Source organism: Marinococcus sp. LNSP9103-4, from assembly GCF_056034345.1.
On the sequence record NZ_JBQLIA010000004.1, the window covers coordinates 1 to 115343 of the forward strand.

Genomic DNA, 115343 nt, shown 5'->3' on the forward strand with positions numbered 1-115343 from the left:
CCAGTAAAATAACGTCATTATCTATTTTACTAAAGGATCAGATTGATGGAGCAAAAGTGTAAAATCGAATCAAGCAAAATCTGTCAACTTTATTCTAGCGTTCACACGGCAAAGGCCGCGAATCGTTCATTCCACAACACCCGCCCCTGATCCCGTCCATGGACCACCGTCTTCATGTTGTCGAACAGAAGGTGCTTCGGGATACCCCCAAAATACTCAAACGCCCGAAGGATCCCTTCTATCACATGCTCCAGGTCCTGTTTGTCGGTTAACCAGGCATACTTCATTCGCGAATATCCGAGAATCACCACGAATAACGACAGTTTGCGCTGCTTGCCGTCGATCTCCATCAGCCCAACATCTTTCCAATCCACCTGCATCTGTTCCCCCGGCCGCGTTTCATACCGCATCGTATATTTCTTTTTCGCGGCAGCCCGATAGGGCTTCATGTAATCCTTCAGAATGGTAAGCCCACCACGATAGCCCTGCGCCTCAATTTCTTCGAACAATTTCACACTATTCCACACCTGATCCTCCAACATCCGCTGGTCCAGATAGGATTTGTAGGGATCGAGTTTACTGGCTTTCTGTTTCCGTTTGGAAGATACCGGCGCTGACGGAGTCGAGAGGTATTTACGTACCGTTTTGCGATCCATGTGAAGTTCTCTGGCAATATCGGAGATCGACATTCCTCGTTCTTTCATTTCCTTGATCATAAAAAATTCCCCTTTCGTTTTCACAAACCACAGCACTCCTTTCTCAGCTATGGTTTGTATTCTACGTGGGGAAATTTATTCCGGCTATAATGGGGAGTTTATCATCGGCTTTAACAACTTAGACACTTTATTTAGGATCACCATTATTAAACAGTTCAACTAGGAGGCATTGCTATGCAAAAAGATTGGGAAGATTTAACCACGCTGCAGCGGAACCGCCGGGCGGCCCGGGCGTCGTTTGTATCACAGGAAAGCACGGGAGGCGACAAAGGGGTCACGCTGTTAAACGGCGACTGGAAATTCCACTACGCTCCGTCGCCGGAGGAGGCGCCGGAAGGGTTTTACGATCCGGAGTTTTCCGACGCGTCCTGGGACACGCTCGCCGTTCCGTCGCACTGGCAGCTGCATGGCTACGGCCGTCCGCATTACACGAACGTGATTTATCCGTTTCCGGTGGATCCACCGAACATTCCGTCGGAGAACCCGACCGGCAGCTACCGCCGTACCTTTGAACTGGAGGAGGTGCCGGAGGATCACACAGTGCTGCTCGTCTTTGAAGGCGTCGACAGCGCGTTTCACGTCTGGATCAACGGCCGGGAGGCAGGCTACAGTCAGGGCAGTCGGGTGCCGGCGGAATTTGACGTTACCGGGCTTGTGACGGCGGGGACCAATCATATCGCCGTGCGGGTGTACCAGTGGTCTGACGGCAGCTACATTGAAGACCAGGACATGTGGTGGATGAGCGGTATTTTCCGCGACGTGTCGGTGCAGATCAAACCATCTGTGTACATGAATGACTTTTTTGTTCGTACGCTGCTGGACGGTGATTACCGCGACGCGGTCTGCCGTGTAGAGGTGCAGACGAACCGCCGGGACGAAGCCCATATGGTGGACGCCTATCTGTATGACGGAGTGGAGGAAATCGGTACGGCACAGCTGCCGGCGGATAGTGCAGGTGCAAGCGTCGATGTGAACGTCGCGAACCCGGAAAAGTGGTCCGCAGAGTCCCCGTACCTGTATCAGCTCGTGCTGGTCGTGCGAAACGAAAGCGGGGAAGAAGTGGACCGGATTGTCCATGATGTGGGCTTTCGGTCCGTCGAACTGAAGGGCGGTGTGTTTCTTGTGAACGGGGTGCCGATTACGCTGAAGGGTGTCAACCGCCACGACCACGATCCGGAAACCGGACGGGCGGTCAGCCGGGCTCGCATGGAGGAAGACGTACGTCTCATGAAGCAGTACAACATCAACGCCGTGCGCACCGCACATTACCCGAACGCTCCGGCCTTTTACGACCTGTGCAACCGCTACGGGCTGTATGTGATCGATGAGGCGGATCTGGAGTGCCACGGCTTTGACGTGATAAACGACTGGAGTCAGCTCAGCCGGGATGAGGACTGGAAAGAGGCGTATCTGGACCGGATGGTGCGGATGGTGGAACGCGATAAAAACCACCCGTCGATCATCATGTGGTCGCTCGGCAACGAGTCCGGCTTCGGTCCGAACCACCAGGCGATGGCCGACTGGGCCAAAGAGCGCGATCCGGGACGGCTCGTACACTACGAGGGCGAAACGCGCCAGCTGATGAATGAAGCGTCGGTGCGGAACCAGCCGGACGAGGATCCGACTGCCTCCGATGTGTTTACAACGATGTACACAAGCGTGGAAGTGATGGACCAGCTCGGAGCACGTACGGAATATAAAAAACCGCACATTCTGTGTGAATACGCGCATGCGATGGGCAACGGCCCGGGTGGATTGAAGGAATACTGGGAAACGATCCGCCGGCACGACCGGCTGCAGGGCGGGTTCGTATGGGAATGGATCGACCAGGGCATTTTAAGTACGACTGATAATGGCGAAAGATACTTTGCCTACGGCGGCGACTTCGGGGAATACCCGCACGACGGCAACTTCGTCATCGACGGACTGCTGATGCCGGACCGGACGCCGTCCCCGGCGCTGCGGGAATACAAAAAAATCATCCAGCCCATCTGGGTGAAAGCAGACAGTGACGGCGCATACCGGATTGTAAACGAATATGATTTTCTCGGCACGGATCACCTGGCGGTTCACTGGCAGGTGAAAGTCGACGGGACGACCATTCAGGCTGGCGAACTCCGGGACATCGAAGCGCCGGCACGTACGTCGCAGCCGCTCAGTATTCCGTATGAAACGGTGGAAGCTGAATCAACCGAAGAGGTGACGCTCACAGTGGAATGCTCGCTGAAGGAAGAGACCGAGTGGGCCGCGGTGGGCCATGAGATTGCCTGGAGCGAGCACGTGCTGCAGGAAGCGGCGCTTCCGGGCGAGGTGCCGGACGAAGGCGGCAGCGAATCAACGCTTGCCGTAACGGAAACCGGGGCCGAATGGATTATTTCCGGGGGAATAACGCACCTGGCGTTTTGCAAACAAACCGGAAGAATGAATGCATGGACCCATAACGGAGAGCCGCTGATCGAACACGGACCGAAGCTGAATCTCTGGCGGGCGCCGATCGATAATGACCGCTGGGGACAGAAGGAATGGAAACCGGTACCGTCGGAGGAAACGTGGAAATCTTTCGGGCTGCATTACCTGCTTACGCGTACGGAAGCCGTTCATGTGGCCGAACACGGAGAAACTGTGCACGTGAGTGTTCAGGAAAGCGTCGCGCCTCCGGGCCTGGCGTGGAATATGGCTGTGGAGTGGACGTATGTGATTGCTCCATCGGGGACGGTGGACGTGGATATTTCTGTTGTTCCGCGCGGTCACTACCCGGACACCCTGCCGCGGGTTGGCATTGAATGGACGGTGCCGAAAACGATGCAGCAGGTGGACTGGCTCGGACTCGGACCGGGAGAGGCCTACCGCGACAGCCGGCAGTCTGTGCGGCGCGGCCAGTGGTCGTCGCCGGTGCCGGAGCTTATGACACCGTACATTTTCCCGCAGGAAAACGGCAACCGCCACGACGTACGCGAAGTAACGCTGAAAGGCGGAGCTGTAGCGTTAACGGCCGAAGCACGCGGGGAGCGTTTTGACTTTACCATCCAGGAGTACAGCCAGAAAAACATGGAAGAGGCCAGGCACCGTTACGATCTGAGAAAAGAGGAATATGTTACGGTGAAAATTGATCATCAGCAGCACGGCCTCGGTTCGGCCAGCTGCGGACCGGATGTGCTGGAGCAGTACAGGCTGCACACGGAGCCTTTCCATTTTCAGCTTCGTTTGCGCGGGGAATAACAAATAGAAAAGCCGCGCAGGTTTTATTTATAGCATCAGGGCACGTGGAATAAGAACCAGGGGCCGCGAAACGGGGGATCAGTTATGCAAACCGGCAGTTTTCAATGGATGAAGTCCATTAACAAATCAATTGTATTAAACAAAATCCGTAGCGAGGGCCCGATATCACGTGCCCAGATTGCGAAAGAAACAAACCTGACCCCGCCGACGGTGAGCGCGAACGTGCGTGAGCTGATCGAGCAGGGGATCGTCAAAGAAAGCCGCCTCGGCGATTCGCAGGGCGGCCGGAAGCCGACGATGCTTGTGATCAACAGCGGGGATTTTTATATTATCGGTCTCGATGCCGGTCCGACGGAGGTGGAGTTTGGCCTTGCGGATCTGTCGGGCACCGTGATTCATCACCTGAGGGAAAGCATTAACCTGACGGAGGAATCAGGATTTCTGGATGTAGTGAAACGGGGTATTCATGATTTATTAAATGAAATTCCTCTCATGCGGGACAAAGTCGTCGGAATCGGGGTGGCCATGCACGGGGTTGTCGATGTGGCGACAGGAACGTCGCTGTTTGCGCCGAACCTGCATCTCCGGGATATTCCGATTAAAGACGAACTGGAAAAGGAATTTGGCTTTCTCGTGAAGGTGGAAAACGATGCCCGTGCCATGGCGCTTGGCGAAGCCTGGTTTGGCAGCGGCGAAAATGTCAAAAGCATGGTCGCGGTCAACGTCGGACGGGGCATCGGCTCCGGTATTATTATCAATGGCGAGCTTTATCACGGCGAATATGACATCGCCGGGGAGCTCGGCCATATGGCGATTGACGTGCACGGTCGCCGGTGTGCGTGCGGAAGCAACGGCTGCCTGCAGACCGTCGCTTCGGGACCGGCCGTTGCCGAACGGACCGTGGAAAGCCTGAAAAATCATCCGGAGAGCCGGATATGGGAGTTGGTTGAGGGTAACACGAAGCAAGTGAGTGGGGAAATAGTTTTAAAAGCTGCCGAAGCGGGCGATCCGCTCGCCATTGACATTCTCCGGCAGACCGGGGAATATCTAGGCATCGGTCTCACCAATCTGATTCATATTATCAACCCAACGAAAATCATACTCGGCGGCGGGGTGTCGGAGTCCGGAAAGTACGTGCTCGATCCGGTCCGGCGCACGATTCAGGAGCGTGGTCTCACCAAACAGGCCAAGCAGACAGAAGTCGTCATTACCGAGTTTGGCAGCAAAGCAACCATGCTCGGCGCGGTGGCACTGCTGCTGGTGGAACTGTTTCAGCCGCAATGAATGTGTGCGCTTCCTATGAAAACATTCACCATTCATGACTAACTTTCCTTTCTTCTGGGAATAGAGAGGGGAAAGGAGTTGTCACAGATGAGAAACACATTCATTGCTGCCCAGGTCCGCTCGGATCGCTGGGAAGACATCGGCTCTCTTTTTCGTGATAGTGCAATTGTGAACTACGAACAGGCGAAGGAACGGAAAGAAGGACTGCTTATTCCCTTCTTTTATGACGAATATATGATGTGGAAGCCGGAAACGTATGAACTGCTCGAAGAACTGCAGGGACGCCCGGTACACATAGAGGAGCTTGCCTCCTGTCGCCTGACCGGTTTTCGGCACGAATTGGTTCTTTCAATCACCGATTGGGAGATTACCCCGGAAGGCATTATGGCCAAACAGTACCAGAATCACGAAAAACCGACACAAAATGTGCAGCTGATATAAATGAGAGAAGGCAGGGCCCATTACGGGCGCTGCTTTTTTATGCAGGCAGATGATCGTTTCCGGTGGGAGGTTCGTGTTAGAATGAGATAGAAGATTTTAGGATAGAAAGGAACGAAAGGCGGAGGCGTCTTTCGAAGGTCACTGTGCTATGAATTCACGTGTTTACTTACTGGCGGTGTCGGCGTTTATCGTCGGGATGGTCGAGCTGATTATCAGCGGGATTCTCCCGCTCATTTCGGAGGATTTATCGGTGTCGATTGCTATTGCTGGCCAGCTGATTACCATTTTTGCCCTCGTATTTGCGGTGGCGGGCCCGCTACTGCTGTCATTTACGTCCAATGTGGAACGGAAAACGGTGTACATATGGGCGCTTGCGGTATTTGCGATTGCCAATATAGGCGCAAGCCTGGCACCAACGTTTACCGTCCTCATGGCCGCCCGGTTTGTAACCGCAGCGAGTGCGGCGCTCATTATCGTGCTCGCGCTTACGATGGCGCCGAAGCTTGTGGAGGCGAAATACCGCTCGCGCAGCATCGGCCTCGTGACGATGGGCGTCAGCTCGGCGCTCGTCCTCGGCGTGCCGCTCGGCGTGCTGATCGGGGAGGCGTTCGGCTGGCGGATCATCTTCGTGATGATCGCTATGCTGACGGTACTGATTGGCGCCGTCATGATCCGCTTTCTGCCGCGCATGCAGCCGGAGCAGGTGGTTACTGTCGGCCAGCAGATCCGCTCGCTCAAAGATATCAAGATCGTCGGTATCCACAGTGTGACGCTTCTGGTGCTTGCGGGCCATTATACGCTGTACGGCTACTTTAATCCGTTCATGCAGGAGACGATGGGACTGAATTCGTTCTGGATCAGCGCCATGTTCTTTATTTTCGGAGCAGCGGCGGTCTCCGGCGGGGGCGTCGGCGGCTGGCTCACCGACCAGTTTGGCTCCAAAAAAATGTCGCTAACGTTCATTGCTTCGTTTGCGGTTATCCTATTCATTTTGCCATTTGCGACCAACTCGATGGCGCTCTTTATCATAGCCGTGATTATCTGGGGTATTCTCAGCTGGTCGATTGCGCCGGCGCAGCAGAGCTATCTGATTGCGGTCGCGCCGGAAACGTCCGACATCCAGCAGAGCGTCAACACGTCGGCGCTCCAGGTCGGCATTGCGATCGGCTCGATTCTCGGCGGTATCGTCGTGGAGCAGTCCGTCGTTGCCGCCACCTCCTGGGCCGGAAGCGCGCTTGTGGTGGTCGCTATGGTAATCGCGCTCATGGCGTACCGGGCGCCGCGGGTGCGGGGGAGCGAACCCACTAAATCATGATTATTTGAGAAGGGACTTTTTATTAAATTTTCTTTTCTATTAATGACAAATCCGATTCAGTAATTTTTACTGAATCGGATTTGTCATATTTTTTAAAAAATATAGTTTTATAGTCTCTTATATAGTACTATATTATTAGAAAATATTGTTAGTTATAAAACATAAAAGGGGGATTTTTTATGAGTGTTTTAGAAAAATTTGGTTTAGATAAAAGGCAAACCCGATTACTTTTTAGTTTACAAAAGTCCTTAGTAATGTCTGATATTGAGTTTGAAAAAAATAATACCATTAAAGAAAAAAAAGAAGAATGGCTGCAAAGTTGGGTTAAAGGTGTCGAAGATGTATTAAATGGAGAAGAATATCATGAATGGACCCTTGTTGAGGAAGAAAAACAATTAATAGAAGAATGCGAAATCGCTGTGAAAAATTGTGAGAATCTTCGAACACCTCTGTACTTAATATTGTTGGAACTGAATTTGTTTGTTCCGTACTTTCCTGTCGATGAAATAAAATTTAAAACACATGAAAGAGTAAAATATGATAAAAAAATACTCAATTACAATGTTGTGCGTTATGCACGCTTATTAGACATCGACGAAGAATTTATTGAAAATACAAATAAGACCTTTAAAAAATCAGTACGTTCTATTTCTAAAGTTGGTACAAAAATGCTGGCAGGGGCTGGAGGAGGAGCAATATTAATAGCTTTGACCGCTGGTCTTGCAACCCCCTTTATTGCTGGGCTAGCAGCCCCAGCTGGATTGGCAGGAGCGGCGGCTACAAATGCAGGATTAGCCGCACTTGGCGGTGGTGCAGTAGCTGCTGGTGGGATGGGTATGGCTGGTGGTATGACAGTTATAGTTGGAGGAGGAAGTATTTTTGGTTCATTAAGCGGTATGGCTTTAGGAGGGATGCTAAAGGATTCTTCTAGTCTAGCTTTACGTGAAGGGGCAAAATTAGAAGTGATTATGAAAGAAATTATTTTATCTGAACAACATGACGTTAGATTTGCTCAAGAAATGATTGGAGAACAAAAGAAAGTTATTAAAAAATTAAATGAAGAACTTACAGATTTAGAAATGAATGAAAAAGAAAATAAAAAACAAATTAAAAATTTATCGAAGTCAATTCAATATTTAAAAACTACTCTTAAACGTTCAGAAGTTAATTTGGATCAATTTGTTTAATAAGGAGCGTATAAGTGATGTCGAAAAAGAAAATTTTTGATTTTGATGATGATTTCGACGAAATACAAAACGGATTGGCAGATTCTCAAAATCGTTTAAGACAAAACAATATAAAGTCGAAAACCAATAGTCTAGAGCTGCAACAATTGCAAAAAGAGTTGGAATCACTAACAGGTCAAGGTAGCGAAAGCTCTAGCTTTTCACAAATTCCAGAAATCGATATTAATTATGATAAACAATATTTTTTAAACTTTTCAGAACAAACGCATAGAGAAATTGAAAAGGAAATTTATACAAATGCAAATCTGTTATCTCCTTTGACTAAAACTGATTACTTTGTAGCCTTTGCTATTGGTTTGGTAGGAGTTTTAGTTGATATGTTTTTAGTTAAATTGCCGAAAGATATCAATTATCTAGGTAAGTATCATCAAAAAGGAAGTGCACTAACAAGCGAAATAAAAAAGATAGGAGATGAAAGTGGAGATTTCAAGAATATTATCACTAAATTAGAAAAAACCTTTAAAGTAAATTACGATGCCAGCACTAGCAAAAGGTTCAATAATTATCAAGGAGATGTTAATGGCTTTTATCCTAAAACTCACAGAATGATGAGTTTAGGCCATGATCCTTTTTTTGGTCTTTTGTTTGGTACCTTAGATATTTGGAACGACACTTTAACTTTTATAGATAGTAAAGGAATTATTCATTCAGTAGATATGAGCCACTTAGGCAAAGCTTCTCTAAACGATAAAATATTTGCTCCACTTTTATGGCTAGGTCATTTACTATCAGACGCATGTACAAAAATGGGTTTGCCTGTACCGGGTTGGGGCTTTACTCAATTGTTACAATTTGGGAGTTTGGGAGAGAATGACCGTACTTTTGCAGATATCGCAAGGTGGATGTATGTAGAAGGATACGATCTAAGGCATTTTTTAACGATGAGCACAGTGCCAGGTAGTATTGAACTTTTAAACAGGTTGTATCATAAAAAAACAAGTGAACCATATGAGACACCTGGTGTATATTTAGATAGAAATTTAAATGAATTAGAACAAAACATTCGTCTGGAAAAAATGTTATTTATAAGCCACTCAGTAGCGGCAAGTGGTAACGTGGCTAAAATTATTAAGAACCATGGCAATCCATTGAGTTTTAATATGCCGGTATGGTTAGGTTTGATAAAACAAAGCGTTCAATTCACCTTAATTGAAACTCGTAATAAAGATGCCGAGAAAGCTGTGAGAAATAGGAATAAAATTAATAATACTTGGAATAATCTTTAAAAGGGAAAATGATTAGAAATAAACGGAAAGATAAAATTGAGATTGAAATTCAGCCCGAAAACAGCTATGATAAAGGTGTTCAGAAAGCTGTAACATTTAAACATCGCGGCAGCGCTCCTGCAGGCGGTTTTAAATGAGTATAATTATGGAAACGATTACATGGTATTTTGGCAGAGGTCCTGCCTGAAGCTAAGCGTCGTTCTGTTTCTGTTGGGGATTTTTATCCCGGCGGAGCAGGCGGCGCTTTTTTTATTATTACATATCGGGGAGTGAGAGGAATGAACAAAACAAAAAACCGCTGGCTGATTGCGCTCGCGGCTGTCGGGATTCACATTTCGATCGGATCGGTCTACGCGTGGAGCGTGTTCACCAATCCGCTCATTGACGCCTACGGGTGGAATTTAAGCGCCGTGTCGCTCACATTCAGCATTGCGATCCTATTTCTGGGGCTGTCGGCTGCATTTATGGGACACTTCGTTGAAAAGCATGGCCCGAGGGTATCGGGGATGGTTGCCGCAAGCTTTTTCGGCTTCGGCATGATCGGCTCCGGGGCAGCGACGATGATAGAGTCGCTCTGGCTGTTATACATAACGTACGGCATGCTTGGCGGTATCGGTCTTGGCATCGGCTACATCACACCGGTGTCGACGCTCGTGAAATGGTTTCCGGACCGCCGGGGGCTCGCTACGGGCCTTGCGATTATGGGGTTTGGCTTTGCGGCAATGATCGCAAGCCCGGTGATGGCCTCACTCATTGAAGGCGCCGGCATTCCGTTAACGTTTTTCATTCTAGGGGCAGTATATTTTATCGTGATGATGAGCTCGGCGCTGTACCTCGAGCGTCCGCCGGAAGGATACATGAAGGAATACACGGCTGCTGGAAAACAGAAGCCGGATCTCGCGCAGCTGACGGCGAACGAAGCGGTCAAAACGCGCCGCTTCTGGTACCTGTGGGTCATGCTGTTCATTAACGTCACGTGCGGGATCGCGATTTTATCGGTGGCTTCCCCGATGGCGCAGGAAATTGCCGGGCTGTCGGCAGCCGCTGCGGCCACCACGGTCGGCCTGATGGGCTTTTTCAACGGCGCCGGCCGCATCGCCTGGGCGAGTATTTCCGACTATCTCGGACGCCCGAACGTGTACACGGCCTTTTTCCTGATTCAGATCGTGACCTTCTTTGCGCTGCCGAACCTGACCGTAGCGCTGTTGTTCCAGCTGGCACTGTTCTTAATCATGACATGCTACGGCGGCGGTTTCGCCTCCATCCCGGCCTACATTGGCGATATTTTCGGCACGAAGCAGCTTGGCGCCATTCACGGCTACGTGCTGACCGCCTGGGCGGCTGCCGGCCTGGTGGGCCCGCTGCTTGCCTCCTGGATTCGCGGGGTGACCGAGAGCTATGCGCTCACGCTTTCGATTTTTGGCAGCATGTTTATCGTCGCGCTTCTCGTGTCGCTGTTAATCCGTATTGATATCCGCCAGCTGAAGCAGGCGAACGCCGAGCCGGCTAAGGCAGAGAGGCTTTCGAGTTGATTTTTGCGGCCGCGGCGCATAAAATTTAGAGAGTATAAATAGTAAAGGTGAAAAAAATGAACAAATACGAAGCTGAGTTCAGCAACCTGGTCAAGGCGTTCCGCAAACGGCATATGGGCAAAGGGCCGGGCAAAATCAACACCACGTTCTGCAAGCACTGGGCGATCTGCGAGATGGAGGGCAACCTGTCGCCGGTGGAAAAGTTTATTGCCGCCGCCGACAACGGTGAACAGATGCTTCGGGCGGCCCGGACCGAGATGGTGAAGGACATGTACAAAAAGAATCATCCCGTGGAAATGGAAGAATTCCTCGGCAGCACGTTCGTCGATTTGTATGTGGATATTGATATCGAAAAGGATTTCGGCATGTCGATCTTCGTGTTCAGTGACAACATTCAGGAGAAATTTTCTTAAATACACAGGTTAGGCACTTCGCAGCGACCCTGCAAAAGACTCAACCGCTTTGCGCTCCGGGCGATACAGGCTCCGGGGCGTGAGGTGGTTTTTTTATTATTACACATAGAGGAGTTATTGATTATGGGAGAAACCAAGCACCAGGGACCAATGAAAAAAGCCAAAATGCCGGCACCGGAGCACTGGGTGAGTCCGATTCCGTTCGGCCTCGGCAAAGTGAAGCCAAAGCATATCCGGGATTCGATGAAAATTGCCTGGGACAACAAGGACAACCTCGGCTACGCGAAAAACATTATTACGAAGGGCGTCTGCGACGGCTGCGCGCTCGGGGTATCCGGGCTGTACGACCAGACGCTCAGCGGTCCGCACATCTGTACAACGCGGCTGAATGTGCTGCGGCTGAACACAATGCCGGCGGTCGACGATGAAATTTTAAACAAGGATATTGATGAGCTCCGCGAATACTCGAGCACCGAGCTGCGGGAGCTCGGCCGTGTGCCGTATCCGATGATCCGCCGCAAGGGCGAGCGCAAATTCTCCCGGCTAAGCTGGGACGATGCGATGGATACGATCGCGGATAAAATGAAGGAGCTCGACCCGAAGCAGTATGCGTTCTACTTAACGTCGCGCGGCATTACGAACGAATCTTACTACGTGGCCGCCAAGGTGTCCCGGTTTCTCGGGGCAAACCATATCGACAACGCGTCGAGAATCTGCCACTCACCGAGTAAGACCGCGATGAAGCGATCAGTCGGCGTCGGGGCATCGACAGCCAACTATCAGGACTGGATTGGCACCGACGTGCTGATGTTCTGGGGGAGCGTGGCGTCCAACAGCTCGCCGGTCTCTACGAAATACATGCTCGAGGCGAAGAAAAAGGGCACGAAAATTATTGTCATCAACCCGTACCGTGAGCCGTCGATGGACGAGTACTGGATTCCGTCGAATCCGGAGTCGGCGCTGTTTGGGACCAAGGTTGCGGACGACTTTTACCAGATTAATATCGGCGGCGACATTGCGTTTATGCACGGCATCATGAAGCACTGGTTTGACATGGAGGAAGAGATGCCGGGATCTGCGATCAACCATGACTTCGTCGACGAGCACGTGAACGGCTACGAAGAGCTGAAGCAGCAGGTCATGGCGCAGTCGTGGGAGGAAATTACGGAATCATCCGGCGTGACCCGCGAGCGGATCATCGAGCTTTCCGACCTGCTTGCCCGCAGCAAAAATGCTGTATTTGCCTGGGCGCTTGGGCTTACGATGCATTCGTTTGCAACCGACAACATTTCCCAGGTGGCAAACCTCGCGCTGCTGCGCGGCTTTCTCGGCCGCCAGTACAGCGGCCTGATGCCGTTTCGCGGCCACTCGAGCGTGCAGGGAAGCGGTGAAATGGGCGCCGATCCGTTTGTGCTTCCGGGCGGCGACTTTAAAGGCGACAACATCGAGCGGATCGAAAAGCTCTGGGGCTTTGACATTCCGAAATGGCAGGGAGACGTCGTAGGCGTGACGCTTGAAAACATTATGCTGCCTGAGGATCATGAGCGCAAAATCAAAATGTACTACCTGTCCGGCGGCAACTTCCTGGAAACGATGCCGGAGCCGGGTTTTGTGGAACAGGCGCTCTCGGAGCTCGACGTCCGCGTGCATCAGGACATTATCCTGAACACGTCGACGCTCGTGGATGCGAAGGAGGCGGTGATTGTGCTGCCGGCGAAAACCCGCTACGAGCAGGAGGACGGCGGCACGTCGACCTCGACCGAGCGGATGGTCTATTTTTCCCCTGAAATCGAAGGCAACAAAAACAAGATTGAGGAAGCACGGGCGGAATGGAAAATCTATATTGACCTCGCCAAGCGCGTGAAGCCGGAAACGGCCCATCTGGTTGATTTTAAGGATGGCTACGAGGTACGCGGGGAAATGGCCAAGGCGAACCCGAACTACAACGGCGTCCAGCATCTGAAAAAGCAGGGCGACGTGTTCCAGTGGGGCGGCGCATGGCTGTGCGAAGGCGGCGTCTGTCCGACGCCGGACGGACGAGGCAATTTGATTCCGGTCGAAATTCCAGACCTGAACCGGCAGCCGGGGGACTTTTACCTGACGACCCGGCGCGGCAAGCAGTTTAACTCGATGGTGTACAAAAAAACCGATCCGATCAACGGGGCGGAGCGTGATGACGTGCTCATGAACGAAGCGGATGCGAAGGAAAACCGGATCGCTGACGGCGAGGCGGTCGTGCTGTACAACCAGTACGGCGTGTTCCAGGGCCGGGCGCGGATTGCCGACATGGCGAAGGGCAATCTGGGCGTCCATTTTCCTGAGGGTAACTTCCTGCTGCCAAAGGGACGCTACGAGCAGTTTGCAAAAATCCCGGATTACAACATCGGCGTAAAGGTGGAAAAAGCCGAAAAATTCAACGCCCGCAAGGATACCGAGTATCTGGAAAAACGGGTGGATGATCTTGAGGATACGCCAGGGGCGTAATTTCAAAAAAAGCTGTCCGTTGAACGGGCAGCTTTTTGTTATATTAACCCCGCCGCACCAGCGGAACAAACACAGTTGCGACCCTCTCGTTTTGCCTGGTACAGCGCTTGGTCCGCCAGATCATACAAAGCATGAACGTTTTTTCCGGAGGCCGGGTAGGCTCCAAGCCCAATCGAAATGGTGATGAACAGGGGAGCGGGGCGTCCGGCAACGATAAATGGGGTGCGGGCGACATCGGCGCGGATGCGCTCTGCGATTGTCAGCGCATGGGTCTCGTCGCAATCGTAAAGAATCACTCCGAATTCTTCGCCGCCGATTCGGAAGGCGACATCATCTGGACGAACAGCAGCAACTATTACATGGCTGAGCTGCTTTAAAACCATATCGCCCTCGAGGTGTCCGTGCGTATCATTGATTTGCTTAAAATAGTCGATATCAAGCACTAAAAGCGACAGGGAGCGGCTGCTTGAGGGATATTCCTCTGCGGCCTGCCCGAGAAGCTCCTGGAAGGCGCGCTGGTTGTACAGCGCCGTTAAATTGTCCCGGTACGCCTGGTACTGGTAGCGGTTAAACATCTGGTTCACTTTATTTAAATGAACAAACATGTAAACAGAAACACCTGTACCTGTAAGAGAGGCGAGGAAATAAAACGCCGAAACAGGAAGCGAGACCGTTAACGGCATCAGTATGGAAAGCATCACTGCCATATAAAGAGTGGTGAGTCCAATCATCCAGGCCGCCCGCCGCCAGATATTTTTCACGGCAGTATGGACGATTCCGCCTGACACTACGCTTATAGCAATGAGGAGCAGGGCAGGGAAGGAAGAAGGGCTGAAGTCGATGAGCAGCCGTCCGGCTGCGATAATAATTCCGGTGATAATAGTCGGCACCCAGCCTCCAAAGACAGCCATCAACGTAACCGGCACGAGCCGGAGGTCGATGATAGTCGTTTCGTTCAGCGGAATGGTATAGGCAAGCAGGACAAGCCCCAGCATCCCACTGGCGGCACCGGCAGCTATTTTTTGTTTTACTGGTGAAGCCGTGCTTAAAGGTGTTTTATAAAGCAGGCGGTGAAACAAATAGATAAACGATATAAGAATAGTTATATTAATAAAAAATCCTGACAGCATAGCATCCCCCGTCGCTGCTTGGCCCAAGCTGAACTTTAGATTCAAACAAGAGTTTTATCCCAATGATAGCACCTCTTTGATCCAAAAAAAGGAACAGGAACGAAAAGATGAAAATAAGTAATAACGAACGATACGTTGAAAAGCCCGGGCATTAGTCATAAAGCACTAACACTGTACTTGCTTGACTGGGATTCAACTATATTCATGGTTCTGCCGATAAAAGACATAGATGTGTAATATTCTATGCTTGGAAAATGCTATGAATTCGGGGTGAACGTGGTGGAGCTTACTTATGAATCGTACAGTCCTGGACTAGTGGTGCTGTCTGTTTTGATTGCGGCATTTGCCTCCTATACAGCCTTTCACGCCGCCGGCCGACTAAAAGCGGCCGGATCGAAGCATAAAGCCGTCTGGGCCATGAGCGGCGGTTTGTGTCTCGGCGGCGGTATCTGGTCGATGCATTTTATTGCTATGCTCGCACTTGATGTGGGTATGCCGGTTACATATGACCCGGGGCTGCTTGTGCTGAGCATTGTGATGGCGGTGGGGGCCAGCTGGCTGGCTTTTCTGATTCTGCAATTTTTCAAACCGGGTCTCCGGTGGCACCTGCTTGGCGCTGTTTTTATCGGAAGCGGCATTGTGTCGATGCACTATATCGGCATGGCAGCGATGCAGATGAATGCAGAGATAAAGTACAGCCCGGTACTTGTGATAATATCCGTCGTGATTGCCTATCTGGCATCGTTTACCGCTCTGCGGCTGCTTTCGGTCGTGCCGTCCATTCAAAAACGCCTCTGGAAGGAGATCGGCTTTATCGGAAGTTCGCTTTTGATGGGAGCGGCTATTGCAGGCATGCATTATACAGGCATGGCCGGAGCGTCATTTGAACACGGAAGCGCCGGAATGGGAATGGATGGCACTGCCGTTCAAACGGAGCTTTTGTCCATTTTTATCGGTATTGGAATTATGATGATTTTAGTTATTACGACCATTGTGGCTGTTTTTGAACGTCAGATCGAATTTAAGAAAGACGAGCTGGATTACATCGATGATTTGTACCGGGGCATTATTCATACGGCGAACGATGCAATTATTACGTCCAATATGGATATGAAAATTGTATCCTGGAATGATGCGGCAGAGCGTATTTTCGGACACCGGCAGGCAGATATTATCGGCGAGCCGCTTTCAACGATTATTCCAAGTGCGTATCAAAGAAGGGTGGAGTATTTTCATCAAACCGGCGAGGATGTGGAAAGTGCCTCACTCGTTGAGCTGGAAGGGCTGCACTGCGATGGCTGGACATTTCCGCTCGAGCTTTCCTTTTCCCGGCAGGGAAGCGGGGGCCAAAAAGTATATACCGGAATTGTGCGCGATATTTCGGAGCGTATCAAACAGAATGAACGTATCCAGGAGCTGATTTACCGGGATGATTTAACCCGGCTGCCGAACCGGCGTATGCTGAACGAGCATCTTACCCATATGCTTGAGCAGCTGTCTCAGGCGAATTTGGCCGTGCTGTTTGTTGACCTGGACCGGTTTAAAAATGTAAACGACGTCTACGGGCACCGTATTGGTGATGAGCTTTTAATTATTGCCGCTGAACGGATGAAAAAGCGTCTGCGGGAAACGGATTTTCTGGCCAGGCAGAGCGGGGATGAATTTGTGGTTATTTTGCCGGAGTCTACCGGCTACGGGGCAGGGAACACGGCTCATTCGCTGGTACAGGTATTGAATGAACCGGTCACAATAGAGAAAAATGAGTTGTTTATTTCCGCCTCGATTGGCATCAGTGTGTATCCGGAGGACGGGGAAACAGCGGAGGACCTGCTAAAGCATGCCGATACGGCGATGTACAAAGCGAAAAGCAGCGGCGCAAATCAGTACTTCTTCTTCACGGCCGATATGAATGAAGAGGTGTCCAAAAAAATGCTGCTCGAGTCCGGACTTAGGAAGGGCATCATCACCGAAGAATTTTTGTTGTACTATCAGCCGCAGGTGGACGTTGTCAGCGGAGAAATAAAGGGCTATGAAGCACTTGTGCGTTGGAGGCACCCGGAGCTCGGAATGGTGCCGCCGGGAGAATTTATTCCGCTTGCTGAAGAAACCGGACTCATCATCCCGCTCGGGCGCTGGATTCTACAGGAGGCGTGCCGGCAGATGGCAGAATGGAAAAAAGCCGGAAGCACGGTAACCAGAATGTCAGTGAATATTTCCACCCTTCAGTTCCAGCAGCCGGACTTTTTGAATATGGTTATGGAAATTCTTGAAAATACCGGCCTTCCCCCGGAATACCTGGAGCTTGAGCTGACGGAAAGCATTGTGCAGGATCCGGAACGGTCGGTGCCTCTGATGGAAAGCATTCGGGCCAGGGGTATCCGCATCTCTCTTGATGATTTTGGCACCGGCTACTCATCGCTCAGCTACCTGAAGGACTTTCCATTGAATACACTTAAGATCGATAAATCGTTTATGGACAACATCGAGGACGGGCAGCGCGAGGAAGCGATCGTGGAAAGCATTATCCATATGGCCCAACGTCTTGGCTTTAACGTGATCGCAGAGGGAATCGAAAAAAGCTCGCAGTTGAGCCTCCTCTCGGAAAAAGCGTGCCAAGAATACCAGGGCTATTACTACAGCCCGCCGCTCCCGGCTGAAGCGATAAACGAATACGCAGGGCGCCGGGATGAAAAATATACGTCTTAACGCAAGAAAGCCCGCGCAGGCAAGGTCTACATGGGCTTTTTTTGCGCTTGATCAAGTCAGCCGCTCAATTACTTCCTGGTGTTTGGGATATTCAGCGGTGAGTTCGTCACGCGCGAGCAGCTCGAAGTCGGCAAAGTCAAAGCCGGGAACGACGACGCAGCTGACAAGTGCGAACTGCTCCGGTTTGCGGACTTCGGCACCGAAAATAGTTCCCTTTGGCACGACGCCCTGAAGCACTTCGCCATTGGCGGGGTTCGGTCCAAGCGTCATAATTTCATGGTGCCCGCTCTCCGGATGAATCATATGCACGTCAAGCGGAGCGCCGGTATGGTAATACCACATTTCGTCCGCCTGCAGCTGATGGAGACGGGAAGGCTCACCGGAGCGGACGAGAAAATGAATACTCGTGTACTGGGCGCGGGTTCTGCCATTAGGCGTAGTGACTGTCTCCTCCGACTTCATCGTCTGCCGGAAAAAGCCGCCCTCCGGGTGCGGTTCAAGCTGCAGTTCTCGGATCCATTCGTCAGCTTTAGTCATAGAGAAGCCTCCCTCTTATTATCTGTAATTTTCTTTATACGTTGCGGGCAGCGTACCTTTTTCGATAAATTCCTGCACCAGCTGTTGAAAGGTCTTCGGGTCACGGGCTTCGATCGAAAGCGTCCGCAGGTGGCTGTAAAAGGAGCGCTTTTCAAATTCATAGGCGAATTTTTCCGCGAATGACTGGGCGACCACCTGGCCGTAGCTCCAGCAGATTTGTTTTTTATCCTCCGGCAGCGAGCGGGCTAACAGCACAAGCGTTTCAAGCAGCATATTGGTAAGAACGGGGTCGTTTTTCACATAAACACTGATGTGTCCAAAGGCCGTATACAGGTAATCGTCAAAATACTCCTGCTTCATGACGACGCGGAGCGCGTTTTCCCCGTCGGACAAATACGGTGTGAACGAGGTGACTTTGGCGATGGAAAGCAGCAGGTCAATCAGCTGATATAGCGTGTCTTTAAGTGTCCCCGGTTCATCGTTGGCTACCGCCTTCACAGCGATATCCTTCAGCTTCTGGACCCCGAATCCGAGATCCTGAATTTCGTTCTGCCGGTCACCGAGAAACAGCATGCGCCGGTATTTCTGCTCATCCACTTCGTCCACGGTGGTACCCTCGGTCGTCCAGTAGGAAAAGAGTGTCAAATCGGGCAGCAGGAAATCACCGATATTGCAGTGCAGCTGAATTACGAGGCCGTCCTTTTGGGCTTCCTGGATCAGCTTGCCAAAATCGATAATCTGCAGGTAGCCGGACGTCTCGCACGCCACCTTTGTTGCCTGGTCCTGTTTCTCCTGCGGCAGATAGGAAAGGCTGAGGTGGTCCGGGTTGTCGGCCCGGTATTTTTCAAGGTCGTAGTAAAGCGTGTTTAAAATCCGCTCCTCGGACTGTTTTTTCATGTCTGTCGTAATGCTTGGCGGCTGCATCCATTTGGTGGCGTGATTAATAAACAAAATAAAGTTCAGCACCGAAAAGGCCGTCATGAGCACACCTGCAATCGGAAAAACCGTGTACTGGCTGATGGAGGAATCCAAAAAGAAAAATACGATCAGCAGATAGAAGAAACAGAGGTTAAAGATCCCGATTGCGTGCTGGGTGCGGCGGTTAAAATAAAGTTGAGCAGCACCCGCGGCGTGAACTGGTTCGACATGTTCGTGAGCACCATCAGCATTGAGTTAAAGGTGAACGCGTTGAGCGACAGCACCCCGGACAACATGGTGCTGTACATCGTCTGGGTGATGAGCGAGTACTCTGTCGTGAATGCTGACAAAAGCGTCCATCCCGGCCGGAGGCTGAATTCGATCCAAAACGAGAGAATGGATAAAAGAGAAGCGATAATAATATAAATAGCCGGCAGCACCCACAGGCTGGCACGCGTTTCGTGCCAGCGCTGGCGGGAGGACATGCTGAGCAGCCGTTTTACCGATGCCGGCATCATGCGAAACAGCATATGAAGCATGGTTTCACCCGCTTTCTTTTTTAAGAGTTTGTATAATTTCCGCTACAGTTAAGCATAAAGGTTCCGAAGGGTAAATAAAATAAGTACCGGAGAATAGGCCCTGTTTCTCCGTCAGCGCCGGGTGGTATATTGAATCGTAATAGGATACATATACAAGAGGAGGAAAACGATGAATATTGCCGTTTATCAGATGGATATTGTGGCGGGAGACCCGGAAGCGAACCGGGAAAAGGTAAGCCGGTGGCTTAGGGAGCAGGAGCTTGGCGAGGTGGATCTAGTTATGCTTCCGGAGATGTGGACGACCGCGTATACGCTGCCGGAGCTCCAGGGTATTGCGGAGGATCCGGCGGACAGCGAAACGATCCGTTTTTTGCAGGAGGCGGCGAAACACTATGATGTTCATATCATGGGAGGGTCGATCGCGGTAAAAGAAAACGGGAAGGTGTATAACCGGGCCGTGGTGATAGATAACACAGGGGAGCTTGTATATGATTATGACAAAATCCATCTCGTGCCGATGCTGAACGAGCCGGCGTACTTAAGCGGGGGGCGCGAGCCGGTGAAGGTGTTTGAGATTAACGGAATCAAAATGGGGGTCGTAATCTGCTATGACCTTCGTTTTCCGGAAATTATCCGGAGCCTCGCTCTGCAGGGGTGTGAGCTGCTGTTTATTCCGGCGGAATGGCCCGACAGCCGCCGGAGTCACTGGGACGTACTGAATATAGCGCGGGCGGTGGAAAACCAGATGTATGTCGTGACGTGCAATCGTCCGGGCTCGTACGATGGTATTACATTCGCCGGATCCTCGGCCTTTATAGATCCGTGGGGCAACGTGCTGCAGAAGGGGAGCGTAGAGCAGGAGGAAACGCTCCGGGAAACCCTGGATCTCTCCAATGTAGCAGATGTTCGCAAAAACGTCCCGGTTTTTGACAGTCGGGTGCCGGAGTTGTATGAATAACGATTTTCATGAAAAGGGGGAGAGTTATCCTATGAAAAATTATCTGACGTTACATGAGCAGTCCTCTGGAAACAAGATCGGTGTACAGGTGAACCGGGTTTTTAATGCCGGGTATGCAGGGAGCGATCAGGATAAGGTGCAGGAGCATATCGATGAGCTCGCCAAACTCGGAGTGCCAACGCCTGAAACAACTCCAACGCTATACCCGATCGCTAACAATAATCCAACAACAGATGATACGATTCAGGTTCAGCACGGAGAAACGAGCGGGGAGATAGAATACGTATTGATTTGGGCGGAAGGCGAGCTTTACGTAACAGTAGGCAGTGATCATACAGACCGCAGGCTGGAAACATTCAGCGTACCGATGTCCAAGCAGGCGTACCCTAACGTTATTGCAAAAGATGTATGGAAATATGCCGACGTGAAGGATCATTGGGACCAGATCACCTTCACATGCTGGGCGTCCTCCGGGGAAGAAAAAGAGCTGTATCAGCAGGGCAAAGTGACTGATTTAATGACGCCGGAGGAGTGGGAGCCGCAGTTTGAATCAATGCGGGTGAATACGGAGGGGAATTTCTTTTTTTCAGCAACGATTAATACGGTAGCTAAATCGCTGGCATTTGCCGATTATTATGAATTTGAACTGCACGATCCGGTTCGGAACCAGACGATTCACCATTCGTATAAAGTGGAGCAGCTGCAGCAGCCGACTGAATGAAGAAAGGCGGCGGTGAATGATGGAACAAAACCAAAGCGATCTGTTGAAAAAAGGCGTACAGCGGCGGGTGCTGTGGGGAGCCATTTTTTTAATGGCCACTTCCTCTATCGGACCGGCATTTTTAACACAGACAACAGAATTCACGTCCCAGTTTTTGGCTAGTTTTGCGTTTGCCATTTTAGCATCGATTATTATTGATATTGGCGCCCAGTTAAATATCTGGCGGGTGCTGGTCGTTTCCGGAAAACGGGGACAGGACGTAGCAAACATGGTATTTCCGGGGCTCGGCTACCTGGTAGCGGCGCTCATTGTACTCGGCGGTATTGCCTTTAACATCGGGAACGTGGCCGGGGCAGGTCTTGGTATTAACGTGCTGTTTGGTATTTCCCCGCAGGTGGGGGCAGTGATCACCGGGGTGATTGCCATTATCATTTTTACTGTAAAGAGTGCCGAAAAAGTAGTGGATATCCTTATCCCCATTCTGGGTATCGTGATGATCACGATGGTGGGTTATGTGATGATCACGACCAACCCACCGGTGGGAGAAGCAGTGGTCCGCAGTGTTTTCCCGGAGGATTACGCAGCGCTCGTGCTCCCGGTCGTGACACTTGTTGGCGGAACCGTCGGCGGCTATATTACCTTTGCCGGTGCGCACCGGCTGATCGACCGTGGATTCAAGGGAAAAGAAGCCCTGCCGCTTGTCACGAAAGCTGCGAATTTTGGCATCTTAACGACCGGAGTTATGAGAGTGCTTTTATTCCTTGCCGTGCTGGGTGTCGTGTCTGCAGGGTATACGCTTGATGAAGGAAACCCGGCGGCCTCTGTGTTTCAGATCGCTCTCGGCAATGTCGGCTATAAAATCTTCGGCGTGGTGCTGTGGTCCGCTGCGATAAGCTCCGTGATTGGGTCAGCATATACGAGCGTATCATTTATTCGCTCCTTTCACCCGCAGCTCGAAAAGTATTATAAATGGCTGATCATCGGCTTTATTGCTTTTTCCACGATCGTGTTTGCGATTGTCGGGGAGCCTGTAACATTGTTGATCGTAGCCGGCGCTTTAAATGGATTGATTCTACCATTAACGCTCGGCTCGGTGCTTGTGGCTTCCAGGAAAAAGTCCATTGTCGGGGAATACAGGCACCCGGCCTGGATGCTCATCTTTGGGATAGTGGCAGTGTTGGTCACCTTGGTGGCAGGATTTCTGTCGCTGCAGGGGATTGCGGATTTGTGGCAGTAGAATGTTAAAAGGAAACACTCTGCAGGCCGAAGGAGCTTGAATAGCTTCGCCCGCCTGTGGTATAATTCATTTAACAAAAAACGGCCCGTGCGCGAACACGGACCGCCAACAGCAGTACTGACCCTTCAAAGGGGTCGGCTCAGGGAAAAATAAACCACTGGAGCGCTCTAACTCAAAGGTGGTTTATTTTTTATGCTTAAAATAGTCTGCTAACATTACGCTGGCGTAAATCGCTGTTAGAATGGAAGCGGCTACGGTTACGGCGTCTATTAGCATTACGGCATCCCCCCTTTCGCGAGGGAGTGCCGACCACCTTTGAGTTACAGTATGCTGTTACTATAATAGTATCAAAGGCCAATCAATATTTCGAATATTAATGGAAACAAAAACTTATTTTAAATGAACCGATTTTTTCGCTTGCACGTTTGCCCACTTTCCCGGAAAGGAAAGAGCGGAGAAGAGAGATTTAAAATTACACAGATGAAGGATGATTACTATGCCAATATACTGCAAGCGGCTTCATAAGAAAGCAGATACGGACGACGGCTACCGGATTTTTGTTGAGAAGGAATGGCCGAATGAAGTCGAAGAGGTGCGTGCCGATATTCATGAATGGGTGGACGGCGTTGCCCCATCGAAGGAACTGCAGAAGGCGCTTGAGGACGAACCGAAAAAGTTCGAAAGCTTCAAGGAGGCGTATAAGGCAGAGCTTGAGCAGGATGAGCTCAAACGCGAAGAATTGCAGCGTCTGAAAGAAATTGTGCGGATGCAGGACAAGGACGTGACGCTCGTCTTTTCGTCAGAGGACGTAAAACGAAATCACGCCTGGGTGCTGAAGGAAATTCTCGATCAGCAGCCGGCGCATCCAGAAGAGTAATACGAAGGCCCGCCTAAAGCAGGCGGGCCTGAAGCGTGGAGACGACTAGTCCCCACGCTTTTTTTGCGGTGCTTTTTCGTCCGACATGGGTGAACGCGTGAATGGTTTTTGGAAACATCTGATACTCCACCGGCACGCCTTCCTGCTTCAAGCGCTCTGCGTACCGGAATGCCTCCCGGGCGAGGGAATCGTATTCCGGGGTGAACACAAGCGTCGGCGGCAGCCCTTCGAGTGATTCCGCACGGAGTGGGGAAATATACGGGTGCGCAGCGCTCTGGCCCGTTTCCAGGTAGCTTGCCGTGAACAGATCCGCCACAAAAATGGGAATCGCTCCGGGGAAGAATGCTTTTTCGCGGGGATCAGTCGCAAGGTCGAGAATCGGCGAGTCCAAAATTTGAACTGCGGGCATCGGCGCCCCGGTGTCGCGCAAAAGCAGCAGCGTTGATGCTGCAATGTTTCCGCCGGCACTGTGTCCGCCGAGGGCGAAGCGTTCCATATTCAGGCCGAGCCAATCCTCATGGGCATGCAGCCATGCGATCACGTCCCGGATTTCAAACAGGGAAAACGGAAACCGGCTGCGCGGGGCCAGGTGGTAATCAATATTTACGACTACACAGGGGGTCAGCTCGGCGACATAGCGGCCCCAGCCTTCATCGTCGGCATAGCTTCCCATGAAAAAGCCGCCGCCGTGCAGATTCACAAACACCGGAAGAGCAGTGCCTTCAGCTTTTTCGGGATAATAGATGTGCACGGGCGTCGCGCCGGCAGCCGTTTCAACAATGTAGGAATCAGTGCGGACCGCCTCTGCCACAGGCGGGGTAATATGGGTCGGCGAATAACGGCGAAGTCGTATTTGAAACGCGCGCAGAAGCGCGGTCAACAGGTAGGTTCTCCATACGGGCATTGGTGCCACTCCTTTCTTCTCTCTACGTGCCTATTCCTGCCGCAGCCTTTTGTTAAGCTGAAAATTGTCCAGCATAAAAAATCAGCCGGCACTCGTTAAGAGAGTACCGGCTGATGCTGCATTATTTTCGTTTAATCCCAATGGAGCGCCCGGCTTTAGCCGGCCAGTTCTCCGGAGAGAGGACCGGAACGCCGGCAAATCCCTGCTGAAGCGTTTCGGGAAACGGGGCGGGCCGTCCGGCGGACTGATCCATTCCCATCACCATTTGTTCGCTCGTAGCGATTGTTTCATTTTGAGCGTCAAGCATCTCAAACCACAGATGCAGCCGCTTGGCGTCCTGATCAAGGATCGCCGCTGATACGGCGAGCGGCTGATCCTGGCGGGCCTCCGCCAGATACAGCAGGTGCGTTTCGAGGGTAAATACGGTGTACTGCTCCTGTTCGATAAAGCGGGCAGTCAGGCCTGCGTCTTCAAGCAGCGCATCGAGCGCCCGGCTGAAAACTAAAGCGTAAGCGGCGTCATTCATGTGTCCGTTATAGTCCACCCATTCCTTTTCTACGCGGCCGTTCCAGACTGTATGGTTATTTGTCATGGCTCGCAACCTTTTCCGCCGGCCAGTAGCTGCCATCGTGCAGCAGGTTCATGAGCTTTAAAAGAAATTCATCGCGGCGCTCTTCAAGCTCGGCGACGCTTTTGTCCCCGGATTGTTCATTTGTGCCTTCGATCACTTTTTCGCTCAATTCAGGAGTGAGCTCCGGAGCTTCGAGACTGGTCCACGGGGCTTTCAGGGCCGGACCGAACTGCTCGAGCATGTGGGTCATGCCTTTGTCCCCTCCGGCCAGATGGAAGGTCAAAAACGGTCCCATGAGTGCCCAGCGGAGACCGGCGCCGTAGACGATCGCTTTGTCGACTTCTTCGGTGGTGGCATGGCCGTCATTAACAATATGAAGGGCTTCCCGCCAGAGGGCTTCCATCAGTCGGTCGGCGATATGGCCGTCCACTTCGCCCTTCATGACAAGCGGCTTCATGCCGGCAAGCTCATATATTTCCTGGGCGCGTGTCATTTCGGTACCTGTCGTCTGCTCGCCGCCGGAAAGCTCCACAAGCGGAAGCAGGTAGACGGGATGAAACGGGTGGGCGACGATGACGCGCTCCGGATGGCGGGCACAGTCGGTCTGAAGGGTCGTCGGCTTGTAGCCGGACGTGCTCGAAGCGATGATGCTTTCGGCCGGCGCGTGTGCATCAATCTGGGCGAGCACGCTTCGTTTAATGTCTTCGCGTTCAGGCACATTTTCCTGAATAAGGGCAGCGTCTGACGCAGCGTCTGAAATGTCAGTCGTAAATGTAAGCTTATCGATGGAAGCATCGTCGTGCATGCCGTTTTCCTTCAGCTTCGGCCAAAGCGATGTAACAGTGCTGCGGGTTTTTTCTTCGGCGCCTTCCGCCGGGTCGCAGGCAATAACGTGAAAGCCGTGCGCAAGGAAACGGGCGATCCAGCCGTTGCCGATCACGCCGGTTCCAACGACGGCAATAGTAGTTGTTGTGGGATTCATGAGGTCCTCCTAAAAATTTAAGATTGTTTCGTCAGGCCGAGCGTATCGCGCGCTTCCTGCGGGGTCATTGGTTCTACGTTCAGCGTCTGCAGCAGCTGCACAGCTTTGTCGACGAGCTGGGCATTCGTGCCGAGCACGCCTTTTTCGAGATAAAGATTGTCCTCGAGGCCGACGCGGACGTTACCGCCAAGAAGGGCTGCCTGGGCGACCATCGGGATCTGCATGCGGCCGATGCCAAACGCCGACCAGTTAGCGCCTTCCGGCAGGTGATGCTTCATGTGAAGCATCGTTTCCGCGTCTGCTTCCGCGCCCCACGGAATGCCGAGGCAGAACTGATAGAGCGGGTCGCCGTCTACGAGGCCTTCGCGAACGAGCTGGTTGGCAAAGCGGACGTGACCGGTATCAAAGCACTCCATTTCCGCCTTCACGCCGCTTTGCTGGATCAGCGATGCCTGCTTACGGAGCCAGCCGGCCGGACCGAGATACACCTGGTCGCCGAAGTTCAGGCTGCCGCAGTCAAGGGTGCAAATCTCGGGGAGGAATTTCCCCACGGGGAGATGGCGCTCCTCCGGGGTCTGCACAAACGTGCCGTCACCGCCGGTGGCCGGGTGCTTCTGATCGGGCACAAAATCGCCGCCGCCCCCGGCTGTGAGGTTTAACACCACGTCGGTTTCGCTTTCGCGGACGCGTTCCACGACCTCCTGGAAGAGGGCGGGGTCAAAGCTGTAGGTCCCTGTTTTCGGATCGCGGACGTGAATGTGGGCGACCGCGGCTCCTGCTTTGGCTGCTTCGATGGCGTCACGGGCGATAGCTTCCGGCGTGACCGGCACATGCTTGCTTTTGTCTGTCGTTTCTCCGGCGCCGGTGACGGCGCTTGTAATGATTGTTTTCTGGCCCATTATTTATCTTCTCCTTTATCGTTTCTCTCTATTGGAACAGCGTTGAAAATATCTCCGCTTTCGAAAAATTCAACGAGACGGTTGATCCAGTTATAATACGCGACCCATTCGTCGAGCTCTTTGCGGAGCTCGGCAATTTTTTGGTCTACCTCCGCTGAACCATCGCTTGCAGCAGCGACCTCATCGATTTCTCGCTGCAGCTTGTTGGCAAACTGCCGGTTTTTGCTGATCACTTCCCGCCAGTTTGTCGTAAACAGGGACACAAACGTCTGCACATAATCGTTTTCCACATTATAATGCTCCTTGCGGCTGCCTTTTACGTGCTCTTTTTCTGCGATGTTTAACGAAATCATCTGGCGCATCACCTGGCTCATCCGGGTCTTGCTCATTCCGGTTGCTTCGGCCAGGTCATCGAGCGTCATCGGCTCGCGGTTCATGTAAATAATGCCGAGCAGCCGGCCGATCGTCGATGACACGCCGAACGTATTCATATTGTCGGAAATACGGTCGGCAATCTGCCGTTCGGTTTCATTCAATTGTTCAAGCAGCTGGTTTTTATCCCCTGAGGCACTCATGGCGCTCCCCCTTTATAAAGCTTTCTCTGTTTTCCACGCGTCTAACTGTATCACGTTTCAAAAAAAAGACAAAAATGCAGGTTGGGGTCACTGAGGGCGAGAAAGGAAGGAAATATAAGATAATGAACCATAAAATCTGTGCAATAAAAATTGCATAGATTTTACACGGGTTTTTGACGGCTTACGCGTTTTTTCTTTTCAGAGGGCTTTCTCTATAATGAAGGACGTTGTGAACGACTGCAGCGGAAAGACTATGGAGGAGGTACATACATAATGAGAAAAATGACGACTGTGTTAAAAGTGTCGATCGTTCTTATCCTACTATTCTTAGCATTCGGCGTATTTTTTACAGCGCAGCTTGAAGCAGCAATGACTGCTGCCCAGGCATTTGTATTTGTGCATTTTGGCTGGTATTTTCAGATTTTAGTGACGCTTCTGTTAATTTTCGCCGTTTATCTGGGCTTCAGTAAATACGGAAAGGTGCGGCTCGGAAAGCCGGACGAAAAGCCGGAGTTTAACCGGCTCACTTGGTTTACGATGCTGTTTTCTGCCGGTATCGGGATCGGGCTGCTGTTTTACGGTGTGTCCGAACCGATCGGGCACTTCTCGAGCCCGCCACACGGCGAGGGCGGTGCGGAAGGTGATGCCATCCGGGGCGTTTCCTCGACGTGGCTTCACTGGGGACTGCATGCCTGGGCAATCTATGCGCTGGTGGCACTGGCGCTTGCTCTGCAGCAGTTCCGCTATCAGGCACCGGGGCTGATGAGCACGACGCTCCGGCCGGTGCTCGGAAAATATGCGTATGGACCGGTCGCGAACGTGGTCGATATCGTTGCTGTTTTTGCTACACTGTTCGGAGTCGCGGCCTCACTTGGACTAGGCTCCCAGCAAATTAACGCCGGCCTGCAGTTTATTTTTGGCGTGCCGTACAATCTTGGCGTGCAGTTCATCATCATGACGATTGTGACGATTATTTTCGTAACATCAGCAAGCACGGGAATTCAGCGGGGTATTAAATATTTAAGTAACATCAACCTGAGTCTGACCGGCATCCTGCTGCTGTTTATGCTGATCGCCGGGCCGACGCTCTTTTTAATTAACATGTTTGCTTCCGGCTTGTCGGATTACGTGCAGAACTTCCTCGGATGGGGGCTGCGCATGGATCCGATCGATGAGCAGGAAGCAGCATGGACCCAAAACTGGACCGTCTTCTACTGGGCCTGGTGGATTTCCTGGACACCGTTTGTCGGTATGTTCGTGGCCCGGATCTCAAGGGGACGGACGATTCGTGAATTTATGGCCGGCGTACTGCTCGTGCCATCGATCGTTTCGTTCTTCTGGTTCAGCACGCTTGGCGGAAGCGCGATTTTCCTTGAGTTGTTCGAAGAACGCGAGGTATCATCGCAGTCGCTCGAAACAGCGCTGTTCTACGTGCTTGAAACGTATCCGCTCGGAGGCATTATGTCCGTGTTTGCCATCATCGTGGTGACGATCTTTTTCGTGACCACGGCCGACTCTGCGACGTTTGTGCTCGGGATGCAGACAACCGGGGGCAGCCTGAATCCTCCGGTATCGATAAAAATCATGTGGGGCGTATTCTTCGTTTCCGTCACTGCGATTCTATTAGTGGTTGGCGGGCTGAGTGCTTTCCAGACTGCCATCGTGGTCAGTGCGCTGCCGCTGTCGGTCATTGTTATTCTAATGTGCGTCGGCATTGTCAAGACCTTAAATCTCGACCAAAAACGCGGCAAATAAGCGCGGGCAGGAACGCAGGCTGCGTTCCTGCTCTTTTTTACGTTATAATATAGTTTTGTCTGAAAATATGTATGGGGGGAAGAACGTATGAAAAATATAATGTACATTATTATCGGCACACTGCTGTTTGCGCTCGCGGTGACGCAGCTTGCGATGCCAAACTCCATTGCCGAGGGCGGCATCGTCGGGATGTCCCTGTTAATTTATTACGGACTGGACATTTCGCCTAGTATTTCAACACCGATTATTTTTATTCTGCTGCTTGGCGTCGGAATCCGTTATCTGCCGCGCCACATGGTGTATAAAACGATTTTTAACGTGGCACTGTTTTCAGTGTTCATCTGGATTTTTGAAGGCATGTATGCCCAGCCGATGGAGGATCCGCTGCTTGCTGCGATTTTCGCCGGGGCGATTACCGGTGTAGGATTTGGTTTTATTTATCAGGCCGGAAGCTCTGTTGGCGGCACGTCCATTATCGCCCGTGCCTTTAACCAGCAGCTTGGCTGGGACCTGACCGGCATGACGCTCGTCCTGGACGCGCTCGTCGTAATTGCAGGGATTTTCATTATCGGGCCGGTATCTACGATGTATACTCTGATTACGCTCTACATCGGGAAGGTCGTCACTGACTTTGTGCTCGGCGGCTTTGATTCGAAAAAAGCGCTCAATGTGGTATCACCGTATTCCGAACAGATTTCGGAGCGTATTACGAAGGAGCTTGCCTCGAGTGCGACCGTTTTTGACGGCCGGGGCGAATATATGAAGGAGCAGCGCCGGGTGCTGTATATTGTTATCCATTCGCACCGTCTGCTTCGTTTGAAACGGGTTATTAAAGAAGTGGATCCGAATGCGTTCATCGTCGTCCATAACGTCAAGGACGTGTCGGGCGGAACGTTTTCGATCGGCCATGAGGAAGTGCGCTCGTAGCATGCGTATCGAAAAGCAGGTGGAGGGCCGGATGCGCGACGGCACCGTGCTGCGCGCAGACGTGTACCGCCCGGACGGGAGCGGAAGCTGGCCGGTGCTTCTGCTCCGGCTTCCGTATGACAAAACGACCCGTCATTACCGGGACACGTTTGTGGATGTGGAACGACTGACAGCGGCTGGATACGTGGTCGTTATTCAGGACGTACGCGGCCGGTTTGCCTCGGAGGGAGAATTCTATCCTTTTATATATGAAGCCGAAGATGGATATGATTCGGTGGAATGGGCAGCGCGCCTCCCGGAGGTGAACGGGCGTGTCGGCATGATCGGCATGTCGTATCACGGCTTTACCCAGGTGGCAGCTGCGGCCGTTCAGCCGCCGTCGCTTGAGGCAATAGCACCGGTGATGGCATTTGCGGACGGCTGGAGCACGATGCGTGGAGACCGGGGCGTGTTTGAAATCGGCAAATGGCAGACATGGGTCGCTGAATCGATGCTTCCGGATCACCTGGAGCGGCTGGAAGGTCCCGAAGGACCGGCTCGTATCAGAGGATATCTTGAAGAGCTGCCGGCCTGGCTCGGGAAAGGGGAACCGCTCATGTGGCTCCCGGTTACAGCGGTCGGCCTGCCGGTGTACTATAACGACTTTCTGCTCGGAAAGGCTTCTGAAGAAACCAGGCAGCGCATGCAGGCAGCCCCGGAGAGCATTAAAGCGCCGGCGTTGTTTCTCGCCGGGTGGTATGACTGCTTTCTTGAGGAAACCATTGATTTATATGAAAGAACGGCTGGTCCCTCGGAGCTCTGGATCGGGCCATGGACGCATGAAGATCAGAGCGGCCAGGCGGGAAACGTGTTTTTTCCTGAGGCGCAGGTGGATCGTACCGCGTTGTTTCTGCAGTGGTTTGACCGCTGGCTGAAGGACGAAAAAACGCCACCCGGGGATCCGGTGCATTATTACGTCATGCACGCCGGCGAATGGAGAAGCGGATTGGAAATACCGGAGGGGCAGTCGGAGAAGACATTTTATCTGCACGCTGATGGCCTGCTTTCCGAAAAATCTCCGAATCAGGCATCCAGTACCCGGGTGGAGCATGATCCGGAGAACCCGGTGCCGACGAGCGGCGGGAATATTTTAATGAGCGGATTTCCGGCAGGAAGCTTTGATCAGCAGGTGATACAGAAACGGAGCGATGTGCTGGTTTATACGAGTGCACTACTGCAGGAAGACTGGGAAATAATTGGCGACGTGCAGGCGCGTCTTTGGATGAATGCGAGCCGACCGGACGTTCCGCTTGGCCTGCGGATAAGCGAAGTTCAGCCGGACGGAAGTGCATGGAACGTCGTGGATACCCTGGAGGCACAGCCGGAAGCGGCAGGAAAGCGGGTCATTGATATCGGCAGAACCGCATACCGGCTTTCGGCGGGGAACCGCCTGCGTATGGAAATATATTTGAGCAGTTTTCCCCGTATTGAAAGCTGGCGTGACAGTATCTGGGTGGAGGTTAATGGAGATTCGCAGCTGCGTATAAAGGCTGGAGGGCCTCCGGTTTTTCCGAATTGATGCATATATTTTCAGGTAGATGGGAATAGTCATATTACGCATTCCATATACTTAATAAGGAGGCGTATAAATATGGAACTATACAAAAACATCTTAATCGGCGTACATCCGACGGCAGGCGTGCCGGAGCATGTCGTACAAAAAGGCTGCGACCTGGCCGAGCTTCATGGAGCGAACCTTTATCTGGCATCTATGGTTGAGGAAAAGGGCTATGGCCCGTTTGCCCGCTATGAAGAAGATGTCTTAAAAAAAGCTGAAGAAGAAGCAACCGAAACGCTTCACACCGTGAAGCAGAAAGCAGAGTCTCACGGGCACGGGAAGCTCGATGCGAAGCTGATTGTGGAGCACGGGGCCCCGACGCAGACGCTGCTGCAGAAGGTAGTGCCGGACTATCAGATTGATTTGGTGCTGCTTCCGCAGACTAGCAAAAACAAAATGGACCGCACGCTGATGGGCAGCTTCTCGGAAGCCGTCGTCCGTTCGGCCAGCTGCGATATATTGATCGTGGATAGTAAAGAAGAAAAATAGTATGTACTGGAAGCCGGGAGCTTCCAGTTTTTTTATGGAATAATTCGCATATTATATATTGATTTTAATAACAAACTAAAGTAGTGTGAATATATACCTAATATGCAGCTGAATACTAAATAATAAATACGAGGACGGGCGGTGGAGATCATGACGGAGAGACTGATCAAAGACTTACGACCGGAAGACGTGTTGGGAGAGGATGTATACAAAGGAAGCACCCTGGCGTTAAAAAAAGGAAAGGTATTAACGAAAGAATGGATTGACAGGCTGCACAGATGGGGCATTGAAGCAGTGGAAATTCAACACGGCAACGAACCAGTGGAAACAGGAGCGCAGATGAGTGAACAGGAGTTAAAACGCCTGTTTTTGGAAAACGTGCTCGGCCTTGGCAACGAATACCGGTTCGGTTTTGCACTGAATGATTTGGAGCGCTATGAATGGCTGGAAAATTTATTTTGCACCATTATAAAGGAACCGAAGGTGAAGGCGCTGATGGATAAGCTTCAGGACTGGGATCCATACACGTACCAGCATTCGTTTGATGTATTTATTTTAGGGGCCCTGCTGGCCCGCGAATCTGGTTTTCCAAATGTTCGTGAATCTGCAGTCGGCTGTCTTCTTCATGATGCGGGGAAGCTGAAGGTGCCACAGGAGATACTATGGAAGAAAGGTGCCCTGAACGGCTCGGAAATGGCGATGATTCAGACCCATCCGTTGGCCGGATACGAATTGCTTAAAGAGTTTAAATTTTCGGAAAATATTGCTGTGATGGCTCGTGATCATCATGAGCGTTTAAACGGCAGGGGATATCCCTATGGTATTGCGGGAAATGAGATATCGCAGCAGGCACGCCTGATTGGCGTATTGGATATATATTCCGCGCTGTCGCTCGACCGGCCGTACAGAAATGCAGTTTGTCCTCATAAAGCCATTCGGATTATTCTGCAGGAGGAGAGCGTGGACGTGAAATATGTGGCCAGGCTGTGTGAAACCCTGGAAATTTTTCCACTGGGAGCTAAGGTTGAACTCACAGATAGACGCACTGCCACCATTATTAAGATTGATGATAAGCTTCCGACCTTTCCTCTTTTGAAGGAAGAGGGCTCGGCTAAGGTATTTTACGTGCCGACAAACCGCACGCTTCGCATCAGGCGCATGCTGATCAGACAACAAACAGAGCAGTAGCTGATTCTTTACAGGATCAGCTTTTTTTATGGGAAGAGAAAGCCAGGTATTTCTGGCGGCAAAAGCAAAAGCAGTCATTTGCTGACGGGAGGGCTGTATTTCCGCTGGTAGTACCTGGTGAAGCCGATAATTAACGGCACCAGTAAAAATGTCGGGAGCAGCCAGATGAATAACGATACTTCCTCGATGTTTAACAGCTGCGGTGCCCCGAACACCGTGAAAGCCGTAATCGTGGCAATGGAGCAGCCGATCATACTGCCTAAATGTTCGTAAAGCCAGTGCATTCGTTCGGCCGGGGGACGAAGCCAGTAGTACAGCTGCAGACTGCCAAGAGCGATGCCGATGAGGGGAAAGTAGGTAATGAGAGCAATGCCCTGCACGAAGCCGTATAGGCAGGCTGCCAGTCCGGAACCGAGAAGAAGGAAGGAAATGCCGATATCGACAGGGTGACGATGAATCGCTTTTCGTTTTTTGAAACGAAGCACTCTCATGCCGTGCCAGGCAGTGGCAATGCTCAATACAGCGATAAATAAGAGAAAGTAGGAAAAGGCATCTTCGCCGGGTGTGCGGCCGCTAGAGACAAACAAACGGTAAAAGGAAAGATGAAAGGCGGTAAAAGCGACAGTCATCATAGCAAAAACGAATATCCATCCTGCGCGCCTGTGCGTGCGCCCTCCTTTTTTCGTAACCAACGGTATCCAAAACACGCCGAGAGCCAGAAACCCTGCAGTGATATGGACAATCAGACTGCCAGTAAACATGCCGAAGCACCCCTTCGGTTTAGTTTGAGAATCCCCTTGCCGTTTACTTACTACTTTCGTGAAAAAAAGCAGAATTCCTGTAACAGACTTAAAAAGCTTTTGTAATATGGTAACGACACCACCCGGAACGAATAGCAAAGAGAAGGATGTCTCTAAGCCGTTCTGCCCGGGAAATTCATGAATATCCGAAAAAACAGAGACTTTGTTACGGGAATTTATCATGCATTAGTAATAATTACATAGAAATTACAATGTAATTACAATTAACTAATAAGCTTGAAGACCCCCGTGGTGGTCCGTTATAGTTCTTGCTGTGAGAGAAATTCAAACAGTTGGGGGTATTCACATATGTTTTCTGTACGTCAATCGATGAAGTGGGCCGGTGGTTTCGCACTCGGAACGGGACTTCTTGCAGCAGCACCGGCCGTGTCGGACGCAGCAGACCTATTAAATAAAGGGGACCGCGGGGACGATGTATCCGAAGCACAGGCCGTCCTCGAGGATGAAGGCTATTACGACTACGCCGTCGACGGCATCTACGGCCCGATCACGGACAGCGCCGTACGCAGCTTCCAGCGTGATCAGGGCTTGACCGTGGATGGCATTATCGGGCCGAACACCCGCGCGGCACTTGATGACGTGGACGGCGGCGAAGCAGTGGAAGGAGCTTCCACATCCGAATCTTCTGAAAGCAGCTCCTCAGAAAGCGAAAGCAGCAGCTCTTCGGAAGAATCAGCAAGCAGTGACGCCAGCACAGGCGGCGAAACCATGACCATGGAAGCTACCGCCTACACGGCTGAATGTGCCGGCTGCAGCGGTATTACCGCTACAGGCAAAAACCTTAACAACGACCGCGACGCTAATGTTATTGCCGTAGACCCGGACGTGATCCCGCTTGGCTCCACCGTGAAGGTTGAAGGCATGGGCACGTATGAAGCAGCCGATACCGGCGGTGCCATCAATAACGACCGCATAGACATTCACGTACCAACAAAATCGGACGCTTATGAATTCGGACGTCAGGACGTAGAAGTAACAGTAGTAGACTAATCAATAGACGAACAGAACCCGTCTTCCCAACAATGGAAGGCGGGTTTTTTAATATGTCTGAAGCCATAAAAAAGAGCACCGTTCAGTGCTCCTGTTAAACAGCCTTCATATAGTGCTATGCGCCAATCTTATATTAATGAAGAAAACTTTCTGTTACGTGCTTTGCTTACAGCGTTTTAATATCGGAGGATTCAAAGTCGTTCAGGCGGAACATACAGTAGGCGAGAGTAAGAAATTCCGGAGTTGTTACGCAGGAATCCTGGATTTTATTAACGGAGGCTGAAACCTTCCATCCGGAATTTTTAAAGGTAATCGTAGCGACAGTTACTTTTTCGCACCGCACAATCAGCTGTTCGTGACGGGTCTGGTAGATTTCGAGCTGTTCATCGTTAACGCGTCCCTTTACGTGAAAACGAAAGTAAGGAAAAAATATTTGATCACGCAGCTCAATTTCTTCTTTTTCGCTGCATGGCTGAAACATATAATGATAGCGGAGACGCCGGTGCATTTTGCCTTTTTTCACGCCCATGGCCATGCGCGTTTGGCCGTGCGTATCTTTAAACCGGTAAGCGTCCCCGGTACGCATATGATCGGTGTTAACGTCAATGGATGTGGCGTCGGCCCGTTCAAGCAGGCCGATCGTTTCCCCTCCGTGATTGTAGACTGGAACTGAATTGTGGGAGGAAAAGAAAAGTATATCGTTAAAGACCCATTCCTGGTTCTGCATAGATGCTGTCCCCCCTTCATGGTTTGCGCGGTATGCGCGAAACCACCACGCTGTTTATCTATGTATGTCTACGCATTCAAAAAGGGCATTGTTTCACTTATCGTTGTCATTATTTCCCGTCTTTGCCTCCAGGCAAACCTTGGGCAAAACAAGGAACAGCTGGAAAGTATCTAAAAAATTGTGCGATACTAAAGAAAAAGGAGGTCAAAAAATGAATGCGGTAATTGAAGCATGGACGAGATCGTTAATAGAACGCGAGGAGGACGCAGCCATTATCACGAATCCGGCTGATATTTACTATGCAAGCGGCTTTTACACAGACCCGCATGAACGGCTTTTGATGCTTGTCCTTTTTCAGCAGGGAGAGCCTCTGATTGTCTGCCCGGGAATGGAAAAGGCACTGGTGGAAAAAAGCGGATGGCCGGGAAGCATTGTTACCTACACAGACAGCGAGGACCCATGGGGAAGTGTGAAAAAAGCACTTCATAAACAGATGCCGAATCCTGTCCGGCTCGCAGTGGAGAAAAATCATTTATCTGTGGCCCGGTTCGAAAAGCTGCAGCAGATTTATCCGGGAGTCCGCTGTACAGATTTTGAGCAGGTGATTATGCAGAGCCGCCAGGTAAAATCATCGGAGGAGCTGAAGCAGATTCAGCACGCAGTGGATATTACTGAAAGGGCGCTTGAAACCGTTGCGGAAGGACTTTGGGAAGGAGTGACTGAACGGGAGGTCGTTCATCAGCTTGAAGAGGTGATGAAAAAGCAGGGAGCGGACGGTGCGGCTTTTGATACGATCGTCCTGTTCGGAGAAAAAAGCGCCTATCCGCACGGCGTTCCGTCAGAAGTCCGGCTGCAAAAGGGTGACCTGATTCTGGTGGATCTCGGTGCCCGCTACGGACGCTTCTGCTCCGACATGACTCGCACCTGGGTGTTTGGCGGAGCCGATAAAATTACCCGGGAGCGCCTTGATATTGTATCGGAGGCGAAAGCAGCAGCGATAGAGGCGTGCCGGGACGGCGGACGAATTGGGGACGTGGATAAAGCCGCGCGGGACGTACTTACAGAAGCCGGGTACGGCGATTATTTCATTACCCGCGTCGGTCACGGTCTCGGTATGGACGTGCACGAGGCGCCGTCGATTCATGGCGAAAACGACGAGCTTCTTAAAGCCGGGATGGTACTCACCATTGAGCCGGGCATGTATATTGAAGGATGGGGCGGCATTCGTCTCGAGGACGACGTGATTGTCGGCGAACAAGGCGGGGAAATCATGAATCGTCTCGGGACGCTGCTGGACGTGTAACAGCCGGCGCAGAAAAAGGGCCTGAAGCGCATGTATGCGCAGCAGGCCCCTTTCGTCGTTTACGTACGGCTGTACGTATCAATAAAAGCAGTCAGGGAACGGAACGTCTGCCGGGCGGCAGGCTTATCCATGATAAATTGATATTCGTGTTCGACCGGCGTTTCATCCTTATCGTAAAAGATGTCCCGAACGGGTACGCGGCGGCTTAACAGGGCAGCAAGCCGGCGCCCCTGGGTGTCGAAGGAATTTTTATTGCCGTCTGTAATAAACGTAGGAGCGAATTTTTCCGGTGGACGCTGGAGCATCGATATTTCCGTAAGCGCGGGAGCTTCCTCCCAGTTGTAAGTGCCGATGTATGCCCAGCCGATGCGCTTGAACAGGAAGCGGTTGAACCAGCCGAGTGGTGCGCCGGCGATCTGGCGAAGGTCGTACGGGCCGCAGAACAGCAGCACCCCTTTAATATAAAGCGGATCAATATGCCGTCTTACCGGCACCCAAGGGGAGTACCCCTCGTTCAGCTGGATGGCCGCATACTGGGAGACGATCTGTGCCCCGGCAGAATCGCCGGCGAAAAAAATATTGGTCAGATCGATCCCATACTCATCGGCGTGCCGTTTAATATAGCGGTACGCTTCATCGAGCTGGATTAATGGCGCCGGGTAAGCGGCGGCCGGTGCGAGTGCGTAATTAATGTTGATCACATTATAGCCGGAGGCAGCCAGATAGGTGACGTATTTGGAAGCATCCTGCTTGTCGCCTGCGACGTAGGCGCCGCCGTGCATCCAAAAAATAACCGGCGTTTTTTCTTCTTTTTTCGTCGTCAAAATAATATCAAGCCGTCCGTTACGGTATTGGGATTCGTAGTCAATATCCCTATACTGTACCGTTTTTTCGGCTGCTTCGGCAAAGTCGGGTGCTTCGGTTTCGAGGCCGCCCTTGAAGGCCTGCTTTACATACCACGCAGCCGGCCGCGGTGAAAAGAATGCATAGGCAGCTGCTGCAGCGATCAGTCCGCAGGCGCCAAGGCCTGCCTGTTTGACGAGTTTGTGCATAAACATCTTCTCCTTGTGTGGGTTTTGTAAACGTTAACTTCTACGTACGGTACTGTATTCCCTTTTAAAGAAAAATTTAGACATTTTATTATTCAAAAGAATGTTTGAATAAAAGAGTGAAAGTGGTATAATATAATCAAAAGATGATTTGAATATAAAAGGTAAAGAAACAGGGAGGAGACATTATGGCACATGAAGGGCACAGCCATGATCACGGAACGACAAACCAGACGGCCCTGAAATGGTCATTTATTTTAATTACTGTTTTCATGGTCGTCGAAGTGATTGGAGGCCTGTGGACGAATAGTCTGGCACTGCTTTCTGACGCAGGACATATGCTGAGTGATTCAGCAGCGCTCGGCCTCAGCTTTGCAGCCATATGGTACGGCAGCCGCAGTGCGACGTCGTCGAAAACTTACGGCTACCGGCGGTTTGAAGTGCTGGCTGCGTTTATCAACGGTCTCGCGCTGATGGTGATTGCTGTATATATTACGTATGAAGGCATTCAGCGTTTAATGGATCCGCCTTCCGTGGTGAGCACAGGGATGCTGATTGTGGCCACTATCGGCCTGATCGTTAATATTGTTGTGGCCCGTATTCTTCACAGCGGGGATAATCATGAAAATTTAAATGTCCGGAGTGCGTTTCTGCACGTTATGGGAGATCTGCTCGGCTCGGTCGGTGCCATTACAGCTGCGATTTTAATCATGCTGTTTGGCTGGAGTCTTGCGGACCCGATCGCAAGCATGGTCGTTGCAGTGCTTGTTTTCATCAGCGGTCTCCGGGTGCTGCGGGATTCGGTGCACGTACTCATGGAAGGCACGCCGGAGGGAATCGACACGAAGCAGATAAAGGAACAACTGCTCACTGTCGAGCACGTCAAGGATCTGCACGATCTGCACGTCTGGTCGATTACGTCAGACTTCCCGGCGCTCAGCTGCCACCTGGTCGTTGAAGAGGGCACGAGCCAGCAGGAAACGCTGAAAAATGCCAATGAGCTGCTGCACAGGGAGCACGGGATCCACCATACGACCATCCAGATCGACATGGAAAACCGCGAAATCTGCGAAGACACGATATGTAACTAAAAAAGCCGCCCCGTGAAGGGCGGTTTATTTTATTTGAAGGCACGTTTGAGCGCGTGAATGATTGTCGCCCACGCCTCGAGCGCGGTTTCTTCATTTCCCATATGGGTAAATCCGTGGCTGGTCGTAGAAAAAGGATAATGCTGCACAGCGACGCCTGCTTTTTCCAGGCGACTTACATATTGCGTCGCCTCCCGGGCGAGCGAATCATATTCAGCAGTGATAACAAGCGCCGGAGGCAGGCCTTCGAGTTGTTCAGCATATAACGGCGAGACGTAGGGATGACGGGCATCCTGCGGTGTCTGCAGGTAGCTGTCGTTAAAAATCTGCGCAATATAAGGCGGAATGGCGGTCGAATAAGCCGGCTTTTCGTAAGGGTCTGTCTGCAGGTCAAGAACCGGATAGTCAAGAATCTGCAGCTTCGGGAGTTTGTGGCCGGTATCACGCAGCATCATGCTCGCCGTGGCGGCAAGGTTGCCTCCGGCGCTGTGGCCGCCGAGCACGTAGTTATCCATCTGCAGCGACAGGCGCCCGGCTTGTGCGGTCAGCCATTCAACAATTTCAAAAACTTCAAGCACCGGGGCAGGAAAGCGGGTCTTCGGCGCCAAATGGTAGTCGATGTTTACCACCACACATGGCACTTCAGCGGCAATATATTTGCACCAGCCCTCATCTTCGCTGGCGCTGCCCATCACAAAGCCGCCTCCGTGCAGGTTGATATATACCGGAAGTTTTTTGGAAACGTCCGCAATTGGATAATAAATATGTACCGGTGTGGCTCCAGGTGTCGTTTCGACCAGATACGAGGAGGTGCTGACCGAATCCGCCGGCGGCGGGGTAATATACGACTGGGACTGCTGACTGACGCGTTTTTGAAAAGAGCGCAGCATAGCTGCCTGCGTAGACGTTTTCCATTTGGTCATAAATAACTGCTTCCTTTCCTGAAAAGTATTAACAATCATATTCCTGTTTTCAGGCAGAAATAAACAGGACACGCCCGTTTGAGGCGTGCCCCGCTTTAAATTTCTTTCTCGCGCTGAGGTCCAAAGGCTTCAACGAGCAGCCAGATGCCGGTAAGGATGTGCATGAACATACCAACGACAGGGATATAGGCAACAACGGAAGTAATGATGCCGAGAATGTTGCCTGTTTTCTTTTGCTTGTCATAAATGGACGCGATAAGAGCGATAATATGGACGACAAGCATAATATTCAGCGGCACGTAGCCTGTACTGATAATAATGAGCCCGCCTATAATTGGGATACCGAGAAACAGTTCGATCCCGCCGGTGACCCATTTGAGTATTCGGGATACTTCCATGAATGGTTGCCTCCTTTTGATGTGCGTATACCACTATACGTCTTTTCCCTGTAAAAGGTTTCGTTACGCATGAAAACGCAAAAGGGCTGATCGCTATGGAGAATAAAAAATCAATGTTAAGATAAAAAGAGTATATTATTATGTACCATTTTCCCCGTTTGATTCAGCGGCCTTCTTCTTCACAGTCGGCTCGAATGCTCTCCTATTAATTCACCGTAAAACTATAAAACATAACGCATGCAGGGTATGTGTCATGAAAGGAACGAAACATATTGGACTTTTTGGAAGCAAACGATGGAGTCGTTCTGCTTGTCGGTTTACTGCTGGTGGCCGGCGTTGTTGTGGCTAAATTTTCGAACCGGCTCGGTCTGCCTGCCCTCGTGCTGTTTATTCTGATCGGCATGCTGATCGGAAGCGACGGCCTGGAAATTATTTATTTTGATAATGCTGAAGTAGCCCAGCTGGTCGGTATATTTGCCCTTGTGATTATTCTGTTTGAGGGCGGCCTGCAGACAAAATGGGCGACGGTGCGCCGGGTGGCGGTGCCGTCGATTTCGCTTGCGACCGCGGGCGTGGTGATCACCTCCTTATGCGTAGGAGGCATGGCATATCTGCTGCTCGACTTTACCTGGTATGAAGCGCTTCTTCTCGGCTCGATTGTCGGCTCGACCGATGCGGCGGCCGTTTTCGCCGCTCTGAAGGAACGAAATATTAAAGCCAAGCTCGGGGCTACGCTTGAAGCCGAGTCGGGAACGAACGACCCGATGGCTGTTTTTTTAACGATATCTTTTATTGAACTGCTCACAAACATGGATGCCAACATCTGGATGCTCATTCCGTCATTTTTCTGGCAGATCGGGGCGGGCATTGTTTTAGGCCTGCTGTTTGGCCGCTTCGCTTCGTTTTCGATCAATCATATCGGTCTCGAATCCAGTGGTCTGTATCCGATCTTTTCGGTGGCCTTTGCGCTTCTGGCCTACAGCGTGACAGCGGCTGTTGGAGCGAGCGGGTTTCTGGCAGTATACATAGCTGCGCTTGTCATCGGCAACTCTGAGCTGACGTTCCGTTACTCGATCTTTCAGTTTAATGAAGGGTTCGCCTGGATGAGCCAGATTCTGATGTTTATTATTCTTGGTCTGCTTGCTTTTCCGGGTCAGGTATTTACGGCAGACGTGATGCTTGCCGGCATTGCGCTCTCCTTTGTTCTAATGTTTATCGCACGGCCGCTTGCCGTTTTTATATCTACGGCATTTCTCGGCTATACGATGAAGGAGCGAACGTTTCTCTCCTGGGCGGGCCTGCGCGGAGCGGTGCCGATCGTACTTGCAACGTTTCCCGTGGTCGCCGGTCTCGATAATGCCCAACTGATTTTTAACCTCGTATTTTTTATCGTGTTGACGTCCGCGCTCATCCAGGGCTCAAGCATCTCCTATGTGGCGAAGCTTCTCCATCTGGTCGGGCCGAAAAAAGAAATACCGTACCATTCCATCGAGCTCGTCAGCATGGGCTCGGCGAATGCGGAAATGGTGCAGTTTGAAGCGAGTGAGGAATCGGCGATTGTCGGGAAACAGCTGTATGAAATCAATTTTCCAAATGATGCGACCGTAAGCGCGATGGTGCGAAATAATGAACTCGTCACCCCGGGCGGTAATACTGAGATCCAGGAAGGAGATTTTCTGTACATTCTCGTTTCCAGACAGCAAAAGGACGATCTGCGTCGGCTGCTCAACCGCAAGAAGCACCCTGAACCTAAGACGTCCCCGTAACGGACCGCTGCCTTCCAGCCTGGAGGGCAGTTTTTTTGGCATAGGGGAAGCGCTTGCATATAATTTATTGATACAGCAAGCTTTCATTCGTTTTCAATCCTACTGATTTGTATTAAGATAGAACACGTGCAGCTTCAGGAAAATAATGAAAGAACCGAGGCGAGACGGATGTCTATTATTGATATAATTACGCCGGTGTTTATGATGGCCGTGATGGTGGTGATCGGTCTTGTTACCTCTAAAATGATCGATGTATCGGTGGAAACGCGCCGTTTTATCTCCTTTGTGGCTATTAATTTCGCACTTCCGGCTGTAGTCGTATACAGCATTTTTCAGCTCGAATTCAACAGCTCCACCTGGGCGTCGTTTGCGATGGTTTATGCTTGCGCGCTCGGGCTTACGTGGACCGGGATGGCTCTTGGCTATTCGATTGGGCGCTCGTTTCATTATACTGACATGGAAGCCCGCCAGCTTGCGATCGTGTCAGGGTGCGGCAATACCGGGTTTATAGGCATTCCGCTCATTACAATTTTGTTTGGAACAGAAGCCGGCTCGTATGCGGCGGTGTATGATGCCGGGACTATGACGAGTGTGTTCACTATTGGTATTTTGCTGTTGAAGCCGGGGCGCTTTTCGTTCCGGCAGCTGACAGCCATTTTAAATACGCCGTTTTTGACGCTTGTCAGTTCGGTGCTGCTTGCCTCCGCCGGTATTATGCTTCCAATGATTTTTCTCGAAACGGTAAACACCATTTCGGGGCTGGCCGCGCCGCTTGCGATGATTCTGATCGGGCTTTTGATTCCGACGATTACGTCTGCGAACTGGAAAATGGTGAAGACCGGGTACAAGCGGTTTATGGGTACAGCCGTACTCGTGAAGGTATTCGCCGTGCCGGCTGCAGCCTGTCTTCTGGTGTGGCTGCTGCCGATTCCAGCGCTTCTCGGTAAAATTATTATCGTGCAGGCGTCGATGCCCACCTTTACACTGGCAACTGTATTATTTGAGCGCTATATCCACGGCGGCTCCAAGCAGCTTGGTATCGTGGCATTGATTGCCACAACGGTCATCAGCCTGCTTCTTTTACCGGTCACCGTGTTTATCGCGCAGCATATCGCCGGATAAGCCGAAGCATCCTGAGTGCTTCGGCTTTTTTATAGAGGAGAACTGGTTAAAGTTTTAGTTAACATATTTTTAAGTTTGTAAACTGAAAGCCAGTTTATTTTAAAAGAATGAGAAATATTGAGCGTAAAAAAGCACCAGAGCGGCTGCTCCGGTGCTTTTTGTATGATTAATCTTCTCCTTTTTTAATTTCACGCCCCTGCAGGTCGTATTCGCGGTAGCCGGTGTTGGCTTTGAAAAGCACTTTGTCGTAGCGTCCGGATCTCGACTCTTTGGAAACCAGAGTGCCGATCCAGCCGCCGAGAAAGCCGAGCGGTACGGATACGATCGCCGGATTGGTGAGCGGGAAGATCGCCTCGGCGGCAATAAATGCGCTGCCGTCAGGGTTCATAACGTTCGGGCTGATGGCAACCAGACCGACTGCGCTGATAAGACCGACTGCAATCGCTGTAATAGCGCCGTTCGTATTGAAACGTCTCCAGTAAATTGTGTACACAATAACCGGGAGGTTCGCACTGGCGGCTACACAGAAGGCGAGTGCCACAAGAAAGGCTACGTTTAAGTTCTGCGCAAAGATCGCAAGCGCAATGGAGAGAATAGCCACTGTCAGTGAAGCAGTACGGGCTGCGACTACCTGCTCGCGTTCGGATACTTTCCCTTTTTTAATGATCTGTCCGTACAGGTCGTGGGCGAAGGCACTGGCTCCGGAAAGCACGAGGCCTGCTACCACGGCGAGAATAGTCGCAAATGCTACGGCACAGACGAAGGAGAACAGCAGATCGCCGCCGAGCGCCTGGGCAAGAAGCGGTGCAGCCATGTTACCGGCCGGGTTGGCATCAATAATTTCTGTTCGACCGACAAAAATCGCTGCGCCAAAGCCTAAGCAGACGGTTAAGAGATAAAAGATACCAACAATCCAAGTAGCTGTAACAACCGAGCTCCGCGCTGTTTTCGCATCTTTAACAGTGAAAAAGCGCATGAGAATGTGTGGAAGACCGGCTGTACCAAGTACGAGTGCAATCATGAGAGACAGTGAATCAAGCGGCAGGTTATCCTGCTGTCCCGGATTCAGGAAATTGGTTCCGGCAGGTGTAGCCTGTCCTGCTTCCCGGAACATAGCAATGACGTTAAAGTTAAACTGCCAAAGAACCATGATGGAAATAATCAGTGTACCAATCATAAGTAGTACAGCTTTTGTGATCTGTACCCAGCTGGTGGCAGTCATGCCGCCAAATAGCACGTATGTGGTCATCATGACACCTACGAGAATAACGGCCCAAATGTAAGGGATGCCAAAAAGCAGTTGAATTAAAGCTCCTGCCCCTACGAGCTGGGCAATCATGTAGAAAATGACAATGGTGATTGTACTGAATGCCGCTGCCCCGCGGATTTTTTTCGCATCGAAACGCGCATTCAGCATGTCAGCAAGCGTAAACTGGCCAAGGTTACGAAGCGGTTCAGCGACCACAAACATAACGACAAGGTAAGCAACTAAGTAACCGATGCTGAAAAGAAAACCGTCAAAGCCATATAGGGCGATGGCACCGGCAATCCCGAGAAAGGAAGCAGCTGATAAGTAGTCCCCTGAAATCGCAAGGCCGTTCTGCCAGCCGGTCAGTCCGCCGCCGGCTGTATAGAAGTCACTGGCCGAGCTGGTTTTTTTCGCTGAAAAGTACGTAATGACGAGGGTGAGGCTGACTATTGCAAGAAATAGGATTATGACCGTTGCATTCATGAATGATCCCCCTTAGCTTTGCGTTCTTCTTCTTCGATGATAGCTTCGGCGTCTTTATCGAATTTGGCGGATTTACGTACGTAAAGAATACAGAGTGTCCAGGTCATGGCAAACTGCGCAAAAGCGAGAATCCAGGCCCAGGTGATTGGTCCGATTGCCGAATTGTTCAGCACGTCCGAGGTAAGAATTAAAACCGGAAGAGCCAGGTAAAATAGCAGGAAGAACACCGTTAAGGGCGCAATAAATTTTCTTTTTTTCGACATGAGGTTTTTAAACTTAGGGTTTTCCACAGCTTCGGAATATTTCACTCCGCCGCCAGAGGTAAAGGTTTCGTTGGTTGCATCAGACTCTTTTTCGACAGGCATATTTTTTCCTCCTTTTTCAAATAAAGTTCAATTAGCGTAAGGTAAGAGTATCGACAGAAACGACATGCAGCAGAAAGGAAGGAGACAAATTAAACTTATAATATGAAAGCGCTTCCGTCAATCGAAAATGTCAGAAAAAATCCAAAATTGTTGCATAACAGTAGGTTAGAAACATAAATTAGTTCGAAACTACTAGTTAATAATTCCGGCGACAAAAAATCTTTCATGAAAATAGGCTAAGACCGCGTTATTCGTTATAATAAGTCATGAACGAAAGGACGGGGTAATGGTGTGGGGAAAACAGTTTGAAAGTGAAAAATGGATCAAGCAGCAAATTGCTCAGTTGTACAACAGTGTGAACCAGGAGATGTACGATGTTGGGGTGAAAACGTTAAAGGTCGAGCTGTTACAGCACAAGTGTATTATTTTTGGGGAGCATAAAAGAGTGCCCGCGCTGCGGGCGCTCGAACAGCGCAATGAGGCTCTGACCAGCCAGGTGGATGCGGCATTGGTGGACGAATTCAAGAAGCGTCTGCATCATCTGCTGGTCCAGGAGCTGAATTTGCCGGTAAGAACTGTATTGAAGGATTTTGATCCTGTATCAGGGGCAGCGGCGACCGTTATTTACCTGGAAGAAAAATCGCGTTAGATTATATGACATCCTTCCTTACAGGCTGCCTGGATAGAAGTAAAATAAATACAAATAGTTAAGAAGAAGACCTGCTGTAGACCGGCAGTTCTTCTCTTTCCATCCAGACGGAAGCTTGATTCCTGTTAGACGGGAATGAAGAGGCCGGAGAAACGCAGGAGCAGATACCTGTGCCTTTCTCCGGCTTTTTTTATAAAAGGAGCGAGATGCATGGACCATCTGCATGATATTATTCCGCAGCTTTCTGCAGACGAAAAACAAATACTGGCGACGATTACGAATGTGGAAGGGTCGGCGTACCGGAAGGAAGGCACGTCCATGCTGTTAAAGGCAGACGGAAGCTCTGTGGGGATGCTGAGTTCGGGCTGCCTTGAAGGGGATCTGCATTGCCGGATTGAGGAGGTGCATGCAGAGGGAGCACAAGTGGTTTCGTATGACATGCGGGGCTACGAAGAGCTTTCCTGGGGAGAAGGCACGGGGTGCAACGGCGTGATTGAAGTGCTGCTTGAACCGGTAACGGAGGAGCTCGAAGCCTCTATGCGCAGCATGCACGCTTTCGTGAAGCAGGGAGAAGCAGTGCTGAGGTGGGCCACGACTACAGAGAGCGGATGGTTCGTCTGCGGCGGGGAACCTGATGAAAAGGCAGAACAGTTAGCCGGGCAGGCGGCTGTGATGAAGCGTGGGAGCGGCCGTTCTTCTGTTTCAGACAGCCGGGGCGAAAAAATATTTGTCCAGAAGATCCTGCCAAGACCGAGGCTGTTTATTTTCGGTGCCGGCCCGGATGCGCTTCCGCTTGTACAAATGGCGGAGCGGTGCCGGTACGAGGTAACGGTTCTCGACTGGCGCCCGGCCGCCCTGGAAACACTCAGAAATGAGGTTCCGGAGGCGGGAAGGGTGCTCGGGTTTCCCCATGAATGGTGGTCGGAGACGGTGTTTCGCCGCGGAGACATAGCGGTGATTATGACTCATCATTTTGAAAGGGACAGAGAGGCGCTGACGCATCTTTTGCAGCAGCCAATGGCATATATTGGTGTACTCGGTTCAAAGGCGAGAACGAAACGCCTGCTGCAGACAGAGGTACTGCCGGAGATTGTTACCACCCCGATCGGTTTGTCGATCGGAGCTGAAGGCCCTGAAGAAATTGCGGTAAGCGTGATCGGAGAGCTGATTGCTCTTCAAAACGCCGCAAAAACTGGAGAGGTGATGGCATGAAAACGGCGGTAATTTATTTAGCAGCAGGGAAAAGCTCCCGCATGGGCCATAACAAACTCGAAAAACCGTGGAGAAATACGACGCTCGGAAGCAGTGCGCTGCAGCAGGTGCTAAAGAGCAGCGCAGAGGAAGTTATCGTCGTGACGAATCAGTCTGTATGGATAGATAACAGAATATTCGAACAAAATAAACGTCCGGTGCGTCTTGCAGCCAGTCCGCTGGCAGTGAAAGGGCAGGCATATTCCCTCCGGGCTGGAGTGAACGAAGCGGTACGTATTGGAGCGGAGGCGGTTCTCGTTGTACTTGCCGATCAGCCCGGTCTGACAGCGGAGACGATTGACCGGTTAATAGCGCAGGCACAGGCACAGACGTGCGATTTTACCGGGATGTGGACCGGGAGGCATTACCAGCCGCCTATGCTGTTTAAAAAACAGATGTTTGCTGCTCTGCAGAGTGTGGAGGGTGACCGCGGGGCTGCTTCTATTCTGCGGAGGACGCATACGTGGACAGGAAGCCCGTACGTAGGCTTTAGGCAATTCGAGCAGCTTGACGTTGACACCGAGGAGGAATACAGATGGATGCTGCACACACACCAGTAACGCCGGTGGTATGGATGCCGGAAACGGTACAGGAAGCTTTTGCTCTGTATCAGGAACATTTTCCTGATGCGGAATGGATCGCCGGAGGCACGTGGCGGCAGGTCGAGCGGGAAAAAGGGAGGGTGTTTACCGGCAATGTGATCGTGCTTGAGCGTATATTCGGGCTCTCTTCTCTGCAGGAAGAAGAAAAGTACGTACGGATCGGAGCCTGTATGACACTCGAACAATTAATAGAGGAGCCGGTCATTTCCCGGGAAATACTGGGGGAAACGCTGCGGCGGATTGCTGCTCCGGCTGTCCGTACGCGGGGCACCATCGGCGGCAACATTATGTACGGCCACGGAGACACCCTGCCGGCACTGATTGCGCTGCAGGCGGAGCTCGAAATCTGGAACGGGGAATCGTATGCACGTATTCCGGTGGAAGAAGCAGCTTCCTATGACGGTATATTTCTATTAACAGCTGTGCTGCTGCCAAAAACGCTGGAAAAAGGACCGGACAGCGTACACTTTTTTGAAAAAATCGGACGCAGGGAAGCATTCACTGCCTCGCTCCTTGCTGTAAGCGGCTGCGCCCGCAGGCAGGGAGACGGAAGCATGAGGGCGAGGCTTGCGTTAGTAGGCGGAAAAGACGCCCCGGTGCGGCTTCGTTATGCAGAAGCATGTGTGGCCGACCCCGAATGGACACCGGAAGCGTTCTTTGAGGCTCTTGCAGCTGATTATCAGCCGGAGGATGAACCGTTTTCTTCAGGAAACTACCGCCTGCAGGCGGCCGCCCACTTATTTTTATCCCACCTGTGGCTCGAAGATAATGCAGAAAAGGGAGGCGTGCATAAAGCATGAAACAGCCAGAAAATCAGCGCCGGCCGGACGCTGTACCGAAAGTAACCGGAGCCTTGAAGTATTTAACCGACCGTTTTGAAGAAAATATGCTGATCGGAAAAGTGCTGCGAAGCGAATACCCGCATGCCCGTATTAAAAGCATCGATACGTCAGCAGCCGAAGCGCTGGCCGGCGTTCATGCGGTGCTGACACATCATGATGTGCCGGGGCTAAACCGCTTTGGCATCGTTATGCCGGACCAGCCCGTATTTTGTGAAGACAGAGTACGCTATACGGGAGATGCAATAGCCGCAGTGGCAGCAGACTCAAAAGAAACGGCAGATCAGGCCCTGGCAGCTGTAGTAGTGGAATACGAGCCGCTGGATGTGCTTGATTCGATCGGAAAAGCGCTGGCTCCCGAAGCGGAACAGCTGCACGAAAATGGGAACATCCTGCATGAAGCTTCCTATACACGCGGGGATCTGCAGGAGGGCTTTACGGGCTGTACCTGTATTGTCGAAGAGACGTATCAGCTGCCCCGTCAGATGCATGGCTATATGGAAACGGAGGGCGGGGTGGTTGTTCCGGAAAAAGATGGGGGCATTTCCGTATACATGGCTACACAGCACGGGTTTAAAGATCGTTTTCAGCTGTCGAGAATTCTGGACGCTCCGGAAGAGAAGATACGCATCATTTCAAGTCCAATCGGAGGGTCGTTTGGCGGCAAGGATGAGCTGAACCTGCAGCCATACGGGGCCCTGCTGGCACTGAAAACAGGGCGTCCGGTGCGGGTGCATAACACCCGGGAAGAGTCGATACGGGCAGGATTGAAGCGCCACCCGATGACAATTACGATGCGGACAGGCGCTGATGATAGCGGACGCATACTCGCGCATGAAACAACCATTTATGCGGATACCGGGGCTTATGCCACCCTCGGCCCGGCGATTCTGGACTTTGCTGTCGAGCATGCCAGCGGGCTGTATCCCATCCCAAACATTACGACCACCGGTGTTTCCGTGTTTACAAATAACGGTGTAGCTGGGGAATTTCGCGGTTTTGGCGGTAATCAGGTAACGTTTGCGCTTGAGGGGCAGATGGACCGGCTGGCAGAAAAGCTTGGAATGGAAGGAACGAAGCTGCGGGCCAAAAATATGAGAAAGCCTTCAGATGCCGGCCCGCTTGGCCAGGAAATTGCTCCGACGGACGGTGGACAAATGATACTTGAAGACGTCACCGCCTGGCAGCAGCTGCCGCTGAATAATGCGGGAGAAACCCTCTGGGTGAAAAACGGCCGGGGCGGTGCTGTATCCATGCACGGGGGTGGTCTTGGCTATGGACGGCTGGACCCTTCTGGCGGGCGGCTTGCTCTTACAAAGGATGGAAAGCTTGAAGCTGCTTTCGGGTTTGAAGAATGCGGCCAGGGCATTACAGCCGTGATTGAAACGGTGATGAAAGACACATTTTCCTGTAAGGAAGAGGATATTGAAATAACAATCGGTGATACAAATAAAGTGCCGGTTTCAGGTTCAACGACCGCTTCACGCGGCACGAGTATGGTCTGGACAGCGGTGGAAAACATGAAGACCTCCTTTCGCAGACAGCTGCTTAGCGAAGCATCGAGAGTAACCGGTACGGCTGCAGCAGATTTATATCTGGAGGCAGGAGGCATTCATAAAAGAGGCGCAGAGCCCTCGCTCTTTTTAAGCTACAGGGCGTTAGCAGAATATGTACAGGACGGGGATATTGAAACGCACACGTCGTTTGATTTTCCGGTGACGCCGGATGAAGTTGACTCCGGTCATTATTTGTATTCCTTCGGCGGTGTGAGCGCAGAGGTGGAGGTAAACCTTTTAACCGGCACCGTGCGGGTGCTTGATTTGAAACAGTCTGTATCGGCGGGGCCGGTCATGTATCCGCAGGGGTACAGGGGACAGATTGAAGGCGGCGGCATCATGGCGCTCGGGTACACGTTGATGGAGGACGCCGTGATGAACGGAGGGCACTATCAAACGGAAAACTTCGATACGTACTTGATGCCGGGAGTAAAGGACCTGCCGGATAATGTGACGGTAAAGCCGCGTGAAGAAGTGATGGAAGGGGACATTCACGGACCAAGGGGCGTCGGGGAAATAGGGACAATTGCAGTGGCGCCGGCCATTGCGGAAGCTATTTACCAGGCCATTGGAGCCCGTCCGGAAAAGCTTCCTGTTTCCAGAGAGTGGGTACTGCAACAGATTCAGCAAAGGGGGCTTCTGCCTTGGAACAAACCAGAAAAGATTCCCGGGGGATAGAGCACTGGCAGGGCACATACTCGTGTACCTTCCGCGTAAACGGTGAAGAAGTGAGTGTCGATGCTTCTCCGATGGACCGGGTCGTCGACCTTTTAAGAGACCGGCTGCATGAAACAGGTACAAAAATTTCCTGCGGCATCGGCCGGTGCGGTGCATGTTCGCTCTGGGTGGACGGCAGGCTCACAAGCTCGTGTCTGCTGCTTGCCTACCAGGTGGAAGGAAAAGAAGTGAAGACTATCGAGGGCATGGGTACAGAGGAGCGCTGCAGTATAGTACAGGAAGCATTTATGAATGAAGGAGGCTTTCAGTGCGGCTACTGCACGCCGGGCATGATCATGGCCGCAGAGTCGCTGCTCAGGCATACGCCGGACCCGGACGATGAAGAGATCCGGGAAGGGCTGTCCGGAAACATATGCAGATGTACCGGCTACAGCGGCATCATCCGGGCGGTGAAAGCAGCCGCCGCCAATCTCCAGTAATAAATCAGGCCCGGGCTGCGCGCCAGGGCTTTTTGCATGCCTGCATAGATAAAAAACCATACAAAAAGCCGGCATTCCCAAGCTTGCCGGCTTCCCCCTGTTATATCTTTATTTACGTTACTTTCCGGAGTGGTATGACGGTCTTGTATCTGCGGGACACAGTATCATACGCCTGCAAAAGCCTTCGCATCACTTCCACTTTCTTCTCTGAGTCGACGCCCTGATCCAGAATCGTACGGGATAACTCCATGAAGCTCTGATGCGGATCATCAGAAGATTCAAGCAATTCCACATAAAGCGTCTCATTTTTCTCCGACACTGCCATTCGCCCCCTCTTAACACTTTTTACACCATTGTCGAAAGGAAAAGTTCGTTACAGTTACCGTACCACGATATAAATTTGGAAGAAATGCTAAATAAGTAACAATTCTAATTACAGATAGCGTGCTTGAGGGGATTCCGGTCTGATAAGAGAGGCAGCAAATGCAGGCCGCATTTATAGTATTGTACTAAAATATATGCGTTAAATGCTTTAGTATCAACACTTCACTGTTTTGGATAAAAACGGAATACAATAATCATAAAAAAGCGCAGGCGGGAACTAGGTCCCGCTTTCAAGAATAAAGGCCTATCTTTTTTTCAAGGTGCCTGAAAAGCATGCTGATGCATAGTAAAATGTGAAAATACTGGTATATAAGTAATTTTGAGATAAAGAAATTAAAAAGTACGAGGAAAGTATTAAATATGCATTTTGAAAGACTATTTACCTGTTTTCACCTTTTTCTTTATCGGAAAAATCGATAATTGGAGTTTTTTGCACGCTTTTAATTGAAAAATAGCTCCCTTGGTTAAAATGTGCAAAAAATTTACAAATATTAGTGCTTTAGAGTGCTTTGAAAAGACGGCTCCAGAAGCAGAGCTTTTCAAGTAAACATTCATATGACTGATGTATATATAGTTATATTTAGTAATTGGAATATATTAATACATATAAGGAGTTAATTACTTCTTAACAGGTTTTTTCGCTTCCCAGCCAGAATAACGCGTGCTAAAATAATTTTTGTGTGAAATTTTCGGTAGGGAGGGGGGAGAAATAATGGAGTATATCTTGATGGCTGCATTGGCCTGGTTTATGGGTTATTTTCCACTGTTTGAAATTTACATCGCAGTACCTGCAGCGATGGGGGCAGGATTTGATCCTGTATCGGCTGTTTTGTGGGCGGCCGTAGGAAACTTTATGGCGGTGCCGACCGTGACGCTTTTTTACCGCCAGCTGGAGAGAGTCAGCTTTTTTTCCAATTGGATGGAAAAATTAGCCGGCAACCGGTTCCGGGGCAAAATAGAGCAGTACGGAGGCTGGGTTATTCTGCTGCTGGCGCCGATTGCAGGCGTCTGGGCCATTGCCGTGATTGCCAAAGCCATCGGCATGTCAAAGCGGACATTGTTTCTCTCCACCGGTACGAGTATTCTTATTTACGGCATTGCCATTGCCGGGTCGATGCAGCTTGGCCTCGGTTGGTTTTAAGGTTTAGAACAGTAAAAAGGCCGGCAGCACGCACAATCATGCGGCTGCCGGCCTTTTTTATGGTTAAATCATTTCTTCGCGCCGGTGCTTGTTCCCGCGCCGGTTGATCTGCCAAATCCGATACAGGTTGGTAACGACCACTTTTATGAGGGCGTACGCCGGTATAGCGAGAATCAGCCCAAGGAGTCCGAACATGCTGCTTGCAAACAGCAGGACGAAAATGACGGTGACGGGGTGCACCTTCAGCACACGTCCCATAACCTGCGGAGAGATTAGGTTGGATTCAAACTGCTGGATAACAACGACACCGAGAATAACGAGCAGCGCGGTAATCGGGGATTGAAATAACCCGACGATTACGGCTGGTATGGTGCCGATAAACGGTCCGACAAATGGAACAAGATTCGTCAGCATACAGATGATGCCGAGAATGAGCACGTAGTCGAGACCGATAATCCAGAAAAGGATCATGGAAAGAATACCCACGATAAAGCTGACGGTAATCTGTCCCTGAATATAGTTCGCAAGCGCACGGTCCATATCCTGTAAAATTTTGTGTACCTCCGGACGGTGCTCACGATCCACAAATTTCAGCATAAAGCCTGGAAGCTTATGGCCTTCGCGCAGAATATAGAAAAGCACAAACGGAATAACAAACAGGATAACAAAGAAACTAACGATGGCACTCCCTATTGTAACTATTGTTGAAACAAGCGAATCCGTGATCGTACTGGCTGAATTCTGCAGCTGGGAGCCAAGAGAATCCATAGAGATGTCATTCCCCTGCATGATTGGCTGTATAGCCGGATGGTTCTGGTTGTTCATGATAAAGGACTGTACCTGTTCAAAGTAGCGGGGAATCTGGTTGATCAGCTGATTAAACTGGCTGGCAATAATCGGGCCGATTAAATTTATAATCAAAGCAATGACACCGACAAGCACACCGTACAAAAGCAGGATGGACAATGAACGGGGTATGTACTTGGAAATCATAGTAACAAACGGCCGGAACAAATAGCTTAAAATGCCGGAAATAATAATGGGAGCGGCGAGCGTTCCTACTAATACGAATAAGGGCTGAAAAATATAGTCTACCTGCCGGGCCATAAAGGCAATGGCTAAAAAGACGAGTATACCTAACGATACACGAAACCATTTGTATTGGTACATGTTTTACAATCACCACTCTTTTCTTAATAAGGGATAAACGAAAATCAAGACGTTTGTACACGTTCCCTTCATTATACAGGCGGAAACATAAAACTGTACTTAATGGGAGCAAAATTTTTCTAAAAAAGCATAAAAAAGCACCCGTCCCGAATGGGAACAGGTGCCGTATTCTGCTTTACTGAGTGGCGGAGGTGGCGGAAAGATCTTTTAATTCCGGAGTCAGTACTTCTTCCGTTTCCGGGCTGAAGAAGTGGCAGCGGTCCATATTGAAGAAAAGGTCGAGTTTGTCTCCGGCATGAATGCTGCTGTTCGCATCCACGCGGGCAATAACCTGTTTGCCGTTAACGCTGGTGTAGAGCATGGACTCTGCCCCGTTCATTTCAGCTACTTCAATATCAAGGCTCAGTTTATTTTTCGAGGAAGTAGTACCACCCATTACATGGTGGATGTCTTCCGGACGGATGCCGAAGGTTACTTTTTCATCTGCAAATCCACGGTCACGCAGCGTTTGCATTTTGTTTTCCGGGATTTCAAGCTTATGTTCGCCAAGTTCAAGGATATTGCCGTTGATCTGTCCCTCGAGGAAGTTCATTGCTGGTGAGCCGATGAAACCGCCTACAAAAACGTTAGCAGGGTGATCGTATACTTCTTTAGGAGAGCCTACCTGCTGCACTACGCCGTCTTTCATAATAACGATACGGGTCGCCATGGTCATAGCCTCTGTCTGATCGTGCGTTACATAAACCGTTGTACTGTTTAAGCGGCGGTGAAGCTTAATGATCTCTGTACGCATCTGTACACGAAGCTTCGCATCTAGGTTGGAAAGCGGCTCATCCATCAGAAATACTTTAGGGTCGCGGACGATAGCACGTCCAAGAGCAACACGCTGACGCTGACCGCCGGAGAGCGCTTTTGGTTTACGGTCAAGATAGTCTGTCAGCCCGAGGATATCGGCTGCGTTTTTCACACGCTGATCAATGTCCTCTTTTTTGAACTTACGGAGCTTCAGGCCAAAAGCCATATTATTGTATACGTTCATGTGCGGATACAGGGCGTAGTTCTGGAACACCATCGCGATATCGCGGTCTTTTGGAGAAACGTCGTTGACGCGTTCATCTCCGATATATAAATCGCCGTCCGTAATATCCTCGAGTCCGGCAATCATGCGGAGAGTAGTGGATTTCCCGCAACCCGAAGGACCGACGAAAACGATAAATTCCTTGTCCTCAACATCAAGATTAAAATCATCTACTGCAGTAACGTCACCATCGTATGTTTTTGTAATGTGATTCATGCGGATACCAGCCATAATAAGTTCGCTCCTTTTGAAGAAGGTTTATGTTATCTGTTGCTTATATTAAAGAAAACGCTTACAGATTAATATAGACAACCTGAACAAAGTTAACAAAAGAAATGTTGTGCAAGGTGAATAGAAAGGCGCAGGGTGTTTGATCACCATCCCTGACGGCTCGTCGGTTTCAGACGGATTGAGACGAAGTCACAAACGCTCTGAAATCACGAACGGACGGGGATGGTAACACCCGGAGCTGGACAGATAGAAAAGCTTAGGAGCCTTGCTCAACCGCGACAGGTGCTTCCCAGACGTGCAGGGCAGCAGGCTGCCCGAAGTCGGCTGGAAAGTAACCCCGAGCGGTTAGGCTCCGTAAGCTGGACAGAAAGAAAAGCGGAGGAAGCCGTTCAGCGGCGCAGGCAAAGGATATTCGACTAAAATCGCTACATCCTGCAGCGACATCGAACTGATCGGCGTCATGCCCAGCTAGCTGCGTAAAAATCCGCCTTCGGAGTGGATGACCTGGCCGACGATCCAGTCCGACTCGTCTGACAACAGAAAGGCGATTGCTTTGGCTGCGTCTTCCGGCTGTCCAATCCGACCTTTACTGAATTTTTTCGACAGCTCTTTTTCCATAGCCGGATCCATCCATCCGGTGTTCGTCGGCCCCGGATTGACGGCGTTAACGTTGATATCATACGGCGCGAGCTCGGCAGCCAGGGATTCGGTAAATGCCCGCACCGCTGCTTTCGTAGATACGTAGGCAATTTCGTTTACCATCGGTCCGAGATCCTGTCCGGAGGTCAGGTTTACGATCTTTCCGGTGATACCAAAATCAATCCACCGCTGGGCGATTTTCGTGGTAAGCAGAAAAGGGGTACGCATATTAACGTAATAATGCTCATCAAGCGATTCCCCGTTCAGGCGCTCGTAGCTGTCGTTGGCTGAATAGGCAGCGTTATTGACGAGTGCGGTCGGAAACAGCGGCAGCTCGTTCAGCTGATCGAGGAGTTCATCCGGCGCGCCCGGATTCGAGAAATCGGCTTCGATATAATAAATTTCGATGCCCTGGTTTTCGAGATGCAGTTTAAATTCTGCCGCCCAGTCGATGTCTGAGCCCCAGGTAGTGAAAATAATATTTTCTCCCCGCTCGGCAAGCAGACGGCAGACGGCAGCACCGATTCCCTGATCATGGCTCACGCCGGTTACTAGTGTTGTCATGGTATCGTCCTCCTTGAGCTTCTCTTCTTTTAAATATGAAGGAAAAGCGCCGATAAAGTAAACTAAAAACTAGTTTGCAGAAGAGGATTTTTCTGATAGAATATTAAAAAATGTTTGTGATCACAGATCACAAAGGAGCGAGTGCTGTGAATCAACCATCTTTGCATGTGTCAACGTTACGTACAGAAGTGTACAAACTGCTGAAGCAGCAGATCATTCAGGGAGAGCGGCGGCCTGGCGAGAAGGTGACCATCCGACAGATTGCCGGGGAGTTCGGGGTGAGCACAATGCCGGTCCGGGAAGCGATTACGACGCTGAAAACAGAAGGCTTTTTGTTTGAAGAAAAACGGAGTGTCTATGTGAGCCGTCTGTCTGCCAGTGAAGTCCGCGAGCTGTTTGCCATCCGCAATAAACTCGAAGAACTGGCGGTGGCATGGGCCTTTGAACAGATGAATGAAGAGAACCTGCGCAGGCTTCAGGAGCGAATCGCCGAAATGGACCGGTACGCTTCAGATCCGGTGGAGTGGCGGCAGCAAAATCGGCTGTTTCACCAGATCTGGTACGAGGCCTCCCGCTCCGAGCCACTGATAAAATCGCTCGAATACGTATGGAGCCGTATTGAAGCATACATGAACATCTATACAAATATTGATTCCGACGTGCATTCGATTCACATGTCGCAGGACGAACACAAGCAGATGCTTGCTCTGCTGCAGGAGAATAAGCGCGAAGAACTGCTTCAGCTGAACGGAGAGCACGCGGAAAAAACGGCCGAAGCCATTATCCAGGCCATTTCCGAGGAGGATTCGACAAATGAATAAACAGGAAGCGTTTATGAATAAGAAGCTGCGGCTCGAGCCTACGATGAGCGGGAATCTTTCCGGCTATACGTTTGCAGTGAAAGACGTGTTCGCGGTTCACGGTGCAAAAACATCTGCGGGCCACCCGGAATGGCTTCGAACCCACCCGGAAAACACAGCTAATGCGCCGGCAATTGAACGCCTGCTTCGGAGCGGGGCTGCGCTGACCGGAACGACTATTAGCGATGAATTAATGTACAGCCTGCACGGAGACAACGTGCATTACGGCATGCCGGTCAATCCGGCCGACCCGGAAGCAATACCGGGAGGGTCCTCGAGCGGATCGGCCTCAGCAGCAGCGGCCGGCAGCGTCGATTTTGCCCTTGGTACGGATACAGGCGGCTCGGTGCGCGTGCCCTCCTCCTACTGCGGCCTGTACGGCATACGCCCGACGCACGGGGCCGTATCGCTTGAAGGCGTCGTTCCGCTCGCTCCGAGCTTTGACACTGTCGGCTGGATGAGCAGAGACCCCGGGGTTTTGCAGCAGATCGGGGACGCGCTGCTTCCGGCAGTGGAGGAAGAAATGCCGTACCGGACAATCTGGTGGGAGGAAGAGGCGTGGAAGGAATATGCCGATGAATACAAGCAGGCGCTTGGAAGGGTGTTTTCCGCCGTGCAGGCGCAGGCCGAAACGCTGAATGAAAACAGGCTGGCAGAAGACTCGCTCGCAGAATGGGCTGAAGTTTTTCGACTGCAGCAGGCAGTGGAAATTGGAGAAATTCATCGGGAATGGATCAGGGAGTATAAGCCGTCGTTTGGACCCGGTGTCCGGGACCGGTTTGCGTTTGCCGCAGACACCCGGCGGGAGGATTATCCAGACATATTTGAAAAACGGAAACAATTGCAGGAGGAGGTGCAGCAAAGGCTGGGACAAGACACGGTGATGGTTATTCCGACTGTGCCCGGACCGGCCCCGAAAATTCATGCCGGGGAAGAGGAGATCCAGGCGGTGCGGAAACGCACGATGCAGCTGACCTGTATTGCGGGTATCGGAGGGCTGCCACAGGTAACCATTCCAGTGGAAATGCCGGGAAAAGCTCCGATCTCGATTTCAATTATCGCCAATCGGAACGATGATCGCCGGCTCCTGTCATTTGTCCAGCATGTCGTCCACCGTCTTCAGCATACTGATTTATAAAAGGAGCGATTATCATGATTTCATTTGATCCGCACCATCATCCATATGCATCCTACCGCACGCCAACGTACGGTAAAAAAGGCATGGTGGCTACGTCACAGCCGCTTGCTTCCCAGGTAGGTCTCGACGTTTTAAAAAAAGGAGGCAACGCTGTGGATGCAGCTGTTGCTGTAGCAGCAAGTCTGACCGTACTCGAGCCGACATCCAACGGGATTGGCGGTGATGCCTTTGCGCTCGTCTGGATGGACGGCGAGCTCCATGGCCTGAATGCCAGCGGCTATGCGCCGGAGGAGCTTTCGATCGACGGGTTGTATAAAGACGGCTACGATGAAATGCCAAAACGGGGACCGGTACCGATTACGGTGCCAGGAGCGCCGGCTGCGTGGGCAGAGCTGTCCCGTGCTTTCGGTAGGCTTCCATTTTCAGAATTGATCGCTCCAGCTGTGGCTTACTCTGAGGAAGGCTATCCGGTAGCGTCCACGCTGGCAACGCTGTGGGCGTCCGCCTTTGAAACACTGGAGCAAGAGCTCGATCCGACAGTGTTTGCCGACTGGAGCCGGGTGTTCGCTCCGGAGGGCCGCACCCCGGCTGCGGGAGAGCTGTGGAGCTCCAAAGAGCATGCGGAGACGTTAAAGGAAATTGCTGAAACAAATGCAGAATCGTTTTACCGCGGAGACCTGGCGAAGAAAATAGACACCTACATGAAAGAGCAGGGCGGCTATCTGCGCTCCAAGGATCTGGCGCTGTACAAGCCGGAGTGGGTGAAGCCGATCTCGGTGCACTACAAAGGATATGACGTCTGGGAAATTCCGCCGAACGGCCAGGGGATTGTTGCTTTAATGGCTCTGAACATATTGAAGGGGTATGATTTTCAGGAGCGCGACAGCGTCAACACCCTTCATCATCAAATGGAGGCGATGAAGCTTGCATTTGCGGACGGAGAAAAATATGTCGCCCATCCGGACGCCATGACCCGGACCACCGAAGAGCTGCTCTCGGATGCGTATGGAGAGGCCCGGCGCGGTGAAATTGGAAATGAAGCGATGGTGCCCGAAGCAGGAGATCCGCACAGCGGAGGCACAGTGTACCTGGCAGCTGCTGACGGGGACGGCAATATGGTTTCATTTATCCAGAGCAATTACATGGGCTTCGGCTCAGGAATGGTGGTGCCGGAGACCGGAATCGCCCTTCACAACCGGGCGCACAATTTTTCCATGGATGACAGGCACGCCAATGGGCTGATGCCCGGAAAACGGCCGTATCATACGATTATTCCCGGTTTTTTGACTAAGGGCAGTGAACCCGTGGGACCGTTCGGGGTGATGGGGGAATTCATGCAGCCCCAGGGCCATATGCAGATGATCATGAATACTATTGATTTCGGTCTTCATCCGCAGGCGGCCCTGGATGCACCGAGATGGCAGTGGAAGCGGGATAAGCTGATTACAGTGGAGCCTGACTTCTCCGCGGCAGCCGCTCAGGCGCTGAACCGGAAAGGCCATACGGTGAAAATAGAAACAGAATCCTCGAGCTTTGGCCGTGGACAGATTATATGGAGAGATCCGGAAACTGGAGTACTCTGCGGGGGAAGCGAATCCCGCACAGACGGCAACGTAGCTGCCTGGTAATAAAGAGAGAAGAGGTGGAAGTGATGCAGTGGAAAATTTTTCTCGCCTTTTTCCGGGTCGGTATTTTTGGCTACGGGGGAGGACCGGCGTCGATTCCACTCGTGCAAAAAGAAGTAGTGGAGCACTATGAATGGATGACTGACGAGGAATTCGGCGATACACTAGCGATTGCCAACACGCTTCCGGGGCCGATCGTCACCAAGCTTGCCGGATACATCGGCTACAGCCGCGGCGGTGTTCTTGGGGCGCTGAACGGAGTGGCGGCGATCGTCGCCCCGACGGCACTGTTGATGATTTTGTTTTTCAGCATTTTGTCCCAATACCGGGACGCTTCGTGGGTGAGCGGACTTGCAAACGGAGTGCTTCCCGTAGTGACGGTGCTGATGGGAGTGCTGACATGGGGATTTATTAAAAAATCCGGCGGTGACCTGGGCTGGAAGAAGACGATAGCATTTATTATCGGGGCCGCTGTGGTACTCGGTGTGCTCGGTGTGCATCCGGCGATCGTTATTGCAGTGCTTCTGATTGCTGCACTGGTTCAGAAGGATTCTGCTAAACGAGAGGAGGACACCTCCACGTGATATACTTAGAGGTTTTTATGGCGTTTTTTATCCCGGGTATTCTCGGCTACGGCGGCGGTCCGGCGTCCATTCCGCTTATCCAGCATGAAGTGGTGAACCGGTACGAATGGATGAGCGTGGGTGAATTCAGTGAAGTGCTGGCTATCAGTAACGCCCTGCCCGGACCGATTGCCACAAAAATGGCCGGCTACATCGGGTATGAAGTCGCCGGCTGGCCGGGGCTTGCTGCCGGTCTGTTTGCGACCGTTGCCCCGTCGTTAATTTTAATGATCGTCCTAATGGGCTTTTTGTACAAATACAGGAACTCCCCGAAGGTAAAACGGCTCACCGCCTATGTGCGTCCGGTCATTGGAGTGCTGCTGGGCATATTAACGCTGCAGTTTTTCACCAGTGCCTGGGAGGGCGCAGGCGGCTGGCAGACAGCCGGGATGCTTGTGGCAAGCTATCTGCTGCTTGAAAAAACGAAGCTGCATCCGGCGCTGGTCATTGTGCTTGCCATCATCTACGGCATTTTGTTTTTAGGCTGATCGGTCTGGAGGAAGAACAGCCTGCATGGATAGTAAAAATCCCTGGAAATAACTGTCGGTTCCAGTAATGCTCCAACCGGCCTGCTCAATGTGCGAATGGGTGGGGCGATCGAGGTGACAGCCGTCGCAAAAGTGCTTCCATACCGGCGTTATATTATGCTGGACACGCGCTGCCGCTTGTTGGGGCATCTGGACATGCTCGAGAAAATAGGCCGCAGCTCCCGGTTTACATACCCGTTTTAATTCCTGCAGTACCTGGATGGGGTCCTCGACAGAACAGAGCACGAGTGTACAGACAAGGCTGTCGAAGGTATTGTCTTCAAATGGCAGTCGCTCAGCTGAGGAACCGAGTGTGCGAATCGGGACGTGAGCGTGCATCTGCGCCGGAATAGACTGCTTGCGCATCCGGTCATTCGGCTCGATGGCAGTTACTTTTGCAGCTGCCCGGTAGTAAGGAAAATTTGCTCCGGGACCGGAGCCGATCTCGAGTACGTGGCCGGAGAGAGAGGGAATGTGTTTTTGCCGGAGCGCATAAAGAAATTGTTTTTCTACCGGCTGCATGATCGGAGTATATAATAGAGGGAACATGTTCATCGTACCGCCGCCAATCCTTGTTTTTTTATAGTATAACAAAACCACCCTCTGCCTGGCAGAAGGTGGTTTTCTGTATTTAGGAGGAGTGAAGGGAGGCATTCGGATGAGACACAATGCAGGTGACATTGCCGTCGATCGTGAAGTCGGTTACGTGATTCGGGACGAGAAAATGATCGCCTTTTTGGATTGGGGCGCTGTCCGTCAGGTTATCGACAGTGCCGCTGCCCTCAATGACGCTGCAGAGCAGAAACGGCGCTTCGCAGGTGAATGAAGCTGTGCCGTGCACCTCCCATTTGTAGACGGAAAAGTAGTCTGCCTCCACAAAGGTGGTGACTTCTGCCTCGCCGTCGGATTCCACAGAAGGGTCCACTTTAGCATCCTCATGAGGAAAATGAGTCACGTCGAGGGCCTGCTGCAGATGAAGCTCCCGCTTGTTTCCTTCGTTATCGGTCCGGTCGTAGTCATAGACGCGGTAGGTGACGTCCGAGTTCTGCTGGGTTTCCAGAATAAGCACGCTTTCGCCAATAGCGTGCATCGTGCCGCTCGGTACGTAAACAAAATCCCCGGGCTTTACCGGCACTCTCCGTAAAAAAGCGTCCCATTCGCCGGCGGCAATGAGCTCCGTGGCCTCTGACCGGCTGTCGGCGTTGTGCCCGAGTACGAGCTCCGCGTCTTCATCGCAGTCAATCACGTACCAGCATTCAGTCTTGCCGTATTCGCCGTTTTCATTAGCGGCGGCGTACTGATTGTCCGGATGCACCTGCACCGAAAGATCCTTGGCCGCGTCGAGAATTTTCGTTAACAGCGGAAAGCGGTCGCCTTTTAACGAACCGAACCATTCCCGCTTATCCTGCCAGAGGTTCAGGAGCGTTTTACCCGCGTAGGAGCCGTTCGCTACAATGCTTGAACCGTTTTGATGAGCGGCAAAGACCCATGCTTCACCGGTCGATGCTGATGGGATGTTGTAATTAAAATGAGTATGTAACTTATTTCCACCCCAAATGCGTTCCTGAAAGATTGGTTGAAAAAAGATAAATTGATCCATGGTCAGCCTCCGTTTATAATTTGTCTCTTATTTAATATGACAAAGAGCAGAATGCTTTGCAATTCCTGCGTGAATGTTTATGAAAATCCTTCCGTAAATTTTTTCCGTTCTCAGCGGAAATGCGCCCGGCAGCCCACTTCATTATAGGATATAGTAAAAGTATAGAAAATGGGAAGGGGAGCAGAGCATGAAGCGGACACTTGGTATGTGGTACCGGAAGGACGGTACGCAGATGGAATACACCATTTGTGGGACTGGGGAGCCGGTGCTGGTAATGCATGGAGGACATTCCAATTGCATGGAGGAGATGGGCTATGCACCACTCGTGAAGCGGGGATACAGGTTAATTACGCCTTCGAGGCCCGGGTACGGAGCCACAAGCGCAGAAATCGGCGCCTCTCTGGAAGGAACCGCAGAAGCCTGCGCCGGTCTGCTTGATTATCTGCAGATAGACGCTGTTCATGTGCTTGCGGTTTCCGCCGGAGGGCCGAGCGGGTTGATGCTTGCTTCAGCTTATCCTGAACGGGTGCGTACATTGACGCTTGAGTCAGCGGTCACTACCGAATGGCTGACGAAAAAGGATGCTGCCTACAAAGCAGCAAAGGTGCTGTTTCGGCCGATAGTGGAACAAGGAACATGGGCTCTGCTGAGGATGGCTGTCAAAAGAAGGCCGGAAATGATATTTAAACAAATGGCTGCCTCGTTCAGCACGCTTTCGTATGAACGTATTCGTCAGGAAATAGACAGCAGGGCTCTTCAGGAATTTGCCAGTATGATAGCAGCACAGAGGTCTGGGAAGGGTTTTCTGATTGATGTGAACACAAATGCGGCAAAAGAGGTGCAGCCGATGATTTATGCACCGGTGCTGATTGTGCACAGTGAGCATGACGCTTCGGTGCCTCTAGAGCATGCGTACGAGGCTAAACGTTTAATACCTCAGGCGGAATTAACTATTCTGGATTCGTGGGGGCATCTGATCTGGATCGGGTCGGGAGCAGAGTACAGAGACCGTGCTGTGTTAAATTTCTTAAAAAAGAACCGGCTGTAAAAAAATACGAACATACGTTTTTACAGCAATCGAAAAGAAGTCCGGGTGGGCTGGCAGTGCTATCATAAAGAAAAAGGAGACGGTTTAGAGACGACGTATAAGGAGGTACAAGGGATGGGCAACGAGGTGGACGAACAAAGAATCGCTGTTGACGTCAAAGGTCTGGTGAAGACATTTGAATCGATCCGTGCGGTGGACGGGATTGATCTGGAGGTGCCGGCAGGAACAGTGTACGGAGTACTCGGTCCAAACGGAGCTGGAAAAACGACAGTTCTCCGCATACTTGCGACCCTTCTCCAGCCCAGTGAAGGCCGGGCAAGTGTGTTTGGCCATGATGTAGTGGAGGGGGCAGCGTTCATAAGGAAGCGGATCAGTATGACAGGACAGTTTGCCTCAGTGGATAAAGATTTATCCGGTTTGGAAAACCTTCATTTAATTGGGCGGCTGATGGGTTTTACACGAGTTCAGGCAAAATCCAGGGCGTACGAGCTGCTTCGTGCTTTCGGACTTGAAGAAGCGGCAAAAAAACAGGTGAAGCAGTATTCCGGCGGAATGCAACGCCGGCTTGATATCGCTGCAAGCATTGTCGTAACACCGGATCTGTTGTTTTTGGACGAGCCGACGACAGGCCTTGACCCAAGAAGCCGCAATCAGGTGTGGGATATTGTACGGACGCTGGTGGATACGGGCACCACGGTGCTGTTAACTACTCAGTATCTGGATGAGGCGGATCAGCTGGCGGACCGGATCGCGGTGATTGACCAGGGAAAAGTCATCGCAGAAGGAACGAGTGGTGAATTGAAGGCATCAGTAGGAGTGGGCAAGCTGCATGTCCGTCTTCAGGACCCTGGGCAGCGGCCGCTCGCTGCCCAGCTGCTGCAGCAAAAGCTGGGGACAGCTGTGAATTATTCCTCTAATGCCTCGGGATTGACGGCCCAGGTGGCAGAGAACAACCTGGCGGTACAAATACTCGATGAATTAAATAAAGCCGGTATCGCTGTTTCAGACTTTTCTGTAGGCAAACCGAGCCTGGATGAAGTATTTCTTACCCTGACTGGACGTTCAGCAGAAGAGGAAGAAGTGGAGGCGGAAGCATGAACAAAAAACAGGCTCCTCTCAGTCAGCAGGATGTGCTCCGGGCCGCAGTGTCGACCAGCGAACGTCCAAAAAACGCAGGCCCGGTCTCGGCGTCACTTACCTTTGGCGGCAGAATGCTTCTGAAAATCAAATATGTGCCCGAGCAGCTGTTTGATATTACTGCTTTTCCAATTATCTTTTTGCTTATGTTCACCTATTTATTTGGCGGCGCCCTTGCCGGATCGACAGAAGCCTATTTACAGTTTGTGCTGCCGGGGGTACTGGTGTTGACCGTAGTTAGTATTACGATGTACACAGGTATCGAATTAAACAACGATATTACCAAGGGGATATTCGACCGCTTCCGGACCCTGCCAGTCTGGAGGCCCTCCGTTCTAGTCGGGGCTCTGCTCGTGGATCTTGTCAGGTATTCGATTGCTTCTACGATTATGATTACACTTGGCTTTATCCTTGGGTTCCGGCCGGAGGGCGGGCTGGTGGGTATACTGCTGGGCGTAGGCATACTGCTTGTGTTTGCCTTCAGTCTTTCCTGGATTTGGACGACGCTTGGCATCGTGATGAGGTCGGAAAAGTCACTGATGGGAGCAAGCATGATGGTTCTGTTTCCATTAACTTTTATCAGTAATGTGTTTGTGGATCCCGAGACAATGCCCAGCTGGCTTCAGCCGATTGTGGAAATCAACCCGGTATCGTTTCTTGTTGTAGCTGTCCGCGGGTTTATGGGTGGAGACCCGGCCTTTGCTGAGGTCGGATGGGTGCTGTTGGTTTCATTTTTATTAGTCCTCGTATTCGCACCGCTGACCATGTATTTGTATTATAAAAAATAGAAGGATTGAAGCGGCTGGGCAGCACGTCTGCACTTTTTTCATTGTCCAGCTCCGAATGTTACCGGCTGTGGGCCGTTCAAGATTCAGTTCGTTTGCGCCTTCGTCTCAAGACAGGCTGAATTCGAGCCGTCCCAGCCAGTAATCAAAAATTCTCCGCTTTTCTTTTGAAAAAAATTTCTTTTGACATTTTGCTGACACACAGACCACTTATAGTAATAAATGTAGAGGCCGCCACGGCTTAAAACACTTCCGCGCCGCACCAGGTACCAACTTCCTTAGAAAGCGGAGTGAAAGCCGGCTTCTGATACAGTTGCCACGTAAACGGCATCGAATCATCATTTTCTTCCGCCCTATATTTGCTGCATTGTCGAAAGGGAAAGTGCATCAAATAACTGGCACATATGAAGAAAAGGTGAGGATATGCAGCTTACTGGTTCCAGGACCTTAAATATGTTGACCCCCCTAGAACAACGATTGATCGTCCTGTAACTGCAGAAGAAGCCGAAGAGTCATGTGGATACGATGGCCCTATGCAAACAATCCAATTGTGTTTTAGCTGGGTATTATTACTCGGCTTAAGAGCTGCACTCACTCGGGTAGTGCACTCTTCATGGAATTACCCCCTAGATTCATATAGCTGTACGCCCTCGTTCCCCCGCGAGGGTCTTTTTTTTGTACCGGATTGCATGGGAACCCGTTTGTTCCTGCGCTTCGTTGATTTATAATGAAAGTACATAGAGAAGGGAGAGAGCGTATATGAGCTCGATTCTTGTAATTGAAGACGAAACATCGATCAGCCAGGTGCTTCGGGCCTATCTTCAGAAGGCGGGCTTTGAAGTGACTCAAATATATGAAGGAAATGAAGCCGTGGAGACGTTCGATCGCGGGAATTTTGATTTAGCCTTAATTGACGTCATGCTCCCGGGACGGGATGGATGGGCAGTACTCGAACATATTCAGAATACAAGCGACTGCCCGTGTATTATGCTGACCGCTCTTGGGGATGTGGACTACCGATTAAAAGGATTTGACGGCGGGGCGGACGACTACATTCCGAAGCCTTTTGAAGGTGATGAAGTCGTAGCCCGTGTCCAGGCTGTACTCCGGCGCAGCGGTAAAACAGCCTCGCCAGCGGAGGAGGAGCAGTACCTTAAACGGTTCGGAAGCCTCGTCATTGATGAAAAGGCATACGCTGTGACGCTGAACGGGCTGCAGCTCGATCTGACACCGCGGGATCTGTCGCTGCTTATTTTTCTGAGCAATCACCCGAATCAGTTTTTTGACCGGGAGCAGTTAATTTCCCACGTGTGGGGCATTGATTACGAAGGGAGCGACCGCGCGGTGGATTTGGCCATCAAGCGGATACGCCGGTCACTGAAAAACTGGCCGGTGGAAGAAGGAGAAATACGAACGCTCCGGGGAGTGGGGTATCAGCTCAGTGTTAAAGAGGAATAAAGATAAAAAAGTTTCGCTGCTCCGATACTGGACGACGCGCTATTTTATTACGCTCTGTATCGGCTTGATTATTATTGGCCTGATTTCGTTTTTCTGGCTCCGCTCCTATAATCTCGAACGCGGGCTGAACGTTACTTCCTTCCTGGCGGATGAAATCTCGGAGGATTTGGCCGGGGCAGAAGATAATTCGATTGGCTTAAATGCGGATCTCGCATCATACGTGCGTGAGCGTCAGCAGACGTTTGATATTGAAACGGAGCCGCTAGTATATGTTGTGGACAATAATGGAAATATTGTATCCAACTCTTTGTTCGGAAATTCGCTGTATCAGGAGCCTGTCGTGTTCCCGGATTCATTTCTTGATTCCGGGCCGCAGACGGTGAAAGTCCAACAGGGAAGTCTGGAGCAGTACCTGGTCAAGTCACGTATTCAGGGCGATGACGGCTCTTTCGAAGGATGGGTGGTGATCGTTCAGCCGGCCGATTCACTGGTAAGAGTCGGCGGTCAGTATCAATTGGTCGGTATCCTGCTGGTGAGTCTGGCTTTGCTCGGGTGGCTCACGATTTATATTCTTTCCAAACGAATGCTGCGGCCAATCAAGCAGATTGCCGAAGCCTTTCAGCGTGTAAAGGAAGAAAAGTACGCCATTCGTATTGATACCGAGGCGAAAGAGCGGGAGGTCGATGAACTGGTTACCGGCTTTAATGACATGACGACGAGACTCGGGCAGCTTGAAAGCATGCGTACCGAGCTGCTGGCCGGTGTTACTCATGAATTGAAAACTCCGGTTACCTCCATAAGTGGGATGGTGCAGGCGGTTAAAGATGATGTAGTAACTGGGGACGAGGCGAAGGAATTTTTGAGCGTGACGCTGGCGGAAACGGGCAGGATGCGGAACATGATTGCGGACCTGCTTGAATTTAACACCTTCTCCTCCCAGGGAGTGCCGACAGACATGCAGCCATTGACGCTGGAGTCACTCTTGAATGAGGTCATCCATCAATGGTCGATTTCCAATGACACGGACCGGCTGGATATTCAAAAGCTTTACGGCGAAGAGACGCATGCGGTTTACACTGATCCGATGCGCTTCCAGCAAATTATGGTTAATCTTTTGAATAACGCGAACCAGGCAATGAAGAAGGAAGGCACGCTGACCATACGATGCAGTGAAAAAAGCGAGCACATGGTGGCTATTGAAGTGATAGACAGCGGCATTGGTATTGATGAGGAGGAGCAGCTGCTCGTATTTGAGCGCTTCTACCGGGGAGAAAATAAAAAGTATAATGTGCACGGCCTCGGCCTCGGGCTGCCGTTCAGTAAATTAATCGCCCAGGGGCTCGGCGGCGACCTGTACCTCCAATCGAGCCGGCCGGAAGAGACCATCTTTGTATTTGAATTGCCGCAGGACGTGCCGGATCAGAATAACGATCGTGAAAAACAAACGGATGTGATGTGAAAATTCCTGCCTGACTTTTTCCTGACATTATTCATTTATATGATGAATAAAAATATACTCTATATAAAAAGAGGTTGAGCAGATGAAAAAATGGATGTATGCCGTCATTACCGCCTGTATACTTTCGAGTGTTGCCCTGCCGGCCAATGTATCGGCGCAAAAAAGCGAAGCCGGAATAGAACGGATGGGTACGGATATCCGGGAAAATGATTTAATGAAAAAAGCAGAGCAATACGGCATAGCTGTCAAAGGCAAAGATGAACAGACCGTAATTGATGAAGTACTTTTATCGGAATGGAAGGAAAAAGCATCCGTTTACGGAGTGGAAGTCACTGAAGATGTCTCACAGATGATGGCGGGCGTAAGGGAGAAGGAAATTATGCACGCGGCCCAGGTGCTTGGCATTAATACAGAAGGAAAAGATACCGAGGATATGCTTGAAGAAGTTTTAAATGACTATGCCGCTGAGGCTGAGGCGCGGGGGCTGTATCCGTTTGAACAGGAACTGTAAAAAGCAGCGTTCTCCCGCGGGAGAACGCTGCTTTTCTGAGTTAAGGCATGTAGGTAGGATCAAATGTGGGAAGCTTTAACAAATTGTCTGTTGTTGACTGATCCGGGTGGGTCCGGAGATAGGCAGGAGTGTCCGGGTCTTCCGGGTGAACCGTGTCCACGCGTACTTTGTCCCCGCCGTCTACGCGGTAATAGTAATCCTTACCGTCATCAACGCTTGCGATCGCTTTTTCTATTGTTTCTTCGGTTCCGTCCACCAGCTGTATATGCGTAATGTGCTCTTCTTTTTCACGGCCGCCGTCAAAATGAATGGCAGTAATTTGATAATCCATGAAAAGCCTCCTTTACATATTCTTGATAGTGCCTTTCCCGGTAAGCTGTTTTATTAATCTTAATGATATGAGCGGCCGGCACAGACGAGCCAAAAAACCGGAAAACAATTTTACATGTTTTCCGGTCATAGATTATTTATGATAATTGCCGGTTTTCCTGAAAATAAGAGTCAATCACTTCGAGTTCATCGTAAGGAACATGCTGATCGTTAATGACCTGGTAACCACCGAAGCCGAGACCGGTAATGACGATAAGGTCGCCGTTTTCCGCCAGCGAGAGAGCCTTATGAATGCCGTCCTCCCGATGTTTTCTTTTGTATATATTCTCTGCCTCGGGATCGCTAAAACCAGAAGCAACGTCATCGACAATGCGCTGGCGGTTGTATGGGCCGGGGTGATCGACAGAAACGATGATATGATCTGCTTTCCCCTCTACAGCCGCTGCCATTTTCGGACGTTTGGCCGGGTCCCGGAGGCCGATTCCGGTAATCATGAGGATAAGCCTTTTATGAGGGAGGCTTTTAACTGTCTCCACGACCAGCTCCAATGCGTCAGGCGTATGGGCGTAATCGAGGATAATCTGCTTTCCTGGATAATCGGAGACAATCTGGAAACGCCCTTCCGCACCCTGAATGTCTGGAAGTGAGCACAGAATTTCGGATACCGAATAGCCGGCAGCGAGACACGAGCCTACCGCAGCCAGGGTATTGGAAATATTATATTCGCCAAACACCGGAGCCCTTGCTAAGTAGGAGCGCCCTTGTACCGTCAGCAGAAAGCTTGATCCGCCTGTACCCGTGCGGATGTTGCTGGCCATAATATCTGCAGAGCGCCGGATGCCGTATGTCCAGACCGGGCCGTCGAACATGTTTAAAATGTCCTCGGCCATACCGTCATCATCAAGATTCACCACGGCCTGGCGGGACTGCCTGAATAATTTTAATTTTGCCCGTTTATAATTCTCCATCGTGCCGTGAAACTCCATATGCTCAGATACGAGATTAGTGTGAACGCCCACCTCGAATTCGAGTCCGTGCAGGCGTTTTAAATCAATGGCAATAGAGGTCGCCTCCATTGCTACTGTGCGTGTCCCTTCTTCATAAAAGGAAGCGAAAATATCATGCAAATCGGCCGCTTCCGGCGTCGTCGGGGTGGTAGGCTTAAACGGATGCCTGCTATTTTTTGACCATACTCCAGCTGTTCCTATAATGCCCGCGGGCTCTCCTAAATTGTTCAGCATTGACCGTATATAAGCCGTAACAGTCGTTTTTCCGTTGGTCCCTGTTACGCCGAAAAGGTTCATTTTTTTGTGAATGTGGTGGTGCAGATGCGCTGCATAGTCAGCCATCGCTATTTTGCTGTCCTCCACGAGAACGAATGTGAGGGCTGGAAATGAAGCAGCATAATGGGTGAGTGTATCGCGGTCGCTTCCTACGATGGTGGATGCGCCGTTGCGGACAGCATCCGGAATAAACGTGTGGCCATCCATGTTTTTGCCCGGTATCGAGACAAAGCAGCCATTTTCCTGGACTTTCCGGGAATCATAAGTGACATGAGTAATTGTCGATTCAGCTGGGCCGAAAACGTCCTGAAAAGGCAGAGAAGTATCTTTTTTCCATATCCATTTCATTTAGTTGTATTTCTCCTTTCTGCTTGTAGTCACAACTACCGGGGCAGGAAGTATGTGTGATACCCCATTCCCTATCAAATGGAGAATTAATCCTTGTTTCCTAAATACATGTTTTCCTTAAAGTGTATAAACTCCTAAAGAAAGGACTCACGTGCTACAATACAGGCAGAATCAAAAGCATAAAGGAGAAAAAAGAATGAAAATATACACGGTGGATGCTTTTACGAGTAAAGCTTTTTACGGAAATCCGGCAGGCGTCTGCCTGCTGGAAGAAACAGACCAGAAGTCTGAGGCATGGATGCAGCAGACAGCTGCAGAAATGAATCTTTCTGAGACGGCATTCCTGGTTAAAAGAGGAGAAAGTGAATACGGAATACGCTGGTTTACCCCGTCCGTTGAAGTGGATTTGTGTGGTCATGCGACGCTTGCCTCAGCGCACGTGCTGTGGGAAGAAGAAAAGATTCCGGAAACGGGGGCGATTACGTTTCAAAGCGCGAGTGGACCTTTGGCTGCCTTTCAAAAGGAGGGAACCATCTGGCTCGACTTTCCGTCAGAGCCGCCGGAGCCTGCGCCTTTAAATGAAGGGCTGCTTGAGGCTCTCGGGGTGGAGGCACCTGCGGTGGAGCAAAACCGGATGGACGTTATTGTAGAAGTCGATTCCGAACAGACGCTCCGAGACATCGTCCCGGATATGAAATCATTAGCCCAGCATACGACGCGCGGATGTTTAGTTACTTCTCTATCAGAAGAAGAGGGAATCGATTTTGTGTCACGCTGCTTTTTCCCAGCCATTGGGGTGGATGAAGATCCGGTAACAGGTTCGGCGCATTGTGCACTCGGTCCGTACTGGGCAAAACGTATGGCAAAGCAGAACTTCACGGCCAAACAGGTCAGTAAGCGGGAAGGTGTTGTAGAGGTGGAAATGCACCGCAGCCGCTGTCACATCGGCGGACGGGCAGTCACTGTTATGAAGGGCGACTGGCTGGCATGATAAAGCTTGAAAGGGATCTTATATGTGAAATAGAAGCGGGCGCCCGGCATTAGTAGGCGCCCGCTTCTATTTATGTTTTGATGAAGGCATGCCTTCCCAGCGATCAGCTTCTTCCATATGAATGCCGAACTGGTCGAGCGTGCGGTAAGCAATATGGTCGACAAGTTCATTGATATCTGCCGGCTGATTGTAAAAAGCAGGCATCGGTGGAGCAATGGTTACGCCGAGCTTGGAAAGGGCGAGCATGTTTTCCAGGTGAATGGTGTTAAGAGGCGTTTCCCGGGTCATTAAAAGCAGGTGCTTGCGCTCTTTTAAAACCACGTCGGCGGCGCGGGCAATAAGGTTATCCGCAAAGCCGTGACGGATGGAGGCAGTCGTTTTCATGCTGCAGGGAGCAATAATCATGCCTTCGGTACGAAAGGAGCCGCTTGATATGCGGGCGGCCTGATCCTTTGAGGAATACGAAACGTCTGCAAGCGCCTCTACCTGGGACGCTGTATACGAAGTTTCAAGTGGAATAGTAGCCTTGGCCCAGGAGGATAAAATCAGGTGGGTTTCAATGTCGGTGGATTTTAATATTTCGAGCAGACGGATGCCAAAAATGGCTCCCGTGGCGCCGGTTATGCCAATAATTAATTTCAAAAAAAAGAACCTCCTTCATGAAGGCCGTATGAAGACCTTGTTCGCTCGTTTGATTGTATCATGATTGAGAGCGAACGCGCATGAAAGAGGAAACTAGTAGAGTGTAACAAATTAATCGGCCTGCATGCCTCCGTCAACGTTATACAATGACCCGGTAACGAAGGATGCCCTGTCGGAAGCAAGAAAAAGTACGACTTCTGCTACTTCCTTTGGCGTGCCAAAGCGTTCGGCGGGTATTCCTTGACGAATTGCAGCCGCCGCCTGTTCCGGGTCATCCGGCGAAAGATTTTGTTGAATGCTGGTGAGCATCTGCGTGTCGATAGCTGCTGGTGCCACAGCATTCACCCGGATATTTGCCGAAGCTGCTTCCAGAGCGGCGGTTTTTGTCAAACCGGCTACAGCATGTTTGGAGGCAATATACCCGGCCATGCCTGCTGATCCGATATAGGCGGCATTGGAAGCAGTGTTAATGATCACGCCATATTGCTGTTTTTCCATGTGACGTATCATATGCTTCAGCCCAAGGAAAATACCGGTCGTGTTTATATTCATGATCAAGTCAAATTGGTCCTTCTCCAGGTCTTTAATTGGTGCAACCGGACCGTTAATGCCTGCATTATTAAAGAAAATGTCTATTTTCCCGAATGTCTCTGCTGCCTGCCTGACATAGTTTTCGACGTCCTCTTCCTTTGTTACATCGGCCTGGATAACAGTGACTGTTTTTTCTCCGCTCGTTAAATCGTTTTTAGCATTTTTTAAAGCTTCTTCGTTCACATCCACGAGAACGACATCCGCTCCATTATCGAGAAACAGCTGAGCTGTCTCTTTGCCAATACCACCGGCGCCGCCTGTAATTAAAGCTGTTTTACCCTCTAGCATCGAAAACCTCCTAATAGTATCAAAGTACGTTCGGTAATGAAGTAAGAAGATATACCTGCATTATAATGAAAACGTTTCCAAAAATCAAAACAAATGACTGAATTTTTACAATGTAAGAAAATATACATTTCAAATGGAATAAATCCGCTGTTTTTAGCAATAATGCACAGAGAAAATAATAAATTTGTGTGATGATAAACAATGATCCGGTGCATATTTCTCCGATAAAATATAATTAATCATTAAACGAATAAATGAATACATTAAACATGAAATGTTCGTTTTTTATTTAGGAGGAAAATATCATGCAGGCACGGCAGAATCTGGGACCAATTACTAGTGAGAAAGAAAGAATCCTTGGGCCGAAGGCTTATGTGGCGATGTGGTGGGGGGATACCATCATGATCGGTACATTCATGCTCGGTTCGAGCCTGATTCCGCCGTTTGGTGACCTAAACCTTTACCAGGCGGGCGCGGCACTGCTTCTCGCAAATATTATGGCCGCTCTGTTGTTTTCATTAAATGGATATGTAGGATGGAAGCACGGTATTCCGATGGTTGTTCAGCTTCGTTCGTCCTTTGGACCGATCGGCTCTAGAATCCCCGCTCTCTTACGGAGTATTCCGGCTTTGTTCTGGTTCGGGATACAGACATGACTCGGGGCGCAGGCTTTGAATCAGATTGCCTCGAGCTTTATAGGCTTTGAAAATGTATGGGTGTGGTTTTTTGGCTTTCAGGCCCTGCAGATTTTTCTTTCGGCTAAAGGTATTGAATCCATCAAATGGGTGGAAATTATCGGTTCTGTCATCATAATGGGCGGTATCATCTACTTAATTTTCCTGTTTTTAACGACGTTTGGATTTGAGGTGCAGGCAGCCGCGAATGTGGACGGCTCCTGGGGCATTCCGCTCTGGCTTGCAATGACCGTATTGGTGGGACAGTTTGCAGCCCTTCTGATTAACGTGTCGGACTACACAAGATACGTCCCGAAAAAGACAAAGACATCCACCTATATTAACGCTCATCTGGTTGGTATGGTGCCGCCGAGCATTCTGCTTCCATTTATCGGCATGCTCGGAGCGGCTGCGGTTGGAATTTGGAACCCGATTGATGTTATTTCCGAATATATTCCTTCAACCGTGGCAAGCATTATCGTACTGGTTTTTATTGCGATAGCCCAGGTGACGACGAACTTGATGGCTAACATTATGCCGCCGGCGCTAGTAGCAATGGACCTTTTTAAAATTTCCTGGGCGAAGTCATGCATCATTATTGGTATACTCGCTACGTTCACATGCCCGTGGTGGCTGATGAATGCTGCATATTTTACAACCTTCATTGCCATTGTTTCCGCCTTTTTGGGGCCGGTATTCGGTGTAATGATTGCAGACTTCTTTTTCGTGCATAAACGGAATTATAACGTAGCAGCGCTGTACGAACAAAGCAAGCTGTTCCAGGCTTTTAAAGGATGGAATCCCGCAGCTATTATATCCATTGTTGTTGGTACTGCCGTTTCCTTTATTAATATTGACGGCTCATGGTTTATCGGCGGCCTGCCGGCACTGCTTCTTTATACTGTATTAATGAAATACTGGATTGCAGGGCACGAACCTTATGTCCAGGAGGGCATGAATCAAAGCTTCATTGAAGAAGAGACAATGAACGAAAAACCGGAGCCCCAGTGGATAAAGCAATAATAAGAAGAGGTAAAGAACAGGCAGCTGCCTGTTCTTTTTGTATTTAAATTCTTTATTTAGTATAATTATACATAAAGGAGGGCAGGGCGATGGTGCAACTTATAGAATTTTTACAGGAAACCTATGACATCGATTACGCGGCGGAATTGTTTTTTCCGGAAATGAATGAAAAAGAAAAGATAGAAGCTGCCTACTTATTTGTGCGTGATAAAGTCAGCCATTCGTGGGATATTCAGGGTAAAACAGTTACCCGGAGAGCCTCGGAGGTGCTGAAATACCGCGAGGGGATCTGCTGGTCCAAGTCTCATCTGCTGGCGGCGCTTCTCCGCTCGGAAGGGATACCATGCGGATTCTGCTACCAGCGGCTAACTCTCTTCGAAGAATCGTCAGACGGCTACTGCATTCATGCTTTAAATGCCGTCTATCTTCACGAAGAAGACAGATGGGTGCGGCTGGACGCAAGGGGCAATAAACCCGGCATTGACGCACAATTTTTTACCGATAAAGAACAGCTGGCCTTTAATGTGGAGGAGGCAAAGGACGAGCAGGACTACCCGGGAATACACGCGGAACCGCCGGCAGAGCTTCTGAGTGTCCTGGACCGTCACGAGGACCCGGTGTATATGTATCGGTACGCGCTTCCGGAGTCGCTTGTTAAAGCTCCTTAATCATTTTTGGCATATGACATAATAAAATTCAAAATCGTTCCGGGAGGATAAGACCTGGAACGATTTTAATATCTGCCATACTTTTGCCACAATATGTTAATAGCTTTGTCATAAATAGTATGTGATTTTTATCACGTTCAGGAGCATAATAATATCGAGTCATGTGAATAATTTCACTTGAATTTGTGAAATAGTGAACAGGGGAGGGGTTTCTACAGTGGATGAGTTGATTTTAGCCAGAATTCAATTCGGATCGACGACGATTTTTCATTTTTTCTTTGTGCCTTTATCGATCGGCCTTGTTTTTATGGTGGCAATTATGCAGACATTATATTATTTCCGCGGTAAAGAAGTGTATTTAAAAATGACGAAGTTCTGGGGCCATCTTTTTTTAATTAATTTTGCAATCGGGGTGGTGACTGGTATCATTCAGGAATTTCAGTTTGGTATGAACTGGTCGGAATATTCCCGTTTTGTAGGCGATGTGTTCGGGGCGCCACTAGCAGTAGAGGCTCTGCTTGCCTTCTTTATGGAATCGACCTTTATCGGGCTGTGGATTTTTGGATGGAATCGTCTGCCAAAAGGCATTCACCTGATGTGTATCTGGCTGGTGGCGCTTGGAACGATTCTTTCAGCCATGTGGATTCTCGCAGCCAATGCTTTTATGCAGGAGCCGGTCGGTTATATTTTGCAGAACGGCCGGGCGGAAATGAATGATTTCTTTGCTCTTCTTTCCAATCCTCAGTTTTTAGTGGAATTTCCGCACGTTATATTCGGTGCTTTTGCGACAGGAGCGTTTGTTATAGGCGGCGCAAGTGCTTATAAAATGCTGAAGGGAGAAGAGGTTTCCCTGTTTAGGAAATCATTTGCCCTGGCGATGGCGCTTGGTCTGATCGGTGGTATGGGAACAGCATTCAGCGGCCATGTGCAGGCGCAGCATTTGATGGAGTCACAGCCGATGAAAATGGCAGCCAGTGAAGCTCTCTGGGAGGACAGTGAAGACCCGGCCGGGTGGAACCTGTTTGCCTGGATGGATGTCGAAGCGCAGGAAAATAAAGCACAGCTGGAGCTTCCGTATCTGCTCAGTTATCTTGCCTATGAAGAATTTGAGGGCTCAGTGCCAGGAATGAAGACACTTCAGGCGGAATACGAAGAAGAGTATGGCCCGGGAAACTACATCCCGCCGGTAAACGCAACCTTTTGGAGTTTCCGGATTATGGTTGGTGCTGGAATGGTTATGATTGCAGCTTCAATGCTCGGTCTGTGGTTTTTATTCCGGAAAACGCTTCTTGAACGCCGCTGGTACTTAAAGCTGATGATGGCACTTATTGCCTTCCCGTTTATAGCAAACACCGCCGGATGGATCATGACAGAAATTGGCCGGCAGCCGTGGACCGTTTTTGGTTTGATGACGACTGCTGCTTCGGTCTCTCCAAATGTTTCAGTAGGATCGCTTTTATTTTCCATCATTACATTTACTACAATTTACCTGCTGCTTGGCCTTGTGATGGTTTATTTATACATTAAAGAAATTAAAAAAGGCACTGAGCATGACCCGGAGGATGAAGATCAGGAGCCGGCGATAGATCCATTTGACAAGGAGGCATATGAACATGGAGCTCAGTGAATTTTGGTTTTTGCTGGTGGCTGTTTTGTTTGTTGGATTTTTCTTCCTGGAAGGATTTGATTTCGGCGTCGGCATGGGCACGAGGGTATTGGCCAAAAACGACCAGGAGCGCCGGGTGCTGATCAACACCATCGGCCCGTTCTGGGACGCCAACGAAGTATGGCTGATCACGGCCGGAGGAGCGGTGTTCGCTGCGTTTCCTCACTGGTACGCTACTATGTTCAGCGGCTACTACATCCCATTTGTATTCGTCCTGCTCGCTCTGATTATCCGGGGCGTGGCGTTTGAGTTCCGGGGAAAGGGCCGTCACATGTACTGGAAAAAAACGTGGGACTGGAGCATTTTTCTTGGAAGCCTTATGCCGCCGTTTTTGTTTGGCGTGTTGTTTACGAGTATGCTCAAGGGCATGCCAATTGATGAAACGATGACAATGAGGGCGGGGTTTACCGATTTTGTCAATATATACTCGGTGGCCGGCGGCCTCACGCTCGTAATTTTATGCTACTTGCACGGTATGATGTTTTTGACGTTGAAAACAGTCGGAGAAGTACAGGAGCGGGCGCGTAAACATGCTCGGAGATCCGCAGCGGCTGTTTTCTCTGCGCTGATTGTTTTCGTGGTGCTGTCTGTTTTTAATACTGATATGTATGTGGTTAAAGGCGGATGGGTGGCAGCCATTACCGTTGCTGCTGTAGTAAGCTATGCCGCTGCATTTCTTTTCTCCCTGCGGGGAAGAGACGGCTGGGCGTTTATCTTTTCAGGTTTCGGGATAGCTTCTGTTATCGCTTCGGTTTTTGTGGCTATGTTTCCAAGAGTTATGGTGAGCTCTCTTTCATCATTAAATGACTTAACAGTATACAGTGCTTCCTCAGGGGATTACTCCCTGCGGGTCATGTCGATCGTAGCCATTACGCTTCTGCCGTTTGTGCTCGGCTATCAAATATGGAGTTATTATGTGTTCCGGAAACGGGTCACTGGAAAGGATCTGACCTACTAATGGGAAAAGACTTACTGGCTTACCGGGGCGCAAAGGCCTGCTTCAGCTGGATGACTGTACTGACGCTCATTCAGGCAGGCATGATTGTGATGCAGGCGTACTGGCTCGCCCGGGCTATTGTGCCGTTATTTGAACAACAGGGCGTGTCGTCTGCGTTAGCGCCTGCTGCCTGGTTTACAGCTGCACTGGTTTTACGCTATCTTCTGCAGTCCTGGAAAGAGGCTCTGGCTGCTTCCTATGCCAGCAGGTTGACGGGGGAGAAACGCGATGCGCTCTTTCAAAAAATCGGCCGGCTCGGCCCGGACAATACTGTCCGGGGCACGGGAGGCACAGTAACAACTTTTGTGGAAGGAATGAGTCAGTTTCAGCGCTATGTTGAGCTGTCGCTTGTGAAAATCCCCGGTGTGCTTATTATTCCGGTCGTCACTGGAGTGGTGGTATTAAGCCAGGACATACGTTCCGGGGTGGTTTTATTTACCGCCTTTCCTATTCTAATTGTATTTATGATTCTTCTTGGAGTGGCGGCGAAAGCAAAAGCGAACAAGCAATGGCATTCCTACCAGATGTTATCCAACCATTTTATCGACTCCGTGCGGGGACTGAAAACACTGGTGTACCTAGGGAGGGCACGCGGCCATGAAAATAATATCCGTAAGGTGAGCGAGCAGTATCGGAAAGCGACGATAAGCACACTGAAGGTAGCATTTTTTAGCTCGTTTGCCCTCGATTTTATTGCAATGCTTTCAGTAGCGGTAGTAGCCGTTTTTCTTGGTTTGAACTTGATTGAAGGGCAGGGGGAGCTGCTCCCGGCACTATTTGTTCTTATTATGGCCCCGGAATTTTTCATGCCGGTACGTGAACTGGGGAGTGATTTCCACGCCACGCTTGACGGGAAGGAAGCTGGGGCTGCTGCCGAAAAATGGCTGGCGGAAAAAGAGAAGAACCACGAGCCTGAGCTTCAGCACGAGTGGAAAGAGCAGAGCCGGTTAATGCTGAAAAACGTTTCTGTGACTCATGCCGGAAGCGAAGCGAATGCACTTAACGAGGTTTCCGCAGTTTTAGGTGGGTTCGAAAAAATCATGATTGCCGGAGACAGCGGTTCAGGTAAATCTACGCTCATTCATCTGCTGGCCGGGTTTCTGCCGGCTTCAAACGGGGCGATGATCATAGACGGAGAGTGGCGCACCCATTTACAGCAGGAAGGATGGCGGCAGCAGATTGCTTACATTCCGCAGCACCCGCATATTTTTGCAGGCACCATTGAAGAAAACATCCGAATGAATAAGCCGGGGGCCTCAAAAAAAGAAGTGAATGACGCAGCTGGGCAGGCAGGCCTTGGTGAATGGATAAAAAGCCTTCCGAAGAAAGAAATGACAGCTGTAGGCGGAGGAGGCCGCGGTATCAGCGGCGGGCAGGCGCAGCGTATAGCGATCGCACGCGCGTTTTTAAGCGGTCGGCCGATTCTGCTGATGGATGAACCCACCGAGCATTTGGACATAGAAACGGAATATGATATCAAACAGCGGTTAAAACAGCTGTTTGAAGGTAAGCTAGTCATTATGGCGACACACCGGATGCACTGGTTAAATGATGTCGATCGGGTAATTTTTCTGGAAGAGACCCGATTAGCTGGAGACGGGAGCCCGGAGGGTCTGATGAGAAACAGCGCGGCTTTTCAGGAATGGATTCGGATGCAGAGGAGAGAAGCAGAATGAAGGGGCAATGGATACTGCCTTACGTAAAAAAATATAAGCGGGGTATCGCCTGGACAGCCTTTTTTGGGCTTCTTGCCTCTGTATCAGCCGTGGCTCTGCTGTTTGTTTCAGGCTTTTTGTTAACAAAGTCGGCCACACAGCCTGAAAATATTCTAATGGTATACATTCCGATTGTTGCTGTCAGGGCTTTCGGAGTCAGCCGGGCCGTCTTTCGTTACGCAGAAAGGCTGGCAGCACATCAGGCAGTACTAAAGATTTTATCTGATATGAGAGTTCGATTATACAGAGGGCTGCTCCCGGTGGTGGAAAAAGGGTCCCATCTGCTTCATGCTGGAGATATGCTCGGGCTTCTGGCTGAGGACATCGAGCGCCTGCAGGATATTTACATTAAAACCGTCATGCCAGCAGTAAGCGCGCTCGCTCTGTATCTGCTGTCAGCGCTTTGGTTTGGGTTTTTTTCCTGGGAAATGGCCGCTTTGGCAGCTGTATATACGCTCATCTATATGACTGTGATTCCGTATTGGTCCTACAGACGCACAGCCTCATTTGTGCAGGAGTGGAAGCCAAAACGGGCAGGGCTGTATAAAGAAACATCAGAGGCAGTTTTCGGTATAGGAGAATGGCTGTTGAGCGGTCGTTTCATGGAGCTTGCCGGACGTTTTCGCCAGGCGGACGAGGCCATGCGTTCAGTGGAGTGGAAATACAGCCGGTTTATTCGCACCCGGGGGATACTTTTACAGACAGTGACAGCGGTGCTTGTGCTCATTGTTTTGGTGTGGGCCGGATCCGGGGCGGAAGAGGGATCGCTTGCTCCAACGCTCGTGGCGGCATTTGTATTATTTATTTTTCCGCTCACAGAAACGCTGATCCCAATTTCTGATGCGGTGGGCGAGCTGCCGAGTTACACGCATTCGACAGAACGCCTGAGCAGGCTCGAAGCGGAAGAGAATCTGCAGGAGCCGCAGTCGTGGAAGCCGGAACACGAAAAAAAGCATATTTTCTTTGATGATGTTTCTTTTCATTATGAAGCTTCTCAGCCCGTCTTGACACATTTGCAGGCAGAATGGAGACCTGGCTGCGGGGTAGCTCTTTTAGGGCCAAGCGGGTCCGGGAAATCAACAATGCTAAACCTGCTTCGGGGCGTGTGCTTGCCTTTTCACGGAGAGGTAGTTGTGGAAGGGCGGCCGGCTTCTGCCTGGGGCGAGAGAATTACGGAAAAGATTGCTGTATTGAACCAATCTCCGTATTTATTTTCGACTACGGTAGAGAATAACATACGGCTTGGCCGCCCGGACGCATCAATGGAAGAAGTAAAGCAGGCGGCAAGACAGGCGCAGATTTATGACGCTGTAAACTCGCTTCCGGAAGGATTCCATACGAATATGCAGGAAGCGGGCGCTCGTTTTTCCGGCGGCCAGCGCCAGCGCATAGCACTGGCGCGGGTGCTTCTGCAGGATACACCAATAGTCGTTTTGGACGAGCCTGCGGTCGGGCTTGATCCCCGGACAGAGCAAGCATTAATGAACGACGTGCTGCAGGCATTAGAGGGTAAGACGGTAATTTGGATTACTCACCATTTAAGCGGACTGGAGCAGGTAGATGAAATCTGCTTTCTGGATCAGGGGCGGATTACAATGCGCGGTACTCACGAAGATTTAATGCATACAAGCCCACGGTATCAGAGGCTCTATGAGCTTGACCGTCCGGCAGCAGTTCGTTACGAAAAAGAAAAGACAATAAAATAACCGAAGAGCCAGTCCTGTAGAGAAACAGGCTGGTTTTTTGTATTCCAATCTGCAGGACTCGGGTGTTATGTTCTTTATGGATAGCTTATGATTCATGGCTTTCGGGTAAAATGAGAGTGATTGGAGAAAGTCAGGCAGGAGGGAAGGTCTATGGATTACTGGTACTACACACAGCATGACGAAGAGCACGGACCGCTGTCGAGTGTGCAGATGCGGGCGCTAATTGATGAAAAACAAATCGGTGCCAAAACCCTGGTGTGGTCAGAAGCCACCGGCGGGCGATGGCTTCCACTCAGTCGTACGGTCCTCGTTGAAGCACTGGTGGAGGATGAAGAACATCCGGGAGATCAGGCGAGAAGCGCTTTTATCCGGGCTTCGACCCGGATTAATCAATATGTCGGAGAAGAAGGCTCTGCAGATTTTCATCTAAAAAATTTGTTCTCCAACGTGTTTAAGCGGCATACAAGGGATGAAGCAGAGCTGGTGTTTATTTCCGGTACCCCTCTGACAACACCCAATGAGAAGGAGATTCCACTTTCGTGGCCAAAGCCGTGGCTGTTTTCGCGTGTACTTCTGGTGCTTGTGATCACATATTTGATTCTATATGGATGCACGCTGTTTTTCGGCAATGTTTTGACAATTCCCGGCATGATCGCCATCGGTTCATTTGCTGCACCGTTTGCGCTCGTTGTGTTTTTTTATGAACTGAATGCGCCGAGAAACATCAGTATGCTTCGTTTGCTGCAGATGTTTTTCGTGGGCGGGGTAGCGTCGATTTTTGTCACGCTGATTTTGTATTCCTTTATCCCCATCGGTGAAATTGGGTTTTTCAGCGCTATCGTCATCGGTGTGGTCGAAGAAGTGGGAAAGCTGATTATCATCGCATACTTAATAAAGAAAACGCAGGTAAAGTATATTCTGAATGGGCTCGTAATCGGTGCTGCTGTCGGGGCAGGCTTCGCTGCCTTTGAATCCGCCGGCTATGCACTTAATTTCGGCCTGCAGTACGGCACCGGCGTAATGATCGACGTTATTTTCGAACGCGGCTGGCTGTCGATTGGAGGGCATGTTGTATGGGGTGCCATCATCGGCGCTGCCCTACTGCTCGTGAAGCGGGACGAGCCGCTGCAGAGAAAGCATGTGGCGGACCGGCAGTTTTTAAAAATCTTTATTATTCCGGTGCTGCTGCACGCAGTATGGGATATGCCTATTACGTTGTTCCCTGACAGCCGTTTTGTGCAGCTGATTTTGATCGCTGTAGCCTGGTATTTGATTTTGACGATGATCCAGGCAGGTCTTCGCCAGATAGCAGCTTTGCATACGAATGGAAAAAAGCCGGAACAGGCCGTCGAAGACGGGCTGGAAACCGAAACGATCTCCCGGGGACAGACGATGTCACGAATGGGCCGAAAAGATAAAAAAGAATAAGGAGCGAACAGCGATATGCCTGAAGGACCAGAGATACGGCGGGAAGCGGATAAAGTGGAAAAAGCCCTTCGAAAAGGGCCAGTTATCGAAGTGTACACGGCGTTTGAACGATTAAAGACTTACGAAAATCTGCTTTCAGGATCAGAGGTCAACGAGGTGGCGACAAAAGGAAAAGCAATGCTCATTCACTTGAGCAGCGGCTATACCATTTATTCCCACAATCAGCTGTACGGAAAATGGTATGTTAAAAGCAGCTACACGTACCCAAAAACAAACCGCAAGCTCCGTCTGGCCCTGCATAATGAAAAGCAGTCCGCACTGTTATACAGCGCTTCGGATGTGGAAATTATGCCAACAGAAGAAATCCGGGATCACCCGTTTGTCTCGAAGGTCGGACCAGATCCGCTCAGCGAGAAAGTAACATCGGATATGATTGTGGATCGCACCATGGATAAAAAGTTTCGGAACCGGCGCCTGACGTCACTTTTACTTGATCAGCATTTTATCGGGGGCATTGGTAATTACCTGCGCAGCGAAATACTGTTTGCGGCTGGTGTCTATCCGGATCAGCGGCCCGCCGATTTAAGTGACAGCCAGGTCCGGAAGGTGGCGGAAGAGCTGCTGGTATTAATGGACCGGTCCTATAAACATAAAGGAATAACAACTGATGATTCCGTCGTTGAGCGGGCAAAGGCAGAAGGAAAAACTTACAGCGGGTACCGGCACTGGGTGTTCAACCGCGGCGGACAGCCATGCCGGGTGGACGGTACGGAAATTATCCGTTTCACTGCCGGTTCAAGGCGCTGCTATTACTGCCCGACCTGCCAGCAAAAATAAACGAAAAGACTGCCATTACCTTCATTTGAAAAAACGAACTGCTCCCTGCATAATAAACATGTTACTAAACATAAGTATTTGCAGCAGTGATGGGGGATATGGTGGGGGATAAGCGAACAAAACCGTTAAAGCTTGTAACATGGATTACCTTGTTGATTTCTGCAGTGATGCTGATTGCGCTTTGCATTACCGGAATCATCGTTGCCGTAGATACTGCTGACGACGTCCGGGACCAGCAGGCAGAAAAAGCATTGAACATTGCCGAGGCTGTCAGCCGTTCGCCGGAAGCAGCTGAAGCGCTGCAGGCCGGCGAACAGGGAGGAAGCCTGCAGGAATATACAAAGGAAGTTCAGGAAGCAACAAATATGGAATATGTGGTCGTCATGGATATGAACAGCGTGCGTTATACGCACCAGCGCGAGGACCGGATCGGGGAGCAATTCGCCGGTGGAGACGAGACGGAGGCTTTAAACGGGAGAACGTACGTATCGACGGCTGAGGGAACGCTGGGCGTTTCCATGCGGGCATTTGTACCGGTGATGGACGGGGGCGAACAGATTGGTGTCACCTCCGTGGGCATTCTGACTGATAGTATTCAGGAAGATATCTGGGCAGACCAGCAGACGCTGGTTCTCGGAAGCGGTATTGGTCTGGCAGCCGGTGTCATTGGCGCTTTCTGGCTGGCACGCCGGATCAAAAAAACAATGCACGGACTCGAGCCGCTTGAAATATCGCAGGTGCTTGAGCAGCGGGAGGCGATTATGTCCTCGGTGCGGGAGGGTGTACTTGCTGTCGACAGCAGCGGCACGGTGATTCTGGCCAACGATGCGGCCAGGGAGCTGTTCACGGAAGCCGGCGCCGAAGAAGACCCGATGGGAAAAGATATATCCCATTTCTTTGCCGACTCCCTCCTGAAAAGGGTACTGCAGACTAAAGAGCAGGAGCTTGACCAGGTCCAGCAGCTGAAAGACGTAGAAATTATTGTGAGCTGCATGCCGGTGGTTTCGGATGAGACCCTGCTTGGAGCGGTGGCTACTTTCCGCAACAAAGATGAACTGACACGACTCGTCGAGCAGCTGTCCGGGGCCAGAACCTATGCAGAGACGCTCAGGGCCCAGTCCCATGAGTTTATGAACAAGCTTCACGTCATTTCGGCCATGATCCAGACAGAGTCGTATGAAGAGCTCGACGACTATGTGATGAGCATTTCAAGCAACTACCGCCAGGAGGTCGGATGGGTGACCGCGTATGTAAAGGATCCGGTGCTTGCCGGGTATTTAATGAATAAAATATCCAACCTGCAGGAAAACGGCATCGAAGTGGAGCTGTCGGGAAGCGGGATGTGGCCAGCGATGGCTGATCCTGAATGGACCGACCATATGATCACGATTATCGGCAATCTGATCGACAATGCCCGTGACGCGATGAAGCATACGCCGTCCCCTCATTTGTTTATGCATATTTACGAAGAGAACAGCTGTCTTGGTTTTCAAATCGAGGATAACGGACGGGGAATGGACGAGAAGACCCAGGCAGAACTGTTTAAACGGGGGTACTCGACAAAAGGTGAAGGTCGGGGCTTTGGCATGTACAATACGAAGCGTTCCCTCGATACGCTGGAAGCAGAAGTGTTTATCGATTCCCAACCGGGAGAAGGGACAGCCTTTGATGTACAGATACCAATAGAGAGGGAGAACTGAAATGAGAGTATTAATGGTCGAAGATGACCCGATGGTAGCTAAATTTAACCGCATGTATGTCGAACGGGTTCCGGGGTTTGACGTAGCGGGGCATGCGGAAAACCTTTCGAAAGCAAAAGAGATGCTTCGTGCAGAAGCGATTGATATTGTGCTTTTGGACGTGTATTTAAATAAAGAAAACGGTCTTGATCTTTTGGAGGAGCTGCGAAAAGAACAAATCCCGGTGGATGTGATTGCAATTACGTCGGCCAATGATACCTCGTCCCTGCAGCGGGCTAAGCGGCTTGGCTGTACAGATTACTTGATTAAACCGTTTCACTTTGAGCGCTTCCGGGAAGCGTTAATCAATGTAAAGGAATGGCAGAAAGCATCGGGAACGACAAAGGAATGGGGACAGGAGGATGTGGATCAGCTGTTTTTAGCCAATAAGGGTACGCAGGAGGAGCCCGAGCTGCCCAAGGGTCTGACGACAGAAACCTTCCGGATTGTCGGCGAAGAAATTCTGCAGCATGCCGGCAGTACCTTTACGACGCAGGGACTCGCAGAAAGTACGGGCATATCGAGAGTGTCCGTGCGGAAGTATCTCGCTTTTCTGGAGGGAGAAGGGGTGCTTAAAATAACGATGAACTATGCAGGAAGCGGCAGGCCGCTGCAGCAGTACACGATGCCTCCGGAACAGGTGGAAATACTTAAAGACTGGATGGAAAAGTAAGGAAAAAGGCTGACAGTTTTGGTTATTTTGTTTACAAAAGTATGTGCTTACTTACAAAATGTATACAAAGAATCAAAACTTTATTATATTAGTTAGCAAGCGCTTTCAATAATCTGAAAAGTAAGAGGTGAGAAGGATGAAGAATACGGTTGTTTCCGGTTGGAAATCATTATGGCATTCCCACCGGCAGACGAAAAAATTGCTGAATGTTTTTCAGACGGACCGGTCACCAACGCGTCACAAGGAAGAAGAAATACAGGATCCTTCTACCGCTGGCCGTAACAAAAACCGCGACGGCGATGACGGAGGAGGAAATGACGGAGGAGACAGCGGAGGGCAGGACCCTTCCTACAAACGTCCACAGCTCGTTGGACTTATTTTAGGGCCATTATTATTTCTCATTACAATGCTATTTCTGGATCCTTCGGGGCTCAGCTATGAAGGAAAAGCAGTACTTGCCACCACACTTTGGATTGCCACCTGGTGGATTACAGAAGCGATCCCGATTCCGGCAACCTCGCTTTTGCCGATTGTCCTTCTGCCGATTACCGGAGCGCTCGACGGGGACACTGTCGTTTCTGCTTACGGTAACGATATTATCTTCTTGTTCTTAGGTGGTTTCTTTATTGCCTATGCAATGGAAAAATGGAACCTACATAAGAGAATCGCGCTGTTTATCATCGCGGTGATTGGTACAAGCACCAATCGGATTATTCTCGGTTTTATGGTAGCGACAGGCTTTTTATCAATGTGGGTGTCCAATACAGCATCAACCATGATGATGCTTCCAATTGCGCTTGCGATTACGTACCAGGTGTCGGAAGCCCTCAAAGGAGAACAGGATTCCGAAAAAGAAGTGAAAAAATTCGAAAAAGCGCTTATTTTCGGTGTTGGTTACGCCGGAACGGTTGGCGGACTCGGTACACTGATCGGGACACCGCCGCTCAGTATTCTGGCCGCGCAGTCGGAAGAGCTGTTTGGCCAGCAGATTTCCTTTGCACAGTGGATTATGTTCGGCGCACCGATCGTAGCTGTCTTCTTATTGATGGTCTGGTTCTACCTGACACGCTTTGTCTATAATATCGGCTTTTCGACCATTCCGGGCGGCCGTGACATGATTCAGGCGGAAAGAACGAAGCTCGGAGGAATGAAATACGAAGAAAAAATTGTCATGGCAGTATTCGTATTTGCCGCTGTCATGTGGATTACACGTTCCTTTTTCTGGCAGGAAATCGTTGGAGTAACCGGCCTCAGTGACGGCGGTATTGCCATGATCGCTACGGTGCTTTTATTTTTAGTGCCTGCCACGAAAAAACAGGAGGACCCGCGGGTGCTAGTCTGGAAAGACTCCAGAGAAATACCATGGGGCATTCTGCTGTTGTTCGGAGGCGGTCTTGCGATTGCTGCCGGCTTTAGTAACACCGACCTTGCCGAGTGGATCGGTAACAGCTTAACTATCCTTGAAGGGGTAAACATCATTCTCGTTATCCTTGTATCTGCCACGCTCGTGTTGTTCCTGACAGAGATCACGTCCAACACAGCGACAGGCACGATGATTATTCCACTGGTTGCTTCCCTTGCGATTGCGATTCAGGTGCACCCGTTTGCGCTGATGGTTCCGTGTGCGATGGCTGCTAACTGTGCGTTTATGCTGCCGGTTGGTACACCGCCAAACGCCATCATTTTCGGGAGTGGAAAGATACGGATTATCGACATGGTGAAAAACGGTTTCTTCCTGAATATATTTGCGATAATACTAATTACAGCCCTAGTCTATCTTGTTCTTCCGACCCTTTGGGGAATTGACTTGACGACTGTTCCGGAAGCTTTTCTCAATAACTAAGGAGGATCTGCCGTGAAAATTGTGCAGGTAGAAGAGCAGGCGGTGCCGATCAAATCGGATATCCGTAACGCGTTTATTGATTTCAGTAAAATGAATGTCTCTGTTATCGCAATCAAAACCGACGTAATAAAGAACGGGAAACCGGTCATCGGTTATGGGTTTAACTCCAACGGGCGGTATGCTCCGAGCGGACTGTTGCGCGAGCGGTTTATTCCCCGTCTGCTGGAAGCCTCTGAGCAGGATATTGCGAGCGATGACGGGACAAACCTGGACCCCTTTAAAATTTGGAATGTATTGATGACCGGCGAAAAGCCCGGCGGCCACGGAGAGCGTTCTGTTGCTGTCGGGGTCATCGATATGGCGGTATGGGATGCGGTGGCAAAAATTGAGGAAAAGCCGCTGTATCAGCTCCTTGCGGAGAGGTATAGAAGTGCAGGAGCAGACAGCAGTGTATTTGTATATGCTGCCGGCGGCTATTATCAGCCTGGCAAAGGGCTCGATGCTCTTCAGCGGGAGATGCGTACGTACTTGGACTCCGGCTATTCGGTGGTGAAGATGAAAATAGGAGGATCATCGATTGAGGAGGACATTAAGCGCATTGAAGCAGTCATTGAGGTGACTGGCGACCCGGGAAAGCTTGCGGTGGATGCGAACGGACGCTTTGATCTGGATGAAGCGATTGCCTATGCTAAAGCGCTCGAACCATACGGACTGTTCTGGTACGAGGAAGCGGGCGATCCGCTTGATTACGCTCTTCAAAACACGTTGAGCCGCTACTATTCTCATCCGATGGCCACTGGCGAAAATCTGTTTTCCATGCAGGATGCACGAAATTTAATCAGCTACGGCGGTATGCGGCCGGACCGGGACTACCTGCAGTTTGACTGTGCCCTCAGCTACGGTCTGGTGGAATATATGCGCACGCTCGATATGTTGGAATCAAACGGCTGGTCGTCGAGAAGGTGCATTCCGCATGGCGGTCATCAAATGTCACTCAATATTGCAGCCGGACTCGGTCTTGGCGGTAACGAATCCTATCCTGGCGTTTTTGAGCCATTCGGCGGATTTGCCGATGACTATCCCGTGGAAAATGGTTATGTGCAGCTGCCTGAGATTCCCGGTATCGGCTTTGAAGCAAAAAACAATCTTTATACGCTGCTGCGCTCTGTGCTGCAGTAAAAGAAAGCCTGCATTCATCCTTTGATGAGTGCAGGCTATTTCTTTTATAAGAGTCGGTAGAGACTGGCGAGCCCAAGCCCGCCTCCGATCCCGATCATGGCTACGCCGAGCGGCAGGCCGCCATTTTGCATCAGCCGCATCAGCCGCGCAATGAGAATTGCGCCCGAAGCGCCGTACGGATGACCCTGGGCGATGGCACCTCCGGCTATATTCAGCCGTTCAGGCGGAATGCCAAGCTGAAAGGCGGAGGCAAGCACCTGGGAGGCAAATGCTTCATTGCATTCCCATACGGAAACGTCCCGTACAGACAAACGGTTTCGCTCAAGCAGCCGGCGTGCAGCAGGCACCGGGCCAACGCCTGGCATAGTGGGATCAACGCCAACTGCGGCGGCATCGATCATTTCAAGTGCAGGCTCAAGTCCGTGCCGCCCGCAGGAGGAGCGACTCGCCATCAGCGTGAGTGCCGCCCCGTCACTGATCCGGGAGGAGTTGGCAGCAGTGACCGTGCCATGTTCCCGGAAAACAGAGGGGGCCCGGCGGATGATCCTGGACATTTTATCTGGAGAACGAAGCTCAGCGTCTGCCTGGATGGTGCTCACTGGAATGATTTCCCGGGAAATGCCCGGTTTTGCTGCTTCCTCCCACGAAAGCCTGTAGCTTCGTTCGGCAAAGGCGTCCTGATCTGCACGGGAAATGGTGTAGGCCTCAGCTACCGTTTCCGCGGCTTCTCCCATATCAGGATCTCCGATAAACTTTGGAGAAAAGCGGGCTCTTTCCTGCGTGGAGGAGACCGGGTAGGCTTCCGAGGCGAAAAAGGAGCGCTTCGGGGCCCGGCTTGTGCTTTCCACCCCGCCGGCAAGAACGGTGTCCGCGGCGCCGGCCTGCAGGTGCCGGAATCCCTGATGCACAGCTTCAAGGCCGGAACCGCACTGGCGGTCCACTGTTACGCCGGGAACAGACATATCATATCCGGCTTCAAGCAGACTGAGCCGGGCAAGGTTACCGCCCGGACCAACTGCATTTCCTATAAAAACTTCGTCAGCCGGGACCCGGTCATTTATCCCGTGATGGAGTTGGAAATGCTTATACAGAGGCGCCGTCAGCTGTTCCGGCTCCAATTGGGAAAACGCCCCGTTCACATGATGTACGGGGCTCCGTTTGGCATCAATAATATAGACAGGCTCAGTCATCATTACCGTTCTCCTTTAAATGAAGCTTCGTAATACTTCTGTACCTGCGACCGGTCGATTTTGCCGCTGCCAAGCACCGGAAGACGGTCTATATGCCGGAATGCAGGTATTTTATAAGCGGGCAGCTGCTTCCGGCAGTGAGCCCGCAGTTTGCCGGGAGCAGCCCTTCCGGTATACAGCGCAGCAATCTTTTCTCCCTGAAAGGCATCATGCGCGCCAAAAACGACTGCCCGGTCAACATTCGGGTGACTCATGAGCACCTGTTCAATTTCTTCGGCATAAATATTGCGTCCGCGGCTGACGATCTTGCCGCCCCGGCGGCCGGTAATATAAAGTAAGCCTTCCTCATCGACGCAGCCAATATCTCCGGTGGCAACCGAACGGGGGGAATGAAAAGACGCATCTCCGGCATAGCCACTGAATAAAAACGGGCTTGTTATGACTAATTCTCCGGAGTCCCGGGAAACTGTAACTTCGACCATAGGAAACAGGCGGCCGGTGCAGGAAGAGCTGACCTGTTCTGCGCGATGGTTTAAGGCACTGATAAAGCTGGTTTCCGCACTGCCGTAGAATTCATACAGCGCAGCCGATGGAAATCGAACGAATGCTTTTTGATTATCGGCAGGGAACCATTTTTCTCCTCCTGTAATGATCAGTCTGACCGAGGGAGAAGGGAGAAAGGAGTGGCTGAGAAGCCAGCGGAGCGTGGTGGGTACAGCGTACAATACTGTAATCTGCTGTTCGTCCACCATCCGGTCAAACGCCCGGGGTGAGTGTCGTGCGGGCAGCACCACGGTGTGGCCGTGTTCGAGCATACGGACGGCACCGTACAAAAAGAGAGAGTGGGACAGCTTTCCGGTAATCAGTACGCGTTCGTTGTCCTGAAACGGGAAAAGCTGCTCGTCCGCCTCAAAGCTTTTCAGCCAGGAACGATGGCTTCGCAGACATACTTTTGGGCTCCCCGAGGACCCTGACGTGCAGGCACCATAAAACAAATCGTTCTCTTCACAGAGCGCAGCGGGCGCAGACGGATACGCCTCAGTGCCGGTAACCTCTGCAAGCGTTAATGAGGGGACCGGCAGCCCGGCTGATTCAGTATCTGTGATAAAAAGGCTGGGCCTGGAAGAGGAAAGAAGAGAAGCTTTCGGTTCGCTTTCGAGCGCTTCATCCACTGGCACAGCAATCCCGCCTCCAGACACGACCGCAAAAAACATATACAGCTGCTCCAAAGGATCCTGAAGTGCAAAAGCAATCTGCTTTTGAAAAAATGGGCCGTAAGCAGCGTGCAGCTGCCTCCGCCGGCGGTTAATGGCTTCGTGCAGCTCCCGCCAGCTGATGGAACGTTCCGAGTATGAGAGCGCCGTTTCGGCAGGGTTAGAATCAGCGTGCCGGGTGATAGCCTGGCCGATCATTTTAAGTCCTCCCCCCTCTCGGTACTAAAGCCTGATTTTGTGCTGCTTGTTCAGTCTGACTGCCACAAAGCCGGCAACAACTGCTTTAAAAATATCTCCCGGCAGAAAAGCGATTGCCTGAATGGCGGCAGTGGTCCACGGTATGTTTATTAAAAACGATAAGTAGGTAACCCCGCCGGCATAAATGACGAGAATGCCGCCGACGATATTGGCAAACAAATACTTTGAAAACGACGGTTTTTTGAAGGATTGGGCGATCCAGCCAATGATAAATGCCCCGATCGGCCAGCTCAGAATGTAGCCGCCGCCTGGGCCGAACAATACGCCGGCACCGCCGCGTCCGCCGGCGAGCAGGGGCAGTCCTATCATCACGAGTACGACAAACAGCAGTATGCTGAGCCCGCCGTATCTCGCACCGAGCAGAGAGCCTGCAAGCATGACACCGAGTGTCTGCAGGGTGATTGGCACCGGACTGAATGGAAGCGGAATTGGCGGCACAATGCCTAAAGCTGCGATAATTGCTGCAAATAAAGCCGTATAAATAATTTTTTGTATACGCATCTATGTTCACCTCACTGATTTCTAAGGATAGAAAGAAATCAGTCATTTGTCAACTGGAATTTAAAAATGGTTTACGAAGTTTGGGCGATTTGTTAAATCAGTATGAAAAATGACGCAAAAAAACCCGGAGGCCCGGGTTTTTTATTATGCGGAGGATGCTTTTTTCTGGCGAATAATTGGCACGAGGAAGGAAAGAAGCGCGACAATCAGCATGCTGAGGGCAATTGGCCGGGTGAAAAACACCGTTAAATCGTCATTGGCAATGGTCATGGCCTGACGGAAGGACTCCTCCATCATCCCGCCGAGTATAAATGCGAGGATCAGTGGAGCTGCCGGAAAATTGTACAGCTTCATCAAATAGCCGATCACGCCAAAAGCAAGCAGTAAATAAAGATCAAATGTGCTAAAGCTGATGGAGTAAACTCCGATCATGCTGAACATAATCACAAGCGAAATCAGCATTGGGCGCGGTATTAACAGTACTTTAGCAATGTATGGAATAAGCGGCAGGTTCAGGATTAACAAAAACACGTTGCCGATATACATGCTGATGATAACGCCCCAGAAGAGGTCAGGCTGTTCTTCAATTAACAGCGGTCCCGGTGGCACGTTCAGCACAAGCAGGGCGCCGAGCAGGACGGCCGTCGTTCCGGAACCGGGAATACCAAGGCTGAGAAGAGGTACAAAGGCACCACTCGTAGCGGCGTTATTGGCCGTTTCGGGAGCGGATATACCTTTTACTGCGCCTTTTCCGAATTCTTCCGGACGTTTGGCAATCTTTTTTTCCGTAATGTATCCGATAAATGAAGCGATCGTTGCACCGGCACCAGGGAGCACCCCGAGAATAAATCCTAGGAATGACTGGCGGGTCATTGGACCGCTCATATCCTTGAAGTCCTGTCTGGAAAGCTTCAGGCTTCCAATATTGCCCTGGTTTTTAATTGTCTTTTTGCGGTTTACAATCAGATTGCAGATTTCAGCAATCGCAAACAAGCCTAGAGCGATTACAAGAAAATCAATGCCCTCGAGCAGGTTCGAATTATTGAAGGTGAACCTTGTCGTCCCGGTCTGGCTGTCCATGCCAATAGTGACAAACATGAGGCCGAGCACTGCGGAAATAAGTGCCTTAATCGTCGAGCCGTCAGACAAGCTGGCTATCGCGGTTAAGCCGAGCAGCATCAGGGCAAAATATTCGGGCGGGCCGAATACAATGGCGACGCTTGCCAGAAGCGGAGCGAAGAGCATCAGCAGAACGACACTCACGGTCCCGCCGGCAAAGGAAGAAATGGCCGCAATCGCAAGTGCCTTTCCCGCCTGGCCGTTCTGGGCCATGGGGTAGCCGTCAAAAGCGGTAGCCACCGTACCGGAAATCCCCGGAGCATTCAAAAGAATTGAGGAGGTAGAGCCTCCAAACACGGCCCCGTAATACACGCCGGCCATAAGTACGAGAGCTACCGTCGGCTCCATGTTGTATGTCAGCGGGATCATGATAGCTATCGCACTGATCGGCCCGAGCCCGGGCATCATTCCGATAAATGTTCCGGCGAAAACGCCGATCAGCACAAACAGCATTCCCTGGACGCTGAAAGCGACACTGAGCCCGCTTAAAATTCCATCAAATGTTCCCATGAGCTTAACCTCCTTTCTACAGCGGCAGAATGCCCGGAGGCAGACTTATATTTAATAACTGGGTAAAGACTAAATAAAGCGATAACGGAAAAACAACCGAGGTCACAGCGTTGACGATATGTTTCCGGTAGCCCATAAACAGGCTGCACAGAAAAATAAATACAGTGGAGGCTAAAATGAAACCAACGGGCTCTAACAAAGTAATGTATAAAAGAATCATTATGCCTACACCGCCCAAGTAAAAAATATGCTGTCCGGCTTCCTTTCGTTTTTCCTGATCTTCCTCACTCTCGCCTTCTTTAATAAAAAACAAAAAGATACTGAGCAGGATTAATAAAAAGCCGGCTGCTTTTGGCATGGTGGAAGCGGTAAACACGCCTGTAGCAAAAGCGGGGATCTGAAAAGCCAGGTACAAATAGAAAATAGCAATGGCAATGAGAATCATACTGATAATTTTATTTGCGGAACGAAACATGACGTATCACCTCTTTCAACTGCTTTTAAAATAAGAGAGCTCTGGACGCAGAACGTTCAGAGCTCCTTCGTACGGTGTTACTCGCCGCCCCGGTCAATGCCCACCTCATCAAGCAGGTCCTGCATGGATTCTTCTTCTTCGGCTAAGAACTCTTCAAATTCTTCGCTGTCCATGTAGTTTTCTTCCCAGGCGTAGGACTGACGGGTTTCCTGCCAGTAGTCAGATTCACTGAGTTCTTTAAACGTCTCTTCGTAATAAGCAATTTCAGCATCACTCATGTTTGGCGGTCCCAAAAATCCGCGCCAGTTGACGAATGTTTCTTCGATGCCCTGTTCTGTCGCGGTTGGAAATTCACTGACCGTGTCACCTTCGAGACGTTCTTCGGCTGTAATGCCGAGCACTTTAACATCGCCGGCTCTCACCTGCTCGACCGTCTCGGTGATACCTGTTGAATAAACATCAGCCTGACCGTTTAAAAGGTTTGTCAGGGCGCTGCCGTCCTGTGCGGATACGTATTTAATCGTAGAAGGATCAACGCCTGCACCGGCTGCAATTTTGGCAAACTGCATATGGTCCATACTGCCCGGGGAGGATTCGCCGACGACGGTGATATCATCCGGATTTTCCTTCATATCATCAAACAGGTCGTTCAAATCATCCCATTCCGAGTCTTCCGTAACGGCAAACGCGCCGTAGTCGGCAATCATATTCGAAAGAGGAGTGAAATCTTCATAGCTGTATTCCGACTGGCCGTTCAGCGGCACGAGCAGAAGGGGAGGTGAAGCCACAAAAGAGTATTCCGGATTGCCTTCCTGGTTATGAATGTAGGACCAGCCATTGGCTCCGCCGCCGCCTTCCCGGTTAACGACACCGATGCCCTGATCGACAATGCCTTCTTCTTCAAGACCTTCAGCAGCGGAACGGGCCACTGTATCCCAGCCGCCCCCAGCTCCGGCCGGTGCAACAATTTCAAGTGAGGAATCCGGCTCGTAGTTTTCTTCGCCGCCGTCACCGCCATCACCACCTGACGAGCTGTCCCCGCCGCCTCCTCCGCAGGCGCTTAAAACGCTAAGCGAAAGTACTCCGGCACCGATCCAATATTTTGAATGCTTCATAATATGTAGCCCCCTTTTTTATATTGATGTAAGCGTAACCAAAAAACGCTTAAATGTAACCGTTTACAATTTAAAATGTATATCTTTCGTTTATTGTATTTATTTCATAAATGTCACGGGCATAAATAAACCGGCTGCATGTACTGGCTGCAGCCGGTGAAGGAATTATTTTTTAAAATATCTGCGTTCAGGGCGGCCGACAATTCCATAGATCGGACGGACCTCGATTTCGTTTGCGGATAACAAATATTTAAAATAGCGGTGCGCGGTAGTTCGGGAAGCACCGAGAAACGAAGCCATTTCATCAGCCGTTACTCCGTGCTCTGCCTGATGGATATGATCCTTTACCTGATCGAGTGTGAAGGCATCAATACCTTTTGGCAAATCTAATTCTGATTTGGTTTCCGCCGTGCCGGGAGACGCGGGAGGGGAGAAGTAACGATCAATCTCCTCCTGGGTAAGATCCCCTTCAGGGCGGGCCGCCTGCATAGCCTGGAATTTTTTCAGCGACTCCTCGAGCCGTTTAGGAGAAGCTGGTTTAATAATATAATCGATCACACCCGATCGGTAGGCTTTCTGCACATGACCGAGATCATTTGAAGCTGAAATAATAATAATGTACGCATCATGGCTGTCCAGTATTTGCCCGAGAATGTCTGTTCCAAGCTGATCGGGCAGATAAATGTCGAGCAGCAGTACATCAACCGGCGTGTGCTCCATCGTCTCGAGCAGTTCCTTTGCGGTGCCGGAGGTAAACCGGCATGAGAACCCTTCAATTTGTTCAATAAGCTGCCGGTGAATATCTGCGATCCGAAAGTCGTCTTCGGCAATACCAACGTAAATCATCAACTACCCCCTTGCGGCAACGTTTTGGGCAGGTAAACCGTAAAGTAGGCGCCCTGGCTTTCATTGTTGCCAAATTCAAGCATACCCTCTAATTCCTGAATCGTTCTTTCTACGATCGAAAGTCCATATCCTCTTGGCTGGTCACCGGATTTTGTGGAGGCTCCCTGGGAAGTAATGTCTATCCCCTCCGGAAGTCCGGGCCCGTTATCGACAACTTCAAACATAATTTCCTCCTCCATTTCGGTGACGAAAAATGCTACTTCGGGCGTTGAACAGCCTGAGGCACTGTCAATGGCGTTATCGATAAGGTTGCCTAAAATAGATACAAGCTGAACCTTCTGAATGTGGTCCGGCAGTGTTCCCAGCCGGCTTTCGCTGTCGATGTGGAAAGCTGTCTTTTTTTCGGAAGCCCTTGCCGCTTTTCCGGTTAGTATCGCCTGAACGGTCGGGTCGTTAATCTGCTGAAAGACTACGGAGTGGGTTTTGCGCTGCTGGGACGTTTCTTCTTCGACAAGCTGGGCTGCCTCGTCGTATTTCCCGAGATGAAGATACCCGGATAATGCGTATAGCTTATTCAGATATTCATGATTTTGTGAGCGCAGACTGTCCGAATAGCGCTGAATGTCAGAAAGCGTGTTAGCCATCTGCATCATTTCTGTTTTATCACGGAACGAAGAAACGACGCCGACGAGCCGGCCGTCGATAGTGATCGGCTCCCGGTTGACGATGTAAGGAGCCCCTCGGAGCACTAATTCCTGGTCGTATTCCGGCTGTCCGTGCTTCAGTACTTTTGGCATTTCCGAGTCCGGCAGCACGTGATGAATATTCTGCCCCTCGATGACACCGTTAATAGCAAGCATGTTTCGGGCTGATTCATTCATCATCGTGATCCGCCCTTCGGTGTCAATCGCAATAATGCCCTCCCGGATAGCAGTAAGTACACTTTCTTTTTCCTGGTACAGCTGACCAATCTCATGAGGTTCAAGGCCGAACATGTCTTTCCGGATATTTCTTGAGACCGCCATACTGCCGATTACGCCTAGAGCGAGAAGAACGAGCGCGAGCATAAACAGAAGCCCGAAGCGTTCCCAGATGGCCGCCCGCACATCCTCAAGCAGAAAGCCGACAGAAACGATGCCGACAATATCCCCGTCTTCATCACGAACCGGTGCCTTGCCGCGAAGAGAGGGGCCCCGGGTGCCGGTGGCAGTGGAGACGTAGGACTGCCCCTGCTCGAGCGCGCGGGCGTTGTCGCCGCCGACCATGGATTCGCCGATTTTCCATTCGTCCGGGTGGGCGTAACGGACTCCTTCGGTATCACCAAGCACCACAAACTCTGCGCCGGCCTGCTTACGGACCCGTTCAGCATAGGGCTGAAGCACGGAGCTTGGATCCTCGGAGGCATACGCTCCCTGAACGACCGGGGAGCTCGCTATGTAGGTGGCTGTGCTTAATGCTTTATCTCCAAGCTCTTCTTCGATATCATTATATTCTAAATAAGCAAACACCCCGAAGGAGCTTACCGTAATAAAAGCGACAAGCCCGACGACGAGAAACATAATTTTTGTCTGCATCTTCATGTTCTTTCTTATAATGGGCTCCCTCCTTCCAGGATAACGCTTTCAGAAAGTGTAGGACTATATCCTCCTATTTAAATATACGGGTTGTTCAAAGAGTAGCATATCGCAGACAGAGCGGCAATTGCATATTAGGAGGGAGAAGATGGGACGTAGCAACATAAAAGCAGACGTCGGTGCGTTTGGAATACCATCCGAGCAAATTCATATCAGGGATGAACAAAAGGGGGAGTTAAAAGCCGGGCGCGTGGAAGTATGGATGCGTCTGTCCCCGGTCAATCCCTCGGATCTCATTCCTGTATACGGGCGTTATGCCCACCGGGTAACGCTGCCGCTCGTGCCCGGCTACGAAGGCGTGGGTGTTATTGAACGGGTTGGAGAAGGAGTGAGCAGAGGATTGATAGGAAAGCGCGTGCTGCCGCTGCGGGGCGAAGGCACCTGGCAGTCGCTTGTGCATGCGCCGGCAGCCCTGACCGTACCGGTGCCGGACAGTCTTTCCGATGAGACAGCTGCGCAGATGTACATCAACCCGGTGACGGCGTACGTCCTTTTAACTGAAAAGCTGGATATTCCTTCTGGTGGAATGCTTGTTATTAACGCGGCTAATTCTGTAATGGGAAGGCTTCTGATTCAATTGGCTTCCTGGATGAATATTCGCGTGGTGGGCCTTGTACGACGAAATGAAGTAATAAACGAGCTGGTACAGCTGGGGGCAGAAAAAATAGTGGCAGCCGGGGAGGGAGAAGAAGAGAGCGGGCTGAAAGCTGCCCTCAAGGGGGAGAAAGCAGAAGCCGCCGTGGATATGATCGGTGGAGAAGCTGGAGCCGCTCTCGCCGGGAGCGTTAAGCCGGAAACAACGCTTTTAGCACTCGGCCTGCTCTCCGGCAGACCGCTCGACTGGGCTTATATTACGGAAAGACTGGGAGTGAAGGGTACGATGTTTCATTTGAGGCACTGGAATGCTTCAGTTTCCGATACGCGCTTCCAGCAGGTATTCAGGACGCTGTTTCAACTGGTGGACAGCGGGCAGCTTGTGGTGCCGCTCGTCCGGCATGTCTATCCGCTCGTTCAGGTACGGCAGGCATTACAGGACTATGAGAGCAAAAGCTTCAGCGGCGGTGGAAAAATAATGCTCGCCGGCCCGTGACTGCCTGCTCTATACAAGAGGGGCTGTGCCGATTTATAATAAACATACTCAATCCAACAGAAACGGTGAGAACTTATGCGGGAATTTTCTTTTTATTCGACTCCCTTCGGTGTAAGCGGAGAAGAAGTACCATATGCAGCAATTGCTAAAGCTACAACAAGCAGAGAGCTCGTGTCGGATCAGGAATCCGATGCCTTTTATTTTCGTTCGCTTGAAGCGGACGGTATTTTTTTGAACGAAGCCCAGATTGAAGCCGTACGCTTTGGCAGCGGGCCGCTGCTGGCGCTTGCAGGTGCCGGATCAGGAAAAACGTCGGTGCTCGTCTGCCGGGCGGGCTATTTAATGGCGGTCAAGCAGGTGCCGGCAGAATCCGTTCTACTGATCACATTTACAAAAAAAGCAGCGGAGGAAATGAAAACGAGAGTGATGAACCTGCCGGGTGTCGGAGAAACAGCCAGCAATCTGCAGGTGCGCACGTTCCACGCCTTTTTCCTGCTTCTGCTCCGGCGCCACGGTATCCGACAGGAAATTGTTTCAAGCGAGCGGAAAAAGCAGCTGGCCGTGAAGCTTTTGATGAAGGACATGGGCCTTGAAGATGTCTATCAGCCCGAGGCGGTCTTATCCTTTCTGTCCTATCATAAAATGAATGACACCGCTGTTGCGGATCTTCCTGAAAAAGAGACGAGCCAAAAGCAGTTGAAACGTATCTGCGAGGCGTATGAAGACTGGAAGCTTGAACGCAATTATATTGATTTTGACGATATTTTAATGAAGGCCAAAGCATTGATGGACGAGGACCCGGCTTTTCTGCAGCAGCTGCAGGACCGGTTTGAGTACGTCATGGTCGATGAATTTCAGGACACCAACTATCTTCAGTACAGGCTGGTGCAGATGATTGTGGAAAAGCACCGCAATTTGTTCGTGGTGGGTGATGACGACCAGACGATTTATTCGTTTAACGGGGCCCGGCACGAATTCATTCTGGAGTTTGACCAGAAGTATCCGGAAGCGCAGACGATTGTACTCGACGTTAACTACCGTTCCCATAAAGCCATCGCCGGCCTTGGGAATGAAGTGGTGCGCCACAACAAGCAGCGGAAAACGAAAACCCTCCAGGTGATGAATGCAGAAGCCTCGTCTCCGTTTTATTTCCGCGCTGCGTCCACCGACGAAGAAGCGGAGCAGGTGGTGGCAGATATGAAGCGTGCCGTGGCAGAGGGAGAATGCGAGTGGCGTGATATGGCCGTGCTGCACCGGACGATCAGTGTGAGCCGTGCCATCTTTGAGCAGCTGACGGCCCAGGATGTGCCGTTTGTGCACCATTCCCTCGGCAACCAGATGTTCTATGAGCAGTGGCCGGTGAAAGCGATGATGGACTATCTGCGGCTGAGCCTGAATCCGACGCTCGTGGAAGCGATGCCCGAGGTTGTGCCGACTTTATTCATCTCCCGGGAGCGCGGCATGCGGCACATTAAAGACCGTGAAATATTTTCTCCCCGCAGCGAACCGCTGCTTCATTTAACAGACATGCCGGGCATTCGCCCGTTTCAGCGTAAAAAGGTGGAGGAGCGGCAGAGCATGATTCAGAAGCTGAAGGAAAAACGCCCGGAAACGGCCATCCGCCAGATGCGGCGCCAGTTTTACGACGGCTACCTGGAGGCCGATGAACAGCAGGTAAGCATGAAAAAGGAAACGTTAAAGGAAACCCTCGATGAACTGGAGTCCTCGGCCAAACGGTTTGAAAGTGTGTCGTCTTTTGTATACTTTGTCGACGATATGCTGCGGACATTCCGCGAGATGAAGGAGCGGGAGAAGGACCCGGATGCGAACCACGTTTCGCTGATGACGATCCACCGGGCCAAGGGCATGGAGTTTCCGGTCGTGTATGTGATCGGGGCTTCAGAAACGATCATGCCGCATAATTCTGCCTTAAAGGCCGACCGGATGAAGGACCTTTTATACGGAGAGAAGGCAGAAAATAAGCAGACCCAGGCTCTGGAGGAGGAGCGCCGGCTCGCATATGTAGCGATTACGCGGGCGAAGCAGAAGCTGTGCATCAGCTCGCCGGCCTTTTACCGCGGCAAGGAGGTGGAAGTGTCACGCTTTCTGCTCGAAGCCTTTCCGGGAGAAACACATACCGGGGAAAAGCAGGAAACGGAAACCATCGAGGCACTCGTCTGTGAAGAAGCGATGTGCCCGGCCTGGATACGTCTGTCGGAAGCACCTGATGAAACGGAAAAAGAGTGTCCGATGTGCAAAGGGAAAATGGTGCCCGGCACTAAACAGGTTATTAAAAAGTAACTGCCGCAGCCGGCTCAGCAAATTAGTTGAATAATCACGTGCAGCAGGCTACGATGAATTGATAGATACTAATGTTTCTAAGGGGGAGTCAGCAATGGCAGACGAATCAGTAATATTATATGCATGGATTAACGGAAAACGAGTGGACGCCGACGAATATATGGAACGGGAAAACCCGGCAGACCCGCAAAAAATCGTGGCGTACGTGCCGAAAACAACGACCGGGCAGGCAGCGGAAGCTATTGAAGCAGCCCGTGCTGCTTTTCCTGCGTGGAAGGAAGTGCCGGTGGAAGAGCGGATCGAGCGGATGGAACGCGCCATCCAAACGATGAAGGACCGCACGCCGGAGCTTGCTGAAACGCTCGCGGAAGAACACGGCAAGCCAGTTTACGACGCAGAGGGCGAAATGGCGGTTTCAATCATGTGGATGGAGTACGCCTGCCAGACAGTAAAAGAGACAATCGCTGATCAGGTAGACGAAGGCGAGGGCGGCAAAACAATCATCCGTCAGGAGCCGATAGGCGTAGTGTCTGCTATCAGCCCGTGGAACTATCCGATTGCGCTCTCTACAATCAAGATTGCTCCGGCGATATTGACAGGAAATACCGTCGTTTCAAAGCCGAGCCCGTTTGCTCCACATGCGGTCAGCCTGGTGGTTGAAATGATTGCCAAGGAATTTCCGGACGGGGTGCTGAATCTCGTCCACGGAGAAGCTGAGGTCGGCGTGGAGCTTACCTCCAATACACATGTGGATAAAATTGCTTTCACGGGAGGTACGGAAACTGCTAAGAAAATTATGAAGTCGGCCGCGGATACAATCAAGGATATGACGCTTGAGCTTGGCGGCAATGATGCTGCCGTAGTGCTGCCGGACTTTGACGTAAACGATGAGCGCGCGATGCGCCGCATGGTTATCTCCAACTTCCTGACCGCCGGCCAGATATGCATGATCGCCAAACGGATCTATGTACCGCGCACCCTGTACAATGATTTTGTGGAAAAGTATCAGGAAGCAGCCAACAAATGGGTGAAAATCGGCAGTCCGTTTGATGAACAGGTCACGACCGGGCCGCTCAACAACAAGCAGCAGCTGGATTTTGTGAAAAGCCTTGTGGATAATGCGGCTGAAAAAGGCGCGGACGTTATCCCGCTCGGCCACATTGTGGATAAGGAGCTGTTTGAACAGGGGTACTTCCTGCAGCCGACTCTGGTGCTCGGCGCGGACCAGCAGGACGACATTGTGAAGGAGGAACAGTTCGGACCGACCGTTCCGATCGTGCCGTACGATACGGTGGATGAAGCGGTGAAAATGGCGAACGACAGCATTTACGGCCTCACAAGCTCGGTATGGGGAGAAGAAGACCATGCCATCGAAGTTGCAGCCCGTATTGAAGCAGGCACTACGATGGTCAATACCGCTGCTGTGCAGGGACTTGACGTCCGTTATCCATTCGGCGGAGTCAAGCAGTCCGGCATCGGCCGCGAATACGGAAAAGAAGGCCTTCTCGGCTACGTAACCCCTCACGTCATCAATGTACCGAAAATGCGGGATCTGCCGTATATTCCCGAATAACAAAATTAAGCAGCTGTCCTGGAGGCTTCCAGGACAGTTTTTTATGCTGAAGTTTGAGAAAAGTAAAGATTTTTGAAAAGGAGTGATACGATGCGGACCATAGAGGTCGTGCCGTGGCAAAAGGAGTGGAAGCACTATTTTTACCATGAACAAAAGCTGCTGGAGCTTGAAGCCTGCGGTCCGGGAGATCATATTTACCACATAGGAAGCACGAGCGTTCCGGGCCTTTCGGCAAAGCCAATCATCGATATCCTAATTGAAACCCCGGAGCTCTCTATGTGGTCCGAAGACCGGCTTGAAGGACTCGGATATAGGGGAAAAGGAGAGCATGGTATTGAAGGAAGGGCTTTTTATTATAAAGGCGAATATGTCCGCCGTTTTCACGTGCACGTGTTCGAAAAAGAAAGCGAAGGGGGCGGACGTCACCTTGCCTTCCGCGATTATTTACGCTCTTTCCCGGCAAAGGCGAAGGAATATGAAATCATTAAAAAACAGGCTGCAGCGAGGCACCCGCACAGTCCGTCTGGATATATGGAAGAAAAGTATACCGTCGTGCAGAGGCTCGAACAGGAGGCTCTTTTCTGGAAACGAACAGAAGGAGAAAATGGTGATTTTTGAAAGACTGACAAAACCGTCCACAGACATATACACAATGGGGATGGTTATCAGCTGAGATAAGGGAAGGACATAAAAATAATCGAAGCGGCTGCTTCGATTGAAGGCATTGATGACAGAGAATTTACTGAAATGAAACGCCGGCTTGTGGATAGTCTTTGAAGTGTTTTCGGAAATTATCCACAGCCGGCTGGAAAATGGAGCGAGGATGAAAGAAGCTACTGATATAAAGCGGTGTGAATTTTTCTCATCAATCTCCCGGTACGGACCGGGTGCTCGGCAAAAGCAACATAGCCGTCCGGACGTATGAGTACAGCTGAAAATGCCGGCAGCTTCCATTTAACGGCAAGATCGCGCCGGTAATCAAACAGATGGTGGATATTCGGCCTGGAGGCCCGGAGTATGCCTTTGCGCTGAACAACGAGAATGAGAATGGAAGGGCCGTACTGCCGGCGCACCTCCTGGATGCTTTCATCGAGCTGATGAAGCTCCTGCTCGTCTTCGATATAAAACAGGCAGGTAAACTGCTGGATGTGCAGAAAATCCATTACGTCTGCGTGTTCTCCTTCTTCGGTAAGAACACGTGCCGGCGCAGCCCGGGATCCGGCTGGAATCATCGGCCCCTGGTGCTGGAATTTCGCAAACGAAGCCCTGTTCTGATAGCTGATATCAATATTGGCGAGGCGCTGGGTCAGCTGGCGCTGTAATGAACTGCTTTTGCTCAGCATACTGACAGGGTTCGCCAGAAGGCGTGGAATAAGGGTATGGGAGCGGGTCATCACCTGCATCGCCGTATTTGTCATTCGAATGGTCTTGCGTCCGACCGCGTACCGTTCCTCTTCATACGTATCGAGCAGAGCAGGATCCGAATGGCCGCGGAGCACCCACGCCAATTTCCAGCAGAGGTTAACCGCGTCCTGCATGCCGAGGTTCATTCCCTGGCCGCCGAAGGGGCTGTGCAGATGGGCAGCATCCCCGGCAAGAAACAGCCGCTTATCCCGGTAGGCATCAGCCTGGTGATGGGAGGTGCCGAACTGGGACAGCCAGGAGGCGCTGGTCAAACGTACTGGCTGCTGGGTAATACGCTGTACGCTTTTTTCGAGATCTTCAAGAGGGAGGTCGTCCCGGTGTTCACGGTTCTGTTCGGCATGATCGATAGTGATTACCCGGTACGTTTCATCACGGAAGGGAAAGAAAGCAGCTACACCGCGTTCGGTAATAAATGTCGAGATATCGTTGGAAAGCGGAATTCCTTCCACCGTCACGTCCCCTAAAAAGTAGATTGTTTCATGCTTGCCGCCCGGAAAGGAAACGTTCATGTTCTCACGGACGGTACTGTGAGGACCATCACAGCCGATCACATAGGAGGCGCGGATTAATTCGTGTCCATTTTCGGTGGAGCATTCCACCTCCGCGTAGTCCCGGTACTGGGTAATCCGTTTACAGTGGGTGTTCCAATCGATAAATTGGCCGATTTCCCGAAGCTGTTTTTTTAAAATATGCTCCGTATCTGACTGCGGCAGCATAAGCATGAAGGGAAACGGCGTATCGAGCGAAGCAAAGGAGGCCCTGGAAGCACGTTTGCCTTCAGGCTGAACAGCCGCATCAGTAATGGGGAAGCCTTCCTTTAAGAAGGGGCGGAGCGCACCGATCAGGCTGAGCATTTCGAGGGTGCGCGCCTGGATGCCGAATGCTTTGGAAAAAGGGGAAATCGAGCTTTTTCTGTCTAAAATACGGACGCGGATGCCGAGTGCTCTTAATGTGTTGGCGGCAGTCAAACCCACGGGGCCCGCCCCAACAATGCATACATCGGTATTCGTTGTTTTCATGAATTCATCACGCTCCCTTCGGTATACTTGTAGTATACCCTGCGAAAGGCTGCCTCATGCACGTGTTGCCCGCGGGAGGGAACTGTGTTTGAATATGGGAAATTCCTATTTCCGACTGGGATTGGGCCGGTTTGATTCTTAATGAAGGAAAGGAAGAGATTAATGTCATTCACTCATGATTTAAAGGAAAAACTGCTGCCGGTGTGGGAGCAGAATCATACGCATCCGTTTGTGGAAGAGCTTGGGCGGGGAACCCTCGATAAGGAAAAATTTCGTTATTTCATGATTCAGGATTATCTTTATCTCGTGCAATATGCGAAACTGTTTGCGATTGGTGCTGTTAAAGCCGAAGACGTGGAAACGATGGGGGCTTTTGCGAAGGTAATGGACGTTACCATGAATGAAGAAATGAGTCTGCACCGCCAGTATGCGAAAAAATTTGGCATCACCGAACAGGAGCTCGAACAGGCAGAAGCGGCACCAACTACACTTGCGTACACAAGGTATATGCTGCATGAAGGGCAGAACGGAGGCCTGGCTGAGCTGCTTGCGGCTGTGCTTCCATGCATGTGGAGCTACGCAGAAATCGGAAGAAAGCTCAGTTCGTGGCCGGGAGCCCTGGAGCATGAGCTGTACGGCGAATGGGTGCAGATGTACAGCGATGACGAATTTCAGCAGCTGGCGGACTGGGGCATCAGCATGCTCAACCGCCTGGCAGAAAACAAACCCGCGGAGGAAAAAAGAAAGATTGAAAATATATTTTTAACGACTACCCGGTTTGAGTATTTGTTCTGGGAAATGGCGTACCGGCTGGAAGGCTGGCCGCAGACATGAAAAGCCCCCGGAGGACCGGGGGCTCTGCTTATATTTGAGGGGAAAGCGTAAATACGCCAAACCATTCATTTTCGTCCGTCCACCAGTCGCTGGTTTCCCAGAAGGACTGGCGGGCCAGATTTATGAATTCCTCGGGAGTGAACTTCCGGCTATTTTCTGTATGGATCGTCTCGCCGGCACGCATCGTAAACGTTTCTCCACCGATCGAGAACAGGGAAGGCTTTTCGGCGCGCAGATGCATTTCGATCCGCCCGAGCCGTTCGTTGTAAAAAGCCTCATGTGCAAAATGGCCGGTATTGATGCCGGCGTCAAGCTCGCGGTTTAGGCGGTGGAGCAAATTTTTATTAAAGGAAGCGGTAATGCCTGCCTCGTCATTATACGCCCGGTGAAGCACGACCGGATCCTTCTTCAAATCGACACCGACCACCAGGCTGTCCTCGGGATTCATATGAGAAGCGAGCTTTTGTAAAAATTCCGAAGCCTCCTTCGGATCCAGGTTTCCAATAGTGGAGCCGAGAAAAAAGACAGCAGAGGGCTGGTCTTTGCTGCTGTTAAAAAACGACATCGTTTTTGTATAGTCTGCACATACGCCTGAGACCTGCATGGCCGGCACGGCTTCCTTTACATGGGCGGCGGTATCGTGCAGGGCACTAAGCGAAATGTCGACGGGGGTATAGCTCACTGCCTCCGATAGGAAGGGAAGCAGGCAGCGGATTTTATCAAAGCTTCCGCTTCCAAGCTCAATAAGGGAGGAGGCTCCAATGCTTTCAGCAATTTCTTCCCCGTAGTCGGATAAAACAGACGCCTCGGTCCGGCTCACGTAATATTCCGGCAGCCGGGTAATTTCATTAAACAGCATGCTTCCCTGCTCATCGTAGAAATGTTTCGGGGGGATACTCTTAGGCTCGGCAGCCAGTCCGGTGCGAACGTCTTCAGCCAGGGAGGAGAGCGAAGGCTTTAAATCCAATACAGTATAGTCAGCCATGGCTATTTCTGCACTCCGTCCTTGGCAAGCCTCAGTCCGCTGAACTGCCAGCGTTTTTCCGGCGGGAAAAAATTACGGTAGGTGGAGCGGATGTGTGACTGCGGAGTTGCGCACGAACCGCCGCGCAGCACCATTTGGTTGCTCATGAATTTTGCATTGTATTCGCCCATGGCCCCTTCCGGCGGACGGTTGCCTGGATACGGGGAATATGGACTGCGTGTCCACTCCCATACGTCTCCGTAGGCATTGGGAGCCGATTGGAGTGGCTGCGGATGATAGCTTTCAGATTCCAGAAACGTACCGTCTGCTTCGGAGCTGCGGAAAGCATATTCCCATTCCTGTTCGGTAGGGAGACGGGCTCCGGCCCAGCGGGCGTAGGCATCTGCTTCGTAGTAGCTGATATGGGCAATAGGTTCATGAAGGCGCACTTCTTTCAGGCCGTTCATTGTAAAGTAGAACCAGATCCCGCCCTGCTTCTGCCAGTAGAGCGGTGCCTTCCAGTCGTGCTCCTGGACAATACCCCAGCCTTCGGAAAGCCACAGCTCAGGATCTTCGTAGCCGCCGTCTTCAATAAAACGAATATATTCTTCGTTGGTCACCGGTCTGGAGGCGATAGAGAAGGCGTGCAGATAAAATTTATGCTCCGGGCGTTCGTTATCGAAGGAAAAATGCAGATTATCTGTGCCAATAGTCGTTAGCTCGTCTTCATAGGCGTGCCATTCCAATTCGGGAGTCTCTCCCTTTTCAGCAAAAGAATCATTTTCCAGGTAGGCAGGGTTAAGTGGATTCATCGAAAAGTTGAATTTTGTGTCGGTGACTAACAGCTCCTGGTGCTGCTGCTCGTGCTGCAGGCCGGTTTCCATTAATTCAGCGATCTCATCGTTCCAGGGCCCTTCTTTGAGAAAACGTTCCATCGCCGCTTCCACATGACGCCGGTATTCCATGGTGTCTTCTGTCGTCGGACGGGAAATCAGTCCGCGGTACTGCTTGGGAAACGGTTTTCCCTGCGTTTCGTAATAGGAGTTGTACAAGCCGTTGGAGAATTTTGAAAACTCCTCATAATGATCAGCGTACGGCTTGAGAATGAACTGCTCAAAAAACCAGGTCGTGTGGGCCAGATGCCATTTCGCCGGACTGACGTCAGGATGCGCCTGAATCATAAAATCTTCGGTGTATAACGGTTCGGTCAGCTTCATCGTCTGCTGACGCAGAGACGTAAAACGTTCGGTAAATTCAGCTTTTGCGGCATTTGCCTTCGCCTGTACGATGGGGAATTCCTCCTCAGGTAAATAGAATGGTGCATAAGTACATGCACATGAAGGTTAAATACCCGCTTCAAAACAGGGCAAAACAAGGCGGAAAGACAGAAAAGCGAAAAAAGGAATGCCCGCGAAGGCATTCCATTAGGCTGATATTTTTTAGGCTTCTTTCTGAAGCTCTCTTCCGGTGTAGTGATAAACGAGTTCTTCGCTGATTTCCCGCAGCTTTCTTTGATTGGCTGTGGAATAGGAATCACTCGAAGAGCTCGTAATTCCTTTTTTCGTGAAGTATTTACCGGTTACCTGAGAGCCGCGGGCACCTGAAGCAAGCGACACTTCCAGGTCAGCTCCTTCTTCCGGGGAGTCGCCGAACTTACTAGTGAATTTGTTCAGTCCCCGGTAAAAGGCATTTTTATTATTCAATCCGAACCCGGTGGAAATGTTGCCGGGATGTAGAGCGTTCACTTTAATATTTTCATAGCGGAGTCTTTGGGAGAGGTCATACGTATACAGCAGCAGGGACAGCTTCGCCAGACCGTATTGCTTCAGGCCGTTATACTTCTGCTCCCCCTGCAGATTTTGAAAGTTCATCCTGGATATTGCATGTGCAGCAGAAGAAACGTTTACAATCCGGCCGTCAGAGCTCTTCCGGAGAAGAGGGAGGAGAAGTTCAGTAAGATAAAATACCCCGAGGTAATTCAGGGCAAAGGTGCGCTCGAGATGCTCCTCCGTCCAAACCCTGGAAGAGTAGACGGCGCCGGCATTATTAATCAGGGCGTCAAGCTGGCCGTAGTCCCGTGCTATATTCTCTGTAAGTGTCTCGATTTCCTGCAGCAGGGAAAGGTCAGCCTGATAAAAATGAAGCCCTGTGTTTCCAGTTTTCTGCTCCAATTCGGTAATAAGCTCTTCGCCTTTCCATTCCTTGCGTCCCACCAGCAATAAGGTATGCCCTTCAGATGCCAGTTTTTCTGCGACGATTCTGCCGATGCCGTTTGTGGCGCCGGTCAGCAGGATAGTTCTTTGATTTTCTACTTTGTTTTCCATCAATGAAGGCCTCCCTTAATCATCAAACATAAAGGAGCAGCGCTTCCTGAAAAGAAGCGTCTGCCCCGCCGGTACTGTTATTGTTTTGCGCGTACCCAGTTGATCAAACCGCCGCGAAGCATCATGTCAATTTGGCGCCTTGACATTTCATGGCGCACGGTAATGGTTTCATTTTTGTTTTTAATAGTGGCTTCAAACGTGTTGTGATTTTGGATATTTTCACGCAGGTTCTCAAGCACAATAGTGTCGCCGGCGTCGATTTTCATATAGTCTTCAGTGCCTTCAAAAGTGATCGGAAGCACGCCGAAGTTCACCAGGTTCTGCCAGTGAATACGGGCGAAGTCCTGGACAAGGGCAACACGCAGACCGAGGTAGCGGGGTGCAAGGGCTGCGTGCTCACGGCTTGAGCCCTGGCCGTAGTTGGATCCGCCGACAATAGCGTGACCGGTATCATCTTTAATTTCCATTGCCCGGTTGTAATAGTCTTCATCGGTAATTTCAAATGAGAACTTGCTGATTTCCGGCAGGTTACTGCGGTACGGAAGCACGCGCGCTCCGCCGGCAAGAATCTCGTCGGTGGAGAAGTTGTCGCCAAGCTTCAGCAGTACTGGTACTTCGATGCGGTCCGGCAGCTCTTCCATTTCCGGAAGGGTAGCAATGTTCGGGCCTTTTTCAATTTTTATATTTTTTGCTTCTTCGTAAGGAAGCGGCTCCTGCAGCAGCCGGAAATCAACGGTTGGCTCATCAGGTTCGCCTACCTTAGGATAGTCCATATCAAGGGTCCGCGGGTCGGTAATTTCACCGTAAAGCGCAGAAGCAGCAGCTATTTCAGGGCTGCACAGGAATACGCGGTCTTCCTTCGTACCCGAGCGTCCCGGGAAGTTCCGCGGAGTCGTCCGCAAACTGTTTTTGTGGGTGGCAGGTGCCTGTCCCATGCCGATACAGCCGTTACAGCCTGCCTGGTGCAGCCGGCCGCCAGCGCTCAGGAGATTGGCAATATGGCCGTTGGACACGAGGTCTGTCAGCATTTGCCGTGAAGATGGATTAATATCAAAGCTTACATTTTCATGCACATTTTTCCCTTTGACGATCTCAGAAGCAATCGCAAAGTCCCGGTATCCAGGGTTTGCGGATGAACCAATATACGCCTGGAAAATAGGTTCGCCGGCGATTTCCCGTACCGGTACAACGTTGCCCGGACTCGACGGTTTGGCAATCAGTGGCTCGAGAGAGGACAAATCGATTTCTTCATCGATGTCGTACTGGGCACCGCGGTCAGCTTTCAGCTCCTGCCATTCGTCCTCGCGGTTCTGGCTTGCCATGAAACGCTTCACTTCATCGTCCGATGGGAATACGCTTGCGGTGGCACCGAGCTCGGCTCCCATGTTCGCAATAACGTGACGATCCATAGCGCTCAGATCTTCAAGGCCTGGTCCGTAGTATTCAATGACTTTGTTAGCGCCGGCTTTCACGTCATGGCGGCGGAGAAGCTCAAGAATAACGTCCTTGGCGCTTACCCAGTCCGGAAGCTTGCCGGTAAGCTTTACTCCCCAAACCTGGGGCATTTTAACAAAGAATGGCTCTCCAGCTATTGCCATCGTTACTTCGATACCGCCTGCTCCCATGGCAAGCATCCCCATACAGCCGTTGGCACATGTATGGGAGTCCGACCCGAGAAGGGTGCGGCCGGGACGGGCAAGGCGCTGCATGTGTACTGGGTGGCTGACACCGTTACCCGGGCGGCTGAAATACATGCCGAAGCGTTTTGCTGCTGTTTGAAGAAACAGGTGGTCATCCGGGTTTTTATTATCCTCCTGAATGATATTGTGGTCTACGTACTGGGCGGAAGCTTCTGTCTGAGCCCGTTCAACCCCCATCGCTTCAAGCTCAAGCATCACCATTGTTCCAGTGGCATCCTGGGTAAGTGTCTGGTCGATTTTCATTCCAATCTCTTCGCCTGGAGTCATCTCCCCGGAGACGAGGTGTTCTTCGATTAGCTTTTGTGCAACGTTTCGTGCCATAAATGGCGTCCTCCTTCGTCAGAATTCCAATTGTGTTAATTCTTTCTGAATGAAAACATGCTCTTAATATTTATACCTGTTAAGAAAAACTTGTAAACATACAAGGGATCTTTCTTTTCGTGTAAATTTTAATGTGTAATAATATAAATAAGGATGAAACCTTCCGGGGTACACCTGCGTATAAATACTCGTGTAAAAGAAAATGAAGAGTAAAAAAAGGAGAGAAAGCCATGGGTAAAAGAATCATGCTGTTTCTGTTAACGAACATGATGGTGTTGTTAACAATTGTCATCGTGTTTTCAATACTAAGTTTGTTTGGTGTTAACCTGGGTGCTTATGACTATGGTGCCGGTACGCTGAATCTGGTGCCGCTGTTGATTATCAGTGCCGTTATCGGCTTTGCCGGAGCATTTATTTCACTGGCTATGTCGAGATTCATAGCGAAAAAAGCGATGAACGTCAAAGTAATTGACCCGGATAATCCGGGAAGCCAGGCTGAAAAAATGGTAGTTGAAAAAGTACACCGTCTCTGCCGGCGCGCAGGGCTTACTCATATGCCGGAGGTTGGGATTTACCAGTCCGCTGAAGTGAACGCTTTTGCGACAGGGCCTACCAAAAAGAGGTCGCTTGTTTCCGTTTCAACTGGTCTGCTTCAATCGATGGATGATGATGCTGTTGAAGGCGTTATTGCCCATGAGGTTGCCCACGTGGCAAATGGCGATATGATCACTATGACCCTGCTGCAGGGAATCGTGAACACGTTCGTGGTGTTCCTGGCACGGGTCGTCGCCTTTGCGGTATCGAGGTTCGTAAACGAAAATATGCGCCCGATTATTCACTTTCTGGCGATTATTGTATTTCAGATCCTCTTTTCGATTCTCGGAAGTATTGTTGTGGCTGCCTACTCCCGCTATCGTGAGTATCACGCCGACCGCGGCGGGGCCGATCTTGCCGGTAAAGACAAGATGGCCCATGCTCTCCGCTCGCTGCAAAATTATGTGGACCGGGTGGATACGGAACAGTCATCCATGCAGACGCTGAAAATCAACAATAAGCCGTCGGCAGCTGCGATGCTCTTTTCGTCGCACCCGCCGCTTGAAGACCGGATCCGCCGTTTAGAACAAAGCTGAATATAAGCACCTTCCCCGGATGCGCCTGCCGCGTCCGGGTTTTTTGTGCCGGGTGGAAGGATAGAGAGATGGATATTTCCCGGGAAATATAAAATTGACACAAAAACGTAAATGATATGGTTCGAATTTGGCTTTATATCATGATATAAAGAGTAGAGTGATCTATTATTGAAAGGAGAAGTCCTATGAAATATCGAATTTTTGGTCTTCTCGCGGTTTTATTTTTCATTGCCTCCCCTTACCAGGCGGTGGCAGCGCCCGTACTGGAATCCTCGAGTCCGGAAAATGGAGATTCTTTGTTGGAAGTACCCGAGCGGGTGGAACTCAACTTTGATACAGAGATTGACCGTGTAGAAGATATGTATCTGCTTGTAGAAACCGGCGATGAAATTGATATAGAAGAACCAGTGATCAGCGAAGACGGAATGACAGTCTCCGCAGAGATCGAGAGCATTCTGGAAAATGGAAACTATATATTAAATTACACCGTAACTGATGCGGAAGGGGAGTCTGAACAGCAGGGCATTAATTTCAGTATTAACAGCAACACTTCCCTCGAAGAAAGACAGGATAATCTGGAAGAACGGACAGGCGAAAGTGCTCTTACAGAAGCAGAGCAGGAAGAAGAGCGTGAAGCAGAAGAAGCAGGCGCGAATATTCCCGGCATGGTGTTTATGGGAGCGCTTGGCCTGACAGTCGTTTCCGCATTTACGATCATTTTATGGAAAAACAGAGAGCGTAAAAAGTAACAGTGGACAGCTTCGAGACTCTTCGAAGCTGTTTTTGTTTGTGTGTGGAAAAATTCCAATGGCTTCAGCCGTTCTTGTTTGGCAGTGGGGGACCATTGTCCGCTATAATAGACGGGGAGAGAGGACGGAGATGCAGATGAGAGAGCAGCAGACAGGCATTGCAGCAGGAGTGGCAGCTTATGTACTTTGGGGATTTCTTCCGCTTTACTGGAAGCTTTTTAACGAGGTCCCGGCGATCGATGTGCTCGCCCACCGGGTGATCTGGTCGTTTTTATTCATGGCTGTACTTATTGTGCTGATCGGGCGCTACAAAGGAGTATGGAATGAAATAACGCATGCTTTTCATTCCGTGAAAACGACGGCGGCGATCACCGGTGCCGCTTTATTGATTACGATCAACTGGTTTACTTTTATTTTTGCAGTGAACGGAGACCATGTGATCCAGGCGAGCCTTGGCTACTATATTAACCCGCTTGTGAACGTAGCTCTGGCGACGGTATTTTTAAAAGAACGGCTGGCACGCATGGAAATAGCTGCGGTAGTGCTCGCGTTTATCGGCGTATTCGTGCTGACGATTTCCTACGGGCAGTTTCCGTGGGCTTCGATTATCCTGGCATTATCCTTTGGGTGCTATGGTATTATTAAAAAAACTGTAGCACTCGGCGCATGGGCAGGTTTGACGCTGGAATCGTTTCTAGCAGCTCCATTTGCCCTGATTTTTTTAATG

The 115343-nt window shown here is 50.7% G+C and carries 99 protein-coding genes and 3 pseudogenes (1 of these 102 running past the window's edge); 63 read left to right on the forward strand and 39 right to left on the reverse strand.

Annotated elements, in window-relative coordinates; genetic code table 11:
• Nucleotides 1-107: 107 nt before the first annotated feature.
• A pseudogene (istA, locus tag ACTRXG_RS03835) lies at nt 108-740 on the reverse strand (IS21 family transposase); the annotation flags it as partial.
• Between the two features lie 150 nt (nt 741-890).
• On the opposite strand from istA, the gene ACTRXG_RS03840 reads away from it, so the two are divergent.
• From ACTRXG_RS03840 to ACTRXG_RS03880, 9 genes are all read left to right on the forward strand, one after another.
• Nucleotides 891-3935 (forward strand): glycoside hydrolase family 2 TIM barrel-domain containing protein, encoded by a 3045-nt coding sequence (locus tag ACTRXG_RS03840; protein WP_474284070.1) that lies wholly within the window; start codon nt 891-893, stop codon nt 3933-3935.
• A gap of 84 nt (nt 3936-4019) precedes the next feature.
• Entirely contained in the window at nt 4020-5219 is a 1200-nt protein-coding gene (locus ACTRXG_RS03845) for an ROK family transcriptional regulator (RefSeq protein ID WP_474284071.1), read from the forward strand.
• A gap of 87 nt (nt 5220-5306) precedes the next feature.
• Nucleotides 5307-5660 carry a hypothetical protein gene (locus ACTRXG_RS03850; protein ID WP_474261607.1) on the forward strand — a complete coding sequence of 118 codons (354 nt, stop codon included), beginning with the start codon at nt 5307-5309 and terminating at the stop codon, nt 5658-5660.
• Between the two features lie 148 nt (nt 5661-5808).
• On the forward strand, nt 5809-6975 hold the full coding sequence (locus ACTRXG_RS03855; protein ID WP_474284072.1) for an MFS transporter: 1167 nt from the start codon (nt 5809-5811) through the stop codon (nt 6973-6975).
• A gap of 179 nt (nt 6976-7154) precedes the next feature.
• On the forward strand, nt 7155-8162 hold the full coding sequence (locus ACTRXG_RS03860) for a DUF726 domain-containing protein (protein ID WP_474284073.1): 1008 nt from the start codon (nt 7155-7157) through the stop codon (nt 8160-8162).
• 17 nt (nt 8163-8179) lie between these two features.
• Nucleotides 8180-9448, forward strand: a complete 1269-nt coding sequence (locus tag ACTRXG_RS03865) for a hypothetical protein (RefSeq protein ID WP_474284074.1) — start codon at nt 8180-8182, stop codon at nt 9446-9448.
• Nucleotides 9449-9726: 278 nt separating this feature from the next.
• The gene (locus tag ACTRXG_RS03870; protein ID WP_474284075.1) at nt 9727-10980 is read left to right on the forward strand and encodes an L-lactate MFS transporter; all 1254 of its coding nucleotides are present in this window, start codon (nt 9727-9729) and stop codon (nt 10978-10980) included.
• A 56-nt stretch (nt 10981-11036) separates the two neighbouring features.
• Nucleotides 11037-11393 carry a Na-translocating system protein MpsC family protein gene (locus ACTRXG_RS03875; protein WP_474261603.1) on the forward strand — a complete coding sequence of 119 codons (357 nt, stop codon included), beginning with the start codon at nt 11037-11039 and terminating at the stop codon, nt 11391-11393.
• Between the two features lie 123 nt (nt 11394-11516).
• A complete protein-coding gene (locus ACTRXG_RS03880) occupies nt 11517-13877 on the forward strand; it encodes an FdhF/YdeP family oxidoreductase (RefSeq protein ID WP_474284076.1) in 2361 nt (786 codons plus the stop codon).
• A gap of 38 nt (nt 13878-13915) precedes the next feature.
• Here the strand turns inward: ACTRXG_RS03880 and ACTRXG_RS03885 are convergent, their stop codons facing one another.
• Nucleotides 13916-15007: a diguanylate cyclase gene (locus tag ACTRXG_RS03885; RefSeq protein ID WP_474284077.1), complete on the reverse strand. Its 1092-nt coding sequence runs from the start codon at nt 15005-15007 to the stop codon at nt 13916-13918.
• A 243-nt stretch (nt 15008-15250) separates the two neighbouring features.
• On the opposite strand from ACTRXG_RS03885, the gene ACTRXG_RS03890 reads away from it, so the two are divergent.
• A complete protein-coding gene (locus ACTRXG_RS03890; protein WP_474280892.1) occupies nt 15251-17713 on the forward strand; it encodes an EAL domain-containing protein in 2463 nt (820 codons plus the stop codon).
• 51 nt (nt 17714-17764) lie between these two features.
• On the opposite strand, the gene ACTRXG_RS03895 is transcribed toward ACTRXG_RS03890, so the two are convergent.
• Together ACTRXG_RS03895 and ACTRXG_RS03900 are read right to left on the reverse strand one after the other, a co-directional pair.
• Nucleotides 17765-18250 carry a cupin domain-containing protein gene (locus ACTRXG_RS03895; protein ID WP_474284078.1) on the reverse strand — a complete coding sequence of 162 codons (486 nt, stop codon included), beginning with the start codon at nt 18248-18250 and terminating at the stop codon, nt 17765-17767.
• Nucleotides 18251-18268: 18 nt separating this feature from the next.
• Nucleotides 18269-19707 (reverse strand): annotated as a pseudogene (locus tag ACTRXG_RS03900) (DUF2254 domain-containing protein).
• Between the two features lie 169 nt (nt 19708-19876).
• On the opposite strand from ACTRXG_RS03900, the gene ACTRXG_RS03905 reads away from it, so the two are divergent.
• The 4 genes from ACTRXG_RS03905 (at nt 19877) to ACTRXG_RS03920 (ending at nt 23500) form a co-directional block, all read left to right on the forward strand.
• Nucleotides 19877-20665: a carbon-nitrogen family hydrolase gene (locus ACTRXG_RS03905; RefSeq protein WP_474284079.1), complete on the forward strand. Its 789-nt coding sequence runs from the start codon at nt 19877-19879 to the stop codon at nt 20663-20665.
• Nucleotides 20666-20696: 31 nt separating this feature from the next.
• Nucleotides 20697-21386 (forward strand): DUF2848 domain-containing protein, encoded by a 690-nt coding sequence (locus tag ACTRXG_RS03910; protein ID WP_474284080.1) that lies wholly within the window; start codon nt 20697-20699, stop codon nt 21384-21386.
• A 16-nt stretch (nt 21387-21402) separates the two neighbouring features.
• The gene (locus ACTRXG_RS03915; RefSeq protein WP_474284081.1) at nt 21403-22623 is read left to right on the forward strand and encodes an NRAMP family divalent metal transporter; all 1221 of its coding nucleotides are present in this window, start codon (nt 21403-21405) and stop codon (nt 22621-22623) included.
• A gap of 496 nt (nt 22624-23119) precedes the next feature.
• The gene (locus ACTRXG_RS03920) at nt 23120-23500 is read left to right on the forward strand and encodes a DUF488 domain-containing protein (protein WP_322526944.1); all 381 of its coding nucleotides are present in this window, start codon (nt 23120-23122) and stop codon (nt 23498-23500) included.
• 13 nt (nt 23501-23513) lie between these two features.
• Here ACTRXG_RS03920 and ACTRXG_RS03925 read toward each other — a convergent pair whose 3' ends face one another.
• From ACTRXG_RS03925 to ACTRXG_RS03945, 5 genes are all read right to left on the reverse strand, one after another.
• Entirely contained in the window at nt 23514-24404 is an 891-nt protein-coding gene (locus ACTRXG_RS03925) for an alpha/beta hydrolase (RefSeq protein WP_474284082.1), read from the reverse strand.
• A gap of 121 nt (nt 24405-24525) precedes the next feature.
• Nucleotides 24526-24996, reverse strand: a complete 471-nt coding sequence (locus ACTRXG_RS03930) for a thioesterase family protein (protein ID WP_474284083.1) — start codon at nt 24994-24996, stop codon at nt 24526-24528.
• A complete protein-coding gene (locus ACTRXG_RS03935; protein ID WP_474284084.1) occupies nt 24986-25957 on the reverse strand; it encodes a 3-hydroxyacyl-CoA dehydrogenase NAD-binding domain-containing protein in 972 nt (323 codons plus the stop codon). Before ACTRXG_RS03935 ends, ACTRXG_RS03930 begins: the two co-directional genes overlap by 11 nt.
• A 17-nt stretch (nt 25958-25974) precedes the next feature.
• A complete protein-coding gene (locus tag ACTRXG_RS03940; RefSeq protein ID WP_474284085.1) occupies nt 25975-26856 on the reverse strand; it encodes a beta-keto acid cleavage family enzyme in 882 nt (293 codons plus the stop codon).
• Complete coding sequence (locus ACTRXG_RS03945) at nt 26856-27431, reverse strand: GbsR/MarR family transcriptional regulator (RefSeq protein ID WP_474284086.1); 576 nt, start codon at nt 27429-27431, stop codon at nt 26856-26858. Before ACTRXG_RS03945 ends, ACTRXG_RS03940 begins: the two co-directional genes overlap by 1 nt.
• A 273-nt stretch (nt 27432-27704) precedes the next feature.
• On the opposite strand from ACTRXG_RS03945, the gene ACTRXG_RS03950 reads away from it, so the two are divergent.
• The 5 genes from ACTRXG_RS03950 (at nt 27705) to ACTRXG_RS03970 (ending at nt 33387) form a co-directional block, all read left to right on the forward strand.
• Nucleotides 27705-29186 (forward strand): BCCT family transporter, encoded by a 1482-nt coding sequence (locus ACTRXG_RS03950; RefSeq protein ID WP_474284087.1) that lies wholly within the window; start codon nt 27705-27707, stop codon nt 29184-29186.
• An 87-nt stretch (nt 29187-29273) separates the two neighbouring features.
• Nucleotides 29274-30113 (forward strand): YitT family protein, encoded by an 840-nt coding sequence (locus ACTRXG_RS03955; RefSeq protein ID WP_474284088.1) that lies wholly within the window; start codon nt 29274-29276, stop codon nt 30111-30113.
• A gap of 1 nt (nt 30114) precedes the next feature.
• Entirely contained in the window at nt 30115-31671 is a 1557-nt protein-coding gene (locus ACTRXG_RS03960; protein WP_474284089.1) for a CocE/NonD family hydrolase, read from the forward strand.
• A 72-nt stretch (nt 31672-31743) separates the two neighbouring features.
• On the forward strand, nt 31744-32199 hold the full coding sequence (locus ACTRXG_RS03965) for a universal stress protein (RefSeq protein ID WP_474284090.1): 456 nt from the start codon (nt 31744-31746) through the stop codon (nt 32197-32199).
• Between the two features lie 150 nt (nt 32200-32349).
• Nucleotides 32350-33387 carry an HD-GYP domain-containing protein gene (locus tag ACTRXG_RS03970; RefSeq protein ID WP_474284091.1) on the forward strand — a complete coding sequence of 346 codons (1038 nt, stop codon included), beginning with the start codon at nt 32350-32352 and terminating at the stop codon, nt 33385-33387.
• Nucleotides 33388-33461: 74 nt separating this feature from the next.
• On the opposite strand, the gene ACTRXG_RS03975 is transcribed toward ACTRXG_RS03970, so the two are convergent.
• Nucleotides 33462-34148: a DUF2306 domain-containing protein gene (locus ACTRXG_RS03975; protein WP_474284092.1), complete on the reverse strand. Its 687-nt coding sequence runs from the start codon at nt 34146-34148 to the stop codon at nt 33462-33464.
• Between the two features lie 348 nt (nt 34149-34496).
• Here ACTRXG_RS03975 and ACTRXG_RS03980 point away from each other — a divergent pair, with 348 nt between their 5' ends.
• Complete coding sequence (locus ACTRXG_RS03980; protein ID WP_474284093.1) at nt 34497-35198, forward strand: peptidoglycan-binding protein; 702 nt, start codon at nt 34497-34499, stop codon at nt 35196-35198.
• A gap of 166 nt (nt 35199-35364) precedes the next feature.
• On the opposite strand, the gene ACTRXG_RS03985 is transcribed toward ACTRXG_RS03980, so the two are convergent.
• Complete coding sequence (locus ACTRXG_RS03985) at nt 35365-35925, reverse strand: hypothetical protein (protein WP_474284094.1); 561 nt, start codon at nt 35923-35925, stop codon at nt 35365-35367.
• A 211-nt stretch (nt 35926-36136) separates the two neighbouring features.
• On the opposite strand from ACTRXG_RS03985, the gene ACTRXG_RS03990 reads away from it, so the two are divergent.
• Entirely contained in the window at nt 36137-37228 is a 1092-nt protein-coding gene (locus ACTRXG_RS03990; protein ID WP_474284095.1) for a M24 family metallopeptidase, read from the forward strand.
• 59 nt (nt 37229-37287) lie between these two features.
• Here ACTRXG_RS03990 and ACTRXG_RS03995 read toward each other — a convergent pair whose 3' ends face one another.
• A complete protein-coding gene (locus tag ACTRXG_RS03995; protein WP_474284096.1) occupies nt 37288-38280 on the reverse strand; it encodes an alpha/beta hydrolase in 993 nt (330 codons plus the stop codon).
• 185 nt (nt 38281-38465) lie between these two features.
• On the opposite strand from ACTRXG_RS03995, the gene ACTRXG_RS04000 reads away from it, so the two are divergent.
• Entirely contained in the window at nt 38466-39368 is a 903-nt protein-coding gene (locus ACTRXG_RS04000; RefSeq protein WP_474284097.1) for a cation diffusion facilitator family transporter, read from the forward strand.
• Between the two features lie 29 nt (nt 39369-39397).
• On the opposite strand, the gene ACTRXG_RS04005 is transcribed toward ACTRXG_RS04000, so the two are convergent.
• Together ACTRXG_RS04005 and ACTRXG_RS04010 are read right to left on the reverse strand one after the other, a co-directional pair.
• Entirely contained in the window at nt 39398-40288 is an 891-nt protein-coding gene (locus tag ACTRXG_RS04005; RefSeq protein ID WP_474284099.1) for an alpha/beta hydrolase, read from the reverse strand.
• 95 nt (nt 40289-40383) lie between these two features.
• Complete coding sequence (locus tag ACTRXG_RS04010; RefSeq protein WP_474261577.1) at nt 40384-40686, reverse strand: hypothetical protein; 303 nt, start codon at nt 40684-40686, stop codon at nt 40384-40386.
• 272 nt (nt 40687-40958) lie between these two features.
• On the opposite strand from ACTRXG_RS04010, the gene ACTRXG_RS04015 reads away from it, so the two are divergent.
• Both ACTRXG_RS04015 and ACTRXG_RS04020 read left to right on the forward strand, forming a co-directional pair.
• Complete coding sequence (locus ACTRXG_RS04015; RefSeq protein WP_474284100.1) at nt 40959-42452, forward strand: potassium/proton antiporter; 1494 nt, start codon at nt 40959-40961, stop codon at nt 42450-42452.
• A 168-nt stretch (nt 42453-42620) separates the two neighbouring features.
• A complete protein-coding gene (locus ACTRXG_RS04020) occupies nt 42621-43574 on the forward strand; it encodes an AEC family transporter (protein ID WP_474261575.1) in 954 nt (317 codons plus the stop codon).
• Between the two features lie 166 nt (nt 43575-43740).
• Here the strand turns inward: ACTRXG_RS04020 and ACTRXG_RS04025 are convergent, their stop codons facing one another.
• Nucleotides 43741-45306 carry a solute symporter family protein gene (locus ACTRXG_RS04025; protein WP_474284101.1) on the reverse strand — a complete coding sequence of 522 codons (1566 nt, stop codon included), beginning with the start codon at nt 45304-45306 and terminating at the stop codon, nt 43741-43743.
• The gene (locus ACTRXG_RS04030) at nt 45303-45671 is read right to left on the reverse strand and encodes a DUF485 domain-containing protein (protein WP_474261573.1); all 369 of its coding nucleotides are present in this window, start codon (nt 45669-45671) and stop codon (nt 45303-45305) included. The genes ACTRXG_RS04025 and ACTRXG_RS04030 overlap by 4 nt, the downstream gene beginning before the upstream one ends.
• Nucleotides 45672-45957: 286 nt before the next feature.
• Here ACTRXG_RS04030 and ACTRXG_RS04035 point away from each other — a divergent pair, with 286 nt between their 5' ends.
• The 6 genes from ACTRXG_RS04035 (at nt 45958) to ACTRXG_RS04060 (ending at nt 51725) form a co-directional block, all read left to right on the forward strand.
• A complete protein-coding gene (locus ACTRXG_RS04035; protein WP_474284102.1) occupies nt 45958-46320 on the forward strand; it encodes a Na-translocating system protein MpsC family protein in 363 nt (120 codons plus the stop codon).
• Between the two features lie 210 nt (nt 46321-46530).
• On the forward strand, nt 46531-47532 hold the full coding sequence (locus tag ACTRXG_RS04040; RefSeq protein ID WP_474284103.1) for an XdhC family protein: 1002 nt from the start codon (nt 46531-46533) through the stop codon (nt 47530-47532).
• Nucleotides 47529-48131 carry a nucleotidyltransferase family protein gene (locus tag ACTRXG_RS04045; RefSeq protein ID WP_474284104.1) on the forward strand — a complete coding sequence of 201 codons (603 nt, stop codon included), beginning with the start codon at nt 47529-47531 and terminating at the stop codon, nt 48129-48131. The genes ACTRXG_RS04040 and ACTRXG_RS04045 overlap by 4 nt, the downstream gene beginning before the upstream one ends.
• Nucleotides 48107-48973 carry an FAD binding domain-containing protein gene (locus ACTRXG_RS04050; protein WP_474284105.1) on the forward strand — a complete coding sequence of 289 codons (867 nt, stop codon included), beginning with the start codon at nt 48107-48109 and terminating at the stop codon, nt 48971-48973. The genes ACTRXG_RS04045 and ACTRXG_RS04050 overlap by 25 nt, the downstream gene beginning before the upstream one ends.
• Nucleotides 48970-51246 (forward strand): xanthine dehydrogenase subunit D, encoded by a 2277-nt coding sequence (pucD, locus tag ACTRXG_RS04055; protein ID WP_474284106.1) that lies wholly within the window; start codon nt 48970-48972, stop codon nt 51244-51246. The genes ACTRXG_RS04050 and pucD overlap by 4 nt, the downstream gene beginning before the upstream one ends.
• Nucleotides 51243-51725, forward strand: coding sequence for a (2Fe-2S)-binding protein (locus ACTRXG_RS04060; RefSeq protein ID WP_474284213.1), 483 nt, complete (start codon nt 51243-51245; stop codon nt 51723-51725). Before pucD ends, ACTRXG_RS04060 begins: the two co-directional genes overlap by 4 nt.
• A 112-nt stretch (nt 51726-51837) precedes the next feature.
• Here ACTRXG_RS04060 and ACTRXG_RS04065 read toward each other — a convergent pair whose 3' ends face one another.
• Nucleotides 51838-52050, reverse strand: coding sequence for a hypothetical protein (locus ACTRXG_RS04065; RefSeq protein ID WP_474280831.1), 213 nt, complete (start codon nt 52048-52050; stop codon nt 51838-51840).
• A gap of 771 nt (nt 52051-52821) precedes the next feature.
• On the opposite strand from ACTRXG_RS04065, the gene ACTRXG_RS04070 reads away from it, so the two are divergent.
• Entirely contained in the window at nt 52822-53250 is a 429-nt protein-coding gene (locus ACTRXG_RS04070; RefSeq protein ID WP_474284107.1) for a small multi-drug export protein, read from the forward strand.
• Between the two features lie 63 nt (nt 53251-53313).
• On the opposite strand, the gene ACTRXG_RS04075 is transcribed toward ACTRXG_RS04070, so the two are convergent.
• The 3 genes from ACTRXG_RS04075 to ACTRXG_RS04085 all read right to left on the reverse strand — a co-directional run bounded on the left by ACTRXG_RS04075 (nt 53314) and on the right by ACTRXG_RS04085 (nt 56932).
• Nucleotides 53314-54420, reverse strand: a complete 1107-nt coding sequence (locus ACTRXG_RS04075; protein ID WP_474261565.1) for an AI-2E family transporter — start codon at nt 54418-54420, stop codon at nt 53314-53316.
• 175 nt (nt 54421-54595) lie between these two features.
• Nucleotides 54596-55729, reverse strand: coding sequence for an ABC transporter ATP-binding protein (locus tag ACTRXG_RS04080; protein WP_474284108.1), 1134 nt, complete (start codon nt 55727-55729; stop codon nt 54596-54598).
• Nucleotides 55730-56197: 468 nt separating this feature from the next.
• Nucleotides 56198-56932: an SDR family oxidoreductase gene (locus ACTRXG_RS04085; protein WP_474280823.1), complete on the reverse strand. Its 735-nt coding sequence runs from the start codon at nt 56930-56932 to the stop codon at nt 56198-56200.
• A gap of 146 nt (nt 56933-57078) precedes the next feature.
• Here ACTRXG_RS04085 and ACTRXG_RS04090 point away from each other — a divergent pair, with 146 nt between their 5' ends.
• The 5 genes from ACTRXG_RS04090 to ACTRXG_RS04110 are packed head-to-tail and all read left to right on the forward strand — an operon-like array spanning nt 57079 to nt 61666.
• The gene (locus tag ACTRXG_RS04090; protein ID WP_474284109.1) at nt 57079-57753 is read left to right on the forward strand and encodes a GntR family transcriptional regulator; all 675 of its coding nucleotides are present in this window, start codon (nt 57079-57081) and stop codon (nt 57751-57753) included.
• Entirely contained in the window at nt 57746-58930 is a 1185-nt protein-coding gene (locus ACTRXG_RS04095) for an amidase (protein WP_474284110.1), read from the forward strand. Before ACTRXG_RS04090 ends, ACTRXG_RS04095 begins: the two co-directional genes overlap by 8 nt.
• Before the next feature lie 14 nt (nt 58931-58944).
• On the forward strand, nt 58945-60558 hold the full coding sequence (gene ggt, locus ACTRXG_RS04100) for a gamma-glutamyltransferase (RefSeq protein WP_474284111.1): 1614 nt from the start codon (nt 58945-58947) through the stop codon (nt 60556-60558).
• Between the two features lie 23 nt (nt 60559-60581).
• On the forward strand, nt 60582-61139 hold the full coding sequence (locus ACTRXG_RS04105; protein ID WP_474261559.1) for a chromate transporter: 558 nt from the start codon (nt 60582-60584) through the stop codon (nt 61137-61139).
• Nucleotides 61136-61666: a chromate transporter gene (locus ACTRXG_RS04110; protein ID WP_474261558.1), complete on the forward strand. Its 531-nt coding sequence runs from the start codon at nt 61136-61138 to the stop codon at nt 61664-61666. The genes ACTRXG_RS04105 and ACTRXG_RS04110 overlap by 4 nt, the downstream gene beginning before the upstream one ends.
• On the opposite strand, the gene ACTRXG_RS04115 is transcribed toward ACTRXG_RS04110, so the two are convergent.
• Nucleotides 61658-62299, reverse strand: a complete 642-nt coding sequence (locus ACTRXG_RS04115) for a class I SAM-dependent methyltransferase (RefSeq protein WP_474284112.1) — start codon at nt 62297-62299, stop codon at nt 61658-61660. The genes ACTRXG_RS04110 and ACTRXG_RS04115 overlap by 9 nt on opposite strands.
• A gap of 37 nt (nt 62300-62336) precedes the next feature.
• Entirely contained in the window at nt 62337-63305 is a 969-nt protein-coding gene (gene manA, locus ACTRXG_RS04120) for a mannose-6-phosphate isomerase, class I (protein WP_474261555.1), read from the reverse strand.
• 187 nt (nt 63306-63492) lie between these two features.
• Between manA and ACTRXG_RS04125 the strand changes: the two genes are divergently transcribed.
• The 6 genes from ACTRXG_RS04125 to ACTRXG_RS04150 all read left to right on the forward strand — a co-directional run bounded on the left by ACTRXG_RS04125 (nt 63493) and on the right by ACTRXG_RS04150 (nt 69703).
• Nucleotides 63493-64353, forward strand: coding sequence for an alpha/beta fold hydrolase (locus ACTRXG_RS04125; RefSeq protein WP_474284113.1), 861 nt, complete (start codon nt 63493-63495; stop codon nt 64351-64353).
• Nucleotides 64354-64467: 114 nt separating this feature from the next.
• Nucleotides 64468-65451 carry an ATP-binding cassette domain-containing protein gene (locus tag ACTRXG_RS04130; protein ID WP_474284114.1) on the forward strand — a complete coding sequence of 328 codons (984 nt, stop codon included), beginning with the start codon at nt 64468-64470 and terminating at the stop codon, nt 65449-65451.
• On the forward strand, nt 65448-66278 hold the full coding sequence (locus ACTRXG_RS04135; RefSeq protein WP_474280807.1) for an ABC transporter permease: 831 nt from the start codon (nt 65448-65450) through the stop codon (nt 66276-66278). The genes ACTRXG_RS04130 and ACTRXG_RS04135 overlap by 4 nt, the downstream gene beginning before the upstream one ends.
• A gap of 756 nt (nt 66279-67034) precedes the next feature.
• Complete coding sequence (locus ACTRXG_RS04140; protein ID WP_474261550.1) at nt 67035-67733, forward strand: response regulator transcription factor; 699 nt, start codon at nt 67035-67037, stop codon at nt 67731-67733.
• On the forward strand, nt 67717-69192 hold the full coding sequence (locus tag ACTRXG_RS04145) for a HAMP domain-containing sensor histidine kinase (RefSeq protein ID WP_474261549.1): 1476 nt from the start codon (nt 67717-67719) through the stop codon (nt 69190-69192). Before ACTRXG_RS04140 ends, ACTRXG_RS04145 begins: the two co-directional genes overlap by 17 nt.
• Nucleotides 69193-69274: 82 nt before the next feature.
• On the forward strand, nt 69275-69703 hold the full coding sequence (locus ACTRXG_RS04150) for a hypothetical protein (RefSeq protein ID WP_474284115.1): 429 nt from the start codon (nt 69275-69277) through the stop codon (nt 69701-69703).
• 40 nt (nt 69704-69743) lie between these two features.
• Here the strand turns inward: ACTRXG_RS04150 and ACTRXG_RS04155 are convergent, their stop codons facing one another.
• A complete protein-coding gene (locus ACTRXG_RS04155; RefSeq protein WP_474261547.1) occupies nt 69744-70034 on the reverse strand; it encodes a DUF3892 domain-containing protein in 291 nt (96 codons plus the stop codon).
• Nucleotides 70035-70170: 136 nt separating this feature from the next.
• The gene (locus ACTRXG_RS04160; RefSeq protein WP_474284116.1) at nt 70171-71664 is read right to left on the reverse strand and encodes a UDP-N-acetylmuramoyl-L-alanyl-D-glutamate--2,6-diaminopimelate ligase; all 1494 of its coding nucleotides are present in this window, start codon (nt 71662-71664) and stop codon (nt 70171-70173) included.
• A gap of 196 nt (nt 71665-71860) precedes the next feature.
• Between ACTRXG_RS04160 and ACTRXG_RS04165 the strand changes: the two genes are divergently transcribed.
• The gene (locus ACTRXG_RS04165; RefSeq protein WP_474284117.1) at nt 71861-72655 is read left to right on the forward strand and encodes a PhzF family phenazine biosynthesis protein; all 795 of its coding nucleotides are present in this window, start codon (nt 71861-71863) and stop codon (nt 72653-72655) included.
• 66 nt (nt 72656-72721) lie between these two features.
• Here the strand turns inward: ACTRXG_RS04165 and ACTRXG_RS04170 are convergent, their stop codons facing one another.
• A complete protein-coding gene (locus tag ACTRXG_RS04170) occupies nt 72722-73297 on the reverse strand; it encodes a UbiX family flavin prenyltransferase (RefSeq protein WP_474261536.1) in 576 nt (191 codons plus the stop codon).
• A gap of 111 nt (nt 73298-73408) precedes the next feature.
• Nucleotides 73409-74176 (reverse strand): SDR family NAD(P)-dependent oxidoreductase, encoded by a 768-nt coding sequence (locus ACTRXG_RS04175; protein WP_474284118.1) that lies wholly within the window; start codon nt 74174-74176, stop codon nt 73409-73411.
• 305 nt (nt 74177-74481) lie between these two features.
• On the opposite strand from ACTRXG_RS04175, the pseudogene ACTRXG_RS04180 reads away from it, so the two are divergent.
• From ACTRXG_RS04180 to ACTRXG_RS04235, 12 genes and pseudogenes are all read left to right on the forward strand, one after another.
• Nucleotides 74482-75873: pseudogene (locus tag ACTRXG_RS04180) on the forward strand (NCS1 family transporter).
• An 89-nt stretch (nt 75874-75962) separates the two neighbouring features.
• Nucleotides 75963-76541, forward strand: coding sequence for a transglutaminase-like domain-containing protein (locus ACTRXG_RS04185; protein ID WP_474284119.1), 579 nt, complete (start codon nt 75963-75965; stop codon nt 76539-76541).
• A gap of 217 nt (nt 76542-76758) precedes the next feature.
• Nucleotides 76759-78168: a cytochrome ubiquinol oxidase subunit I gene (locus ACTRXG_RS04190; protein ID WP_474284120.1), complete on the forward strand. Its 1410-nt coding sequence runs from the start codon at nt 76759-76761 to the stop codon at nt 78166-78168.
• Nucleotides 78155-79165 carry a cytochrome d ubiquinol oxidase subunit II gene (cydB, locus tag ACTRXG_RS04195; protein ID WP_474261531.1) on the forward strand — a complete coding sequence of 337 codons (1011 nt, stop codon included), beginning with the start codon at nt 78155-78157 and terminating at the stop codon, nt 79163-79165. Before ACTRXG_RS04190 ends, cydB begins: the two co-directional genes overlap by 14 nt.
• Complete coding sequence (gene cydD, locus ACTRXG_RS04200) at nt 79165-80880, forward strand: thiol reductant ABC exporter subunit CydD (protein WP_474284121.1); 1716 nt, start codon at nt 79165-79167, stop codon at nt 80878-80880. The genes cydB and cydD overlap by 1 nt, the downstream gene beginning before the upstream one ends.
• Nucleotides 80877-82625 (forward strand): thiol reductant ABC exporter subunit CydC, encoded by a 1749-nt coding sequence (cydC, locus tag ACTRXG_RS04205; protein ID WP_474284122.1) that lies wholly within the window; start codon nt 80877-80879, stop codon nt 82623-82625. Before cydD ends, cydC begins: the two co-directional genes overlap by 4 nt.
• Before the next feature lie 150 nt (nt 82626-82775).
• Nucleotides 82776-84053, forward strand: a complete 1278-nt coding sequence (locus ACTRXG_RS04210) for a PrsW family glutamic-type intramembrane protease (RefSeq protein WP_474261528.1) — start codon at nt 82776-82778, stop codon at nt 84051-84053.
• 15 nt (nt 84054-84068) lie between these two features.
• Nucleotides 84069-84890 carry an endonuclease VIII gene (gene nei / locus ACTRXG_RS04215; RefSeq protein ID WP_474284123.1) on the forward strand — a complete coding sequence of 274 codons (822 nt, stop codon included), beginning with the start codon at nt 84069-84071 and terminating at the stop codon, nt 84888-84890.
• 98 nt (nt 84891-84988) lie between these two features.
• On the forward strand, nt 84989-86590 hold the full coding sequence (gene dcuS, locus ACTRXG_RS04220) for a DcuS/MalK family sensor histidine kinase (protein ID WP_474284124.1): 1602 nt from the start codon (nt 84989-84991) through the stop codon (nt 86588-86590).
• A 1-nt stretch (nt 86591) separates the two neighbouring features.
• Complete coding sequence (locus ACTRXG_RS04225) at nt 86592-87302, forward strand: response regulator (RefSeq protein WP_474280782.1); 711 nt, start codon at nt 86592-86594, stop codon at nt 87300-87302.
• Between the two features lie 136 nt (nt 87303-87438).
• Nucleotides 87439-89145 (forward strand): SLC13 family permease, encoded by a 1707-nt coding sequence (locus ACTRXG_RS04230; protein WP_474284125.1) that lies wholly within the window; start codon nt 87439-87441, stop codon nt 89143-89145.
• A gap of 12 nt (nt 89146-89157) precedes the next feature.
• Complete coding sequence (locus ACTRXG_RS04235) at nt 89158-90324, forward strand: mandelate racemase/muconate lactonizing enzyme family protein (RefSeq protein WP_474284126.1); 1167 nt, start codon at nt 89158-89160, stop codon at nt 90322-90324.
• 44 nt (nt 90325-90368) lie between these two features.
• Here ACTRXG_RS04235 and ACTRXG_RS04240 read toward each other — a convergent pair whose 3' ends face one another.
• From ACTRXG_RS04240 to ACTRXG_RS04275, 8 genes are all read right to left on the reverse strand, one after another.
• Nucleotides 90369-91517, reverse strand: coding sequence for a thiolase family protein (locus tag ACTRXG_RS04240; protein WP_474284127.1), 1149 nt, complete (start codon nt 91515-91517; stop codon nt 90369-90371).
• Complete coding sequence (locus ACTRXG_RS04245; RefSeq protein ID WP_474284128.1) at nt 91517-92926, reverse strand: AMP-binding protein; 1410 nt, start codon at nt 92924-92926, stop codon at nt 91517-91519. Before ACTRXG_RS04245 ends, ACTRXG_RS04240 begins: the two co-directional genes overlap by 1 nt.
• 24 nt (nt 92927-92950) lie before the next feature.
• The gene (locus tag ACTRXG_RS04250) at nt 92951-93487 is read right to left on the reverse strand and encodes a biotin transporter BioY (protein ID WP_474284129.1); all 537 of its coding nucleotides are present in this window, start codon (nt 93485-93487) and stop codon (nt 92951-92953) included.
• Nucleotides 93488-93631: 144 nt separating this feature from the next.
• On the reverse strand, nt 93632-95116 hold the full coding sequence (locus ACTRXG_RS04255; RefSeq protein ID WP_474284130.1) for a tripartite tricarboxylate transporter permease: 1485 nt from the start codon (nt 95114-95116) through the stop codon (nt 93632-93634).
• Between the two features lie 16 nt (nt 95117-95132).
• Entirely contained in the window at nt 95133-95591 is a 459-nt protein-coding gene (locus tag ACTRXG_RS04260) for a tripartite tricarboxylate transporter TctB family protein (protein ID WP_474284131.1), read from the reverse strand.
• A 77-nt stretch (nt 95592-95668) separates the two neighbouring features.
• Nucleotides 95669-96706 (reverse strand): tripartite tricarboxylate transporter substrate binding protein, encoded by a 1038-nt coding sequence (locus tag ACTRXG_RS04265; RefSeq protein WP_474284132.1) that lies wholly within the window; start codon nt 96704-96706, stop codon nt 95669-95671.
• Between the two features lie 165 nt (nt 96707-96871).
• The gene (locus tag ACTRXG_RS04270) at nt 96872-97552 is read right to left on the reverse strand and encodes a response regulator (RefSeq protein WP_474284133.1); all 681 of its coding nucleotides are present in this window, start codon (nt 97550-97552) and stop codon (nt 96872-96874) included.
• A complete protein-coding gene (locus ACTRXG_RS04275) occupies nt 97552-99126 on the reverse strand; it encodes an ATP-binding protein (RefSeq protein ID WP_474284134.1) in 1575 nt (524 codons plus the stop codon). Before ACTRXG_RS04275 ends, ACTRXG_RS04270 begins: the two co-directional genes overlap by 1 nt.
• Nucleotides 99127-99274: 148 nt before the next feature.
• Here ACTRXG_RS04275 and ACTRXG_RS04280 point away from each other — a divergent pair, with 148 nt between their 5' ends.
• The 4 genes from ACTRXG_RS04280 (at nt 99275) to ACTRXG_RS04295 (ending at nt 104768) form a co-directional block, all read left to right on the forward strand.
• Complete coding sequence (locus ACTRXG_RS04280; RefSeq protein WP_474284135.1) at nt 99275-100276, forward strand: zinc-dependent alcohol dehydrogenase family protein; 1002 nt, start codon at nt 99275-99277, stop codon at nt 100274-100276.
• A gap of 75 nt (nt 100277-100351) precedes the next feature.
• Nucleotides 100352-102577, forward strand: a complete 2226-nt coding sequence (locus ACTRXG_RS04285; protein WP_474284136.1) for an ATP-dependent helicase — start codon at nt 100352-100354, stop codon at nt 102575-102577.
• 94 nt (nt 102578-102671) lie between these two features.
• Nucleotides 102672-104150 (forward strand): aldehyde dehydrogenase family protein, encoded by a 1479-nt coding sequence (locus ACTRXG_RS04290; protein WP_474284137.1) that lies wholly within the window; start codon nt 102672-102674, stop codon nt 104148-104150.
• A 90-nt stretch (nt 104151-104240) separates the two neighbouring features.
• A complete protein-coding gene (locus ACTRXG_RS04295; protein ID WP_474284138.1) occupies nt 104241-104768 on the forward strand; it encodes a GrpB family protein in 528 nt (175 codons plus the stop codon).
• Between the two features lie 215 nt (nt 104769-104983).
• Here the strand turns inward: ACTRXG_RS04295 and ACTRXG_RS04300 are convergent, their stop codons facing one another.
• Nucleotides 104984-106594: an FAD-dependent monooxygenase gene (locus ACTRXG_RS04300; RefSeq protein WP_474284139.1), complete on the reverse strand. Its 1611-nt coding sequence runs from the start codon at nt 106592-106594 to the stop codon at nt 104984-104986.
• 162 nt (nt 106595-106756) lie between these two features.
• On the opposite strand from ACTRXG_RS04300, the gene tenA reads away from it, so the two are divergent.
• The gene (gene tenA / locus ACTRXG_RS04305) at nt 106757-107428 is read left to right on the forward strand and encodes a thiaminase II (protein ID WP_474284140.1); all 672 of its coding nucleotides are present in this window, start codon (nt 106757-106759) and stop codon (nt 107426-107428) included.
• Nucleotides 107429-107456: 28 nt separating this feature from the next.
• Here tenA and egtD read toward each other — a convergent pair whose 3' ends face one another.
• The 4 genes from egtD to ACTRXG_RS04325 all read right to left on the reverse strand — a co-directional run bounded on the left by egtD (nt 107457) and on the right by ACTRXG_RS04325 (nt 112737).
• Nucleotides 107457-108413, reverse strand: coding sequence for an L-histidine N(alpha)-methyltransferase (egtD, locus tag ACTRXG_RS04310; RefSeq protein WP_474284141.1), 957 nt, complete (start codon nt 108411-108413; stop codon nt 107457-107459).
• Nucleotides 108414-108415: 2 nt separating this feature from the next.
• Nucleotides 108416-109681: an ergothioneine biosynthesis protein EgtB gene (egtB, locus tag ACTRXG_RS04315; RefSeq protein ID WP_474284214.1), complete on the reverse strand. Its 1266-nt coding sequence runs from the start codon at nt 109679-109681 to the stop codon at nt 108416-108418.
• 150 nt (nt 109682-109831) lie between these two features.
• Nucleotides 109832-110716: an SDR family NAD(P)-dependent oxidoreductase gene (locus ACTRXG_RS04320; protein ID WP_474284143.1), complete on the reverse strand. Its 885-nt coding sequence runs from the start codon at nt 110714-110716 to the stop codon at nt 109832-109834.
• A 77-nt stretch (nt 110717-110793) separates the two neighbouring features.
• The gene (locus ACTRXG_RS04325; RefSeq protein ID WP_474284144.1) at nt 110794-112737 is read right to left on the reverse strand and encodes an aconitate hydratase; all 1944 of its coding nucleotides are present in this window, start codon (nt 112735-112737) and stop codon (nt 110794-110796) included.
• 230 nt (nt 112738-112967) lie between these two features.
• Here ACTRXG_RS04325 and htpX point away from each other — a divergent pair, with 230 nt between their 5' ends.
• From htpX to rarD, 3 genes are all read left to right on the forward strand, one after another.
• Nucleotides 112968-113867, forward strand: a complete 900-nt coding sequence (gene htpX, locus ACTRXG_RS04330; protein WP_091612608.1) for a protease HtpX — start codon at nt 112968-112970, stop codon at nt 113865-113867.
• A 185-nt stretch (nt 113868-114052) separates the two neighbouring features.
• Nucleotides 114053-114616, forward strand: coding sequence for a copper resistance CopC family protein (locus ACTRXG_RS04335; protein ID WP_474261506.1), 564 nt, complete (start codon nt 114053-114055; stop codon nt 114614-114616).
• Nucleotides 114617-114674: 58 nt separating this feature from the next.
• A protein-coding gene (rarD, locus tag ACTRXG_RS04340; protein ID WP_474261505.1) for an EamA family transporter RarD crosses the window boundary here: on the forward strand, nt 114675-115343 show its 5' portion. The gene runs 318 nt beyond the window's last position; 669 of the gene's 987 nt are visible here — the first part of the coding sequence; the start codon lies at nt 114675-114677; its stop codon lies beyond the right edge, outside the window.

What these genes read in the sequence shown, in the direction of transcription:
- ACTRXG_RS03840 (WP_474284070.1), top strand. Translation starts at nt 891, where the DNA reads ATGCAAAAAGATTGGGAAGATTTAACCACGCTGCAGCGGAACCGCCGG.
- ACTRXG_RS03845 (WP_474284071.1), top strand. Translation starts at nt 4,020, where the DNA reads ATGCAAACCGGCAGTTTTCAATGGATGAAGTCCATTAACAAATCAATT.
- ACTRXG_RS03850 (WP_474261607.1), top strand. Translation starts at nt 5,307, where the DNA reads ATGAGAAACACATTCATTGCTGCCCAGGTCCGCTCGGATCGCTGGGAA.
- ACTRXG_RS03855 (WP_474284072.1), top strand. Translation starts at nt 5,809, where the DNA reads ATGAATTCACGTGTTTACTTACTGGCGGTGTCGGCGTTTATCGTCGGG.
- ACTRXG_RS03860 (WP_474284073.1), top strand. Translation starts at nt 7,155, where the DNA reads ATGAGTGTTTTAGAAAAATTTGGTTTAGATAAAAGGCAAACCCGATTA.
- ACTRXG_RS03865 (WP_474284074.1), top strand. Translation starts at nt 8,180, where the DNA reads ATGTCGAAAAAGAAAATTTTTGATTTTGATGATGATTTCGACGAAATA.
- ACTRXG_RS03870 (WP_474284075.1), top strand. Translation starts at nt 9,727, where the DNA reads ATGAACAAAACAAAAAACCGCTGGCTGATTGCGCTCGCGGCTGTCGGG.
- ACTRXG_RS03875 (WP_474261603.1), top strand. Translation starts at nt 11,037, where the DNA reads ATGAACAAATACGAAGCTGAGTTCAGCAACCTGGTCAAGGCGTTCCGC.
- ACTRXG_RS03880 (WP_474284076.1), top strand. Translation starts at nt 11,517, where the DNA reads ATGGGAGAAACCAAGCACCAGGGACCAATGAAAAAAGCCAAAATGCCG.
- ACTRXG_RS03885 (WP_474284077.1), bottom strand. Translation starts at nt 15,007, where the DNA reads ATGCTGTCAGGATTTTTTATTAATATAACTATTCTTATATCGTTTATC.
- ACTRXG_RS03890 (WP_474280892.1), top strand. Translation starts at nt 15,251, where the DNA reads ATGCTTGGAAAATGCTATGAATTCGGGGTGAACGTGGTGGAGCTTACT.
- ACTRXG_RS03895 (WP_474284078.1), bottom strand. Translation starts at nt 18,250, where the DNA reads ATGACTAAAGCTGACGAATGGATCCGAGAACTGCAGCTTGAACCGCAC.
- ACTRXG_RS03905 (WP_474284079.1), top strand. Translation starts at nt 19,877, where the DNA reads ATGAATATTGCCGTTTATCAGATGGATATTGTGGCGGGAGACCCGGAA.
- ACTRXG_RS03910 (WP_474284080.1), top strand. Translation starts at nt 20,697, where the DNA reads ATGAAAAATTATCTGACGTTACATGAGCAGTCCTCTGGAAACAAGATC.
- ACTRXG_RS03915 (WP_474284081.1), top strand. Translation starts at nt 21,403, where the DNA reads ATGATGGAACAAAACCAAAGCGATCTGTTGAAAAAAGGCGTACAGCGG.
- ACTRXG_RS03920 (WP_322526944.1), top strand. Translation starts at nt 23,120, where the DNA reads ATGCCAATATACTGCAAGCGGCTTCATAAGAAAGCAGATACGGACGAC.
- ACTRXG_RS03925 (WP_474284082.1), bottom strand. Translation starts at nt 24,404, where the DNA reads ATGCCCGTATGGAGAACCTACCTGTTGACCGCGCTTCTGCGCGCGTTT.
- ACTRXG_RS03930 (WP_474284083.1), bottom strand. Translation starts at nt 24,996, where the DNA reads ATGACAAATAACCATACAGTCTGGAACGGCCGCGTAGAAAAGGAATGG.
- ACTRXG_RS03935 (WP_474284084.1), bottom strand. Translation starts at nt 25,957, where the DNA reads ATGAATCCCACAACAACTACTATTGCCGTCGTTGGAACCGGCGTGATC.
- ACTRXG_RS03940 (WP_474284085.1), bottom strand. Translation starts at nt 26,856, where the DNA reads ATGGGCCAGAAAACAATCATTACAAGCGCCGTCACCGGCGCCGGAGAA.
- ACTRXG_RS03945 (WP_474284086.1), bottom strand. Translation starts at nt 27,431, where the DNA reads ATGAGTGCCTCAGGGGATAAAAACCAGCTGCTTGAACAATTGAATGAA.
- ACTRXG_RS03950 (WP_474284087.1), top strand. Translation starts at nt 27,705, where the DNA reads ATGAGAAAAATGACGACTGTGTTAAAAGTGTCGATCGTTCTTATCCTA.
- ACTRXG_RS03955 (WP_474284088.1), top strand. Translation starts at nt 29,274, where the DNA reads ATGAAAAATATAATGTACATTATTATCGGCACACTGCTGTTTGCGCTC.
- ACTRXG_RS03960 (WP_474284089.1), top strand. Translation starts at nt 30,115, where the DNA reads ATGCGTATCGAAAAGCAGGTGGAGGGCCGGATGCGCGACGGCACCGTG.
- ACTRXG_RS03965 (WP_474284090.1), top strand. Translation starts at nt 31,744, where the DNA reads ATGGAACTATACAAAAACATCTTAATCGGCGTACATCCGACGGCAGGC.
- ACTRXG_RS03970 (WP_474284091.1), top strand. Translation starts at nt 32,350, where the DNA reads ATGACGGAGAGACTGATCAAAGACTTACGACCGGAAGACGTGTTGGGA.
- ACTRXG_RS03975 (WP_474284092.1), bottom strand. Translation starts at nt 34,148, where the DNA reads ATGTTTACTGGCAGTCTGATTGTCCATATCACTGCAGGGTTTCTGGCT.
- ACTRXG_RS03980 (WP_474284093.1), top strand. Translation starts at nt 34,497, where the DNA reads ATGTTTTCTGTACGTCAATCGATGAAGTGGGCCGGTGGTTTCGCACTC.
- ACTRXG_RS03985 (WP_474284094.1), bottom strand. Translation starts at nt 35,925, where the DNA reads ATGCAGAACCAGGAATGGGTCTTTAACGATATACTTTTCTTTTCCTCC.
- ACTRXG_RS03990 (WP_474284095.1), top strand. Translation starts at nt 36,137, where the DNA reads ATGAATGCGGTAATTGAAGCATGGACGAGATCGTTAATAGAACGCGAG.
- ACTRXG_RS03995 (WP_474284096.1), bottom strand. Translation starts at nt 38,280, where the DNA reads ATGCACAAACTCGTCAAACAGGCAGGCCTTGGCGCCTGCGGACTGATC.
- ACTRXG_RS04000 (WP_474284097.1), top strand. Translation starts at nt 38,466, where the DNA reads ATGGCACATGAAGGGCACAGCCATGATCACGGAACGACAAACCAGACG.
- ACTRXG_RS04005 (WP_474284099.1), bottom strand. Translation starts at nt 40,288, where the DNA reads ATGACCAAATGGAAAACGTCTACGCAGGCAGCTATGCTGCGCTCTTTT.
- ACTRXG_RS04010 (WP_474261577.1), bottom strand. Translation starts at nt 40,686, where the DNA reads ATGGAAGTATCCCGAATACTCAAATGGGTCACCGGCGGGATCGAACTG.
- ACTRXG_RS04020 (WP_474261575.1), top strand. Translation starts at nt 42,621, where the DNA reads ATGTCTATTATTGATATAATTACGCCGGTGTTTATGATGGCCGTGATG.
- ACTRXG_RS04025 (WP_474284101.1), bottom strand. Translation starts at nt 45,306, where the DNA reads ATGAATGCAACGGTCATAATCCTATTTCTTGCAATAGTCAGCCTCACC.
- ACTRXG_RS04030 (WP_474261573.1), bottom strand. Translation starts at nt 45,671, where the DNA reads ATGCCTGTCGAAAAAGAGTCTGATGCAACCAACGAAACCTTTACCTCT.
- ACTRXG_RS04035 (WP_474284102.1), top strand. Translation starts at nt 45,958, where the DNA reads ATGGTGTGGGGAAAACAGTTTGAAAGTGAAAAATGGATCAAGCAGCAA.
- ACTRXG_RS04040 (WP_474284103.1), top strand. Translation starts at nt 46,531, where the DNA reads ATGGACCATCTGCATGATATTATTCCGCAGCTTTCTGCAGACGAAAAA.
- ACTRXG_RS04045 (WP_474284104.1), top strand. Translation starts at nt 47,529, where the DNA reads ATGAAAACGGCGGTAATTTATTTAGCAGCAGGGAAAAGCTCCCGCATG.
- ACTRXG_RS04050 (WP_474284105.1), top strand. Translation starts at nt 48,107, where the DNA reads ATGGATGCTGCACACACACCAGTAACGCCGGTGGTATGGATGCCGGAA.
- pucD (WP_474284106.1), top strand. Translation starts at nt 48,970, where the DNA reads ATGAAACAGCCAGAAAATCAGCGCCGGCCGGACGCTGTACCGAAAGTA.
- ACTRXG_RS04065 (WP_474280831.1), bottom strand. Translation starts at nt 52,050, where the DNA reads ATGGCAGTGTCGGAGAAAAATGAGACGCTTTATGTGGAATTGCTTGAA.
- ACTRXG_RS04070 (WP_474284107.1), top strand. Translation starts at nt 52,822, where the DNA reads ATGGAGTATATCTTGATGGCTGCATTGGCCTGGTTTATGGGTTATTTT.
- ACTRXG_RS04075 (WP_474261565.1), bottom strand. Translation starts at nt 54,420, where the DNA reads ATGTACCAATACAAATGGTTTCGTGTATCGTTAGGTATACTCGTCTTT.
- ACTRXG_RS04080 (WP_474284108.1), bottom strand. Translation starts at nt 55,729, where the DNA reads ATGGCTGGTATCCGCATGAATCACATTACAAAAACATACGATGGTGAC.
- ACTRXG_RS04085 (WP_474280823.1), bottom strand. Translation starts at nt 56,932, where the DNA reads ATGACAACACTAGTAACCGGCGTGAGCCATGATCAGGGAATCGGTGCT.
- ACTRXG_RS04095 (WP_474284110.1), top strand. Translation starts at nt 57,746, where the DNA reads ATGAATAAACAGGAAGCGTTTATGAATAAGAAGCTGCGGCTCGAGCCT.
- ggt (WP_474284111.1), top strand. Translation starts at nt 58,945, where the DNA reads ATGATTTCATTTGATCCGCACCATCATCCATATGCATCCTACCGCACG.
- ACTRXG_RS04105 (WP_474261559.1), top strand. Translation starts at nt 60,582, where the DNA reads ATGCAGTGGAAAATTTTTCTCGCCTTTTTCCGGGTCGGTATTTTTGGC.
- manA (WP_474261555.1), bottom strand. Translation starts at nt 63,305, where the DNA reads ATGGATCAATTTATCTTTTTTCAACCAATCTTTCAGGAACGCATTTGG.
- ACTRXG_RS04125 (WP_474284113.1), top strand. Translation starts at nt 63,493, where the DNA reads ATGAAGCGGACACTTGGTATGTGGTACCGGAAGGACGGTACGCAGATG.
- ACTRXG_RS04130 (WP_474284114.1), top strand. Translation starts at nt 64,468, where the DNA reads ATGGGCAACGAGGTGGACGAACAAAGAATCGCTGTTGACGTCAAAGGT.
- ACTRXG_RS04135 (WP_474280807.1), top strand. Translation starts at nt 65,448, where the DNA reads ATGAACAAAAAACAGGCTCCTCTCAGTCAGCAGGATGTGCTCCGGGCC.
- ACTRXG_RS04140 (WP_474261550.1), top strand. Translation starts at nt 67,035, where the DNA reads ATGAGCTCGATTCTTGTAATTGAAGACGAAACATCGATCAGCCAGGTG.
- ACTRXG_RS04150 (WP_474284115.1), top strand. Translation starts at nt 69,275, where the DNA reads ATGAAAAAATGGATGTATGCCGTCATTACCGCCTGTATACTTTCGAGT.
- ACTRXG_RS04155 (WP_474261547.1), bottom strand. Translation starts at nt 70,034, where the DNA reads ATGGATTATCAAATTACTGCCATTCATTTTGACGGCGGCCGTGAAAAA.
- ACTRXG_RS04160 (WP_474284116.1), bottom strand. Translation starts at nt 71,664, where the DNA reads ATGAAATGGATATGGAAAAAAGATACTTCTCTGCCTTTTCAGGACGTT.
- ACTRXG_RS04165 (WP_474284117.1), top strand. Translation starts at nt 71,861, where the DNA reads ATGAAAATATACACGGTGGATGCTTTTACGAGTAAAGCTTTTTACGGA.
- ACTRXG_RS04175 (WP_474284118.1), bottom strand. Translation starts at nt 74,176, where the DNA reads ATGCTAGAGGGTAAAACAGCTTTAATTACAGGCGGCGCCGGTGGTATT.
- ACTRXG_RS04185 (WP_474284119.1), top strand. Translation starts at nt 75,963, where the DNA reads ATGGTGCAACTTATAGAATTTTTACAGGAAACCTATGACATCGATTAC.
- cydB (WP_474261531.1), top strand. Translation starts at nt 78,155, where the DNA reads ATGGAGCTCAGTGAATTTTGGTTTTTGCTGGTGGCTGTTTTGTTTGTT.
- cydD (WP_474284121.1), top strand. Translation starts at nt 79,165, where the DNA reads ATGGGAAAAGACTTACTGGCTTACCGGGGCGCAAAGGCCTGCTTCAGC.
- cydC (WP_474284122.1), top strand. Translation starts at nt 80,877, where the DNA reads ATGAAGGGGCAATGGATACTGCCTTACGTAAAAAAATATAAGCGGGGT.
- ACTRXG_RS04210 (WP_474261528.1), top strand. Translation starts at nt 82,776, where the DNA reads ATGGATTACTGGTACTACACACAGCATGACGAAGAGCACGGACCGCTG.
- nei (WP_474284123.1), top strand. Translation starts at nt 84,069, where the DNA reads ATGCCTGAAGGACCAGAGATACGGCGGGAAGCGGATAAAGTGGAAAAA.
- dcuS (WP_474284124.1), top strand. Translation starts at nt 84,989, where the DNA reads ATGGTGGGGGATAAGCGAACAAAACCGTTAAAGCTTGTAACATGGATT.
- ACTRXG_RS04225 (WP_474280782.1), top strand. Translation starts at nt 86,592, where the DNA reads ATGAGAGTATTAATGGTCGAAGATGACCCGATGGTAGCTAAATTTAAC.
- ACTRXG_RS04230 (WP_474284125.1), top strand. Translation starts at nt 87,439, where the DNA reads ATGAAGAATACGGTTGTTTCCGGTTGGAAATCATTATGGCATTCCCAC.
- ACTRXG_RS04240 (WP_474284127.1), bottom strand. Translation starts at nt 91,517, where the DNA reads ATGATGACTGAGCCTGTCTATATTATTGATGCCAAACGGAGCCCCGTA.
- ACTRXG_RS04245 (WP_474284128.1), bottom strand. Translation starts at nt 92,926, where the DNA reads ATGATCGGCCAGGCTATCACCCGGCACGCTGATTCTAACCCTGCCGAA.
- ACTRXG_RS04250 (WP_474284129.1), bottom strand. Translation starts at nt 93,487, where the DNA reads ATGCGTATACAAAAAATTATTTATACGGCTTTATTTGCAGCAATTATC.
- ACTRXG_RS04255 (WP_474284130.1), bottom strand. Translation starts at nt 95,116, where the DNA reads ATGGGAACATTTGATGGAATTTTAAGCGGGCTCAGTGTCGCTTTCAGC.
- ACTRXG_RS04260 (WP_474284131.1), bottom strand. Translation starts at nt 95,591, where the DNA reads ATGTTTCGTTCCGCAAATAAAATTATCAGTATGATTCTCATTGCCATT.
- ACTRXG_RS04265 (WP_474284132.1), bottom strand. Translation starts at nt 96,706, where the DNA reads ATGAAGCATTCAAAATATTGGATCGGTGCCGGAGTACTTTCGCTTAGC.
- ACTRXG_RS04270 (WP_474284133.1), bottom strand. Translation starts at nt 97,552, where the DNA reads ATGATTTACGTTGGTATTGCCGAAGACGACTTTCGGATCGCAGATATT.
- ACTRXG_RS04275 (WP_474284134.1), bottom strand. Translation starts at nt 99,126, where the DNA reads ATGCAGACAAAAATTATGTTTCTCGTCGTCGGGCTTGTCGCTTTTATT.
- ACTRXG_RS04280 (WP_474284135.1), top strand. Translation starts at nt 99,275, where the DNA reads ATGGGACGTAGCAACATAAAAGCAGACGTCGGTGCGTTTGGAATACCA.
- ACTRXG_RS04285 (WP_474284136.1), top strand. Translation starts at nt 100,352, where the DNA reads ATGCGGGAATTTTCTTTTTATTCGACTCCCTTCGGTGTAAGCGGAGAA.
- ACTRXG_RS04290 (WP_474284137.1), top strand. Translation starts at nt 102,672, where the DNA reads ATGGCAGACGAATCAGTAATATTATATGCATGGATTAACGGAAAACGA.
- ACTRXG_RS04295 (WP_474284138.1), top strand. Translation starts at nt 104,241, where the DNA reads ATGCGGACCATAGAGGTCGTGCCGTGGCAAAAGGAGTGGAAGCACTAT.
- ACTRXG_RS04300 (WP_474284139.1), bottom strand. Translation starts at nt 106,594, where the DNA reads ATGAAAACAACGAATACCGATGTATGCATTGTTGGGGCGGGCCCCGTG.
- tenA (WP_474284140.1), top strand. Translation starts at nt 106,757, where the DNA reads ATGTCATTCACTCATGATTTAAAGGAAAAACTGCTGCCGGTGTGGGAG.
- egtD (WP_474284141.1), bottom strand. Translation starts at nt 108,413, where the DNA reads ATGGCTGACTATACTGTATTGGATTTAAAGCCTTCGCTCTCCTCCCTG.
- ACTRXG_RS04320 (WP_474284143.1), bottom strand. Translation starts at nt 110,716, where the DNA reads ATGGAAAACAAAGTAGAAAATCAAAGAACTATCCTGCTGACCGGCGCC.
- ACTRXG_RS04325 (WP_474284144.1), bottom strand. Translation starts at nt 112,737, where the DNA reads ATGGCACGAAACGTTGCACAAAAGCTAATCGAAGAACACCTCGTCTCC.
- htpX (WP_091612608.1), top strand. Translation starts at nt 112,968, where the DNA reads ATGGGTAAAAGAATCATGCTGTTTCTGTTAACGAACATGATGGTGTTG.
- ACTRXG_RS04335 (WP_474261506.1), top strand. Translation starts at nt 114,053, where the DNA reads ATGAAATATCGAATTTTTGGTCTTCTCGCGGTTTTATTTTTCATTGCC.